We start from the raw sequence: 114679 nt of genomic DNA on the forward strand, positions 1-114679 counted from the left end.
CGCCCCGCCGGCGGCGAGCTGGCCGCTGCCGCCCGACAGCTTCGCCGCGCCCGCGGACACTTCGCGGGCGGCGGCGACCAGCCCTTGCAGCGCGGCGTCCTGCGCGGCGTCGGGCTTCGCGGCGGCGTACGCGTCCAGCGCCGCCGACAGCTTCGCGGCAGCGCCGGCGAGATCGGCGCTGCCCTGCTTCGCCGTCGCCAGGCCGTCGGCCAGCGACGCCGCGGCCGTCGCCGCTTGCGACGCGCCGCCGCTCAGCTCGCCGCCGGCGGCTTCCAGCTTGCCGAGGCCGGCGGACAGCTTCGCCGCGCCGTCGCGGACGGCGGCCGTGCCGGTCTTCAGCCGGCCCGCTCCGCTATCCAGCGCGCCGACGCCGCCAGCCAGCTCCTTCGAGCCGCTCGCCAGCTTCGCCACGTTATCGCGCAGCCGAGCGGCGCCCTGCTCGGCGTCCTTCGCGCCGCCGGCCAGCTTGCCGGCGCCTTCGCTGGCCTGCGCGAAGCCGTCAGACGCTTCGCCGAGGCTGCCGAAGACCGCTTTGGCGTACGCCTTCGTCACCTGCTGCGAAATGTCGGTCTGCAGCTTCTCGATGGCGGAGGAGCCGATCTTCGCGGCCAAGTAGTTCTCGCTGTCGTTGGTCAAGTAGCGCAGCGCAGCCGGATGCGGCTCCGGATCCAGCAGCGTCGTCGCCTGCTTGGAGAATGCCGCGGGGATTTCGATGACATAATAATAATCGCCGTGCTTCAGGCCGTCTTCGGCCTGCTTCGCGTCGACGAACGCCCAACGGAACGTCTTGTTCGTCTTCAGCTCGTCGACGAGATCCTGCCCGACGGCGAGCGGCTTGCCCCGGAAGTCCGCGCCGGCGTCGGCGTTGACGACGGCGACCGGCATCCGGTCCAGCTTGCCGTACGGATCCCAAAACGCGCCGATCAGCATCCCGCTGTACATGATCGGAATGAACAAAATCCCGAGGATCGGAATAAGCAGCTTCGGGCTGCGGAAGATCCGGCCCATTTCCTTTCCGAATAACGATAAACCCAGCATGATGTCGCGCCTCCACTCTTTCTCTTGAACTGAATGATTGACCGTTTCGTACTTTTGGTCATTTTATCTCAAAAAAAGAAGCAGCGGCTGCCGCTTTTTTTTGATCTCGCCCGCATCGAGGCCCAGCCTGGCAGCTTCCCGGACCTGCCTGCGTCCTTCGCCCGAGCCGGGCTTTAGCGCCGGGCCATCCCGTCCCGCATCAGGTCGCCGAAATAATCGGCGATCTGGTCCCGCGTCAGCGGCTCATGCTGCCGGCCCCAATCGGTGCTCAGCGCCACGTACAGCCGCAGCATCACGAACGCGGTCAGCCGCGGATCGGCGCCGCGCAGCTCGCCCTTGCCGATCGCGTGCTCCACTTCCCCTTGAATGCAGGCGACGATGGCCTGCTCCAGCTCGGCGATGCCTTCCTTCGCCATCGGCGTGCCGATGTCCCTCACTTCCTGCGACAGCTTCACGATCAGCTCGTGCTTCTCGCGGAACAGGAGCAGCTCGTGCAGCACCGACGACAGGTTGTCGAAGAAATTCCGGTCGCGGTCGATCGTCCGGTCCGCCAGCGCCCGCAGCTCCTTGGCAAGCTGCGCGATGATCTCGCCGAACAGCTCTTCCTTCGTGGCGAAGAACGTATAGATGGTTCCTTTGCCGACCGCGGCGATCTTGGACACCTGTTCCATCGTCGTCGCCTTGTAGCCGAACATGGCGAACGACTTCGCCGCCGCATCCACGATCTGCGCCCGCCGATCCACCGGCTTCCTGGTTACCGCCATGAGCCGCGACCTCCTAACGATTCTATTTCTTCTTTATTGCTCCATTTTTATTGCTTCACCTTTATTGCTCCATCTTTACTGCTCCATCTTTACTGCTCCATCTTTACTGCTCCATATTTACTGCTCCACCTTACTGCTCCATCTTCACTGCTCCATCTTCACTGCTCCATCTTCACTGCTCCATCTTTATTGCTCTTCTTTGCCGCTTCCACTTTATTGTTTCTCCAGCTTCGTATCGCCATCATACCACCGACTGACCGGAATTACAATATGGTCAATTGGTCATTTCGGTGCGCGCGAGGAGCGGCTCCGTTGCCGCTCCCTCTTCCGCTACGCGCGGTACGCCGCCGCGGCGCGCTTCCTTCGCGATCGCTTAATACTCCTTCTCCAGCTGCCGCAAGTTGTCCATTCCACGCTCCGTCCAGCGGCGAAGCCGGTCGAGCCCCTCGAGCTCGGCCCGCAGCGCGTCCATGAGCGAGGCTTTGTAATCCGGCACCTCGCCGCGGAACGGCCCGATGTCCCCCAGCGGCACGTACGTCTTCTCGGTGTAGCTCATCGCCCGGCGTTCGTGGAACATCGGCACGTCGGGGTCGTACGGATGATGCAGGTCGCCCTGCTCGGGATGCTTCAAGACCGCAAGCGTCTTGACCAGCACCCTGGATCCGTTCGTTTCCATCACTTCGCCCGCATAACGCCCGGTTTTATTCGCGAACGCTACAATCGAGCCGATCTCCGGCATTCGTTTCTCTTGCTCGGCCATGTCCGATCTCTCCCGTCTTCTTGAAAGCTGCTGCTTTTTCATCCGCTTTTAGGATAATTTAACGCCGCAATCATACGCAAGTCTCAATTCCGTCCTTGTGCTGGCCGTCCGCCCGTCGTAATATGGTAAAGAGAGAAATTAGTTTTCTTTCATCAGGTACGAGAAGCAGGTGAGATGATGCATAAAAAACGAGTGTTGCTGCTCTCCGAGGGTTTCGGCTCCGGGCATACCCAGGCCGCTTACGCGCTGGCCGTCGGGCTGCGCTCGCTCGATTCCTCCATACAGACGCGCGTGATCGAGCTGGGCAATTTCTTGAACCCGGTGCTCGGTCCGCTGATCGTGTCCGCCTATCGCAAAACCGTCACGAAGCAGCCGAAGCTGCTCGGGATGGTGTATCGCCGCCAATATAAGAAGTCGCTCAACCGCTTCACCCAGCTGGCGCTGCACCGGTTGTTCTATACCCATACGTCGCAGGTGATCGCGCAGCTGAAGCCCGATCTGATCGTCTGCACGCATCCCGTTCCGAACGCCGTCGTCTCCCGCCTGAAGAGGCTCGGCCTGCGGACGCCGCTCTACACGCTGATCACGGACTACGACGCGCACGGCACGTGGACGAGCTCCGAGGTGAACAAGTATCTCGTGTCGACGAACGAGGTCAAAAAGAAGCTGACGGACCGCGGCATCTCCGCGAGCCGGATTCAGGTCACCGGCATTCCCGTCCATCCGAACTTCTGGCAGACGCACGACAAATCGGAGCTGCAGGCGCAGTTCGACTTGAAGCCGCTGCCGACGGTTCTTATTATGGGCGGCGGCTGGGGCATTATGTACAGCGACGACCTGCTCAGCTACATGACGCGCTGGCGGGACCGCGTGCAGCTCATCTACTGCGTCGGCAACAACGACAAGGCGCGCGAGCGCATGCTGTCCGATCCGCTCTTCCAGCACCCGAACATCAAGGTGCTCGGATTCACGAAGGAAATCAACAAGCTGATGGACGTGTCCGACCTGCTCATCACGAAGCCCGGCGGCATGACCTGCACGGAAGGGCTCAGCAAGGGCATTCCGATGCTCTTCTACGAGCCGATTCCCGGCCAGGAGGAAGTCAACTGCGAATACTTCGTGGCAAGCGGATTCGGCGAAATGCTGGAATCGACCGAGACGATCGACAAGTGGTTCGAGCTCATTCAAGAGCCTTACTCGTCCGTCAAGCACCGCACCGATTTAATGAACAAGCGCAATCAGCACTACAACCCGATGGAATGCTCCCGCGTCGTCCTGCAGCTCATGCAGTGACGGCTTTTTTTTGCCCTTCCGTCCCGAGCGGATGCCGGGATGATTGCCGCGGTTCTCCGAAGGGACCGGTACTCGTACTCCGCCCCGCCGTCCTCCAACAACGCAAAAGCCGGACAAGCCCCACGGGCTCGTCCGGCTTATTAGGATGAATCATGAACGGCCGGGCCGCCTACACGACGCTGCCGCCGAACAGGAAGCGGTACTCCCAGTGCGTGCCCGAAATGACGCTCGTGCGGACGCCGCCGGATTCGATGGAATACGTGTGCAGGATCTGTCCGTTGCCGAGATAAATGCCGCAGTGGGTAATCGTCTCGTCCGACTTGTCGACGCCGGCATACGCGGACGCCTTCGTGCCCTTGTATGCCATGAAGAACATGATGTCGCCGCGCTTCAGCTGGTGCCAGTCCGTGACGACATGGCCGAGGCCGCGGACATAGTCGCCCTGTTTGCGCGAATCGACGGGGAGAAGGAGGTTCGCGCCTTCGCGGAACGCTTGGCGCACGAAGTCCGAGCAGTCGAACGTCTTCGTTGTGTCGCGGTCGGAGCCGAATTCGTACGGCGTCCCCAAATATTTCATGCCGGCGGCGATGACGCGCTCGACGAGCGCGTCGTGATTGCCCGAGCCGCCGCCGTTATTCGGATTGCCGTCCGACGGATTGTTGCCCGGCAGCGAGCCGGTCACCGCAATGTATTTGTCGTCCGAGCTGACGTAGCCCTTCGTCCCGTCCGCAGCCGTCACCGCGTACCAGTAGCCGTTCGGCTGCCCCGTGATCGTCACCTTCTCGCCCTTGGCCAGGTAGCGGATGCGCGATGCGTCCGTCGACGGCCCCGTGCGTAACGACACCGACGCGATGATCGTCGCGTTGGCGCTCGACGGACTCTCGACCGGCGCCGAGCCGCCTCCGCTCACTTGTATGTATTGGTCGTCCGAGCTGACGTACCCTTGCTTGCCGTCCGCCGCCGTCACCGCGTACCAGTAGCTGTTCGGCTGCCCCGTGATCGTCACCTTCTCGCCTTTGGCCAGGTAGCGGATGCGCGACGCGTCCGTCGACGGGCCCGTGCGGAACGACACCGACGCGACGATCGTCCCCGTCTTCGCCGCGGTGCCGGAATCGCCGCCCTTCGCCACGATCTCGACGTATTTGTCGTTCGAGGAGATGTACCCGATGGCGCCGTTCACGTCCTGCGCCTTGTACCAGTACGCGTTCACTTCCTCGAGGATGACGACCTGCTCGCCTTGCTTCAAATACCGGGTGACGTCGGACGACGTGGATGGCTGGGTGCGGAAGCTGACGCTGGATTGGATTTCCCCGACGGTCGGCGATGCGGCGGAAGCCGCGGACGCCGCCGCCGGCAGCATTAAAGCGGCCCCCAGGACCAAGGTCAATAATGCCGCGGTACTCTTTTTCATGAATGCTCTCCCTCTCTGATTCAGTCAAATGGATGGCCGGCCTGTCGCCTGCAGTTTCCATTGTACGGAACCCTCCTTAAGCACCATATCGTCCGCCCGTCTCATTTGTCGAAAACGGCCGTAGGCTGGAGGAACCATGATCTGGCAAAGCACCCATCAAAAAAGACGTCCCTTCGCGGGACGCCTTCCTGCCGAACTGCCGTATTCCCTTGCTTCGAACCGCTCCACGGAATCTTAACATCCGGTCCCATTCCGCATCTAAAGCCCTACGCCCTTCCGTCCGAGACGGATTCATGTAAATAATGCCAATTACGCGCCGCGCTTAGCTTTGTTCCGGAAACATGGCGTGCATCTGCTCTTCCGCCTGCCCTTTCTTCATCAGGTTCATCAGCGTGTCGTATCGGTTCGGGGAATCGATTACGGTCTGGTAATCCTGCTTGCCGATCGAAGAGAAAATAGCCACGTCGCCCGTGTGGTAGTACAAGTACAAGGACGACTCCGCCTCATTGTACGAGCAGAACGCAATTTGCTTGGATTCTACGGGTACCAGCAATGTAACCGCCTCCCAAAATTCGAATTTTAGCGATCCCATTCCTATATATATCCCGGTTTTACCCGTTCAAGCACCATCGCGAATCAGCTTTTGCCTATATTTCGTTCGTGCAGCGCGCGCTTCCGTCCGCGCGGCGACGATCGACACCGAATCGACACCGAACCGCCATGCCTTGGAGGCATCATGGACATGCCGCCGCTTCCCCGCCTGAACCGAACGCAAAAAAAAGCAACCCCGGCCCGCGCGATCGCTTGCCAAGCTTGCTTTCGGATGCCGCTTGCCTGCCGTTCCCGTCCAACCGCCGTTTCGGTTAAAACGTATGCTCCGGCGTCCCGTTGTTCAGTCCCGTCCCGCAGGTGACGCAGAATTTGGCGTTCAGCTCGTTCTCCGCGTGGCACTGGTTGCAGATGACGACGATCTCGCCGACGGTCGTCTCGGCCTTCGGCTCCTCGGTCGCGAGCTGCGTGCCGCAGTCCGGGCAGAACTTCGTGTCCAGCGTGACCACCTTGCCGCACGCGCACGTCTTCTCGTTGCGCGTCCACTTGATCCGCTCTTCGATCACCTTGATCTCCGTGTGCAGCTCATCCGCCTGACGGCATAATTCCGTCACTTCCGTCTCGGTCGCGGCGATGTCGCCGGCCTGATGGCCGCGGTAGACGGTTTCCCCGATCTGCAGGCACAGCTTCTCGATGTCTTTCTCCTTGCCGGAGATTTGCGCCTTCAGCTTCGTGATTTCGACGGTTTGCTGCGCCCGCTTGGCCGCGTCCGATGCTCCTTGCTTGACTTTATCGAAAAAGGACATATTCCATCGACTCCTTTAATAATTCGTCTAGCTTTGTCGCTTTCGCTTATTTTACCATAACCGGCCTAGCGAATCACGCCCCGTTCGGCCGACGCGGCGCAGGTCGTTCGAGACTTCCGCCTTACTCCTATCGTATGTGTCCGCCAGAGGCGCGAGAACATCAAAAAGACCGTACTCGCGGGGAGTACGGTCCGTCTGCAAGCCGGCTGCACGCGGCTTATTCGACCGGATACAGGCGTTCCCGGAGCGCCTTGATCTCGGCGTTCTCCAGGTATTCGTCGTACGACATCATCCGGTCGATGATGCCGTTCGGCGTGATCTCGATGATGCGGTTCGCGATCGTTTGCACGAACTGATGGTCATGCGACGTGAAGATGAGCGTGCCGTCGAAATCGATCAGTCCGTTGTTGAGCGCCGTGATGGATTCCAGGTCCAAGTGGTTGGTCGGTTCGTCCATGAGCAGCACGTTGGAGCCGGACAGCATCATTTTGGAGAGCATGCAGCGCACCTTCTCGCCGCCGGAGAGCACGCTCGCCTTCTTCAGCGCTTCGTCGCCGGAGAACAGCATGCGGCCGAGGAAGCCGCGGATGAAGCTCTCGTCCTGATCCTTGGAATACTGGCGCAGCCAGTCGACAAGGTTCAATTCGACGCCGTCGAAGTAAGCCGAGTTGTCCTTCGGGAAGTAGGCCTGCGTCGTCGTCACGCCCCACGAGTAGGTGCCGGCATCGGCTTCCAGTTCTCCCATCAGCAGCTGCATGAGCACGGTCTTCGGCAGCGTGTTCGGACCGACGAGGGCGATTTTGTCGCCTTTGTTGATCGCGAGCGTCAGGTTGTCGATGATCGTCGCGCCGTCGATCGCCTTCGTCAAGCCTTCGGTCAGCAGCAGTTGCTTGCCCGCCTCGCGCTCCGGCTTGAAGTGGATGAACGGATATTTGCGGCTGGACGGACGAATGTCGTCGAGCGAGATTTTATCGAGCAGCTTCTTCCGGGACGTCGCTTGCTTGGACTTGGATTTATTGGCGCTGAAGCGCTGGATGAACGCCTGCAGCTCCTTGATCTTGTCTTCCTTCTTCTTGTTGGCGTCGCGCATGAGCGTGAGCGCCAGCTGGCTCGACTCGTACCAGAAGTCGTAGTTGCCGACGTACATCTGGATTTTGCCGAAATCGATATCCGCGATATGCGTGCACACCTGATTCAGGAAGTGACGGTCATGGGATACGACGATAACGGTGCCTTCGTAGCCGGCCAGGAAGTTCTCGAGCCATTCGATCGACTGCATGTCGAGATGGTTGGTAGGCTCGTCAAGCAGCAAGATCTGCGGGTTGCCGAACAGCGCCTGCGCCAGCAGGACCCGGACCTTCTCGTTGCCGGACAGCTCCGCCATCTTCCGGTCGTGCATTTCCGGCGGAATGCCGAGGCCGTTCAGCATGCCGGCCGCTTCGGACTCCGCTTCCCAGCCGTTCATTTCCGCGAATTCCGCTTCCAGCTCGCCCGCGCGCATGCCGTCCTCGTCGGTGAACTCCGCCTTGGCGTAGATCGCGTCCTTCTCTTTCATGACTTCGTACAGCTTCTTATGGCCCATGATGACCGTCTCGAGCACGGCGAACTCGTCGTACTCGTAATGGTTCTGCTTCAGTACCGCGAGGCGCTCGCCCGGCGTGATGTGGACTTCGCCGTTCGTTTGCTCGACTTCGCCGGACAGGATCTTCAGGAACGTCGATTTGCCCGCGCCGTTCGCGCCGATGAGGCCGTAGCAGTTGCCCGGCGTGAATTTAATATTGACATCTTCAAATAGCGCACGCTTGCCGAATCGAAGCGTGATGCCGCTCGTACTGATCATGTTCAGGTATCCCGTCCTTCGCTAATGAATGTTACGCATCACTCCATTATAGCACAGAAACGCCATGCGATGCTGACTTTCTGCTATAAACGCCAGGTTTCGCCGTGCGGCAATATCCGGACCGCGCCTTCCTCGAGCCGCAGCCGGCGGATTTCCACCTCCAGCCGGTCGAGCGCTTCGCGCGGCGTATCGTCCGCGAGCTTGTAGGAGCCGTAGTGCATCGGCACGAACCGGCGCGCGCCCGTATCGCGGAACGCCTGCAGCGCCTCTTCCGGCGTGACATGCTGCGGCCCCATGAACCATTCGGGATCGTACGCGCCGATCGGCATGAGCGCCACGTCGATATCGGGGAAGCGGCGGCCGATTTCCTTGAAACCGTCGAAGTAGCCGCTGTCGCCCGCGAAGTAGACGGTCGGCACGTTCCGGCGCTCCATCACGAAACCGCCCCAGCGGGACGAATTCGTGTCGGTCAAGGTGCGCCGCGTCCAATGCTGCGCCGGGACGAAATGAAACCGGACCCCGCGGAGGGAGGCCGACTGCCACCAGTCCAGCTCGATGATGGACGAGAAGCCCTTGCGCCGCAGCTTGTCGGCGAGTCCGACGGGCACGATGAGCGTCTTGCTGCCCTTCAGCTGCTTCAGCGAGGCGATGTTCAGGTGGTCGTAATGCGAATGCGAGATCAGGATGACGTCGATCGGGGGCATGTCGGCGATGGCGACGCCCGGCGGCACCAGCCGCTTGTGGATGGCCAGCTGCTCGGCCCAGACGGGATCCGTGACGATGTTCAGCCCCGCCAGCTGGATCAGGAACGTCGAGTGGCCGATCCACGTCAGCGCCGGCTCGGTCGTATTGGCATGCAGGAAGGTCAGGTCGGGGGCGACGGCCGGCACCTTGAAGGAGTAGTCCTTCCGCTTCATCCGTCCGGCGCGTTCCCTGCGCCATTGCCGGACTTCGCGGAACGTTTTCGGCACGGCGTCGGGGTTCAAGTTGGTGTAGCGCATGTCTCGCATCTCTCCCGTATTCAATCATGTGCTGGCCGCTTGGCGCGCTGCTGCGAATGAGGAATAGACCCGCACCGGACCGCTCTAATGCTGCTCTTTCCAAGATACCAAGCTTAATGGGATTAATCAAACCATGGACGGGCGAAAATCGCGGACCGGGAAGCGGCTTATGGCGGAAAGATGAACGGACGGCGGGCCGGATTGAGATTGGCCGCCCGGTGGTTTACACTGAGAGGACAAGCACGCGCGGCGTTCGGAGGCCGCGCGAAAAACGGAGGTTGATCACGATGAAACTGATTGGCATCGAACCGACGCCAAGCCCCAATTCGATGAAGCTGAACGTCGACGAGAAGCTCGCGCCCGGCGTGCGCCTGAACTACGCCCCCGCCGACGCGGCCGGCGCGCCGGAGCCGCTGCGCGGCCTGCTCGGCATCGACGGCGTGCGAGGCCTGTTCCGCACGGCGGATTTCATCGCGCTCGACCGGAAGCCGGGGGCGGACTGGGAGCGCATCCTGTCCGCGGCGCGGCAGCTGCTGCAGAGCGAGGACGCCGGCGCCGGCAGCGCCGGCGGGCCCGGCGCCGCCGAAGCTTTCGGCGAAGCGCACGCGTTCGTGCAGCTGTACCGGGGGATCCCGATCCAGGTGCGCGTGCGCACGCCGGGCGGCGAGACCCGCGCCGCCATGCCCGCGGCCTTCACGGACGCGGTGACCCGCGCGGCCGCCGCGTCGATGATCCGCGAGCGGAAGCTCGAGGAGCTCGGGGTCCGCTACGGCGAGCCCGAGGAAATCGCGGCGGAGCTCGTCCGCGAGCTGGAAGCCGCGTACCCGGCGGAGCGGCTGGACGCCCTCGTCGAGGCGGCGCTCGCGCTCGGCGCCGCGGGCGAAGGCGAAGCCGCGGCCGCGCCGGCCGTGCGCCCCGCGCCGCTGAGCGCGGAGGCGCTCGCGGAGCGGATGGCGGACCCGGACTGGTCGGTCCGCTACGAGGCGCTCGACCGCACGGCGCCGGAGCCGGCGATGCTGCCGTCGCTCGCGAAGGCGATCGCCGACGACAACGCCTCCATCCGGCGGCTGGCCGTCGTCTACCTCGGCGAGCTGCGCCTGCCGGAGGCGATGCCGCTGCTCTTCGCGGCGCTGAAGGATGCGTCGGCGTCCGTCCGCCGGACCGCCGGCGACACGTTGTCCGATCTCGGCGACCCCGCCGCGGTTGGCCCGATGATCGAGGCGCTCGGCGACCGCAACAAGCTGGTCCGCTGGCGCGCCGCGCGCTTCCTTTACGAGGCGGGCGACGATACCGCCGTCGAGGCGCTCGAGCAAGCGGCGGGCGACCCGGAGTACGAGGTCAGCCTGCAGGCGCGCATCGCGCTCGAGCGCATCCAGCGGGGCGAGGAAGCCGCCGGCTCCGTCTGGCAGCAGATGACGCGCAGCCGCGAGGGCGGGCAAGCTTAAGCGGGGATGGTTGTGAGGCGTGTGCGCTGGAGGGTTCGCGCTGCCGCTCGAGCACGGCGAGCGGTAACGGCGGCGGAGCACTGCAGGGTTCTCTTTCACGGGAACCCCGATGCAGGTGATCACACTCGCGCGTTTGATTGCGGTCTAGGCCGTAGGCATAGCGCCGCGGTCAAGCCGCAAGTAACCGTCGGCGCGAGCCGGCGGGGACGCCCGCGCCACTCGCCTCGTTACCAACCTATGAAGGCTGCTGTATCACCTTCTTGCACCAATTCCGTCTGCTTTCTCGACCATGCAGGTTACCTGATAACCCTCTTACTCCTAATTCACCATCACTTTCGACCATGTAGGTTGCCCTATCACCCTCTTGCCGAATCCGCCTGCTTTCTCGACCATGTAGGTTACCCCATCACCTTCTTGCACCATATCCGCCTGCTTCCTCGGCTACGTAGGTTACCCTATCACCCTCTTGCGCCATATCCGCCTGCTTCCTCGGCTACGTAGGTTACCCTATCACCCTCTTGCGCCAAATCTGCCTAATTTCAGGACTATGTAGGCTACCCCTTCACCTTCTTGCACCATATCCGCCTGCTTCCTCGGCTACGTTGGTTACCCTATCACCCTCTTGCGCCGAATCTGCCTAATTTCTCGACTATGTAGCCTACCCCTTCACCTTCTTGCACCAATTCAGCCTGCTTCCTCGACTATGTAGGTTACCTCATCACCCTCTTGATTCAAATCCGTCTGCTTGTCCGACCAAGTAGGTTCCCCCTTCACCTTCTCGCGCGAAATCCGCCTACATTTCGACCATGTAGGTTACCTTAACACCTTCTTACTCCAAATCTGCCTGCTTCTTCGTCCATATAGGTTATCTCATCACCTTCTTGCATCCTATTACGCCTTTACTCACCGACAATCTCTCTAACGGGACACTAGAAACAAGGTGCCTTTACTAGATGCGTTACTAGTGCGTTACTAGTGTATTACTAGTGCATTACTAGTGAGTCACTAATGCTTCACTAGCCACTAGCGCTTCACCAAGCGCTTGCTAGACGCTAGACATTTCACTAGGCGTTCCAACAGGCGCGCCACTAAGCGTCAACGCCAAAAACCTTGGCCTCCGCCGAAGCGGAAGCCAAGGTTTTTCAATACGCATCACGCGCGGTGCCGGCGCATTCCCGGCGAAACCGCCTTACTTCCCGACTCCCGCGGGAACCGCGCACGACAGCGCGATGTCGGCATGCCCGACTTCGTGCCGGGAGCCGTCCGGCAGCACGACGACCGCCGGCACGCCCTCGGGTACGTTCGCCTGCAGCGTGAAACGGCCGTCCCGGATCTCCCAGCGGACCCGCACGCTGCCTTGACGCGTCGGCACGGTGCCTTCGGCCCACTCCTGGCCCGCCGGCTTCGGCGCGATGCGGATCGCCGCGAAGCCCGGCCGTTCCGGCTGGACGCCGAGCGTCTCGGCGACGTACTCATGCAGCGGCAGCGCGCTCCAGGCATGGCAGTCGCTCCGCTGATGAACCGGGTCCTCGACCCACGCCGTCAGCCCGAGCGCGATCTGGTCCTTCCATGGCTTCCACAGCTGCTCGGTCCGGCCGTAAAGGCCCGTTTTCGCCAGCGCGCGGAACGTATAATGGCTCATCGAGAACGACGTCGCCGGCAAATCCGCGCGCGCCAGCGTCCGCTCCAGCAGGCCGCGCGCCTCCCCGCCTTCGACCGCGCCGGAGAGCACGGCCCAGATCTGCGCGTGCTGGCTGAACATCGGCACGTCCGGCCCGTCGCGGTACAGCTCCGCTTCCGCGTCGTAGCAGGCGCCGCGAATCGCCGCGTTCACCGCGAGCGCCCGCTCGCGGTATTCCGCCGCCGTGTCCTTGCGGCCCGCCGCTTCGTTCAGCTCGGCGCCTTGCAGGAGCGACAGGGCGTACATGGCGTTGTACACGGTGAGCGCCCCGTTATGCCGCGCCGGCGGCGCGCCGGCGTTGTCGTGCCACGCCGTTACCCAGTCGACGAACGCCCAATACGGCTCGGGAATGTACCCGACGAGGCCGTCGTCCCCGACCAGCCGGTCGAACCAGCCGAGCACGGCGTCGATCGTCGGCAAGTACCGGCGGACGAGCTTCCCGTCGCCGAAATGCGCGTAATGATCGTGTACCATTTGCACCCAAAACAGCGCGAACCCCGGAATCACCTGCCGCGACACGGACGGATAGCGGCTCTGCAGCATGCCCGACGGCATGAGCGAGCCGTGAAAATCGTCGATCGTCTTGCGCGCCAGCCGGTCGTCCCCGCTGACCGCGTACGTGAACAGCGCCTGCGACTTCGCGTCCATAATGTACTGCATCTGCTCGTAGTACGGCGTGTCCTCGTACGTGTCCTGCATGCAGCCGCGAAGCGTGTTCAAACTGATCCGCCACATGTCTTCCGTCAGCGGATCCGAGCTGCGCACGGCGCCGAGCTCCTCCAGCGGAAAGCCCGTCGCGCGCCAGCCGAGCCGCGCCACGGTCAGCGGCGCGTCGCCGGCCCGGATGACGACGCGGACGAAGCGGAACGCCCGTCGCCCCATCGGCTCGTACGTCTCCGGCCCGCCGGCGCTGCCCCAGCCCGCCGGGAAGAACCGGTCGTCGTTGCCGACCAGCGTCTTGCCTTCCATGTCGTCGCGGACGGCCTTCCGGACGCCGCCGTGCAGCTCGGGCTGCGCGTATTCATACGCCTCCGCGTACAGCAGATCGAGCTGGCCGCCTTGCCCGCCGTGCACCGCCAGCTGGACGTACCCCGTCGTCAGCCGGCCCGCGTCCAGCTCCAGCGCGACGGTCTCGCCCGGCTGGACGGTGAGCGGGAAGAGCGCGCCGGCCGGGCTTTTCTCCGCGGCCGCGATGCCTTCGGCGCGCATGAGCCGCGGGAAGTCCTGCTCGGTCTCCCGCAGCGGCGGAATCGGACGCGGCGTCAGCTGCCACGGCATCAGCTGGCCCCAGAAGCGGTCCAGCGGCTCGAGCGGCCGCGCGCAGACGCTCCAGGCGGAATCGTCGAACCCGGCTTCCCGCCAGCCGGCCGGAATCCGGTCGCCGCGCACGTCCTCCGTCCCGCCGACGAACAGCGTCTTCGTCTCCTGGCCGATCCGGACCGCGTCGCACAGCAGCAGCTTCCACGTACCGTCCGTATCCAGCGTCTCCGCCGCCGAGCCGTGCTTGTCCTTTAGCGCGCCCTGCAGCCAGAGGCCGCCGGCGTCCGCGCGCCATTCCGACAGCGGGCCGCCGTCGGAGCCGCCGCCCGTCAGGAGGCTCGGATAATGCACGACTTCGACCGCGATCGCGTTGCGCCCTTCGCGCAAATACGGCGCCAGATCGACCGTGTCGTAATAATGGCGCCAATTGTCGCCTTTGCAAGGGCCGCGGAGCACGAAGGTGCCGTTGACGTACAGGCGGTATTTGCTGTCGGCGGTCACCTCCGCCAGAAGCTCGCTCGCGGCGGGATCGGCGACGTCGAACGTTTTGCGGTACAGCGTTCTGTGCTGCATCCGCTCCGTCGCGGGAGCGGACCCGGCGTCCGGGCGAATCCATCGCGCCGTCCAGGCATGCTGATGTTCCATCTCGCACCTCTTCCTTCCGTATCCAAAATGAAAACGCTTGACATTCCCATTATAGAAAGTTACAACGAAGGAAAGCGGGATTTTCGAATCAATCAAAGGGAGAATCGGTTCAGATTGCGAGGAGGGGTAGAGAGATGGCGGAAAAGCGAAAATTCACGCACGCGCAGCTGATCCGGCCGGACGAGGGAATCCGCGTGCATCTGCTGCATAACGGGCTGTACCGGTCCGTCGGCGCGCACGGGCACGATTTCGTGGAGCTGCTGTACGTTCGTTCGGGGAAGGCGGTCCATCGCGTGAACGACAAGACGTTCCGGGCCGGGGCCGGCGACGCGTTCGTCATCCAAGCCGGCGATACGCATGCGTTCGAGCCGATCACGCCGTATTTCGAATGGATCGACTGCATGTTCCTGCCCGCGTTCGTCGATTACGACGTGCGTTCCCTGCTGTCGAGCCGCAAATATTTCTCCGGGGACGGCATGGAAACGGATTATCTCATGCAAGCCATGCTGCGGGAATACGAGGAAAAGAAGCCGGCTTATCTGACCAAGCTCCGAGGCTACATGCTCGCGCTGTTGGCCGAGCTCGGGCGGCAGATCGAGCAGCGCGCGGACCTGTACTACGGAAGCCGCAAAAAAACGCGGCTGCTGCAGGAGGCCGTCGAATACGTCCACCTGCATCACCGCGACAAAATCACGCTCGACGACGCCGCAGCGAAGCTCGGCATCAGCCGCAGCACGCTAAGCCGGCTGTTCCGCAGCCACGCGAACGACAGCTTCGCCGGCTTCGTGAACGCGTACCGGCTGGAACGGAGCGGACGCCTGCTCCGCGCCGGCGACCTGTCCGTCCGCGACGCGGCGCTGGAATGCGGCTTCGCGGACGGGAAGCATTTCCGCACGCTGTTCCGGCGGCGGTTCGGGATGACGCCGGGCGAATTCCGGCGCGCGGCCGAAGACCCGGCGGAGGTCCCGGGCGAGCCCGGCCGGCTCTGATTCGGCCGGCGCGGGCCGGGCCGGCGGGCGCAGCGGGCAATGGCGCATGCGCGAGCCGAGGAGTTCCGGCGGGAACCGACGCCGGCACGACCAGGCGGCTGCTACCGTTGCGGCGGAGCTGACGCTGGCCCGAGCGGGCGGCCGCAGCCGTTGCGGCGGAGCCGACGACGGCACGGCCGCAGCCCCGACACCAGCCCGACCGGACGGCCGCAGCGTTACGACGAAGCCGACGCCGGCCGACCGGGCGGCTGAGGCAGCCGCGGAGCCGACGCCGGCCCGGCTGCGGCGGAGCGGCTACCGGCTCGCCGCCCGCCGCCTCACCCCGCGGGCGGATACGTTTTCGTCCACGCATGGTCCTTGCTCATCTCCGCGTCCGACTTCAGGAAGTAGGCATGGCTCGCCTGGCCCGGCCGGTCCGGCACGGGGTCGTCCCATGTCGCGTCCATATGGTACCACCGGCCGTCCGCCTTGACGAGGTTCCACACGTGGCTGCCGGAGTCCACGCGGCCTTCCGCGATCCGCGTCTCGATGCCGGCGAGCTTCAGCATGCGGTACGCCAGCAGCGAATAGCCCTGGCACACCGCGCTGCCGGTCTCGAGCGCGTCGTACGCGGTATAGCGCCGCAGCGCCGTGTCGTACGCGACATGCGTCACGATCCAGTCGTGAATCGCGCGGACGCGTTCCCGGTCGCCGGCGGCATCCTTCACAATCGCGGGCAGCACGACGCGGATCCGCTCGTCCACCAGCGCCGTCTCGGCGGCGGTTTCGCGGTACGTGACCTTCACGCTGACGTTGGCCGTCGCGCCCCATTTGCGGATCGTATAGAGATAGGCATCCACGTTGTACGCCAGATAATCGTCCCGCGCAAGCGTCTCCTTCAGCAGCGACGCGATGCGCGCGGACAGCTCCTCCCGGTCGCCGGCGTACGCGAAGGCGATGTCGGTCTTGCGCTCCTCGAGCTGCGCGAAGATCGCGTCGCCCAGCTGCGCCAGCGTCTGCTCGGAGGACGCCACGCCGATGCGCCGGTCGTCGAACCCGAGCCCCGCGAACAACACCGACGCGGCCAGCGCGATCCGGCCCAATCGCTGCAGCATGCGTCCTCCCCCTTTCGGATCCGTTCATGAAATGTCTCTCTATTATACCCAGAATATGGCTGCGTTGAACATGCCGGGCTGCCGCCAAGACGCTCTGACCCGCCGGCATCGGGCCAAGACTCCAAGAACGTCAAAAAGGACGCCCGTCGGGCATCCTCCATCGTCCTTCCCGGACCCTTTACGATTGCATACACGGCATCTTCGAGGACCGGCGAAAACCCGATTCTCGCGCCGGCGCCCCTATGTCCGCGCCGCCATCTAGGTCGCGGTCTCCCGCGCGGCCGCGCGGCCCGCTTCGACCGGCTTGCGCAGCAGATGCATCATGCCGTCGCCGTTGCCGGGGTCGAAAGCATGGAACCGCTCGTAGCCCCTGCGCTCGTACATCGGCAGCAGCCACGGATGCTTCTCGGCCGTCGCCAGCAGGACGGCGGGAGCGTTCTCGCTCTCCGCGGCCTTCCGCTCCGTCCAATCCAGCAGCCGCCCGCCGTAGCCCTGCCCCTGACGGGCGGGATCGACCGCGAACCATTTCAGAAACGGCAACTCGCTCAGCCCCTTCAGCTCGCCCGCTTTGGAGTGCGTCACCGTCGCGACGATGTCCCCGTCCTCCTCGAGCACGTAGCAGTCGCTGGCGCGGACGTTCGCCCGAATCAGCGCTACGTCCGCGTGGGCCGCGGGCCAATGCAGCTCGAGCTCGCGAATCGTCGCGTACGCCCCGTAAATAATCGCCTGCAGCCGTTCCGCGTCCGCCTCCGTCGCCAATCGGATTCGTTCGCTCATGCTTCCACCTCTTTCTTCGTTGTTCGATCGTGTCCCATGCCGTGCCTAACGCGTCGCTAGCCCCTTGGACAGGCGCCGGACAAGCCAACAGCGACGTTGCGGTATGCCAACCGGCCGGGGGCCGTCACACCGCGCGTTCCGCGAGCGGAGCCAGAATGCCGCGGAGCTGCTCCACGATCGCGGACTTCTCCAGGCTCTTCACCTTCGCGCGGCGCTCCTTCAGCTCCGCCAGCAGCCGCGCGCGGACGTCCTCGTCCAGCTCGCCGATCGGCTTGCCGCGGCCGGATAGCTCCGGATGGGACGCCCAGAACTGCTCCTGCCACACCTTGAGCAGCACCGTGATATCCTCCGGCCGTTCGATGAAGCTGCCCAGCTCCTCGCCGGCTTGGCTGACGAACACGTAGGTCGGAATCCGGCTCTGCCCGTCCTTCGCCGGAAACAGGTCGGCGATGTCCCGGTTATCGGGATCGCGCGGCAGGATGCGCAGCCGCAGCTTGCCCGTATCCCGCCCGATGCGGGCGAACAGCGGCAGATTTGCCGCCACGTCGCCGCACCAGTCGTGCGCGAGCGCCAGCACGTCGACCGGTTCCCGGAACGACGCGAAGAACGCCAGGTCCTCCCTGCTCAGCGCGAAGGACTCGTAATTGGCTTGCAGCGTATCGCGGTTGGCCTTCGCCTCCCGCGCGAACGCCTCGAAATCGACCGCTTCCCGGAACGCCTGCTCCCGCCGTTCCTTCGGAATGCGGTTGCGTTTGAACTCCGCCATCTCCTCCACCTCGCTTTGCTGATGAGATCGGCCGGCCGAAAGCCGGGAAGCCAAAAAAGCCGGAACCGTTCAAGCGACGCGCGCTTGGCTGGCCCCGGCCTCCGTTCGTTCGGTCGGCCGCCGGTTAAAACCTATCAATCTCATCGGGTTTTATGGATATGGTACACGGCGGAGGCGCCGGCGTCTAATCGAGTTATTCTATCGGTCCATCGAGCCGCTCGATCAATCGCTTATCGGGCGCCCCGCTCAAGTTTGCCAATCCAGCACGACGCCCAGGCACGGACTGCCCGGCGCGGCGATCAGCTCCCACGCCCGGACCGCGTCGCGCGCCGGGAAGCGGTGCGTGACGAGCGGCAACGTCCGAAGCCAGCCCTCGGCGATGCCCCGGATCGTCGCGTCCATGCGCGGCTGCGTCCAGCCCGACGGCGTATGCAGCGTGATTTCCTGCGCCCGCAGCGTCTGAATGTCGATCGCCCCGTCCTCGCCGAGAAAGCCCGCCGAGACGAGATGGCCGTCGCGCCGCAGGAGCGGCTGCAGCCGCCGGAACGTCTCGAGGCTGCCGACCGTGTCGACGACGACGGCGATGCCGCCGGCCCGCGCCAGTTCGGCGGCGGGATCGAGGAGCCTGCCGTTCAGCGCGGCGGCGTATCCGCCCTCCTCGGCCAGGCGCAGCCGCCCGGGCCGGCGGCCGAGCATACGGACGTCGGCGCCCCGCCGATGCAGCGTCTGCGCGGCCCAGTGCCCGACGAGCCCGTCCCCGACGACGACGGCGATGTCGCCCCGCTCCACCGGCGGACGGCTGCCGCAGTTATAGCCGACCTGTGTCAGCACCGCGCCGGAGTAGGCAACGTCCGGCACGTCCGCGTCCGGCAGCTTCCATACCTGGCTCCCGTCGGTCACCGCCGGATTGACGTGGCCGCCGAAGTCGAAGAACAGGCCGCCGATCCGGCTGACCGTCGCGAACACGCGGTCGCCCGGCCGGACATGCGTCACGGCGCCGCCGACCCGCACCGCCGTTCCGACCTTCTGGTAGCCCGCGACGTGCGGGAACGGCCAAGGATCCCCGGGCCTATAAGGCACCTCGCCGGAGATCCGCTCGCCGCGGAAGAACGACGACTCCGTCCCGATGCTGATCCACGAATGCGCGACCTCGATGACGACGTCCCGTTCGCCGGGCTCGGGCACCTCCACCTCCCGGAACGCCGCGCGCATCCGGTCTTCGAACACGACCGCTTCCGCTTTCATCCGCCGCACGCTCCCTTCGCGTCGGCCTGAACCTCGCGCCGCATCAGAACGCCTCCTGCGGATCAAAGCAGATTTTCACCGCCTGCTGCGCCTTCAGCAGCGCGACCGCTTCGGCGTAGTTCCGGAACGAAAGCTGCTTCGTCTGCAGGATCTCCGTATTGAACGAGGGGCGGCCGAGCGCGTCCAGCAGCAGCCGGCGGATCCGGTCGTCCGCCCGGCGATAGCGGTACGACTCCAGCTTCACGCCTTTGAACCACAGCCGGTCGGCATAGGTCAAGCTCCCTTTCAGCACGCCGAAGACGACGACGTGCTCGTCCGTCCGGTCAAGGACGTTCTGAACGGACGCCGACGCGCCGACGCAATCGTAGCCGAGCTCGAACGTCCGGTCTCCCAATTCGTCCGCGAGCAGCGCCTCTCCGGCGCCGAGGGAACGCGCCGCTTCCACGCGCGCGGCGTTCACGTCGACGGCCGTCGTCTTCGCGCCCCAGAGCGCCGCGAGCTGCATCGCCAGCAGCCCGGCCGGGCCGAGTCCGGCGATCAGCATCCGTTTGCCCCGCAGCTCCCCGAACTGATCCAGTCCGTACAGGACGCATTTCAGCAGCTCCGCCGATACCGCCTTCTTGTCGGAGATATGGTCCGGCAGCTTCAGCAAATCGCCTTCCCGGTAAGCCATATATTGCGCGTACGCGCCCTGTCCGGGAGACAGATGCTCCAGCGCCGCGACACGGTCGCCCGGGTCGAAGCCGCGCACGCTCGCGCCGACCGCCTCGACGACCCCGACGGCCTCGTGGCCCGGAAAGCCCGGCTCCAGCGGATAGTTCGGCGCGCGGTCCGCCGCGAACATGTCGTAGCCGCCAAGCATGCTCATGTCCCAGCGGGGGCAGGTCGATACGAGCGTGATGCGGACCAGCACTTGATCGTCCTTCAGCTCCGGCAGCGGCAGGTCGACGATGTCGTAGGCGCCCGCGCCGGTAATTCGCAATGCTTTCATGTCCCGTCATCTCCTTCTTGTACGCCGGACGAAGCCGGCGGCGTTACCTCAAGGATAAGCGCTCCCAATGCCCCGCGTCTTTGCACGTGATTGTCCTTCTATGGCGATCGTACGCGAATTCGCCGTATACGCCGCCGGCTTGGCGTAGTATCATTTGCACATCATTGACTTTCGGACGGGAGGCACGGTCATGCGGCTCAGAAATCACGGCTTCGCGGACAAGGCGGGCAAGCCCGGCGAACGCGCCGGCGGGGTTCATCCGTATTGGGAGCTGCTCTGCATCCTCGAAGGCGAAGCGGAGCTCGAATGGTCCGGCGTCACGTACAACGCAAGCGGGACGGCCCTGTTCGTCCTCATGCCGAATACGCCGCATCAGCTCGTGCAGCGCTCGCGGACGCTCCGGTATTGGTACGCGGAATTTCACGCCGGCGACGGCGATCCGCTTCCGGCCGCGGACGTCATCTTCCGCTGGAACGCGCTGCAGGGCGGCATCGATTGGACGGCGGAGCCGTATCCCGCGCTGCGCGCCGCCTTCGACGCGACCGGCTTGCTCCTGCGTTCGGAGGCTTCGCTGCGGTGGGACCGGTTCCCGGAAGCCGTGCTGGCCGATCTGACCAAGCTGCTCGTCCTCACCGGCAGCCTCGCCGCCGCCTCGCGGCCGGCGCCGGCCCGCTCTTCGGGCGAGCTGCTCGCGACGGAGGCGCTGCGTTTCCTGGAATCGATGTTTCCCCAGCCGATCACGCTGCAGACTCTCGCGGATTACACCCACTACAATCCTTCTTATCTCGTGCGGCTGTTCAAGAAGCACACCGGCAAGACGCCGTTCGGCTACCTGAACGAGCTGCGGCTCTCCGCCGCCGCGGATTACCTGCTCCGTTCGGACATGACCGTGCTGCGCGTCTCGCTGGCGTGCGGCTTCCAGAGCATCCATTATTTCAGCCGTTCCTTCAAGCGTAGATACGGCCTGGCCCCGAGCGAATGGCGGCGCGCCATGCGGGGCTGACCGCGGCGAAGCGGGCCGGAACGCCGCGGCCGGGGAGCGAGGTCCGCGCGACGCGCGCGCCGATTCCCGGCTAGCGTCATGGCCCGGCATCCGTCCCCGAAGGCCATTGTCCTTCCATGGCGAACATACAGACAACTTCCTTTCCCGCGACATAGGATATAGGGAATCGAGCGAGAGAAAGGAGATGAAACGAGATGAGCTATATGAACCCATATAACCCGACCAACGTCATGGGCGCCGCCGATGCCAATTTCTGCCCCGACTGCCCGACGCAATCCGTTTTCGATCCGCCGGTCACGCTGTACGAAAACTACTACCACCCTCAACTGGTCAACGTCATCCAACAGGTAGAGGTCGTCAAGCAACATCACTGCTGCCCGGTTTATCACAAATCCTACGTGTTCACCGAGAAGGACGTCATGGTTCGCGGCGGCAAACGCGCCACGATTTCGTCCAAATCGTCCTCCAAAAAGCGTTCCAAAAAACGCTAAACCCGACCTCGCCTAATCGTCCTAACGACCGCTGCAGCCGTACCCGTGCATGTTCCTTCATTCGCAGCAGCCATCGCAGCGAGAAGCCCGGCGCCCCGCGCCGGGTTTTTCGCGTTTTCGGCGGATGCGCGCGGTTACGGGCTAGAGGCGCGGCCCGTTACGCACGGGGCGCGGCATGGCGAGGCCGGCGTTCGGGCGTGACGGCGCCCCCGGGCGGCGGCCGTTATAACAAGCGCTCGTCATCGCGAAGCTCCGGCGTTCGGACGTGACGGCGCCCCCGGGCGAGAGCCCGTTTCTGCCAAAGCTCGGTTAAGACGGACGGTACGCCGTTAGGAAAATACGCGGATGCCGCTCCCGAACGATGGCCCGCTTCGCCCGGGGCTCGTCCTTGGACGCCCGTTCCGGTGCCGCGAGCCTTGCCGGACAGCCGCCGCCGGACCGAAAATCGGCGCTCATTTGCATTTGAACGGCCGCTGCACTACAATCTTGGCGACGGGGCAAGCCAATTGCTCCCCACGTTTCGCTGTCGTCGCAGCCATCGTCTCATCGCTCGATTCCATCGTACAGGAGGTTATCGTTATGTCCATCGCGCAGTCTAACGCAGCCGCTTCGGGCACGTATGCCGTCGGCGGCGACCTTACGGTCAACCGGCTCGGCTACGGCACGATGCAGCTGACCGGCCCCGGAGTTTGGGGCGATCCCAAGGATCCGGACGAAGCCGTCCGCGTTCTTCGCCGCGCCGCCGAGCTCGGCGTCAACTTCATCGACACGGCCGACGCTTACGGGCCGTTCACCGCGGATTTGCTGCTCCGCAAGGCGCTGCATCCGTACAAGGACGGCATCGTCATCGCCACCAAGGCGGGCTTTACCCGCTCCGGCCCGAACGCATGGAAGCCGGTCGGCCGGCCGGAATATTTGCGCCAGCAGACGGAGCTCAGCCTGCGCCACCTCGGCGTGGAGCGCATCGACCTCATGCAGCTGCACCGGATCGACCCTAAGGTGCCGCTCGAAGAGCAGATCGGCGAGCTCGCCCTGCTGCAGCAGGAAGGCAAGATCCGCCACATCGGGCTGAGCCAGGTCGGCGTGGACGAGCTGAAGGCCGCCGGCGCCATCGCGAAGATCGTCTCCGTGCAAAATCTGTACAACCTCTCGAACCGCGAGTCCGAAGAGGTGCTGAACTACGCGGAAGCGAACGGCATCGCGTTCATTCCGTGGTTCCCGCTCGCCACCGGCGCGCTGGCGAAGGAAGGCGGTCCGCTGGACGCCATCGCCAAGAAATACGACGCCCAGCCGTCGCAGATCGCGCTGGCTTGGCTGCTCAAGCGCTCCCCGGCCATGCTGCCGATTCCGGGCACCTCGAGCGTGGCGCACGTCGAGGAGAACATCGCCGCCGCCGGCGTCGCCCTCTCGGACGAGGACTTCGCCGCGCTGTCCGCGCTCGCGAAGTAACGCCTCGGCGCTTGCGCCGCTTCCATCAAGCGACAACGGCCGTTCGGGCCTCCCCCGAACGGCCGTTTTGCTAGCGCCGATTAGGGATTGCCTGCCTCGTTCCCATCTTCGTTCCCATCCTCGTCCCCGCGGGCCTCCAGCGGCCGCCAGCCGAGCGCCCAGACCGGCGCCTCCGGCCGGAACCGGAAGCGTCCCCGTTCCGGCTCTTCCAGCAGCGGCGGCGCGATCGCGGTATGAACGTCGAAGCGCCCGCCGAGCAGCGCCCGCCATTCCTCCCAGGGAATAGGCTGCTTGCCGTACGTATCCCCGCCGCGAAAGCCGGTGACCGTCGGCGCCTCCCCGCCGGAGCGGTAAAAGAGATTGAAGTCCGCCTCCTTCAGCCGGTCGTCCGACCAATTAATGAAGTGATACAGCTGCTCGCCGGAATCGATGACGGCATTGCGGCGGAACGTCAGCCCGCGGTTCGGCTCGCCCGCCATCTCCTGCGTGCCGAACGCCGCCTTGGCCCCGTTGCGGACGAACAGGTTGTTCTCCACGACGTTGCCGATCCCCTTCGCGAACACGACGAACCAGAGCGAGCCCTTGCCCGCGCCGTACAAGTCATGCACCACGTTGCGGGAGACGAGAAAGCCGTCCGCGGCGTCGTCCAAATAGATCGCGTAGCCGACCGAGAAATGAATGCCGCTGTCGTGGAACCGGTTGCCGACGAGCCGGTTGCCGAGTCCCGGCCCCCAAGCCTCGAACATGCCGCCGTCCTGGCTGTCCGTCATCACGTCCGAGATGTCGTTGCCCGCGATCAGGTTGTTTCGGGCATGGAGGAACGCCCAATGGTTTTCCCACGTGACCTCCGTCCCGTAATAGGCCGGCTCCATCGCCTTGAAGCGCCGCCCCTTCAGCGAAATGCCGTAGCGCGGCATGCCGGCTATGACGTTCCGTTCGATCGCGCAGCCGCCGCTCTGGTACAGCTGGATGCCGCTGCCGTGCCCGATCAGCTCGCCCCCGGCGCGTATCGCGTTGCCGGCGATGACGTGGCCGTTGTTGACGTCCGATTCCGCGGCGCTGCCGAACGCGCCCTCGCCCGGCGCGAAGCCGACGGCGTAAATCCCGTTCTGGCCCACGTGCTCGACCACGTTGTTCAAAATTCGCGCGTTCCGGCAATGTCCGTTCAGCAGTACGCCGCTTACGCCCCCATGGCGAAGGACGCAGTCCGCGATCGTGATCCGCTCCGCGTTCTCGATCCGCACGAGCGCTTCCCGCGCTTCCTCGCGCTCACGGTTCGCTTCCGGCATCCGGTACGCGGGCAGGAAGTCCGACAGCTCGACCGTCAGTCCGCGGAACGCCAGGTCGCGCACGATGCCCTCGCCGGACGGGGCATCCGGACCGGAACCGCCGCCGTCGACGTCGAGCACCCGCTTCACGACCGGCAGCACGATCTCCTGCTCCTCGATCGGCAGCGACCTTGGCATGTAATACAGCCAGCCCTCGCGCTCGTCGCGGACGTATTCCCCCGGCTCCGTCAGCAGCTCCCGCGCGCCCTGCACCCGGTACCGCGAGCCTTGGTCGATACCCCAGGGCGCGGGCTCGCGAAACGCGATCGTCCCGGCCTCCCAATCGACGGACGCGACGGGCTTCGTCTCCGTGAACCAATTCCATTCGCCCTCTCCCGGCCAGATGAACACCTTCAGCCCGCCGTTCCCGGGGTCCGCGATCCGGGGCACGTCGCCCCGCGCGAACCGAAAGCCGAACCGGGCGTCGCCGTCCGCCTTCCCCGCCGCGGCGTGGTAGCCCCGTTTCGGGCTGCGCGCTTCGTCCGCGCGCACGCCGTTCTCGAACAGCGTATAGCCGCGGCGCCGCAGCGTCTCCGAGCCGATGAAACACCGGTACACGCCTCCGCCGGCTTGCTCCCATGCCGTCAGCCTCCGGCCTCCGGTCAGGATCGGCTTGGCCCCGGGCTCGGCCGCGTACGTCGTCGGGGCCGTCTCGCCGCAGCCGGAATCCCGCGCGTCGAAGCGGAGCGGCTCGTCCAGGCCGTACCGCCCGTCTCCGAGCCACACGGTGACCGGTCCGGCGAAGCCCGCCGCCCTTGCCCGGCGGACGCCGTCCCTCGCCTGCGCGAGATCCCGCCACGGCCGTTCGCGCGAGCCGTCCCGTTCCGAGGCGCTCCGATCCGCCTCTGCACCAGTTACACCATCCGCCTCCTTCTGGCTTACATAGAATTCCATCGTCAATGTCCCGGCTTCTTCCACGCTCGTCAGCTCCCTTCCAGGCTAAGAAGAGCATGCCTCGCGGCCGCGGCTTTGCCTACTGCCCGGTTTGGGCATGACTGCGGCGGCGGCTGTGAATTTCGGCATTTCCTGCGCAGGGATTCGCAAAAATCACAGTGGCAAAGCTTCGCGGCCTATGCCATGCTGAAATCAACCATCGCCGCGCGAGGCTAGGAGGAGCGACCGAATATGAAAATGCTGCATTTCTACAAATCCAAACGGTACCTGCTGCGGATGCTGCTGTCCATGACGGTGCTGCTGGTCCTCCTGCTGTCGCTTTCCTCGGCCGTCCTCCATTACGGCGCGGAGCATCGCGTGCTGCAGATGCAGCAGGACGCCAACCGGAAGGTCATGAGCCAGATCAACCACAACCTCACCTTCATGCAGGAGATCGTCAACAATTTGGCGCTGTCGCTCTACAACGACGAGCGGTTTTATTTTCCGCTCATGTCCACCTCGGCGCAGGACGACATCGACGTCATCTACTCCATCAACCAATTGAACAAGGCGATGGATTCGCAGGCGTTCCTGCATTCCATCCTCGTCTATAACGGGCACAGCGGCAAAACGTACGCGCTCGGGCCGCTCGCGGACCGCATGGCGGACAGCTACATGACCGGCCGGCTCGTCGACATGATCAAACGGCCCGAGAAGCTGCCGCAGCTGCAGCTCCTCCCGATGAATTTCAGCGGCCGCCCCAACGCGGTCGACTTCTTCTCCGTCGTCATCTACGAATCGTTCACGAGCATGAACGACAACGAGAGCGCGATCGTGCTGAACGTCAAGCCGCAGTGGGTGTTCGACAACCTGAAGGTCGTCAACGGCTTCGCCGCCCCGGACGAATCCGGCATTTTCCTGATGGACAAAGACGGCCGCTTCATCCTCTCCGGCGACGAGCAGAACCTGCCGCAGCTGAACGATCTCAGCCTCGCCCTCGGCAGCGACGCGTCCGGCCGCGACGAAAGCTTCGGCTTCTTCTCGCACCGGTTCCAAGGCACGGGCGAATCGATCGTCAGCTATATGCAAATGGGCGTCGCGGGCTGGAAGGTGATCGGCGTGCAGCCGTACGACGCGGTGCTCGGCGGCATCTCCCAAATGCGCGAAACGTTCGCGATCGTCATCGCCGTCTTCCTCGTGCTCGGCATCGCCGGCTCCTTCGCGCTCGCGCACAAGCTGTACCGGCCGATCGAAGCGCTTCTCTCCCGCGTGAATCGCCATGGCGGCGTCGTTCCGGACGCGCCGGAGCCGATCCGCGACGAGCTGGCGTACGTCGGCAGCGCCTACGGACGGATGGCCGAGAAGCTGAGCGTCGTCACCGACGAGCAGGATAAGCAGCAGGAGATCGTGCGCCACTCCTACCTGCGGAGCATGCTGACCGGCAGCGGCTCGTTCAGCCGTCACCAGTTCGAGAGCTGCATCGCCAAATACGGCCTTCGCGTCGACCCGGCCGGACCCTATCTCGTCGTCGTGGCCAAAATCGACGACTATACCGCCCTTCTCTCCCGCACGACCGAAGCGGAGCGGAAGCTGTACGCCTTCGCCACGTCGAATATTGCCGGGGAAATAGTGGCGCCGCTCGCGATCTCCTGCGAGACGGTCGACGTGCGCGGCGATCACCTCGTCCTGCTGCTGAGCGGCGGGGCGCTCGGTTCGGAGCTGCCCGAGCTTCCGGAGCAGCTTCGCCGGCTGCAGGATATTATGCTGGCCTACTACAAGCTGTCGCTCTCGCTTTCGTTCAGCATGATTTCCCGCAGCCACGAGGCCATCGCGGAACGGTACGCCGACGCGCAGCATTACGCGATGTACAAAATCCTGTTCGGCCGGCAGTCGCTCATCACGCCGGACCTCGTGCGGTCGAACGTCGCGCACGCGGAGTCCGCCGTCTCCTCCGAGACGGAGAAGAAGCTGACCGAGGCGATCAGGACGAACGATCTGGCGGCGATGGAGGCGGCCGCGGCGCAGCTGCTCGCGACGCTGCGCGACTGCCATTACGACCATATCGTCCACGGCGTGCTGCACGTGGTGGACGTCATCAAGACGACGATCCGGGAGATCAACCAGAACCGGATTGCTTCGCTGCCGATCGATCTCAGCACGCTGAGCCGGCAGGTGCTGGATCAAGAGACGTTGGCGGACATTTCGGAGCTGGTGTGCGCGACGCTCCGCGAGCTGCACGAGAAGCGGCGCGGGGCGGAGCAGGATACGAACGGAGCCTTGATCGAGGCGATCAAGGACATCATCGAGACGCGGTACGCGGACATGAATTTGAGCCTGCAGGGCATCTCCGCCACGCTGAAAATGACGTCCGCCTACGTCGGGCGGATCTTCAAGCAGAGCGAGCTGGTGTCGGTCGGCGAATACCTGAACGAAGTCCGGCTGACCCGGGCCCGCGAATATTTGGAGACCAAGAGCTTCAGCATCAAAGAGATTATGGAGCTGGTCGGCTACGTGAACGAGAGCACCTTCTTCAAGCTGTTCAAGAAGAAGTACGGCGTGACGCCGAAGGAATACCGGTTGAAGAGCAATATCGGGTAGTTTGCGGGGGCGGAGTTGCGGGGGCTGGCGGAGTTGCGGGGCTTCGCGCGCGGCGGCGCGGAGCCATTGGGGCGGGCCGGGATGGTGAACGCTGCGCTGTAGCGGGTGCCGGGGCTCCGCATGCGGCCGTTTCGCTGCCGGCACACAAAGCCTTTCGGCGCGCCGGTACGGTGGTGAGCGGGCCGTGTAGGTGACTGGGTCACCTTCTTGCTCCGGATTCCGCGGCTATTCGGTCCATGTAGGTGACTGGGTCACCTTCTTGCTCGGATTCCGCGGCTATTCGGTCCATGTAGGTGACCAGACTACCTTCTTGCGCCTAACGCCCCGGCTATTCGGTCCATGTAGGTGACCAGACTACCTTCTTGCGCCTAACCCCCGGCTATTCGGACCATGTAGGTGACCGGGTCACCTTCTTGCTCAGATTCCGCGGCTATTCGGTCCATGTAGGTTGCTGGAGGCGCATGTACCGCACCTCGTACCGCTCTTTTATCCAATTCGCAGCTTTTCTCTCCATGTACGGTACCACGTACCGCTCTTTCATCCAAGTCGCAGCTTTCGCCGCCATGTACCGTACCACATACCGCTGTTTCACCCAATTCTCAGCTTTCGCTGCCATGTACCGCACCTCATACCGCTCTTTTATCCAATTCGCAGCTTTTCTCTCCATGTACGGCACCTCGTACCGCTCTTTCATCCAAGTCGCAGCTTTCGCCGCCATGTACCGTACCACATACCGCTGTTTCACCCAATTCTCAGCTTTCGCTGCCATGTACCGCACCTCATACCGCTCTTTTATCCAATTCGCAGCTTTTCTCTCCATGTACGGCACCTCGTACCGCTCTTTCACCAAAATTGCAGCTTTCGCCGCCATGTACCGCACCTCATACCGCTCTTTTATCCAATTCGCAGCTTTTCTCTCCATGTACGGCACCTCATACCGCTCTTTCATCAAAATTGCAGCTTTCGCCGCCATGTACCGTACCTCGTACCGCTCTTTCACCCAATTCGCAGCTTTCCCCTCCATGTACCGCACCTCGTACCGCTCTTGCGCCGGCTTACGTTTTCGCCACCTCGTCCCGTATGCGCCAATGCCCCGTTTCGCCTAGAGTCGGTTCGCCTAGATTCGGAACGCCTAAGCTACGGCGGAAGCTTAGCGCGAAGTGCACGTTAGTAGAAAGAAGGCCCGACACGCCGGCGGCACCCCTGCTCTCCCTCCGCCTCCCCGCGCGCGGCTCGCCCTTGTTCCGTTTCGGAATCCGCCGGCCCCTAAAGCCAAGGCCGAAGTTCCGCGCGCCAGACTAGTTAGTCATAACAGCCACTGTCCGTGGCACCGGCGACGAGACGAAGCTGCCCGGCTCATCTCCTGCTCCCACCGCCAATCCGCCAATGCCCCGCAGCCGGAAGCCCAGTCGAAATTAGCACTCCGCCCTTCACCACAGCCGCTCCCTTCCCAATTGCCGCCCTCCGCTCCCTCCCCCACAGTCAATCGCAAAAAACATAGTTCCCCGCAAACGAAGTGAACGTTCGCACAGTTGCCGGCACAGCCGCGCCGATGCCATGATGGGGCCACGGACACCGTCCAGTATTTCCCCGGAGGTCAATGGCATGATCAAACCGCGCAAATCCCGATCGGAATGGCACTACCTGAAAAAGAACTCGGAGCTGCTCCTCCTGCTGCTGCCCGGGGCGCTCCTCGTCCTCGTCTTCGCGTACCTGCCGATGTTCGGCGTCGTCCTCGCGTTCAAGGACTTCCGTTACGACCTGGGCTTGTGGAAGAGCCCGTGGGTCGGCTTCCGCAATTTCGAGTTTTTCTTCGTCTCGGACACGGCGACGCTGATTACCCGCAACACGGTCGCGTACGGGCTGACGTACATGATCCTGACGACGGTCATCGCCCTGCTGCTCGCGATCCTGATGAACGAGATGGGCAAGCGGTGGCTTCGCATCCACCAGACGGCGATGTTCATCCCGTACTGCCTCTCCTGGGTCGTCGTCAGCTACTTGGCGCTCGCGCTGCTCGACACGCAGAACGGCTTCCTGAACAAAGCGCTGGAGACGCTCGGGCTGCCCGCGCACATGTGGTACCTCGAGACCGCGCCCTGGCCGTACATCCTCATCTCTGCCTACTTATGGAAGAACGTCGGGTTCTCCACGCTCGTCTATTTCGCCGGCATCATGGGCATCAACCAGGAGTACTACGAAGCCGCGCGCATCGACGGCGCGTCCCGCTGGCAGATGGCGACGCGGATCACGCTGCCGCTGCTTTCCACCCTGATCACGGTGCTGCTGATCCTGAGCATCGGGCATATTTTCGTCGGCGACTTCGGCTTGCACTACTTCATCCCGAACGACGCCGGCATGACGTATCCGACGACCGACATCATCGATACGTACGTCTACCGCGCGCTCCGGGTGAACGGCGACATCGGCATGTCGACCGCCATCGGGCTGTACCAATCCGTCGTCGGCCTCGTGCTCGTCGTCGCCGCCAACTTCGTCGTCCGCAAGATCAACGACGAGAATTCGCTTTTTTAGAAAGGAGCTTCCTGCCCCATGAACACGACGCCGCAAGCGCTCGCCGCCGACGCCGCGGAATCCGCCGACGTCCGGGCAACCGGCGCGCGAAGAGCACCGTTTTCCCTCGTCAACCTGCTGTCGCATCTGCTGTTCGTCTGCATCACGCTCGCCATGATCCTGCCGTTCGTCCTCGTCATCTCCATCTCGTTCACCGAGGAGACGTCGATCGTCGAGCACGGCTACCAGTTCTTCCCGCGGGACGTGACGGCGAAAGCGTACCGGTATATTTTCGAAGCGCCGCTCGTGCTGTTCCGCGCCTACGGCGTCACCATCCTGACCACGGTCATCGGCACCGTGCTGTCGCTGCTCGTCACGGCCATGCTCGGCTACGTCACCTCGCGCCGCGATTTCCGCTACCGGACGCCCGCGTCGTTCTTCGTCTTCTTTACGATGCTGTTCAACGGCGGGCTCGTGCCTTCGTACATTTTGATCAAGCAATACCTGCATCTCGACAACACGATCTGGTGCCTCATCCTGCCGTCGCTCGTCTCGCCGTTCTACATCATGGTCATGAAGGGCTTCCTGTCCAAAATGCCGTTCGAAATCATCGAGTCCGCCAAAATCGACGGCGCGCGGGAAATCCGCATTTTCTTCACGATCGTCCTGCCCCTGTCGACCCCGGCGCTCGCGACGCTCGGCCTGTTCCTGTCGTTCGGCTTTTGGAATTCGTGGTTTCCGGCCCTGCTCTACATCGACAACGAGAAGCTCATTCCGATTCAGCTGCTCCTCGTCCGCATGATGCAGAAGCTGGAATTTCTGACGAGCAACAGCGATTTCATCAGCCAGTTCGGCCTCGACACGAGCAAATTCCCGACGCTGTCCGCGCGGATGGCCATGGCGATCCTGGCCGGGGGCCCGATGGTGTGCATCTTCCCGTTCTTCCAGAAGTATTTCGTCAAAGGGCTCACCGTCGGCTCGCTGAAGGGCTGACGCCGGACGCATGCGCGTTTTCAAGTCTAGTGCCGGGCGATAGGAAAAAAGGGGGGTTACGTGGAAGTAATCGAGAAGCCGGCATTAGGTTGAAATAGCTTCAACCAACCCTTACCGAGGAGGTCCATCCCATGAAACTGCGGAAAACAGCCTTGATCCCGCTTATGCTGGCCAGCCTGATTCTTCTCCTGCTTGCAAGCGCTTGCGGCAGCAATAACGGCGGCAGCGGCAAAAACGATGGCGCGGCGGCGGCAGGCAATACGGGCAATAACGCCCCGGCCGACGCGAACAAGCCGGACGAGACCGCGACGAACGAACCGGCGAACGAGCCGGCCAAGACCGACGAGGCACCCGCCGAGCTGACGTACTATTACATCGTCTACGACATGCCCGCGGACCAGCAAGCGGTCGAAGACGCGATCAACGCGTACATCAAGCCGAAAATCAACGCCACGGTCAAGCTGAAGCCGGTCATGGAGGCCGGCTACAAAGATAAAATCAACACGATGCTCGCAGCCAACGAAAGCTTCGACATTCTGTGGACCTCCAACTGGGGCGGCGGCGATTACGACAATAAAGTGGCCAAAGGCGCCCTCCTCCCGCTCGACGACCTGCTGGCCAAAACGCCGGCCCTGAAGGACGCGATCCCGCAGGTGGCATGGGACGACACCCGCGTCGACGGCAAGATTTACGGCGTGCCGAACATGCAGATCGCGGCCAAGGCCGAAGGCTTCGCCATCCAGAAGCGGTTCATCGACAAATACAACATCGACGTGAACGGCATCAAGTCGCAAATGGACATCGAGCCCGTCCTGAAGACGATCCACGACAACGAGCCGGACATCATCCCGATCGCGACCACGAGCAACATGTTCGATTTCGGCCGCCAATACGGCTACGCCGCCCAAGGCTACAAGCTCGGCGACCCGGATTACAAGATCGTCGACACCGTGGATAAGCCGGAGTACAAAACGTTCCTCGACACGATGCGCCGCTGGTACACGTCGGGCTACATTTACAAGGACGCCGCGACGATGAAGGACGACCAGCTCGTCTCCCTGCTCAACACGGGCAAGGTCGCCGTCGAATGGAACACGACGATGAAGCCCGGCGGCGAGATCGACGACAAGAAGCGGTTCGGCAACAACGACGTCGTGTACGTCCGCGTCTCCGAGCCGGAATTCACCGGCGTCCGCCCGACGATGAATGCCATCAGCCGCACGTCCAAAAATCCGGAGAAAGCGCTGGAGTTCCTGCAGCTCACGTCGACCGACCCGACGCTCTTCAACCTCATTACGTTCGGCATCCAGGACAAACACTACACCGTCGTCGGCGACAACACGATCCGCATCAACCAGGACGGCGGCTACAAGGGCGACCAGGGCTGGGTGTTCGGCAACGTGCTTATCGGCTACCTGAAGGAAGGCCAGGCGCCGGACACGTGGGAACGGACGAAGCAGTTGAACGAAACGGCCAAACGCCCCGAGGTGAGCGGCTTCAACTTCAACACGGAGCCGTACAAGACCGAATCCGTCAATATCGCGGCCGTCAGCGAGCAGTACGGCAGGGCGCTCAACACCGGCGCCGTCGACCCGGCCAAAGTGCTGCCGAAGTACCAGGAAGCGCTCAAGAAAGCCGGCGTCGAGAAGCAGACGGCGGAAATGCAGAAGCAGCTGGACGAGTGGCTGAAAGCGAACGGCAAGAAATAACCGCCAAGCGGCCGGCCCGGCCGGCAAGGCAGATCGCGAAAAGACGCCGGAGACGGCGTCTTTTTTGCCGCGGCCGCGGCGGTATGCGCCAGCCGCGGCGCCGGGCTGAGGCGGCTTCGGACGGAGCGACGGAGCGTAAGCGCCGGCAGCTTCGAACGAGAGCGAATTTGACGCGCGGCGTCACGGGAGCGCTCGTCAAGGCTGAAGAGGTGGAGTGGCGGCGCGAAGTGGCGTCCAGAATGCCATGTAGGTTAGGTTACTCCATCACCTTCTTCTACCGAAACTCCCCCGTTTTCCGCAGCTTGTAGGTTACCCCGTCACCTTCATCTACTAAAACGCCTCGTTCTCCGCTCCATGTAGGTTCCCCCGTCACCTTCTTCACTAAAACGCCTCGTTTTCCGCTCCATGTAGGTTACTCAATCGCCTTTATCTACCGAAACTCCTCGTTCTCCGCTCCATGTAGGTTACTCCATCACCTGCTTCTACCGAAACTCCCCGTTCTCCGCTCCATGTAGGTTCCCCCTTCACCTTCTTCTACCGAAACTCCCCCGTTTTCCGCTCCATGTAGGTTACTCCATCACCTTCTTCTACCGAAACTCCCCGTTCAACGCATCATGTAGGTTACTCCATCACCTTCTTCTACCGAAACTCCCCGTTCAACGCATCATGTAGGTTACTCCATCACCTTCTCCCAAAACGCTCCGTTCTTCGCTCCATGTAGGTTCCCCCATCACCTTCTTCCGCCAAATAAAAAGACCGCCCCGACTTTCGGGGCAGTCTTTTCCAGGCAGGCGCGCAACAGCGCCAGCCGGTCATTCCGTCGGAATCGCGAGCAGCGATTCCGCGAGCGGCCTGCGGCCGTTCGGCACCTCGCGTTCGCGCAGCGTGTCGTCCAGCGACGCCGCGTCCCCGCGGTAGCCGAGCGCGATGACCGCGTGCAGCGCGATCCGCTCCGGCGCGCGGAGCGCCTCGCGCGCTTTGGCCGCGTCGAACCCGCCGATGGCGCGGGTCGACAGGCCGAGCAGGTTCGCCTGCAGCGCCAAGATGCCCCACGCGGCGCCGGCGTCGAACGCGTGCGCGCCGTTCGGGTTGCCGTTCTCCCGGAGCCGGTCGGAGGCGAGCAGCAGCAGCACCGGCGCCTTGTCGGTCCACAGCCGGTTGCCCGGCAAAATGAACGAGCGGAACACCTCGTGCTCCGCCCCGGTGCGTGCGACGTAGAAGCGCCACGGCTGCCCGTTGCCCGAGGACGGCGCCCAACGGGCGGCCTCAAGGATCGTGTGCAGCGTCTCGTCGGACACCGGACGGTCCGTATACGCGCGCGGCGACCAGCGATTCAGAATAAGCGGATGGACGGGATGGTCCGGCACCCGGCTCGCGGCCACCTCCGGACTGTACGAACCGGCGGCGCCGTTCGGGCTATCGGGCGTAATCGGGGTTGTCATGCTCTCTTGCTCCTCTCCATGTTGAAACCTCTAAGCCTCTCTATTATAATCCGCGTCCGCGACGCCCAAAAGGTTCGCCCGTACGAGACGGCGCTCCGACTCGCGCGGCATAGCCCGGCCAAGCGGGACAGCGCCCGGCGGGGCACGGCTCGGCCTGCAAGGCAGGGACTAGCGGCCAGTAAGGCAGCGCGCCCCAACGATGCGCGGCGTTACGGTTTGTCAATGCCTCGCGGCAACTTTTGCTTTCAGCGCCGCGCTCAGCTCCCCGCGCGCGGCGCGCCGGGGCTTGACGCCTATCAGCCCCATGCTTCCGGCGCCCCGAACCCGTCGCGCCACGAGCCGAACCGCGGCGTCCAGCCGTGCCGCAGCGCCTTGGCGTTCGACGCGCCGCGTTCGCCGCGCGCGCTTCCCGGCTCGTACGCCGGCGCCGGCGCCTCCGCCGCCGCCGCAAAGAACGGCAGCCACGCCGTGCCCGGCGCCGGCTCGCGGTCGGCGATATTGTACGCGCCGGCCGGCCAATGCAGCGCCAGCACGGCGGCGCGGGCGGCATCCCGGACGTGCACGAACGAGCTCACGCCGTCCGTCGCTTTCAGCCCGCCTTGCCGCGCCTGCTCCGCCATCAGGCCGTCCGGCGCGTACCACGTGCCCGGGCCGTAAAACAGCCCGTACCGGAGGATGACCGCCTCCGGCAGCTCCGCGGCCGCGCGTTCCATCGCCGCGATGCCGGCGACCGTCGTCCGCCGCGGCTCCGGCGCATCCAGATCGAGCGGCTCCTCTTCCTCCGCCGGCCCTTCGCCCGGCGCGTACGCCCACGAGATGCTCTGCACGATCATGCGCCGTACGCCGGCGGCAAGCGCCGCGTCCGCGAGATGGCGCGTGCCTTCCCGGCGGATGCGGGCGTTGGCCGCGAAATCGCGCGTCCCGAGCGCCGTCAGCTGATGCATGATCGCATCCGGCTTCGCGTCGTGCACGGCCCGGAACAGCGCGTCGCGGTCGAACGCGTCCGCGACGACGGCGTCCGCTCCCTGCTCGGCCAGCGCCGCGGCGGCGTTCGGATCGCGGACCAGTCCGACCGTTTCGTGGCCGGCCGCGACGAGCATCGGCACGAGCTGGCGACCGATCGCGCCGGTTGCGCCCGCTACTAGAATTTTCATGTGACATCGACCTCCTTGGATGCGGACGCGGGCTGATTGGACGTTCTCGCCCGCACGTGAACCCCGAGCGTGCCGCCGACGATCAGCAGCGCGCCGATCGCGTGATAATAACCGAGCCGGTCGTGCTCGATCGCGACGCCCGCGGCGATCGAGACGAGCGTGCCGAGGTTGACGAACAGGCTCATCTTGTATGCTTCGATCCGCGCCAGCAGCCGGTTCGACAGCAGCGACGAGACGACCGACGACAGCAGCGCAATATAGAGCAGCGCGGCGACGAATTCGCCGTGCGCGAGCGGCCCGAACATGCCGCCGAGCGTCCCCGCCGACGCATGCCGGACGACAGCCGCGGCGCCGAAGCAGACGAAGCCCGACGCCATCATGACGAAGCTCAGCTGGTAGGCCGTGAATCGGCCCCGGAGTCCGCGGACGAGCACGCCGTAGAGCGACAGCGCGAAGGTCGAAGCAAGCAGAAGCCCCGCGCCGGCCGCGCTCACACCCCGCACCGACGGCCCGCCCATAGCGAGGATGTAGACTACGCCGGCGACGGAGCACAGCACGGCCAGCTTTTGCGCCGCGGTCGTGCGCTCCCGAAGCAGCAGCGCCGCCAATATCAGCGTGAACACCGGCGACGACGCTTGAATAATGCCCGCTTCCGATGAGGTCGCGTACGTCAGTCCGTACGCCTGAAAGCCGAAAAACAACGTCGGGTACAGCAGCCCGACCGGCACGATCCGCGCCCAATCGGCGGCGCGCATGCCGAGCTTGACCGTGCCCGCCAGGACGGGAACCGCCATCGCGAGCAGCGACAGCGCGAACCGGAACGCCATCGTGTCGATGGGATCCGCGTACGCGATCGCCCGTTTCGTCCAAAGAAATGAAAATCCGATAATCAGCGCGTATAATAAAGCCATCGCATAGATCGATCGCTGTCGGCTCATGCCTTTCCCCCCTCGAACGCCTCGTGCAAGCCGGCCGGCTATGCGTCAAGTGTAGGGGACGGCACGGCCGCGTTCAAGGCAAGAATACCCGAACTGTACCGGTACAATATCCGCGTAAAGGAGCGCATGCTCATGCGAACGTACGCCAAAATCATGCAAGACCTCGAAGCGCGGATGGCCGACGGCACGATCCGCGGCGGCCAGAAGCTGCCGTCCATCCGGGAGGCGGCCGAACGGTTCGGCTGCAGCAAGAGCACGGTCATCCGGGCGTACGCCGAGCTCGAGAAGCGCCATCTCGCGTACGCCGTTCCCCAGAGCGGCTATTACGCCGTCGTGAAGCGGCCGGACGCGGGGCGCGAGCAGGGCCGCGGCCTGCTCGATTTCTCGGCGCCTTCCCCGGATCCCGCGCTGTTCCCGTATCTCGACTTCCAGCACTGCCTGAACAAAGCCATCGACATGTACCGCAGCGAGCTGTTCGCGTACGGCACGCCGCAAGGACTGCCGTCGCTCATCCAGGCGCTCGTCAAGCATTTGGCCGGCAGCCAGGTGTTCGCGTCGCCGGACCGGCTCGTGATTACGTCCGGGCTGCAGCAGGCGCTGTCCATCTTAGCGGCGATGCCCTTTCCGGGCGGCCGCCGGACGGTCCTGATCGAGCAGCCGACGTACCATAACATGATCCAGCTGCTGGAGACGCTGGGCATTCCGGCGCAAGCCATCGCCCGGACGGCGAGCGGCATCGACTTGGATGAGCTGGAGCGGCTGTTCCGGTCGGGGGAGATCAAGCTGTTCTATACGATTCCCCGTTTCCACAACCCGCTCGGCACCTCGTACACGGAAGACGCGAAGCGCGCCGTCGCCGCGCTGGCCGAGCGGTACGGCGTCTACGTGGCCGAGGACGATTACCTGGTCGACCTCGTGACCGACGCGAAGTCGGATCCGATTCACGCCTACAATCCCGCGCGCGTGATCTATTTGCGGAGCTTCTCGAAAATCGTGTTCCCCGGCTTGCGGCTCGGCGCCGCCGTCCTGCCGCCCGAGCTCCGGAACGCGTTCTGCGCGCACAAGCGGCTCGCCGATATCGACAGCTCCATGCTGTCCCAGGCCGCGCTCCAACTCTACGTGCAAAACGGCATGTTCGAACGGCGCCGGCAGCAGATCGTCGCCTCCTACGCCCGGCGGATGGAGCGATTGAGCCGGGCGCTCGACGCCTATAACGATATGGACGACGTCCGCCACCCGCCAGTCCATGCCGGCGTGCATACGCATCTGATGCTGCCGGACCGCCTCCGCATGCCGACGCTGCTGAGCCGGCTGGAGCGCCGGCAGCTCGCACTGCAGGACTTCTCGACGAATTACTTGACGGGCGCCCCCGTGCCGAACCGGCTGAAGCTGAGCATCACGCGGGTGGACGAGGATCGGATCGACGACGGTGTGCGGATCCTGATGGAGGAGATTCGGCGGATGCGGCGGTGAGCTGAGGCCGAGTGACCCGAGGCGGCGAAAGTGGCGGGAGAGTGGTGAGGAAGGGGCATTGGCCAAGGCGGCGGATGGGAGTGTGACGTCGGAGAATGCGTGTTCGAGCTGAGACGCGGCAGGCGGCGCGGGCTGCGGCGGCAAGTATCACGAAGTACTGGTTGGCTTGAAGCCGAGTGGCCTAAAGCGAGGTGCCGATTGGCAGGAGCGCGCGGCGATTGGCGGGACGCGGACTACAGCAGCAAGTAACTCAGGGCACTGGTTGGCTCGGGGGCGAATAGCGTAGGGTGATGCGGCGAATGACGGGACGCGGGCTACAGTAGCAAGTAACTTAGGGCATCGGTTGGCTTGAGCGGACACAGGATCCGCTATTCTACCGAATTCATCAATTTCCAGCGATTCGCGGACTCAGGAGCGCTTATTAGCCTCAAATAAATATAAATGGGCTGCTTTGGCACGCGATAACGGATCGGGTGTCCGCTTAATCGGGAAAACGACCCTATTCAGCGAAATAGCGGATCGTGTGTCCGGATTCACGGATCTTTTGGCGCATTTACGAGAGGCCAGTCGGCAATATGGCCTGGTCGTACCGGCTGACTAGGGACTGCGCGCCGCCTAAGCTGCCCCATCAGCCGCCGCATGCGCCTTGCCGGCGCACCTTTCGGACTCCAATCGCCGCAATCGGCAAAAAGCCGGCCAAGGTCACCTTACTTGACCTTGACCGGCTCCCGCCGCCCTACCGCGGCATCACTTCCGCGGCGCTTACCGCGCGCACCGCACTCCGCTTCTCCGCCCGCTCGTGCACCGCGCCGCGCGCCGCTTCGCTGCCTGCGCTCCACATCACCGCCCGCGCACCGCGCCACGCTCCGCAGCGGCCACTCGCGCGGCTCTTTACCGCGCGCTCCGCGCTCCGCATCACCGCCCGCGCACCGCGCCACGCTCCGCTTCTCCGCTCACACAGCGCATCCGGCTCTCGCCGCCCTACCGCGCGCCCGCGTTCCGCAGCGCCCGCTCGCGCAGCGTCGCCAAGCTCTCGGCGCCGGCGTCCATGCTGCCGAGCGGCCAGCGCGCGTCGCCGTACCCGCCGTGGAAGTCCGAGCCGCCGGTGACGAGCAGGCCGTATTCGGCCGCCGCCTGCGCCGCGCGGCTCAGATCCTCCTCGCTGTGCGACGGATGCAGCACCTCAAGGCCCTGCAGGCCGCAGTCGACCCATTCCGGGATCGCCTCGAAATTGCGCAGCTGCCCGGGATGCGCCAGCACCGGGATGCCGCCGGCGTCCAGCACGGCGCGGATCGCGTCGCGCGCGTCGACGTACCGCATCGGCAGGTGCGCGATGCCCGGCTCGCCGTTCTCCCCGCGGGAGAACAGCCGGCGGTACAGCTCGCCGAACAGATGGTTCGCGTAGCCGCGGTCGACGAGCGCGTGCATGATGTGCTGCTTGAACGCGGCGCCGCCCGGCCCCGCGTAGCGAAGCACGTCGTCCCACGCGATGTCGTAGCCGGCGGCCGCGAGGCGCTCCGTCATCTCGTACGACAGCCGCGTGCGGCGTTCGACGATCGGATCGCACAGCGCCGCCAGCGCGGGATGCGCCGGGTCGATGAACAGGCCGAGAATATGCGCCCGCCGCTTCCGTTCGTAGTCGTACGCGGAGATTTCGATGCCGGGCACGATCTCCACGCCGAGCGACCGGCCGAGGCGCGACGCTTCCTCCACCGCGGCCGTCGTGTCGTGATCCGTGATCGCCAGCGCCGCGACGCCCGCCTCGGCCGCCTGCCGGACCACGTCCGCCGCGCCGAACGTGTTGTCCGACGCGTTCGTATGGCAGTGCAGGTCGACTTTGCCGGGTGGCCCGGCTTCGGCATCCGCCGCTCCGGCGCGGCGCTCCGGCATCGCGTGCATGCCGCTCATAGGCCCGCTCCTTCCGCGTCGGCATGCGCCCGCACGCCGGCCCCGAGCACCGAGCCCTGCGGCAGCAGGGACGCCGTCCGGCCGATCAGCTCCGCCCAAGCCGGCTCGTACGCCTCGCGCAGTTCATGCACGAAGGTGCCGCGGAAGTGCGGCGCCAGCGCCGCCGCGATCTCGCGGAACGGCACCTCGCCTTCGCCGATCGGCATGTGCATGTCGCCCCGTCCGTGCGGGATGAGGTCGTACTGGTTCTTCTCCAAGGAGAAATTCGGCTTGCCGAAGTTGTCGTGGACGTGCAGATGGAACACGTGAGGCGCCATCGCCGCCAGCTCCTCCAGCGGATCGAAGCCGTACATCCGCGCGGCGAGCAGCAGATGGCCCGTATCCAGCGTCAGGCCGATCGAGCCGTGGCCGATCCGCAGCATCTGCTCCGCCAGCCGCGTCGGCCGGACGGCGTAACAGTAATACGGGCAGTCGAGGTACGGGCGCATGTTCTCCATGCCGATCCGGACGCCGCGCATCCTGGCCAGATCGCCCGCCAGCCGCAGCTCCTCGCGCTCCTGCTCCAGGAGCCGCTCCTCCGTTTCCGCGGCATACGGCCGCCACTCATGGCGGTAAAGCAGCTCCTCCTCGCCGACGTAACGGGCGGGGTGGTACGCCATCGCGGTCGCGCCGAGCGCGCCGCTCACTTCGATCGACGCCTGCAGCACCTGGCGTTCCTTGGACAGCCCCTCTTGGCGGAACAGATTGATTTCGAACGGGGCATGCGTCGTCACCCGCAGCGAAAATTGCCGGAACAGCTTGACGTACCGCTCGAGCCGCGCTTCCAGCAGCCGGCCGTTGACGATCACGTTCAAGCCCTGGATCGGAATTTCGACCGACCGAAACCCCAGCTCCTCGATCTTCGCCAGCTTGGCTTCCAGCCGCTCCGGCGCGTTCACGAGGTCGTTCGACAGCAGGCTGACGCCCATCGCTTCAATATGCATCCTCAAGCACTTCCTTCCCTACTTTGAAGAGACTGCCATGCCTTGGCGATACGCCATCTGACACACGAGATTGCCCCCGACGAACACCTTCTCGGTCATCGGCCGGTCGCGGTGAAGGCCGACGAGCAGGACGTCCGCCGCCTTGCCCGCTTCGAGCGAGCCCGTCACACCTTCGATGCCCAGCGCGATCGCCGGGTTGCGGGAGACCAGATTGACCGCGTACGGCAGGTCGTAGCCAAGGCCGTGGAGCAGAAAAACCGACTGCAGCAGCGACGGCGGGTAGTAGTCGGAGCACAGCATGTCGACGACGCCTGCCTGAATGGCCTCCAGCGCCGACAGGTTGTTGCTGTGCGACCGGCCGAGCAGCACGTTCGGCGCGCCCATCACGACGTGCAGGCCGCGGCGCTTCGCTTCGGCCGCCACCTCCATCGTGATCGGGAATTCGCTGATCGTGGCGCCCCATTCGCCGACGACGTCCAGCTTCTCGATCGTATCGTCGTCGTGGGAAGCGAGCGGAATGCCCTGCGCATGGGCCAAAGCCGCGAGCCGCATCAGCTCGGCGGGATCCACCTTCGGGAACTTCTTGCGTTCCTCCAGCTGGCGGAGCACTTCCTCCTCGGTCTTGTTCTGCTTCTCCATGATGTACTTGACCTGCACGTCCGGCTGCCGGTACTGGCCCTGCCCCGGGGTGTGGTCCATGAAGGACAGCTGGTCGATTTCGCCGTTGGCCAGAAACGCTTCCACGTAGGCCGCGCCCGGCAGGTTCGTCATTTCGAACCGGACGTGGACGTTATGCCGCAGCATGTGCTTCTCGTTCTTCAGCTCGCGGATGTTGCGGACGTACTCGCGCACGCTGGCGTTCTTCCGCGCCTCGTTGCTGCGGTTGTCGCCCCACAGGCTGAAGGAATGGTAAATCGTCGTCACGCCCTGCCCCGCCAGCTTCCGTTCCAGCTCGTAGAAGGAAATATCCATCGGGAGGCAGCTCGTCGGACGGGGAAAAATCTCGTGTTCGATCGCGTCGCTGTGCGAATCGATCATGCCCGGCAGCACCCACAGGCCCGAGGCGTCGATATCCCCCGGCTGCGCCGGTCCGCCCGATCCGGAGCGCACCTCCGCGATCGCGTCGTCCTCGATCGTCAGCGTGCCTCCGCGGATGACGCCGTCCGGCGTCACGATGTTGCCGCCGCAAATCCGTTGCGTGCGCTTCATAGTTTGTTCGCTCCTCTCCTCATTCGCTTGCTTGCCGCCCGCTTGGCGCCGCCGGCCCGACCCGGCTATTCGGTCCGCGCCGCCGCGGCCTCGCGCTCCGGACGAACCGTCGCGCCGCCGGCGCGGCCGATGTCCACGATCTCGTCGGCGACCTGCTCCATGACGTCCCAGTCGTGGAAAATCCCGACCATCGTCGTGCCTTCGCGCTTCATGCCCTGCAGCATGCCGACCACCGCGGCCGTCGTGTCGCGGTCGAGCGACGCGGTCGGCTCGTCGAGGATCATGAGCCGCGGCCGGACGATGAACGCGCGGGCGAGATTGACCCGCTGCTGCTCGCCGCCGCTGAAGGTGGCGGGGAACGCCTGCCACAGCTTCCACGGAATGCGCAGCGCGTCCAGCATCGCCTCCGCTTCCCGGCGCGCGTCCGCCTGGGACCAGCCGAACGGCAGCAGCCGCTCGGCCACGACGTCGACCGCCGGCACGCGCGGAATGACCTTCAGGAATTGCGATACGTATCCGAGCTCCCGTTCGCGGAGCCGGATCATCTGCCGGTCGTCGGCCAGCGCCAGATCGACGCGGCCTTCGTGCAGGGACTCGTACCAGATCTCGCCGGAGCTCGGCATGTACGTGCGGTAGATGCATTTCAGGATCGTCGATTTGCCGATGCCGCTCGGACCGGCGATGCCGAGAAACCGGCCTTGGCGGATGCCGAACGACAGCCCTTGAATCGGGTTCACCTTGCCGGCCTGCGAGACGTGAAGCTCGAAGGATTTGCTTAGATTGACAACCTCCAGCATTTGCGATGCCCTCCCTTACAGCAAGGAGTGAACCAGCAGCTGCGTGTAGGCGTGCTGCGGGTCCTCCAGAATTTGGTCGGTCAAGCCCATCTCGATGATCCGCCCTTGGCGGAGCACCATCGTCCGGTCGGCGAGCATGCGGATGACGCCGAGGTCGTGGGAAACCACGATCATCGCCACCTTCAGCTCGCGGCGCAGGCTGCGGATCAGGTCGAGCACGCGCGCCTGCACGGACAGGTCGAGGCCCGTCGTGACTTCGTCGAGCAGCAGCAGCGGCGGATTGTTGGCCAGCGCTTTGGAGATCTGCACCCGCTGCTGCATGCCGCCGCTGAAGCGCTTCGGCGCTTCGTCCATCCGGTTCAGCGGAATTTCCACCCGCCCGAGCAGCTCCATGGCCCGCTCGCGGATCCGGCCGACGTGAAAGCGGTCGGCGGCGAACAGCTTCTCGGCGATGTTGCCCGAGCTGGAGTACGACATGCGCAGCCCGAGGTACGGATTCTGATACACCATGCCCATGACATGATTGCGAATATATCGTTTCTGCTGCGCCGATTCCGTCAGCAGATTGCTTTCCCCGTTTTTGTAAGTCGAGATGAGCATTTCCCCGGAAGTCGCTTCTTCGTCGAAGTACAGGCTGCGGACCATCGTGCTCTTGCCCGAGCCGCTCTCGCCGACCACGCCGAGAATTTCGCCCGGGTAGAGGTCGAAGTTCATATCGATGCAGGCCATGACCGCACCGCACTGCGGGCAGCGGTTGCCCGGGAAATCGGCGTTCGGCGCCAGGCACCGCGCGCAGCCGTCGCCGAACCGTTTGTTCAAGTTCCGGACTTGCAAAATCGGGCGTTCGTCCACGGACGCCGCGTCCCGCGCGGCAGCCGGACCGAGGTCAAGCGTGGATGGTTGCGGCATGGGATTCCCTTCCTTCCGTCGTTTTCCGGCAATAGGCCGTGTCGGAGCATTGGTGGACGATCTCGCCGGTCGCGCCGTCCGTCACCTCGTCGAGGAACGTGTGCGCGCTGCCGCAGCGGCGGCACGACTTGCCGTCGAAGCGCTCGATCTCGAACGGATAATCCTCGAACTGCAGCGGCACGACGTTCGTATACGGCGGCACCGCGTAGATTTTCTTCTCCCGGCCCGCGCCCAGCAGCGTCAGATGCTCCGCCTGGTGCAGCTTCGGGTTGTCCCAGCGGGGGATCGGGCTCGGCGCCATGATGTAGCGGCCGTGCACGAGGACGGGGTAGTCCGCGCCGAGGGTGATGCTGCCCCATTTGACGATGCTCTCGTACAAGGTCAGCCAGATCGCGCTGTAGTCCATCTCCGCGTGCAGCCGGCGGGTATTGCGCTCGCTGCGCTCCACCTTGCGGAGCGGCTCCGGCTGCGGCACCTGCAGCACCAGAATCTGCCCGGCGCGCAGCTTGTCCTCCGGCACCCGGTGGCGCGATTGGATGACGGTCGCCTCCTCCGCGTCCTCGGTCGTGCCGATGCCGCTCGTCTCTTCGATCAGCTTGCGGATGCTGACGGCGTTGACGCTGTCGTCGTTGCCCTGGTCGATGACCTTGACGACGTCTTCCCGTCCGATCAGCGAGAGCGTCAGCTGCAGCCCGCCCGTGCCCCAGCCGCGTCCGATCGGCAGCTCGCGCGAGGCGAACGGCACCTGGTAGCCGGGAATGCAGACGGCCTTCAGCGTCTTGCGGCGAATCTCGCGCTTCGAGCCCTCGTCGAGAAAGGCGAAATTGTACGCGTGCTTAGGAAATGCCGGGAGCTGCGCCGACGGCTGGTTCTTGCTGCTGTTGTCCATCTTCGTATTCCTCCTTCCGTTCCTTCGCGACCCGCTCCTTCTCGCGCTGCGCTTGGCGGATGCGGTCGAGCGACGACTGGAACGTAATGTAGTGCGGCAGCTTCAAGTGCGAGACGAAGCCCGTGGATTCCAATCCGTCGATGTGCGTCAGCACGAATTCCTCGTCCTGCGCCGGCGCGGTTCCTTCCGTGTCGAGGCTGCGCTCGAGAATCGCCATGGAGATCGCCTTCAGCTCGTTCTGCCCCGTCACGAGCCCGTAGCCCATGACGAAATGCACCTCGCCGGACGACGCGTCCTGCTTGAACGAGTTGATCGTCTCGACCTCCGTCGCCAGCAGCTCGCCCAGATACAGGCGGTCCTCCGGGTCCTCGCCCGATTCGTACGGATGGTCGATCGTCACTTCGGCGTATCCGACGCGCAGCTCGCCGATCGTCGGATGCACCGACCCGTAGCCGCGCATGGAGCTGTACGCCAGCGCCGTCATCGCGCCCGTCTCGCCGCGGGCCAGCATCTGCAGCCGCGCCGACCGGGAAGCGGGCAGGATCACCTTGCGCCGCGTCACGTCGAACGGCTCGGTGTCGCGCGCCGCCCTCCGCGGCGGCATGAGCCCCTGCTCGCGCAGCAGGTCCGCGACCTTGCGGAATTCGGGCTCCTCGGTCAGCTCGCGGCGTTCCGCCTCCAGGAAGCGGTCCAGGAACGCCCGCGCGTCCTGCGCGCCTTCGCGGCGCAGGCCGAAATTGAGCAGCCGGTGCGTGTAATCGTAGGTCGGCCCGAGCACCTGCCCGCCGGGCAAGTCGCGGAACGACGAGGAAATGCGCCGGATGACGCGCATCGACGACGTGTCCGTCACGCGCGAGACGTGGTTGCGCGCCAGCGTGGACCGGTAGGCCCGCAGCAGGAAGACCGCTTCCGCCGGATCGCCCTCCGCCTGCTTCAGCGCGAGCGCGGCATACTCCGGCGCGTACAGGCCCGCTTCGCCCATGACCTTGTCGATCAGGAGCCGCAGCTGCTTCTCGACCGCGCCGAGCGGCAGGATCTCCTCCGCTTCCTTCAGCCGGTAATAGTGGTTCAGTTCGCTAGCTTGTTCGATTGCTTCTCTTCCGCCCGTTACGGCAACGTAAGCCATGATGCCTCAACCTCCTTGATCCGATTTGGACGCCGCGCGCGTCGTGCGCGGCAGCGCGGCCAGCTTGCCGGATACGGTGAACAGCACCGCGTCCGCGCCGAGCGGGTATTCGGCGTTCCAAACCGCCCGGCGCGCCAGCCATTCCGCGCGCAGGCCGGCGACGGCCAGCGTCCGCTCGCCCGGCACGCCGGGACCCGTCAGCGTCAGGCGAATGCCTTCCGCGGCGGGCGCCGCTTCGGATTCGGCCGCTTCCGCCAGGTCGTCCACCAGCAGGAACACGGTCGCGCCGTGCTCCGGCTCCGCCAGCGTGCCGACGCCGACCGCGTCCGCCCAAGCCGGCGGCGCCGTGCGCCCGTCGGCGAAAATATAATCCGCGCCCGCCGGCTCCGCCGACCGCGCGAACGTATGCATGCGGATGAACGCGGACAGCCGCTCCTTATCCTCGAGCTCGACCGCGAAGCGCACCTCGCTGTCGAGCAGCGTCAGCGCGATGACGGCGGCCAGCCGGCTGCCGGGCGCCAGCTCTGCGGCCCCCGCCGTCAGCCGGCGCGTCGTCTTGACGGTGCCCGGCTCGGCGAAAGCGTCCAGCAGCTCGCGGTAGAAGAGCTGCGTATCGTGCACGGGGTCGAACAGCGTCTCATTTTGCGCGGTCATACGATTCCTCCATCGTTTCGAATTCAACCTTCGTGGCCAGCGTCAGCTCCTGCTCCTTCAGCCGCCGCTTCAGCAGTTCCTGCTCCTCGGCGAGCAGCAGCGCTTCCCAGCCGAGCGTCTCCGGCAGCTGCCGGTTGTACGCCGCGTCCGCGACCGCGAGCCGGTAAGCCAGCTCCGGCCGGTCGCCCATCAGAATGCCGTAGCCGAACGTGCCTTCGATCGAGACGGTGCATTCCGTCACGAGCGCCTCGGTCAGGTAAAACGGCTCCTGCGAGACCGAGTCGCGCGCTTTGGTCAGCACGAGGCTGTTCTCCGGCGCCTTCACGACGGCGACGTCGTAGCGTTCCAGAATCTCGCGCGCCAGCCGGTCCGGCAGCGACGGCGAGCCTTCGATCAAGATGCGGGTGATCCGGTATTTTTTCATCGTTGTGTCCTACCTTCCTACTTGACGTTCAGTTTCATCCGGTTGCTCAGCCACTCGACGCTGAACACCATGGCGAAGATGACGAGCGCCGCGAACAGCGTCTTGTCGAACTCGTACATCCGCATCGCGTTGGCGATCTCGAAGCCGATCCCGCCCGCGCCGACCGCGCCGAGAATCGTCGACTCGCCGATGTCGATCTCGAGCCGGAACACGCTCCACGCCACGAACGAGCTCATGACGTTCGGCAGGATGCCCTGCGCGATGACCTGCAGCCGGCCCGCGCCCGTCGCTTCCAACGCTTCGATGGCGCCGGGATTCACTTCCTCGATCGACTGCGCGAACATTTTCACCAGCATGCCGACCGCGTGCGTCGCGATGGCCAGGATGCCCGGCAGCGGCCCCATGCCGACGGCGACGATGTACAGCAGCGCCCAGACGAGCGTCGGAATCGCCCGGACGAGCGAGGCCAAGCCCTTGACCGCCCACGCGGTGCGCGGGGATACGTTGGCCGCGGCCACGAAAGACAGGAAGAAGGCGATCACGATGGCGACGGCCGTGCCGACGACGGCGATTTCGAGCGATTCCAGCGCGGCCTTCAGGACGTACGTCCATTCCGTGGGGTTCGGCGGGAGCATCTCGACGAGCATCGAGAAGAGCTTGCCCGTGCCGTGCGACAACAGCGAATAGTCGAAGTTCATCTTGACGAGACAGAAGACGAAGAAGACGGCGCCGAAGATCGCCGCTCCCGTCAGCACGGGATCGCGCCGCCGTTTGGGCGGCTCGCCGAACGCGCCCGCCGGCAGCCGGGACTCCTCGCGGCCCAGCAGCTTCGAGCCTGTCGCGTATTCCGGGTTCATAGGATCCTCTCCCTGATTTTACTGGTCACGAATTCCGTGCCCGCCACGAGCAGCAGCACCAGGATGACCGCCAGGCTTACTTCCTTGAACTGAAACAGCTTCAGTCCTTTCTGAATGACGAAGCCGAGCCCGCCGCCGCCGACCATGCCGATGATCGTCGACGACCGGACGTTCAGCTCCAGCTTGTACAGCGACCAAGCGACGAAGCCGGGGAAGAACTGCGGCACGACCGCCTGCCCCAGCACCTGGAAGTACGACGCGCCCGTCGCGCGCACGGCCTCCACCTGGCCCATGTCGATTTCCTCCAGAATTTCCGCGTACGCCCGCGTCAGCGTGCCGATCGCCGTAATGATGAGCGCCAGCGTGCCGACCAGCGTGCCGAGGCCGTAAGCGGCGACGAGCACGATCGCCCAGATGATCGTCGGAATGTTGCGCATGACGGAAGCGAAGGCGCGCGTCGCGACCTGCACCCCGCGATGGGGCGCGGTCGTCTGCGCCGCCAGGAACGCCAGCACGACGGACACGGCCGCGCCGATCACCATGCCGATGTAGCTCATGTAGATCGTGTCGAGCGCGGGCCCGAGCAGCTCGTTCAGCGTCGACAGGTCGGGCGGGAGAAAATCGTTCACGACGAACTTGAACATCTCGCCGACGCCTTGAAACACCGTGTACGGCGTAAATCGGGTACGCACGGACGAGACGATGACGAGCGCGAGCGCCAGCGCGACGCCGAGCAGCGTCTGCAGCCGCTTCTGCCGCCTAAGCTCCAGCAAGCGCTTCTCCACCCTGTTCCCTCCCATCCGGCGCGGCGCCGTAGATCCGGTGAATCACGTCTTCCGACAGCTCCCCGGGCGGGCCGTCGAAGACGACCTCGCCCTTGTGGATGCCGATGATGCGCGTCGCGTAATCGCGGGCCATCGCGACCTGGTGCAGGTTGACGATGCACGTGATGCCGTCCGCGCGGCAGATGTCGCTCAGATGCTCCATGATCGCCCGGGACGTGACCGGGTCGAGGCTCGCGATGGGCTCGTCGGCCAGGATGAGCTCCGGCTTCTGCGACAGCGCCCGGGCGATGCCGACCCGCTGCTGCTGGCCGCCGGACAGCTCGTCGGCGCGCTTGTACATCTGCTGCGACAGGCCGAGCCGGTGCAGAATGCGCTTCGCTTCCTCGACGTCCTTGCGGGAGAAGAGGCCGAGCGAGCCGCTGAACGCGTTCATGTAGCCGAGCCGTCCGTGCAGGACGTTGCGCAGCACCGACACGCGCTGAATCAGGTTATAATGCTGGAAAATCATGCCCGTCTGGCGCCGCAGCTGGCGCACCTGCCGGCCCGAGGCGCCGGCCGCGTCGATCTCCTGGAAGCGAATCTCGCCGCCGCTCGGCTTGACGAGCCGGTTGATGCAGCGGAGCAGCGTGCTCTTGCCCGCGCCGCTCGGCCCGATGACGGCCACGAACTCGCCGCGCCGGACGGAGAAGCTGACGTCCTTCAGCGCCGCCGTGCCGTCCGCATACACTTTGCTCAGGCCGTGGATTTCCAATAACGAAGCCATTTTCGCAACCCGCCCTTCCTTATTTCAGCAGTTCCTCGGGGCTCATGTTCAGCGCTGTGGCCGTGTCTTTGACGACTTGATAGTCGGCGTCGGTGACCGGGAAGTAATGCGTCATATTGCCGTTCGCGTCCTTGAAGAATTCCGGGTTTTGCTTGTCGTAGTTGAAGACGAAGTCCTTGATCTTCTCCACGAGGTCGGCCGGCAGGTCGCCGCGGTACGCCAGCGGGGAGCCCGGAATCGGGTCGGACGTGCCGATGACCTTGTAATCGGATTTCTTCACCAGACCGGCTTCGACGACGCGATCGATGCACGAATCGCAGACGCCGGCGCCGTCGGCTTGGCCTTTGGCGATCGCGATGATCGACTTGTCGTGGCCGCCGGAGAACGAAACGTTGGAGAAATACGACTCGACTTGGTCGTTCGTGATGCCGAGCTCCTTGATCATCATCATGCGGGGGAACAGGTGGCCGGACGTCGACGCCGGGTCGGCGAACAAGAACGTCTTGCCTTTCAGGTCCGCGATCGACTTGGCCGGCGAATTCGCGGGCACGACGATCAAGCTGTGGTAGAAAGCGGTTTCCTTGCTGGCCGCCTTGACCGCGAACGGCACGGCGCCGCTGCGCTGGGCGGCGATGATGTACGAGAACGGCCCGAAGCCCGCGATGTCGATCTTCTTCGTGCGCATCGCTTCGATGACGGCCGTGTAGTCTTCGCCGACGTACAGCTCCGTCTTGATGCCGAGCGCTTTGCCCAGGTCGTCGACGAACTGCTGGTTGCCGCGCGACAGCTTGCCTTCTTCCTCGCCCGGCAGCACGCCGAAACGGATGACCTCCGGCCAGTCCTTCTTGTCGTCCGCCGGAGCGGTGTTCGCCGCGGCGTCGTTCGTCGCGGCGTCGTTCGCCGGCTTGTCGGCCGCGTTCCCGGCCGCGTTCGCGCCGCTGGCGTTCGCGCCGTTCGCGTTGCCTTGCGCCGCGTTCGCCGATTGATTGTTATTGCCGCAGCCTGCCGTAAACACGATGACCATAATTGCCAGAATAGTCAGAATACTGAACCAATGACGCTGTCTCATGGCTTGCGTACACCTCCGTATTGTGGAAAACCCGCTTGACTTCGCCTCGAACCGACGCTTTCGGATCCGCGGCATGACTTAGGGACCTTGCGGACCTTGCCTTGAACGACCGGGACTGAAACGGATGAATCAACGCCTTGCCTTGAACGTCAACGACCTTGAACATAACCGGCTTGAGCGCGAACGGTCTGAAGCGCGGCGCCCTCGTCTGTCGGACGCGGACGGTCAGGCCTCGAATTGAATCGATACTTTGCACAGGTCGCCCCGGTATTTGGCCGAGGTCAGCTCCACCCGGCGGCCGTGCTGGTCGCGCATGACGCTTTCGATGTGCAGGATGCTCGTGTTGGGGGAGATTTGCAGCATGCTCGCTTCCGCCAAGGTCGGGTTGCCCGAACGGAACGTGGACTGCATGCGGTAGAGCCGCATGTCGTAATGCTGCTCCAGCAGCGCGTACAGCGACGTCATCCGCTCGACGGTGTCCAGCAGCTCGGGAAAATACAGCCCCGGCAGCCAGGTCTCGTTCCAGGACAACGGCACGTCGTCCGCCAGCCGCAGAATTTGCAGCCGGTACACCGGGTCGCCCTCCGTCAGCCCGAGCGCGTCCGCGATGTCCCGCGGCGCGGCCAAGCGATCGCGGCTGAGCAGCTTCGCCTCGGGCCGGCGGCCGAGCCGGCGGATCACGTCGGAGAAGCGCATTGCCGGCGTGATCGTGTACTGGATGTCGAGCGGCTTCTCGCAAAGGAAGTAGCCCTTCCCTTGGTGCGGCCGCAGCACGCCGGTGAGCACGAGCAAGTCGAGCGACTGGCGGATCGTGTAGCGGTTGGCGCGGAAGCGCCGGCCGAGCACCTGCTCCGACGGCATGCGGCCGTCCTCGCTGTAGAGCCCTTCCCGGATTTCCGCGAGCAGCTTGTCCGCGATGATGTGGTATTCGGGCACCTGCGGCGTCTTAGCGAATCGTTGCATGGTGGCGGTTCACCTCCTTCATGGATCGGCTTGCTGCCTAGAAGCTAACTTGTCGACATCAGGCGAATGTTAACCCGGCTTAACGGTTTTATGAATTTGCCGCCGAAACGACCTAAATGGCGTCATATTTGGAAAGAAATTGCTCCAAATCGTTGAAATCCGCAAACCGTTCCTCCAGCTGCTCCCTTGTCCAGTCCCACCAAGCGATGCGCTCGAGCCGCTCCGCCGTCTCCTTCGGAAACCGTTCGCGGATCGGCTTGGCCGGCACGCCCGCGACGATGCAATACGGCGGCACGTCCTTCGTCACGACCGCGCCGGACCCGACCACCGCGCCGTTGCCGATCGTGACGTCGGGCATGATCGTCGCCCCGTGTCCGATCCATGCGTCGTGGCCGATGGTCACCGGATGCGCGCGCCGCCAGTCGAAGAACGCCGCGTCGTCCGTCTCGTCAAAGCCGTAGGCGACCCTGCGGTACGTCGCATGGTGCAGGGTGACGCGCCACATGGGATGATTGCCCGGATTTATGCAGACATGCGAAGCGATATTGCAGAACTTTCCGATGGTTGCATAGTGGATGATCGCTTCGTCGACGCAATAGCTGTAATCGTCCATCGTGCTTTCCATGATGCGGCTTCTCGCGCCGACGGCCGTCCATTCGCCCAGATGGCTGCGCTGCACGACCGCCGTCTCGTCGATGTTCGGCTCCCGGTTCAATTGCCCGCGCCGCCGCGATTCCTGATGGACATACGTTAACGCCATGCTTGTTTCTCTCCCTCCTTTATCGTTCTAGTTCAAGCTTATCTTGTCGATATGTAGCGCGGGTTAAGGTTTGTTTAAGTTCGTGTAATGCCCGTGAAAAGCCGCGCCGGCCCACGGGGCCGGCCGTTCGGGCCGGAAACGCCGCGGCTCCGGGGGGCGCGGCGGACGGAACGGCAAAAAACGCGGCCGTTTACGTTTTCGTAAACGGCCGCGTTTTTTGGCGGATTGGCGCCGGGGCAAGCGGCTGCCCGAAGCGAGTATCGGCGCGGCGCCGGGCCGCGGACGAGCGCGCCGAGCGATGCGTCGGCGCTTGGTCACGAGACTTAGCGGCGAGCAGCGTGGCGGCGCTTGGGGCTCGAGGCTGGTGCCGGGAAGCGCGTGGCCGCGCGCGCGGCGCCCGGCAATCCGCAAAGGCGCCCCCGCGGCTAGGCGGCGATGCCTGCAAACGAAGCCTGCCCGCTTGGCGCCGGACCAAGCGACACCTCGGCACCGGGCCGCGCGCGGCATTCATCGCCCCGCCGCGGGTGCTACCCCTTCAGCCGATAGCTGACGAACGCGAGCTTCCGGCTGTCCGGCGACCATGAATTGACGTTGATCGTCCCCTGTCCGCCGAAGAGCGCCGCCAGCGTCCGAAACGCGCCGCCTTCGCTCGGCATAAGCCGGAGCTCGACCTGCTTGTTCGCCGGATGGTCGTTCGGCGCGACGTCGCCTTTGCGGTAGACGAGATAGGCGACGGCGCGTCCGTCCGGCGACACATGCGGAAACCAGGCGTTGCTTTCGTCGAAGGTCATCTGCGTCGGTTCGCCGCCGTCCGCGTTCATGCGCCACACCTGCATCAGCCCGCTGCGGGTCGAGTTGAACCAGATGTGCCGCCCGTCCGGGGAGTACTCCGGACCGTCGTCCAGCCCCGGCGTATCGGTCAGCTGCGTCTCGACGCCGCCTTCCGCCGGGATGGCGTAAATATCGTATTGCCCGTTTCGCTCGGCGCAATAAGCGAGCGTGCTGCCGTCCGGCGACCAGCCGTGCAGGTAGCTCGGCGCCATCGGCGTAATTAGCGTCGGCCGCCCGCCGGCGAGCGGCAGGACGTAGATGCGCGACTGGCCGTCCTCCCGCGTGTGATGGCTGACCGCGACCCGCGCGTTGTCCGGCGAGAGCACGTGGTCGTTGTTGCAGCGGTTCGCGAAGCCGGAATCGATGGCGGAGGACTCGCGCGTCGCCAGGTCGAACGCGTGAAGCAGGCCGCCGCTGTTATAGATGAGCCGCGCGCCGTCGCGCGTCCAGTTCGGCGCCTCGATCAGCTCGTCGAACTCGGCGAGCGTCGTCCGTTCGCCGGTCTCCGCGTCGATCGTCTCCAAGACGCTGACGACGCCGCGGTCCTCCGGCCGAGGCATTTCCCGTATCGTGTCCATGCGTTCCCCTTCCTCTTGGCGGGAAGAAATCGCGCAAGCGCTCTCATTCAAGCACGCTCGCGTGCGCGACCTGCGCGGTCCCGCCCGTACTGCCCATTATGCGCGATTCCGGACAAGGTGGCAATGGCAGCCGCGGCGGAAGGTAACCGTATCACCCTCTTGCCTCATTTCCGCCCGCTTCCCCTACCATGTAGGTTACCGGATCACCTTCTTGCCCCATTTACGCTCGCATTCCCCACCATGTAGGTTACCCGGTCACCTTCTTGCCCCATTTACGCTCGCACTTCCCACATGTAGGTTAGCCCGTCACCTTCTTGCCCCATTTCCGCTCGCATTTCCCACCAAGTAGGTTACCGGATTACCTTCTTGCCCCATTTCCACTCGCATTCCCCACCATGTAGGCTACCGGATCACCTTCTTGCCCCATTTCCGCACGCTTCCCCCACCATGTAGGTTACCGGATCACCTTCTTGCCCCAAAACCGCCCACATTTCCCGCCATGCAGGTTACCGCGCACCAAGCGCACTCCGGCAACCGACTCCCCGCAAAAAAAACGGGACCCGCTCCCGGACCGCTCCGGCAGCGGCTTCCCGCTTCCAACCCGCACGCGCGCTCACGCCTGCAGAAAATTGCCCCAATTCGTATCCAGCACTTCCGCTTCGTGCATGCTGATCTGGAATTGCAGCTTGCTCAGCTGCTGCCGGCCGATGTTGCCCTGCCGGTATTCCTCCTGCAGCGCCTCCCGCTCCGCCTGCAGCGAGAGCATCCGCAGCGTCTGCACCTGCTCCTCCTGAATCTCCGCCGGGTCCGGCGCGGCGAGCTTGTTGTTCAGCATGTTGATCATTTGGCGGTAATGGCCGCACACGCGGTTGACGGTGGAATCCTGGCACGTCTCGTTGACCTGCAGCTTATCCAGCGCGTACGCCGCGGTCGCGATGCGCAGCCGGATGAACGATTTGCGGTCGACCGCCTTCAGGCTGTCGTACATGCGCCGCTTGGCCGGCTGGACCGCCGTCAGCACCTTGTTCACGAGCGCGTACAGCAGCAGGTAGAAAATATGGAACCGGTTCGAGACGACGAGCTCGATCCGGCGGAAGATATTTTGCAGCACGACCGCTTCCTCCGGCTCGATCTCCCCCTTCTCCCGCAGCAGCTGCACGCACCGGCGCTCTTCGGCGATGCCGAGCTGGCGCAGGAACAGCTCCTCCGAGCGCGCCTTGCGGGACAGCATCTCGTACGTGGTCCGCTTGACGTCCGACAGCCGCTGGTCGTTGTCCGCGATCACGATCGCCGCCGAATGGGTATTGTCGTCGTCGATGGCAAGGCGCACGGCCTGGTTGGCCGCCTTGATCGCGGCGATTTGCGCCCGGAGCTCCTTCTCGCGGGCGTTCGACGCTTCGTTCTTCGGCGACGACTCCGCCAGAAGCGGCAGCATGACGCTCGCGATGAGGAGCGAGACCAAGATGACGCCGGCGGCCAGGAAGATCATGAGATCGCGCTGCGGGAAAGGTTCGCCGCTGCCGACCATGAACGGAATCGTAAACGCGCCCGCAAGGGTGATCGCGCCGCGGATGCCGGACAGCGACGTCAGCCCGATCCCGCGCCAATCGTAGTTTCTGCTGGCGCCGGGCTTGGTCAGCCGCTCCGACAGGGTCAGCCAGACGAAGCGCAGCGCGATGAGCAGCAAGTAAATGGCGAGCACGTACCCGACGACTTTGAAATTGTCGTACGCCCGGTTGCTGAAGATGCTGGTCGCGATCGCCGGAATTTGCAAGCCGAGCAGCACGAACACGAGTCCGTTCATGATGAAGAGAATGATGTTCCACGTGATTTCCGACACGAATTTCTGCTCGATCGTCGTGAAGCCGGAACGGTCCTGCTCGATCGCGTGCAGAATGCCGCCGGCGACGGCCGCCAAGATGCCGGACACGCCCACATGCTCCGCGGCGTAATACAGGATGAACGGCGTGACGATCTGAATGAGCACGTGCACGGACGCGTCCTCGATGCCGAACCGGCGCAGCGCCATGCGCCCCCAAATGATCACGAGCGCCAGCACGGCGCCGACAAGCAGTCCGCCGACGGCAATGACGACGAAGCTCCAGGACGCCTGCCAGATCGAAAACACGCCCGTGACCGCGGCGCCGATGGCGAACTTGAACGCGACGAGGCCGGAGGCGTCGTTCATGAGCGACTCGCCCTCGAGCACCCGGTGAATGTTCGCCGGCAGCTTGACCCGCGAGGCGATGGCGGAGACGGCGACCGCGTCCGTCGGGGACAGGATCGCGGCCAGCGCGAACGCCGCCGACAGCGGGATGGCCGGGATCAGGGCATGAATAAAATATCCGCCCGCGACGACGGTCAAGAGGACGAGTCCGACGGCCAGCAGCACGATCGGCAGCCTCAGCGCCCACAGCTCGTCCCGCGGCGTCCGCCGGCCGTCGTTGAACAGCAGCGGCGCGATGAAGAGCAGGAAGAACAGCTCCGGCTCCAAGGAGACGTGGATATGCCAAGGCAGATAGACCACCAGCGCCCCGAGGCCGATCTGAATGATCGGCAGCGGAATGAACGGCAGCGACCGCTGCGCCACCTGGGAGACGGCAAGCATCAGCAGCAGGACGAGGACGATTTCGAATAATTCCATGGGTTTTTCACTCCGGCATTCAATATGATTTCGCGGGTGCTAGCTTCTTCCAGACGGCCCGCCCCGTCTTCAGGATACCCCGTTCGCGGCCGGTCAAAACTCCGCTTGCGGCGCTTGGGACGGATCCCGATGCGGCGGCGGGTTCCGGCAGGAGGCTGGGCCTCGCTTCCAAAAGCATACGCCAGCGGCGACGGCAATCGCAAGTACCGGCGCGATCGGCCGACGGGAATCGCGGCTGCTCCGCGCAGGCGCAGGCTTCCTGCCCGAACGGCAAAAAAGCCGCCCGAAGCGGGACGGCTGTTCGCGTTTCTTTCATAAGGCTTAAGGGGCGCTATACTAATAGGCAGCTCGCGAAGGCGGCTTCGCGCGGATGCGCGCTTCTCCGTTTCCCGGCGGACCGGACGCCGGCGGACCGGACGCCGGCGGACCGGACGCCGGCGGACCGGACGCCGGCGGACGCGCGGTCATCCGATATACACGACCGCTCCCTCCCGCTCGAACGCGCCGGGCAGCTCCTCCGTCAGCCGGCCGAGGCGCGCCAGCAGCAGCGCCAGGCGGTCGCCGTCCAGCGCGCGCTCCGCCCACGCCCGCAAGCGGCCGAGCTCGCCGAGCACCTCGGGCACGTCCGCCTTCGTCAGCTCGACGCCGGTCGCGAAGAGCGGCACCCACCGCAGCCCGAGCTCCTCCGCCGCGGGCTCCCAGCAATCCTCGAAGAACGCCTCGGTCGCGACCGGCACGTGGAACAGCCGCTCGGCGTCGCTGCCCGGTTCGGGTATGAAAGCACTGATCGACATTACGGTTTCCCCCTAAATAAGACTTGGAACGTATGATCCGGAAATTCGGACCGGAGCGCGTTCAGACTGTTCTCGACCGCGCTTCGCAGCGCCGGCGTGTCGCCGTCCAGCCGGAAAACGAAATGCTTGATGGACCGGATCTGTTCCAGCGACGGCACGTCCGGCGTGCCATGCGCCGTCGCACGGGTTCCGGCCGCCTTGGCCGCCAGGTTATGAATCCTGGTACGGGTCTTCGCGAGAATCTGCTTGTCGGCGAACTGCTGCGGCGTCTGCGTCGGCAGGCCGGTCCGCGGGTTGACGATATCGAGGCCGCGGGCCGTCTTGTCTTCGTAGAAGATGCCGCGCTCCGCGTCGATCTCGTCGAACTCCCCGATCGGATTGCCCCGCTGGTCGACAATTTCGACCTCGCGGTAGCCGTTCCCTGCCGCCGGCGCGGCATCGTCGTCCTTGTCGCCCTCGTCTCCGTCCCGGTCGCCGTCCTTCTCCTTGCCGGCGTCCGGCTCGTCGCCGCGGTCCGGATGCGGTCCGCCGTCCTCCCGGGGCGGCTTGCCTCCCGGCATGTCGGGCTCTTCCTTCCGGCCGAGCCGCCCGAGCTTCTTCAGCAGCCGCTCGAGCGGGCCGCGCGCCTTCTTCCCCAGCCATTCCGCCGCCCTGCCGAACGGCAGCCGGCTGAGCACGATCGCGGCGACGGCGGCGATCGCGTTCTCCGGGGTCAGCAGCCGCTTCGGATCGCGGATGTCGGCGGCGATTTCGTGTCCGCTGCCCGCGACGCCGGGGATCGTCAGCGCGAGGCCGAGCGCCGGCCAGAACTCCAGGAAGAGCAGCCCGAGCGCCAGCGCGCCGACGATGATGGCGCCTTTCTCCAACCCGCTCAGGCGGTCCCACCAATTCTGAAGCGAATCGAACAGGCAGGCGAAGCAGGCATCGGCCGAAGGAACGGCCGCGTGCAGCTGCGCCCAAGCGGCGAAGCCGGCGGCGGCGCCGGCCGCCAGCAGCAAGGCGCCGAGCCCCGCCGCGGCCCGGTACAGCCGCTTCGTCCGTTCCCGGACGGCGTCCTCCCGGCCGAGCGCCTCGGCGTTGCCGTACAGCAGCAGGTAGGCCAGCTCCCGCCGCTGCCGATAGAAGCCCATCCGGTACGCGAACGAGCCGCGGTCCCGGAACAAGGCCTCGAGCATGCCCCACAGCTCGGAGAACGGATTAAGGACGGGCAGCTCGCCCGGCAGCAGGGGCAGCTTGCGCCGAACGGAATTGAGCGCCCAATAATCGTAACAGACGGCGGCTGCCAGCAAGAGCAGGAATGCCGGCCGCGTCTTGTAGCCGCTGCCCGTCCATGCATGGACGGTCATGACCCAATCCGGCAGGCTGATCTGCCCGTTGTAGGCCGCGTGGTCGAGAATCGCCCAGAGCAGCAGCAGAACCGGCAGCAGCCAGAGCCACCGGCTCCGCTTGGCCCCGAACCGGACGGCCGCGCCGACGCCGAGGGCGACCATCGCCGTATGCACGGGATGGCTGACCGTCATGAGCGACGGGAGGAAGCTCTCCTCGAAGCGGCCCGGGAACAGCGCGAAGAAGTCCCAATGGATCGTCTCCCCGCCGAGCATCGTGTAGCTGTAGCCGTACAGATCGGAGAGCTTGCCGGCGTTCGTCCAGCGCCGCGACAGCTCCTCGGCCAGCTGGAAGCCCGCGCCGGAAGCGGCGCCGGCGAGCGCGTAATCGCACAAGCCGAGCGCGGACGCGCGCCGCGAGAACAAGAGCAGCGCGCCGAGCGGCAGCAGCTTCCATGCCTCCTCGACGATCGGCGTCAGCACGGCCTGCGACCAGGTGTCGCGCGCCCGCCCGCCGGCCAGCGCGTGGACCGCGTTCACCGTGAACGCCGTGAACGGGACGACCAAGAGCGCGCCGGCCATGACGAAGAGCGCGGTTTGCCGCCAGGTGAGCGTCTTGCCGCGGCACAGCGCCCAGAACTGCAGGACCACGTAGAACGACCATAAGTACTGCACCAGCATCGTTCGCGATTCCTTCATGAAGACGAGGCTGAGCACGAGCGCAGCGAGCGACAGCCAGGCGTACAGCGCGTACGCCGCGCGAAGGGCCGGATAGCGCGCGTTAAGCGCTTTCAGCGCGCGGAAGGCCGACTCCCCCGCGTCTCGGATGCCGGTGCGGATTTGCCAGAACGTAGTCGCGATTTTGGGTTCCCTCCCCGTGCGGTGGTAGGCGATGCGGCCGGCGGCGATCGGAATGCAAGGAGCCGCCTTGGCCGCACGCGCAAATATACCCTTTTACCCCGCGGAGCGGCCGGCGAAAACGCGAGACGCAAAAATAAGACCCCGCTCCCGGGTCGGGAGGAGGTCTCGGCAAGTCTCGCGCGGCCGCGGCGGGACTTGCGGCGCAAGCAGGCGCGCCGCTCCGCCTATGCCCATGGCGGCAGGTCGAGACGCGGCGCAGCCATCCTTCGTTCGATGAAGGGACTAGACGGTACTTGCCGAACGAAACGATCTTCCGCGGATAGCCGAATTACCCGATCGCCGAAGATCCAGCCCCTGTCCGCTCACGCCTGCCCCCGCCGGCGATGCCGGTACTCGGACGGCGTGCACCGGAACACCGCGCGGAACCGGTTGCAGAAGTAGCTGAAATTGTCGAAGCCGACCTCGAGCGCCGCCTCGCTGACGGACATATTCCGGTCCTCCAGCAGCGACGCCGCGATCCGGATGCGCAGCGCGTTGACGTATTCGACGGGCGTCTGGCGCATGAACGATTTGAACACGCGCGAGAAGTGGCCTTCGCTCATCCCCGCCTCGGCGGCCAGCTCGCGCACGGTCAGCTTCCGGGCGTAATGGGCGTCGACGTACGTCAGCACCGCCTTCAGCCGATCCTGGGTCTGCGCGTCGAGCGGCGAACGGGCCGGCCCTTCCACGAAGGCGCCGCGGGACGCGTACTCGGCGAAGAGCTGGTACAGGCCGCCCTTCAGCCGCAGCGGCTTCGCGGGATCGTCCGCGTGCTCCAGGTCGAGCAGCGGGCCGAGATGGCGGAAGAGCGCCGGCGCGAGACCGGGGACGGCGCCCGCGAAGGGCACCGGCAGCCCGCGCCCGGCCCGGATCGGCTCGAGCAGCCGCTGCGCGGCGCCGTCACCGGGGCTCGTCAGCCAGTCCGGGCGGAACACGACCGCCCCGTACGAGCAGGCCGCGCCGCCGCGCGCGTAGCCGCCGTGCAGCTCGCCGCCCGGAATGTACAGCACGTCGCCCGCGGCGGCATGATACGCGGTCAGGCCGATTTGGAACACCGCCTCCCCGCTCTCCACCGCCAGAAACTCCGCCTCCTCGTGCCAATGCGCGTCCAGAATCGGCTCGCCGGCCGCCCGCGCCATCCGGTACACGCCGACGGGAACGTCGGGACTCCCGTGCCGGCGGTCCTCCCGTAAATGCCGCTTATCCATGCCATCGCCGCCTCATGATCAGAATCGTATTAATATAGAGCATAATACTGCAAGAGAAGCGGCATTTCAATCAGTATACTGTTAGCAAACGCAATCATTCCGATACGACGAGAGGATGGAATCACGATGAAATTCAGCGACGGCTACTGGATGACCCGCGAAGGCTACGAGGTCATTTCCCCATACGAGGTGCATGACGTCGTCGTCGGCACCGACGGCATCACCGTGTACGCGACGCACCGCCATTTGGAAACCCGCGGCCACACCTTGAACGCGCCCCTGATCACGATGGAGTTCTCGTCGCCGATGAAGGATATCATCCGCGCGAAATTCTACCATCATAAAGGAACGCGCCGGCAGGGTCCCGCTTCGTTCCCGCTCCTGACGCCGGACCGCGCGCCCGTCGAGATCGAGAACGGGGCGGACGCCGTCACGCTGAAGAGCGGCGACGCGGCCGTCACGATCACGAAGGCCCATCCGATCCACATCGTCTATACGTATAAAGGACGCAAGCTGACCCGCGGCGGCTCCCGCGCCACCGGCTTCGTCCAAGCGGCCGACGGCCGCCATCACTTCCGCGAGCAGCTCGACCTCGCGATCGGCGAAACCGTGTACGGCCTGGGCGAACGCTTCACGCCGTTCGTGAAGAACGGCCAAACCGTCGACGTCTGGAACCAGGACGGCGGCACGGCTTCGGAGCAAGCCTACAAGAACGTTCCGTTCTACGTCACGAACCGCGGCTACGGCGTATTCGTCAACCATCCCGAGCTCGTCTCCTACGAGATCGCGTCGGAGAAGGTGTCCAAGGCGCAGTTCAGCGTCGCCGGCGAATCGCTGGAATACTTCGTCATCGGCGGCGATACGCTCAAGGACGTCCTGGCCAACTACACCGCGCTGACGGGCAAGCCCGCCCTGCCGCCGGCCTGGTCGTTCGGCCTCTGGCTGACGACGTCGTTCACGACCAACTACGACGAAGCGACGGTCACGAGCTTCGTCGACGGCATGGCCGAGCGCGACATCCCGCTCGCGGTGTTCCATTTCGACTGCTTCTGGATGAAGGAATACGAATGGTGCAACTTCGAATGGGACGAGCGCGTCTTCCCGGATCCGCGCGGCATGCTGGAGCGCCTGAAAGCGAAAGGCCTGCACATCTGCGTCTGGATCAACAGCTACATCGCCCAGCGCTCCCCGCTGTTCGACGAAGCGGCGGCGCTCGGTTACCTGGTGAAGCGCGCCGACGGCAGCGTCTGGCAATGGGACCTGTGGCAGTACGGCATGGGGCTCGTCGACTTCACGAACCCGGCGGCGTGCGACTGGTACAAGAGCAAGCTGGCCGCGCTGATGGACATGGGCGTCGACAGCTTCAAGACGGACTTCGGCGAGCGCATCCCGACCGACGTCGTCTACCACGACGGCTCCGATCCGCACCAGATGCACAATTACTACACCCAGCTCTACAATAAAGTCGTCTTCGAGCTGCTGGAAGAGAAACGCGGCAAAGGCGAAGCCGCGCTGTTCGCCCGTTCCGCGACCGCCGGCGGCCAGCAGTTCCCCGTCCATTGGGGCGGCGACTGCGAAGCGACGTTCGATTCGATGGCGGAAAGCCTCCGCGGCGGCCTGTCGCTCGGCTTGTCCGGCTTCGGCTTCTGGAGCCACGACATCGGCGGGTTCGAAGCGAGCGCGACGCCGGACCTGTACAAGCGCTGGGTTGCCTTCGGCCTGCTGTCCAGCCACAGCCGCCTGCACGGCAGCACGTCGTACCGGGTGCCTTGGCTGTTCGACGAGGAAGCGGTCGACGTTCTCCGCCATTTCACGAAGCTCAAGCTGCGCCTGATGCCGTACCTGTTCGGCCAGTCGGTGCAAGCGAACAAGCTCGGCGTGCCGGTCATGCGCGCGATGGTGCTGGAATTCGGCGGCGACCCGGCTTGCGATTATCTGGACCGCCAATACATGCTCGGCGATTCGTTCCTCGTCGCGCCGATCTTCAACCCCGATGGCGAATCGGTCTATTACGTGCCGGCGGGCACGTGGACGCACTACTTGACCGGCGAGCGGATCGAGGGCGACGCGTGGCGCAAGGAAACGTTCGATTACTTCAGCCTGCCGCTCTACGTGCGCGAAAACTCGCTCATCCCGGTCGGCGCCGAGGACGGCCGTCCGGACTACGACTACGCGTCGGGCGTGACGCTGCAGCTGTTCGCGCTTCAAGACGGGGCTTCCGCTTCGGCCGTCGTGCCGGACGTGACGGGCGAAACGGCCTTGACCGCGACGGCTTCGCGGCGCGGCGGCGAGATCGCGCTCGACGTCGACGGCGGCGCCGAAGGCTGGAGCCTGCTCCTCCGCGGCGTCGAAGCGGTCGCTTCCGTCGAAGGCGGGCAAGCCGACGCCGGCGCGGAAGGCGTCCGGATCGTGCCGGCGCCGGGAGCCAAACGGCTGGTCGTTCAACTGTAAGTTCGAGCGCGGCGGAATCGGGAAACAAAGGAACGGAAAGCCAAGTAACGGAAGCGAAGAATGGCGATACGAAAAAAAGGGAAGCCGCAGGCTCGAGCCTGCGCGCTTCCCTTTTTTCGTCCTGCGGCGGAGACGGCGCAGCCGCGCGCCGCGTCCCCTCCCGCCGGGCCTTAGATCATGAAGCCGCCGTTGATGTCGAGCGACGCGCCCGTGATATAACCGGCTTCCGGCGACGCGAGATACGCGACGAACGCGGCGATCTCCGCCGGCTTGCCGTAACGGCCGCCCGCCATCAGCGTCCTCAGGAAATCCGCGAACGGCCCTTCCGCCGGATTCATGTCGGTATCGACCGGTCCCGGCTGCACGTTGTTGACGGTAATGCCCCTTGGGCTCAGGTCGCGCGCCAAGCCGCGGGTCATCCCCGCCACGGCGGCCTTCGTCATGCTGTACAGGCTCATGCCGGCGAAGCCGCTGGCATCCGCGTTCACGCTGCCGATCGTGATGATGCGGTCGCCCTCGCCCATCTCCGGCGCGGCGGCTTGCACGGCGGCGAAGACGGCGCGGACGTTCACGGCGACCATCCGGTCGAACTCGTCGAGCGTGAAGGCATCGTATGGCTTGACGTCGAGCAGGCCGGCGTTGTTGACGAGGATGTTGACGCGGCCGAGCTTCGCCGCCGCCTCGGCGACGGCGCGCTTGACCGCCTCGCCGTCGGCTCCGTCGGCGCGAAGAGCCAGCGCCCGGCCGCCGCCCGCTTCGATGTCCTTCGCAAGGCGATCCGCTTTTTCTTGCGCGCTGGCATACGTAAACGCGACGGCCGCGCCTTCTTCCGCGAGCCGTCTTACGATGGCCTCCCCGATGCCGCGGGAACCTCCCGTCACGAAAGCGACCTTGCCCGTAAACATACCGTTTGTTTTCATCGTCATTATCGATCTCTCCTTGTAGGTTGAATGGATGGTTGAATAGTGAGCTGATGCAATGCACTAAAAAGCCTCGCGTGACTTGTTCCGCCTTACGCAAAATCGGGAATGATCGTTCCGGAAAAGCGCAAAAAAAATCAGCGCAGAAAATGCAGCGTCACCGCCACGATATTATCCAGCGCTTGACGATCCGAGGTTACGGCCGACACCGTAATGCCGTGCCGCGCATTGACAAGAAATTGGGCCAAAGCGCGCAAATCCGGCCTGCCCTTCAATTCCCCGTTGGAAGCCGCCCGCGCAAGCAGCTGATAGAAGGCCCGCTCGCTGCCCGCCGCTTCGGCTTGAACCCGGCTTTTCACTTCGGGATGGCCGCACATTTCGAGCGAAGCGCTGACCATGAGGCAGCTCTGCGGCATGTTATGCGCGATGAGCTTGTCGAAGAACGCAAGCAGCAGCTCCTTTGCCGTCCCTTTCCCGTAAAGGATCCCGGTCAGGTCCTGCGCCTGGTCCCCGTAACGGTCCAGCGCCACGAGATACAGATCCTTCTTGCTGCCGAACGTTTCGTAAATGCTGCTCCGGCTTAGGCCGGTCGCGTCCACGAGATCCTGCATCGACGCGCCTTCGTAGCCTTTCTCGCGAAAGACGCGCATCGCCTTCTCGATCGCGTCGTCGATATTGAACGTTTTGTTTCTTGCCATCGTTGATCATCCCCTGGTTCGTATCGTAACCCACTGCGAGACGAAAAGCAAGGTTTTTTCGGAACGATTGTTCCGTTTATTTTTTCCTTCGCTCAGAGGAATAGCCGAAACGCCGGCAGGCATAATAAGGCCGTTGTTTAAATCAAAGGAGGAAAATTCACCCATGCAATTCACGAACGCGTCTTGGAGCCAATCCCTGCACCAGTGCGAGCAAATCATCCAGCAGCTGGTGAACCAGACCCATCAAGCCAGTCAAAACTATCAAATGCTGCTGCAGCAAGAGCAGCAAAACGCGCAGCAGCTTGAACAGCTGGCGCAGCGCGAGCAGCGCGCCGCGCAAATTATCCAAACTGCGCTGCAGGGCCACCAAACGGCCATCCAGCAGCTCCAGCACGTAGCGGAGCTCTGCCGCCAGGCCGAGCAGCTCGCCATGACGCAGCTGGGCTCCCAAAGCCTGCAGCAGCCGGTTCAGAGCTTCGGCATGAACCCCTACCCGCAGCAGATGCACGGCTACCAATCGATGCATTAACGGGCAAACCGGAAAACGGCAGAAAGGCAAGGACCTCCGCGATCGCGGGAACCCTTGCCTTTCTTGTGTTTGCGCCGAGTACGCGCTATAAGACCCGTTTGATCTCGTAATAGCGCACGATCAATTTATCGAGCTTTTCCGACAGCCGAAGCAGGTCCTCGTTAACGGCGGCGAACGACCGCTCCATGCGGTTCAGCTCCTGCCGGGTGCCGTTGATTTCGTCGATCACGTCGAGCAGCTCGAACGGTCGAATCTCCGTGGACTTCGCGAAAAACAACTCCTTTCCGGAGGGCGGCATCGAATATTGACGCCATTGTCGTTTTGTCGTTCCATCATCGATAGCGGAGTATGCGCCTGGTGTCCTACCCAGGTATTACCACCGTATCGCAGGAAGTAAACAGAATGTATCATTATATTTGGATAGTTGGAAAACTTTATTGCGCCTCCGCGGCCGCCATGATATGATACTGCTTGTCTTGCGACGCGGAGCCGTGGTGTAGAGGCCTAACATGCCTGCCTGTCACGCAGGAGACCGCGGGTTCGAATCCCGTCGGCTCCGCCATTTCATAGTTCGAACGACCTGAGCAGGAGCTTGCCTCCCTGCTCATTTTTTGCATCCGAAGGAGGCCGCGCTCATGATGAGAGGACGATTCGCCCCGACGCCCTCGGGGCTCATGCACGTCGGCAACGCCAGAACCGCGCTGCTCGCCTGGCTGCAGACGCGCAGCGCCGGGGGGACGTTCCTCATGCGCACGGAGGACGTCGACACGTCCCGCTCCCGCGCGGAGCTGGCCGAGCAGGCGCTGGCGGACCTGCGCTGGCTCGGCCTGGACTGGGACGAAGGGCCGGACGTCGGCGGCCCGTACGGTCCCTACACGCAGAGCGAACGGTTGGACCGCTACGAGGAAGCGCTCGCCGCGCTGGAGCGCGCCGGCCGGCTGTACAGCTGCTTCTGCAGCCGGGCCGATCTGGCCGCCGTCGCGAGCGCGCCGCACGGGCTCGGCAGCGAAGGCGCGGCCTACCCGGGCACCTGCCGCGCGCTGACGCCGGCGGAGCGCGCGGAGCGGCGGCTGCGCAAGGAGCCGTCGCTCCGGTTCGCCGTCGGCGCGGCGCCCGTCCGCTTCGACGATGCCGTCGCGGGCCCGCAGGCGTTCCCGCCGGGCGCGGGCGGCGACTTCATCGTCAAGCGGGCCGACGGCATGATCAGCTACCAGCTGGCGGTCGTCGTCGACGACGCCGCGATGGGCATCACCGACGTGCTGCGCGGCGCGGACCTGCTCGACTCCGCGCCGCGCCAGCTGCGGCTCTACGAGGCGCTCGGCCTGAGGCCGCCCCGCTTCGCCCACGTTCCGCTGCTGTTCGGCTCCGACGGCAAGCGGCTCGCCAAGCGGCACGGCGGCATTTCGCTCGCCGCCCTGCGGGACGCCGGCGCCGCGCCCGAGCAGGTCGTCGGCTGGCTGGCGCATGTCAGCGGGCTCGCCGACACGGACGAGCCGGTCCCGGCGCGCGAACTGATTCCGCGCTTTCATATCGGCCGCGTGCCCGCGGAGAACGTCGTCGTCACGGACGAGCTGCTCCGCCGGCTGCTTCGCGAGTAGCGCTCCTCTTTCTCTTGCTTCTCCTTCTTCTCCATAACCGCGCGGAACCGCGCGCACGGCGAACAAGCCGCCTTCGATCGCGAAGGCGGCTTGCCGCGTCGGCCGTTCCCTGAGCAGGGCCGCCGTCCTCCCCTTAACGGGAGGCTTTTTTCGTTTGCGCGCGTCTTAGCCGTTGCCGCCGTTGTTCGGCCGCATCGCCTTCGTGCCGCTGTCCTCGGCCAGCTTCTCGCCGTATTGGTCGAGCCGCCCCGGATGGGATTCCGGCCCTCTCCGCTTCGGCTTGTTGTTTCTGCCCGTCATGCTAATCACCTCCGTCTCGGATAAGATGGGCCCGAAGCACCGGTTTCATGCACGCCCGAAGCCCGCCTCTCGCGCTTCCCGGCAGCCCGCGCGCATAGAAGAAGCAAGGCCGGGGCATTCTGAAAACAGTCATTTCATGGAAAAGGGGGCGGCGGCGTTGAAAGCGGGCGATCAAGCGGCGGAACGGCTCAAGCAGGAACTGGGCACGTCCCCGGACTTCAACTGTCAGCCGGTCCCGATCGGCGGCGAGACGGCCGTCTACTGCTTGTACCTGGCCTCCATCACGCAATGCGCCATGATCGAGGAGCAGATTCTGAAGCCGCTCCTGGAAGCGCGGACGCGCCTGGCCGGCGAACCGGCATTGGACCCGGAACGGCTGTCCGACTATATTCCGATCGCCCGGAAGTCGTTCGGCGGAGGCGTCCGGGAAGCGGCCAAAAACCTCCTGGACGGCCAATGCCTGCTGCTGACGGCGGAAACGGCGGCCTTCTTGAGCTGCGACGTGGCCCGAAGCGATTACCGCGCCGTCGCGGAGCCCGAGACGGAAGCCGTCATCCGCGGCCCGCGGGAAGGCTTCGTGGAGGACCTGCAGGTCAACATGGCGCTGATCCGGAAGCGGCTGAAGACCCCGCATCTGGTCTTCGAGCCCTTCGTCATCGGCACGGAAACGGCGACGGACGTCTATATGGCGTACCTAAGCAACGTCGCCAACGACGCCGTCGTCGGGGAATTCCGCCGCCGGATCGAGGCGGTGCGGACGGACGGCATCCTGGAAAGCGCTTATATCGAAGAATGGATTCAGGACAAGACGCTGTCCCCCTTCCCGCAGCTGGCCAGCACGGAGCGGCCGGACGCCGTCGCCGCCAAGCTCCTCGAGGGGCATGTCGCCGTGCTGGTCGACGGCTCGCCGATGGCGCTGGCCGGCCCGCTGACGTTCTTCCAGCTGTTCTCCTCGCCGGAGGACTATTACCAGCGCGCGGATATCGCGACGCTGCTGCGCTGGCTGCGCATGTTCGCGTTCGTCCTGTCCATCTTCGTCCCTTCCCTGTATATCGCGATCGTCAGCTACCACCAAGAGCTGCTGCCGACGCAGCTGCTCATCAGCCTCGCCGCGCAGCGCGAGGAGGTGCCGTTTCCCGCCGTGATCGAAGCGCTGATCATGTTCATCACCTTCGAGATTCTGCGGGAGGCGGGCCTGCGCATGCCCCGCATCGCGGGTCAGGCGATCTCGATCGTCGGGGCGCTCGTCATCGGGCAGGCGGCGGTCGAAGCCGGCTTCGTCACGGCCGCCATGGTCATCATCGTGTCGCTGACCGCCATCTCCAATTACATCTCGCCGATGTACGGCTTCGGCATCGCCCAGCGGATCGTCCAGTTCGTGTTCATGCTGCTGGCCGGGGTCATGGGCTTGTTCGGCCTGCTCTGCGGCGTCTTCGTCCTGTTCATCCACCTGGTGTCGATCCGGTCGTTCGGCGTCCATTACATGGCCCCGCTCGCGCCGATGATGCCGTCCGACTTCAAGGACACGCTCGTCAGGCTGCCGCGAAAATTCATGCGCGGCCAGCCCCGGGAATTCAAGGCGAAAAACAACACAAGGTGAGCGCATGAAACCGATAACCGTCCTTCTCTGCCTGCTGCTCTGCCTTCCGCTCTGCGCGGGCTGCTGGGATATGAAAGAAATCAACGAGCTGGCCATCGTCAACCTCGGCGCCGCGGACAAGGATCCCGAGACGGGCAAGATCACGGCCTACTACCAGGTGATCAATCCGAGCTCGCTCTCCAACCGGCCGGGCGCCGACAAGGCCGCGGTCTATACGTTCAAGTTCGAGGATTACAGCCTCGGCCGGTTCACCAAGCAGACGACGACGCTGATGCCCCGGCGCCTGTTCATGCCGCACATGCAGGTGCTCATCCTCTCGGAGCGGTACGCGAAGCAGGGCATCGAGGACATGATCAATTACGTCGAAATGAGTCCCGACCGCCGGACGAACATCCTCTTCCTCGTGGCGGAGAGCCCTGTCGAGACGATCCTGAACAGCTTCTCGCCGCTCGAACGGATGCCGGGGCGCTATATCCGGTCGCTTCTCGACCTGTCGAACAACGGTTACGGCTTCGGCACGCCGGAGCCCATCCGGGTGAAAAACCTCGTCATCGGCTTGTACCGGAAGCAGGCGATGGTCGTCCCGCTGATCCGGTATACGTCGCCGCGTCCCGCGGATGTCACGGACCGCCTGGAGGATGTGAACATCCGCAAGCAATCGTTCCTGTTCGCGGGAGGGGCCGTGCTCCTGCAGGGGCGCATGGTCGGGAAGATCGATTTCGACGAGAAGGAATTCTATTTCATCCTGAACAAGGACGTCACGAGCTCCCTCGTTACGCTCCGGGTAGGCGGCGGCAACGTGGACGTCGAAGCCGACGGGATCCGGGTCAAGCGCCGCTTCCGCGCCGGCGGCGCCGAGTACCGGCTGCGCGCGAATCTGCGAATCGTCAACAACGAGCAGTCGGCCGCCGTGACGATCCGCAACATGCGGGAGGTCGAGCAGGCGTTCGACCGCTATTTCGAGCGCAAAGCGGACGCGCTGTTCCGGCTCGGCGCGGACAAGGGCTGGGACCTGCTCGGCCTGCAGGATCACGGCGTAAAGAATTGGCAATCGGCGAAGGTGACGTTCGACATGCGGTCCGAAACCTCTTCCGTCGGCAATACGAACGGTCCGCTGCGGTCCGAAGGGAGGAACTGAACGTGGAGCAAGCAAGGCTGAGCGCCTGGCAGATGTTCCTGGTCACCTTTTATTTCACGACGGGAACGACGTGGATCGTGCTGACCGGCCCGGTCATCGGCGACGCCAAGCAGTACGCCTGGCTCGTCTGCCTCGGCGCGCTGGCCTACGGCATCCTGCTCGCGCTGCTGTGGCTGTACTTGTCCAGCCGCTATCCCGGCAAGAGCCTGGTGGAAATCGCCGTCGCCGCGCTCGGCCGCTGGGCCGGCGGAGTCATCGCGCTGTTCTACGTCCTGTACTTCGTGCAGATCGCGTCCTGGGTCACCCGGAATCTGGGCGACTTCCTGCATACCAACATGATGCCGCAGACGCCGGTCGCCTTCTTCAGCATCATGGTGCTGTTCACGTGCGCCTACGCCGTCGTCAAGGGCATCGCCTCCATCGCGATGGTGTCGGAGCTGCTGACGCCCTACTTGCATCTGGCCTACTGGGTGCCGATCCTCGTCGCGCTCCGGCAGTGGGATTGGCAGAACTTTCACGAAAGCCATATCGGGTCGTTCGCCGCCGCGATTGGCCGGTCGAATTACGCCTTCGCCTTCCCGTTCATGGAGACCGTGGCGCTCATGATGCTGTTTCCGTACGTGCAGAAGCGGCTCAACACCTCGTACATCCTGGGCATCGCCGCGAGCGGCCTCAGCCTGGCGCTCAGCGTGCTGGCGAACATCGGCATCCTCGGGGTCAACCGTAGCTCGCGCCTGATCTACCCGGTGTTCATGCTGTTCCGCGAAATGCAGTTCGCCAGCTTCCTGGAGCACCTGGAAACGTTCCTCGCCATCAACGTCCTGTTCATCGTCTGCCTGAAGCTGAGCATCCTGTTCTACTGCGCCGTGCTCGCGATCTGCCAGCTGTTCCGCGTCAAGCGGCGGGAGGTCGTGGCCTTTCCGCTGATCTGGATCTTGTCCGCCTATTCCCTGCTGTTCCACAACGTCATCGAGAACATGGAATGGGTGCAAAAGTATTTGTTCACCTATTATTTGCTGTACGCCGTCGTCTTCCCGCTGCTCCTGCTGGCCGCGGCTTGGCTGCGGAAGGCAGGCGCTCCCGGGGCCATGCCGACCCCTCGGACGGAATAGCGCGTACGCCTGCCCTAAGCAAAGCAAAAAGCGGCAGACCGGAAGCGCTGCCTCCGGTCTGCCGCTTGCTTATGCCTGCTTAGGCCTCCTTATGGCCCGATTAATCCTCTTCGCTCCACACCGGCGCCAGCCGGTACGCGTTCAGCACGGGCAGCGCCGCCGCGCCGTCCCCGTAGACGGCGAGCCCCTCGCTGTCCTCGCGGAACGGATAGACGCGGCCGGACAGCGCGGTCCGCTCGTTCACGATCACTTCCACCGTCGAACGGTCCAGGAAGACCCGGATCTCGAAGCGCCCGGACGCGGACGCCGGCAGCGGCGCCTCCAGCGGAAACCGGTGCATCGCGGCGTCGCCGTTCATCCGTTCGCGAACGAGCCGCACGACGCCCGCCGCGCGGTCGAATTCCAACGCGCACTCCTCTTCGCCGTTCGGGGAACGGAAGAAGCGGATGCCCCATGCCGCGTCCGGCCCCGTCTCGGCGGTCAGCTCCAGCTCGATCGCCTTGCCGGACACGGGCAGCGCCCGCTCGCCGGCGAGCGGCTCGGCCGAACCGAGCTCGGCCCGCTCGCCCCGGAGCCGTTCCAGCTCCGGGATCGGCCGGATCAGCAGCTCGCCGGTCTCCGGATCGAGGCGAAGGATGCGCGGCACCGCCTGAACGCCGGCCCAGCCTTCGATCGCCGCGCTCTCGCCCCGTCCGCTCTCGGGCATCCAGCCCCACATGATGCGCCGGCCCTGCTCGTCCTCGAACGACGTCGGCGCGTAATAGCCGTCCAAATGGCCGTAATCGAGAATGCCCTCGGTCTCCGTCACGAACGTGAAATCATCCGCCAGCGTGCCGGTCCGGTACGGAATGCCGCGTCCTTGCGGCGAATACGTCAGCACCCATTTGCCGTCCAGGCGGAAGAAGTTCGGGCATTCCCATACCTTGCCTTCGCCCTTCGCCAGCACGTTCAGGAACGTCCACGAGAGAAGGTCGGGCGAACGGTAGATCGTCACGCAGCCTTCGCCGCCCAGCGATCCGCCGGTCACCATGTACCACTCGCCGTCCATCCGCCAGACGTAAGGGTCCCGCCATTCCTTGATCGTCAGGTCCCCGTGAATCGATCCGGCCAGCACCGGGTTGGCGTCCGGCTTCCGCCAGTTCGTCCAGTCCGCGTCGCCGAAGGCGATCCATTGCTCGGCGCCCGACTCGGAGCCGCGCTCCGGCCCGATGCTCGTGTAGATCAGCGCCGGACGGCCGTCCTGCATGACGGCGCAGCCCGAGAAGCAGTGCGCTTCGCCCCGCTCCGGCGACGGATGGAGCGCCATCGGAAGCCGCTCCCAATGCACGAGGTCGAGACTCTTGGCGTGACCCCAATGAATGTCGCCCCACTTATCCCCGTTCGGATTGTATTGATAAAAGAGGTGATACACCCCGCCCGCCTGGATCGGACCGTTCGGGTCGTTCATCCAGTTGCGTTCGGGCCGAAAATGGTAGGTCGGTTTCAAGCCGTGCACGAATAAGACAACTCCTCTCCCCAACTCGAAAGGCGCCGGCGGCGCCGTCTTACACGATCTCGGCCAAAAACCGCTCGTACGCGGCGATCGCCCGGTCCATCCGCGCGTTCAGCGCCTCGTCGATCGTCTGCAGCTCCGGCCGCGACCGGAAATACGCGATGGACTGCCGGATGCCGCGTTCGAAGTTCGTCGTCGCCAAATAGCCCGGCACGAACGTCTTGATCTTGCGGTTGTCGACCACGTAGCTGTTGCTGGCATCGCCGAACAGCCCCGCCCGGAATTCGGGCAGAAACCGGGAGATGCACTCGGACGTCATATGGACGGCCCGCGGCTCCGCGTCCACGGCCCGGCCGATGGCGGCGAGGTATTGATTCCACGTCTTCACTTCGTCCGACGTGATATGGAACGACTGGCCGAGCGTCTGGTCGTTGCCGAGCAGCCCGACCAGCCCCTTGGCGAAATCGGTGTTGTGCGTGATCGTCCAGAGCGACGTGCCGTCGCCGGGCACGATTACCGGCTTCCCCCGCAGAATGCGGTCGACCAGCGTCCACGGATGCGCGCCGCTTGCGACGGCGAACGGAATCGCGGTCTCGCCGTACGTATGCGAGGGGCGCACGATCGTCGCCGGAAAGCCCGTGTCGCGGTAGGCCCGAAGCAGCCGCTCCTCGCAGGCGATTTTGTCGACGGCATAGTCCCAGCCGGGATTATGCTGCGGCGCGGACTCGTCGAAGACGTAATGGCTCGGCGGACGCTGGTACGTCGCGACCGTGCTGATGAAGATATATTGGTTCGTCTTGCCCGCGAACAGCCGAACGTCGCGCTCGATGTCTTCGGGCTTGAAGGCGATCCAATCGACCACCGCGTCGAAGCGCATGTCCGACAGCAGCTCCCGCATGGCAGGCTCGTCGTGGATGTCGCCGAGGAGGATGCGCGCGCCCGCCGGCACGCGCGACCCCCGGTTGCCCCGGTTCAGCAGATAGAGCTCGATCCCCTGCCGTACCGCGAGCTCCGAAGCGGCCGTGCTGATCAAGCCCGTTCCGCCGATAAATAGAACTTTCATGATGGCAGCGTTCCCCTTTCCGCGCGATTGGCCGCGCGCTACTCGTCGTCGAAGACGCTCGCCGGGTACCCGGCTCCGAACGGCGCGTCCGGCCGCTCGTATTCGCCGGCCAGATAGCGGCGGACGGGCGTCGCCCGCGCCAGGTAATCCGGGTCGTTCGCGAACCGGTCGGAGAACCGGACCCACGGCGGACTATAAATATAATGCATGGTATAGCGGTCGTAATCGCCGTCGTGCGCGTAGGTGCGGTGCCAGACGGCGTTGTGGAACAGGAGCACGGATCCGGCCGGCGCGCAGATGACGTGGCCGATCGGCAGGTCGCCCTTCTCCTTGCGGAGGTCGGGCGGCAGCGGCACCTGCGCCCGGTGGCTGCCCGGGATCATTTCCATGTTGCCCATCCGCGGCAGGGATTGATCGGTCAGCAGATACGACGCCCGCAGCTGCAGCAGCGGAACCGGATAGCCGAGCTTCTTGAAATCGTACGCGCCCGAGCCGTCCTGATGCCAGCCGCCGAAGCCGCCGAACGCCGGCTGCTTCGTGCACCAGGCGGATTGCAAAATGAAGCGGTCGCCGTACAGCGCCCGGACCTTCGGCAGGACGGACGGATGATCGACCAGCGCGTCGAGCGCCGGCTCCGTCTCGAAGCCGCGGCCGACTTGGGCCCAGCCCTCCGTGCCTTCCTTCTCGTGCAGACGGACGGACGCTTCGAGGCACGCCTGGACCTGCTCGGCGGTCAAGACGTTCGGAATGACGAGATACCCCCAGGATTCGAACATGAACCGGTCAAGCTCGGTGAATGCGCCGGGCTCGGAAACAGCCTGAAGTCCTTGATGCGGTTCAGCAGCCATGCGGACAACCTCCCGTTATCATGAATTGAGAACTGGCTGTGGGCGCCGACCGGCAAGCTTGCTTCTTCGTGGACGTACGAGGTCAGCGCGGACAGAGGATTGCTGCGCCGTCGGAAGGGCAGCCGAATCACCTCCAAACGCGTTCGGTCAACCAGAATATATCATACATATATAATATGTACAATAATACAAATTTGACGGGCTCGCACAGGCTTGATGACCGCTGCCGCGCATCCTGCCGCGGACTTCGCGCCGCCGAGAACGCAAGCGTCCGGCGCCGACCCGATGAGGGAAGGCGCCGGACGCTTGCCGCTTGCGGCTGCCCATGCGGTCAGCCGTTGCGGTAATGCCGGATTTTGTCCGCGTACGCCGCCGCCAGCTCCCGGGCCGCCTGCTGCGATTCCGCGTTCGTGTATACCTGGAAGATCGGCTCCTCGTTGTCGGGAAGGATGAGCGTCCAGCCCTGATCGTGGAAGATTTTGAGCCCGTCGATCATCTCGACGTCCTGCCCCTTCGTCTCCTCCATCAGGAAGCGCATCACCTTGCCCTTCTCCGTCCACGGGCAGTCGACCTCCTCCTTGAACAGCGCGAAGCTCGGGATCGTCGCCACCAGCTGCGACAGCGACAGGCCCAGCTCCGCGAGCATCGCCATGGCGTGCACGACCGTGTAGATGCCGTCCGCGTACGCATGGAAGCCGTTATGCTGGCAGCTCTCCAGCAGCGAGCGCGTATCCGCTTTCGAACGGACCGCGCGCCGGCCTTGCCGCTCCGCCAGCAGCTCCGCCGTGCCCGGGAAGTGCACCGGCACGCGCACGGTCTCGTCGGCCGAGGTCCGCAGCCGGATCATCAGCTGCAGCATGTGCAGCAGCTCGTCCGACGCGACGCCGCCGCGCTCCGTGACCAGCTCGAGCCGTTCGCCGTTCGCGTCCAGCAGTACGCCGAAGTCCGCTTCGTTGTCGCGGACCCACCGCGCCAGCTCGGCCGCCGTCGAGACGACGCCGTTCAGCTGGATGACGCGGCAGCCCAGCTCGTGCAACAGCTCCGGCAGCACCTGGTTCAGGTTTTGCCCGTTGTACACCGTCACGACCTTGAAGGAGCGCTTCGCGACGAGGCCGGCGTCGACCGATTCCAGCAGATCCTTGCGGTAGAGGGCGCCGGCATGCGGGGAGGTCCGTTTGCGGCCCAGCTTGTCCCGCTTGATCAGGCGGCGGTCCTCCTGCACGAACGCGTTCTCGATCTTCCGCTCCGCCGCCTTCGGTATCGGCAGGCCCTGCCCGTCCAGAAACTCGATGACGAGCTGATCCTCGTCGTCCGCATCCGACACCCGGATGTAAATGCCGGCGGCGCAGTCCAGATGGCGCGTCGCGTAGCGGGTGATGGAGGACGTCACCGCGCCGAAATCGTACGTATGGATGCCGGAGGCATGCAGGACGGTCGCGAACGTATCCGCGATCAGCTCGGCGAACGGCGCCGCGTCGCGGCCGATGCCGACCGTCGATCCCATTGCGAGCGAAGACGCGAGCGCGGTCGCCAGCCGGTCGACGAAGCCCGTCGTCATCGTGACGTTGCAGACGCCTTTGACCCCGCGCCGGCCGAAAATCGTCTTGGCGGCGCGCTCTTCCACGATCAGCGAATGCTTCAGCACGGCGTTGTCCTCGACCGACTTGTCCGGGAAAATTTTCACGCCGGGCTGCACGATGCTGTTCACGCCGATGCTGCAGTGATCGCCCAGCACGGCGCCTTCCTTGACCGACGCGCCGTAGCCGGCGAGCACGTTCCGGCACAGCGTGGCGCCGACGATCTCCACCTGCCGGTCGAGCACGTTGTTGCGCCACAGCACCGCCCGGTCCAACGCGACGCCGTCCATGAGAATGGAGCCCGCGCCGACGACGGAATGCGCCGACACCGAGGCGCCCCGGCCGACCGACGCGTGGTCGCCGATAAACGCCGGTCCGATCACCGAGGCCGTCGGATCGATCAGGGCGTGCTCGCCGGCCCAGACGCCGGGCGCGACTTCCCGTCCTGCGATCGCGACGTCGACCTTGCCCTCCAGCATGTCGAACTGGGTCTGGCGGTACTGCCCCAGATTACCGATATCGGACCAGTAGCCTTCGGCCACATACCCGTACATCGGCCGGCCGCGCTTCATGAGCGCCGGGAACAGGTCTTTGCTGAAGTCGACTTCCCGTCCGCTCTCCATATAGCCGAAGATCTCGGTATCGAGGATGTAGATGCCGGTGTTCACCGTGTCGCTGAACACTTCGCCCCAGCTCGGCTTCTCCAGGAAGCGGACGATCCGCCCCGCCGGATCCGTCATGACGACGCCGAATTCCAGCGGGCTGTCCACCTGCGTCAGCACGAGCGTCGCCACGGCCTCCTTCTCGCGGTGGTACGCGATCGCCCGGGTCAGATCGAAATCCGTCAATGCGTCGCCGCTGATGACGATGAACGTCTCGTCGAGAAACGCTTCGGCGTTCTTGACGCTGCCGGCCGTGCCGAGCGGCGAATGCTCTTCGAAGTAGTGCAGGCGGACGCCGAAATCCGAACCGTCGCCGAAATACTGGCGGATCGCCTCCGGGATGTACTGCACCGTGACCGCGATGTCCGCGATGCCGTGCTTCTTCAACAGCTCGATCGTGTATTCCATGACCGGGCGGTCCAGCAGCGGTACCATCGGCTTCGGCGTGTTGCTCGTGAGCGGGCGAAGACGGGTGCCTTTGCCGCCCGCCATGATGACTGCTTTCATCGCGATCCCTCCGTCGGTTCGATTGCGGCAGCCGCTTCCCGGCTGTAGTACAACTGCGACTGCTCGCGCAGCACGCGGCGGTATACGGCCGCCGTCCGTTCGGCGATCGCGCCCCAGTCGTACACGGTCGCGGCTTTGCGCAGCGCGTTCGCCGCCATCGCCGCGGCGTTGTTCTCGTCCCGCAGCAGCAGGATCAGCCGGGACGCCAGCGAATGCGCGTCCCCGGGCAGCGCCGTGTAGCCGTCCTCGCCGTCCGCGACGATCTCCGCCAGGCCGCCGGTGCCGGATACGACGACCGGCACGTTCGCCGCCATCGCCTCCAGCGCCACGATGCCGAACGGCTCGTACAGGCTCGGGAACGCCGCGGCGTACGCCGCGCGAAGCAGCCGGTTGCGCGCCGCGTCGTCGATGAAGCCGGCGAAGAGCACCTTGTCCCCGATGCCGAGCTCGGCCGCGCGGGCGCGCAGCTCCTCCTGCATCGGTCCTTTGCCCGCGATGACGAATTTCGCGTCCGGACAGGCCGCGAGCACCTCGGGCGCGCTCTCGAGCAGCACGTGCACGCCCTTCTCCCGCACGAGCCTCCCGACGAAGAAGACGATTTTCTCGTGCGGCAGGGCGAAGGCGGCCCGATCGGCGGACCCGTCGTCCGCGGCTTGGATCAGCGCCGGCTCGACGCCGTTCGGAATGACGTCGAGCTTGTCCGCGGGCACGGAAAACAGCTCCCGGAGCTCCCGCTCCATGGCATGGCTGCACACGATGACCCGCCACGCCTCGTAGCACAGCTCCCATTCCCGGTGGTGAATCGTGCGCTGCAGCCACGTCCGGATGCCCTGGTTCCGCCCGTGCTCGGTCGCATGGACCGTCGCGACGAGCGGCAACCCGAAGCGGTGCTTCAGCGTCTTGGCCGCCTGGTGCACGAGCCAGTCGTGGGCGTGCACGACGTCGAAGGCGGCGCCGTCCGCGATCAAGTCGGCGACGTAATCGGCCATGGCGAGATTCAGCTGGAAAATCCAATCCATGAACGGCAGTCCTTCGTGCTGGTACGTCCGCAGCCGGTGCACGCGGACGCCGCCGTCCCGTTCGTATGCCGGGCGGCCGTCCGCATGGCAGGTGACGACGTGGACCTCGGTTCCCTGCTCGGCCAGCTTGCGGCCGAGATCATAGACATGCCTGGACAAGCCGCCGACGACGAACGGCGGGTATTCCCAAGCGAGCATGAGCACCCGGAGCGCCCGTCCCGATGACGCCGGCACCCGCGCGCCGAGCGTCCGGACTTCGGCGCCGGACGCGTACAGCCGGTAATCGAGCGCGGGGAACGCCGCGTCGCGCCGTTCGATGCCGCGCAGCCAGCGCTCGTCGATGATGCCGCCCCGCAGCATGCAGCGAAGCGTGCGGAAGCGCCCGGCGTGGGCGTCGAACCGGCGCTCGGCATCGTCCTTCGTGCCGGCGTCGCCCATCCGCAGCGCGAGATCGCCCTCCTGGGCGAGCAGCAGCTCGCGCGCGGCCTGGTCGAGCGCCCGGCGGACGAGCCCCCGCGCGTCCGCGTGCCGGTCGGCCAGCCCGATCATCTGCGCTTCCATCTCGTGCAGCCGGCGGTAGATCCATTGGTTGGCGCCGTTCAGCCACGCGTCGCCGTAACCGCCGCTTCCGGCGCTCGCGAACGACGGGCGGCATTCCTCGTACCGCGTGCCGGCCTGCGCCTGCAGATACGCGCCGGGCGACGTCGGCGCGAGCGGGCCGTCCGCTTCGGCGAGCGTCCGGCACAGCCGGTCCAGCCGCGCCGCGCCGTCAAGCCGCCAGGACGCGGACAGGAGGTCGAAGCAGGCGGTGACGACCGGCGCCTTGCCGGTCCCCGGCTGCGCCGCCTCCGCCCGTCCGGCCCATGCGGCGGCGAAGTCTTCGCCGTCCGTATCGGGATCCCGCGCGAACGCGAGCATGCCGCCGGGCGTCCGGACCGGCGCGTGAAGACCGCCGGCCGGCTGCGGGTCGGCGTGCCGGAACGAATGGGCCTCGACGATGAAATAGCCGAGCCCGCATTCCCGCAGCACGCGGTCGAGTCCGTCCGCGTAGCCGCCTCCCGGCAGCCAGATGCCGGCCGGCGCGGTGCCGAGCAGCGCGGCGTGCGCCCGGACGGCGGCGCCGATCTGCGCGCGGAGCGCCTGCTCCGTGCGGAGATAAGGCAGGAAGGCATGCGTGGCGGCGGACGTCACCAGCTCCAGGCGGCCCGCGTCCGCCAGCGCCTTGAAGCCGGCGACGAGACTGCCGCCGTATGTATCGGTCAAGCGCGTCCGGGCCTGGCGGAGCTTGTCCGCCTCTTCGCGGACGAGCGGTTCTTGCTCCGCAAGTCGGATCAAACGGTCCAGATGCGCGAGATAACGCGCTTGCAGCGACGGATCGGAGAGCATGGCCAGCAGCGTAGGCGACAGCGCGAGCGCGAGCCGCCCAGGCACGCGGTCGCGGGCAAGCCCGTCCAAGACTTCCAGCAGCGGGAGCATGACGTCCGTCGCCGCTTCGAACAGCCGGCGCTCCTCCGCGCTGCCCTCGGGCTGCGCCTGCGGCGCGAACGGCAAATGGGCGTGAAGCACGATCGATAGGGATCCTTTTTCCACAAGCGCCTTCCTTTCCATGGTCGATTCGTATAGGTGCGATGCGATCGATCTCCGCCCGCGGCGTCCGCGGGGAAGGCGCGTCAAGGCCGAAGCCGCTCGTGCAGGGCCGGCGTCTCCGCCGTGCCGGAACGAAGCACGGCGACGAACCGGCCGTCCAAGGCCGTCGTGCCGAGATCGGCGCAGAAGACGGTTCCGGCGGAGAGTCCGCGCACGAACCAATTGTCCGCGCGCCCGTCGATCCGAACGTCGCGGTAATGGTTCGCGTTGTCTCCGTTGAACGACGTATAGGACACGTCGTACACCCGCAGCAGCTTGGGCAGCTCGTCCCACGCGCAGTGGAAATGCTCCTCGATCATCCGGATGCGGCGCTCCGTGAGCGTCCAATAGACGTAGAGCGTGCCGGGGTCCTTCGCCAGCATGACGAGCCGGTCGTCCTCGGCGCGGGCCGTTCCGCGGTTGGCGTCGGCGGCGTCATGCCACGCGGCCTCGCCTTCGGCCGGCGCCGGCGCGGCAGCGGCGGCAGCGCTTTCGGCGTAGGCCGCTTCCACGACGGCCCGCCAAGCGGACTGGCCGTCGGCCGGCGCCGGCGCGGACGCCGCCGCGGCTTCGTTTGCCGCATGAGCCGCTTCCGCGAGCGCTTGTTCGGCAGCCTCGCTGTCGACCGGCTCGGCGCTTCGTCCCGCCGCTTCGCCTTCATCCCCGCCGCGTCCGTTCCTCGGTCCCCCGAGCTTGGCCAGCTGGTATTTCACTTTCCCGATGCTGAGGCCCAGCCTATCCGCGATCGCTTTTTGCGTCAGCCCTTCTTCTTTCAACTTGAGGATCTCGTCCAACACGTGCCGGCCTCCTCCCTTCGAATCGCGGCCGTCGGCGGCTTAACGCCGCCGTCCGCCCGCGTACCTCCGCATTATATAAAGAAGTCGGCGATAAATTGCTCGAAACCTGACACGAAAATAAATTGGGGAGAACGTCCCATCCCTCCGGATGTCCACGCCCATTCCCCCTAAAAAGCGCCTAGCGGATTCGGGGCGCTTTCATGCCGGATCGTTGGCGCAGCGCCGCCGCGGGGCCGTTTAGGACGGCAATTAAGGGCAGCGGCTTCGCGCCTGAGCCGAGCGACCCACGCCCCGCTTTCGCGCCGCTGTCGAACCATAGCCGTTTCCGCGCGGCTTTCGACGGGCGAAGTCGCAAGAAAGCGCAAAAATCCGCAGCCGGGCGCGGCTGCGGATTCCCAAACGCATGCAGGGTGGAAGCTTTTTCCTTAAAAGTTTAAAGTTCCGGCCGCCGGCCAAGCTCCGGTCGCCGGCGGCAGGGGTTACGCTTCGGCCAAATAAGCCTCCAGCTGATCGAACGTGCCTCCGTAGCCTTCCTCCATCGACGCGAAGCCGCTTCGGAAGACCCACTCCTCTTCCGGCGTCGCGTTCAGGGGACTGCTCTTGAGCAGGATCGTCGTGCGGGCGCCCGCTTCGGCGAACGTGACGCTGTGGAGGATTTCGAGCGGCCAGTCCTCTTCGAACGGCGGACGGACGACGCCGCCCTCCGCGTCGGAGAAGGAATTGACGAACACGATCCGTTCCGGCTCGGCAATGTCCAGGAAACGGAACAAGCCCCAATTTTCATGGCCGTCCGGGGTGCGCATGACGTAATGGAACCGGCCGCCCGGCCGGAAATCGAGCTGCGCGGCGCTGACCGAAAGCCCCTTCGGTCCCCACCACCGCTCCAAGTGCTTCGCCTCCGCCCATACCCGGAGCACCAGCTCGCGCGGCGCGTCGAACGTGCGCGCAACGACGAATTCGTTGGCCGCGGCGCCGGCGGCCGCTTGGTTGTCGCTCATGATCAAACCTCCGTATCTGCATAATGGATGTAGCCTTCCCGATTCGCTCGGGGTTCTATTTATATATACCTCGAAGGGAATATTCCTGTCAAGGCATATATCGGACAAGCGGTTATCCTGAACGTCCGTTTTATTCCCGAATCCGATAATCCATGACAAACCTTGTCACGATTGCGGTTTATACTCGACATCGAGCCCCGGCCAAGCGGCTGCGGGCCATACACGACTCGCGAAGGAGAGGATTCAGCATGACTTATCAAGCTACTCCGTTCATTCTGCTGGACGGCGAGGCGAAGGCCGCGATCGCGTTCTACGCGCGCGCCTTGGACGCGGAAATCGCCTTTACCCAAACGTTCGGCGAGGGACCGGCCGATCCCGGCCACCCCGTCCCGGACGCCGCGAAGGACCGCGTCGCGCACGCCGTCCTGAAGCTAGGCGGCGCCGACCTGTTCGTCGCGGACGCGTTCCCCGGAACTGCCGGACCGGACGGCGGCCGCGTCCAGGTCTGCCTCACGGTGCCCGACGCCGAGACGTCGCGCCGGTTCTTCGACGCGCTTGCCGATGGCGGCCGGATCGTCATGCCGCTTCGGAAGATCCATTTCAGCCCGTCCTACGGCGTCGTAACGGACCGGTTCGGCGTGACGTTTCAAATCTTCACCAGCCGGTAAGGCGCGGGGAAAGGACTAAGGGCGAACCGGCGCGCGCGGCCTTTAGGATCGGGCATGCGCGCCGTTCGCCCGGCCGAAGCCGGAGCAATCCGGCTTTTTTGATGCAAGCGCGGCCCGGCCTCGACGGCCGGCCGTCCGGAAAGGGAACGCCGACGATGAAACGATTGAAAATTTACGCGATGCTCGCCGGCTTTTCCGTCTTCACCGGCGCATCGTTCGATCTGGCGAAGTACACGGCCGGCTATTTCTCGCCGCTCGCCGCCGCGGCGTGGCGGTTCGGCCTGGCCGCTCCGGCGCTGCTCGTTTTGCTCCACGCCACGGAAGGCATCCGCTTCGCTCCCGTCAGGCGGAACGCGCTCGCGTACGCCGCGCTCGGCGTCGTCGGCATCTTCGGCTTCAGCGCGCTGTTCTTCTGGGGCCTTCGCTATACGTCGCCGGTCAACGGCGCGCTGATCATGGCGCTGAATCCGCTGCTGACGTCGGTCGCGGGGCGGTTCATTCTGAAGGACCGCATGACGCCGAGGCAGACCGCCGGACTCGGCGCGGCGCTGGCCGGCGTCGCGATCGTCGTCCTGCACGGCTCGCCGGGCGCGATCCGGACGTTGTCGTTCTCCGCGGGCGACCTCCTGCTCTTCGCCGCCAACCTGTGCTGGACCGGCTACGGCGTCTTGGGGCGGCGGCTCGTCCGGGACGGCAGCGCGCTGTCGACGACGGCGTATTCGACGCTCGCCGGCGCGCTCTGCCTGATCGCCGCGGCGCAGTTCGCGCCAAGCCCCGCTCCGCTCGAACGCGTGCCGCTTGGCTCCTGGGGCGCCATCGCCTTCATGGCCTTCTTCACGAGCGTGCTCGGCTACTCCTGGTGGAACAAGGGCATGGCGGAAATCGGAGCCGGCCCGACCTCCGTCTTCTTCAACGCGGTTCCGGTCGTGACGATGGCCGTCTCGCTGGCGGACGGCGTGCCGGTGACCGCGGCGCAGGCCGTCGGCGCGCTTCTCGTCCTGTCGGGCGTGTGGACCGCCGCCGCCCCGCTCCCCGCGGGACGCCGCCGCGGCGAGTCCTGAAGCCGCGCCGATCCGCCGGAGCGCGACGGCCGGCTCGCCGCCCCGGCGCTTACGAGTAGCGCGCCAGCAGCTCGGTCAGCTTCCGCCGGATCGCTTCCTTCAGCTCTGCGGGCCCGAGCAGCTCGGCTTCGGCGCCGAGTCCGATGAAGAAGTCCGCGAAGAACGCCAGGTCGCCGCCCGGCACGTCCGCGTCGATCGCCCCGCTTCCGTCCTCGCGCACGTCCAGGAGCGGCGCGAGCCAGAGCTCGCTCTCGCAGCGCTGCACGCCCGCGCGCGTCAGCGCGGCGCGCAGGCGGACGGGCGCCGGCGGCGCGGAGGCGGCCTTCCGGCTGTCGCGGACGTCGCCCAGCTCCAGCGGCTTCGTGTCCGGATCGGGCGCCGCGGCGCGGATCCGGTCGCACCGGAACACGCGGTAGCCCCCGCGCTCGAAGCAGTACGCCGTGCAGTACCAGAAGCCGTTGTTCGCGTACAGGCACACCGGCTGAATCCGCCGGCGTTCCGCGTCCGCTTCCTTCGGCGCGTAGTCGATCGCGAGCACCTTCCGGTAGACGGCGGCGTCGAGCAGCAGCGCCAGATGCGGCGTCTCGCCCCTGCGCGCCGGCGTCACGAAGTCCACGCGGTCCTTCATCCGGTCGATCCGTTCGCGGACGTCCCCGGGCATGTGCAGGTAAAACTTGCGCAGCGCGGAGGCGGATTCCGTCTCGAACGGCAGCGACGCGTAATGGCGCAGCGCGTGCACGGCGAAGAACATCGCCGCGGCCTCCTCCTCGGTGAACGCGATCGGCGGCAGCACCCGCTCCCGCACGACCTGGTACCCGCCGTGCGGGCCGACCTCCGAATAGAGCGGCACCCCGAGCTCGCTCAGCTCCTGCAGATCCCGCAGGATCGTGCGGGTCGACACGCCGAATTCGTCGGCCAGCTCGCGCACCTTGAAGCGCCGCTTCCGGTTCACGGTCATCATCAGTTCCATCAGCCGTTTGGACTTCGGCATGCAGGCCGCCTCCTTTCGTTCGATTGCCCCAATAGCTTATCAGGCGTTCATGACAGTTTCCGTCACCATTATGCGGTACGCTGGACGCGCAAGCAACTTCAACCCGTTAGGAGTGTTCGACGATGGGCAAATTCACCGCCCTTTTCTTCCTCGTCATGTTCATGATCGGCACCGACACCTTCCTCATCTCGCCCCTGATTCCGACGCTGCAGGCCGAATTCGGCGTCTCGACGGGCCATGCCGGCTGGATGATCGGCGCCTACACGCTCGGCTCCGCCCTCTTCGCCCTGATCGCGGGTCCGCTGTCCGACGGCTGGAACCGCCGCACGGTCATGCTGTGCGGCCTGCTCGGCTTCTCCGCGGCGACCGCGCTGTGCGGCTTCGCGGACGGCTTCTGGACGATGTGCCTGCTCCGCTTCCTGGCCGGCGTCAGCGCCGCGTTCACGGCGCCGCAGGTGTGGGCGTCGATCCCGGCCGTCATGCCGGCTTCCCGCATTCCGAAGACGATGGGCGTCGCCTTCTCGGGCCTCGCCGCCTCCCAGGCGTTCGGCGTGCCGATCGGCAGCTGGCTCGCGGCCGCCCACTGGTCCGTCCCGTTCTGGACGATCGGCGCCGCCTCGCTGCTGCTTGCCGCGGCCGTCTTCCGCCTCATGCCGGACGTGAAGCCGGCGGCCGCGCCGCCGGGCGGCCGCGCGGCGATCCTGCGCCGGTACGCCCCGCTTGCCGCGAGCAGCCGGGCGAGATCCGGCTTTCTCGCCTACCTGCTGCTCCATCTCGGCAGCGGCGCGTCGCTTGCCTTCGCCGGCAAGTGGATGGCCGACCGCTTCGCGCTGCCGGTCGGCCAGATCGGCACGGTCATGATGTTCCTCGGGCTCGGCACGCTGCTCGGCAGCCTGCTCGGCGCGTACCCGGCCCGGAAGCTGGGCCGCGCGAACGCCGCCGCCGCGGGGCTGGCGCTGATCGCCGCGCTGTACGTCCTCGGACCGCATCTCGGCAGCCTGCCGGCCGCGACGGCGCTCTACCTGCTGATCTTCGCGCTGCTCGGCATGGTCTTCCCCGTCATTATGGAGGCGCTGACGTCGCTGAACGCTTCCATCCGGGGCACGATCTCCAGCCTGGCCAACGCGACCATGAACGGCGCCAATACGATCGGCGCCTGGATCTCGGGCCTGCTGTACGCGCAGCTCGGCGGCTATGCGGCAATCGGCCTCTTCTCGGCCGTCTGCCTGCTGCTCGCGCTCGGCGCGTTCCTCGCCGGCGGCGTGCTGGCGGAGCGGGCGCCGGCGCGCGGCGGCGAGGCTGCCGCCAAGCCGTAACCCGCGCCGCGCGGCGGCTGGGCGCGTGGCCGTCCGGCTCACGGCCGCACGCCAAATCGTCGGCGCTCCGATCGCGGCACGCCATACGCGTACGCCGTTCCGCGGCGCGCCAAAAAGCCCCGGGCAAGTTCAACCTTGCCCGGGGCTTCCGCGCGGGAGCCGGCATGCCCGGTCCCGCTCCGCCGCACGGTCTTCCCTCCGCGCGGCCCTCCATCGCTCCCGGCGATACGCCGCGCCGCTACAGCCGGCTCTGCCGCCGGTATTCCGACGGCGTCACGCCGATATGCTTGCGGAAGTTTTTGGACAGCACATGGATGCTGGAATAGCCGTATTTCTCCGCGATCTGCGTAATCGACGCGTCCGACTGGCGCAGGTCGCACTTGATCCGCTGCAGCTTGCGCAGCATCATGTAATGCTTGGGCGAGAGGCCCGTCTCTTCGCGGAACAACGCATAGAACCGGCTGCGCTTCAGACCGGCCTCCGCCGCGTACCGCAGCAGCTCCCGCTCCTCGAGCTCCTGCCGGCTCGCGACCAGACGCAGCAGCTCCCGGATGCGGGGATCTCCGCCGCTGGCGAAGTCCCGGTACGCCGCCGACAGGAAGCGCGACAGAAAGACCTGGAATTCGCCGCGCCACCGGATCGTCTCCCCGACGGCGTCGCCGCCGCGCTTGCCCGGCGCTTCGAGAAACCGGTCATGGTACGACAGCCAGAGACCCAAGTCGGCGGCCGCGGTCACGGGCTCGATTCGCAATGCCGGCTGCTCGTCCATATACGCCGGCACCGGCTCGCCGGATCCGGCGGCGTAGTGGAAAAACTCGCCTTCGCCGGCGAACGGGCGGCGCCGCGGCTGCCAGTCGAAATACGCCTCCCGGTGAATCATGGGGTCGGCCCCGTCCGCCCGCCAGCGATGCATCCCGCCGGCCGGAATATAGACGAGCGCGCCCGGCTTCAGCGCGTATTCCCGGTCGTCCAGATGCAGCAGTCCCTCGCCCGCCTCCACGATGATGACGGCGTTCGTATACGCGGACCGGCCCGGCGTCGTCTCTTGCGGGCAGTACGCGTACCGCCGCGCGAACAGCAAATAAGGGTGAAGGGCGGCAGGATCGATTCGTGCGTTCTCGTTGCCGCGGGTGGCAGCGCTCATCCGTTGACTCCTCCTCGAGCGGAATCCGGTCCCGCTTCCGGGACGTGCCGGCTGCGATTCGTTCTATTATAAAACCGCCCGCGCGGGCGGGACAAGGGCTCCCGGCCGCGCGGACGGTTCGCCGTGCGGCCGTCTATTGCTGCTTTTGCTTCTGCGTATCGTAGGCCTTCTGATAAATTTCGAGGTACTTCTTCAGATTCAAGCCGTCGAAGCCCTTCACGTAGCCGTCCCATTCCCCGTCGGTCAGCTTCTTGGAGCCCGTCACGAACTGCGCCATGTTGGAGCGGACGTACTCGTTGATCTGCGTGCGCAGCATGATCGCCTCGTTCGCGTCGTTCTCGTCCATGAAGATCGTGAGCGGGAACGTCTCTTCCGGCTGGCGGTTCTCGTAGTTTTTGGCCGTCTCCGTGAACAGCCGGAATTCGTAGCCCTGCTGCGACATCATGTCCGCCGGGGCCGTCCACGATTCGCGGATCGCGCGCGTCCGGCGCGTAATGCCCATCTGATCCCAGTTGTCGTTGAACGTCGTGCTCAGGTTCCAATATTCCGGCTTCAGCGTATACTTCGCCTGTTTGCCGTGCACGTCCTTCTCGCCCGGCTGCGCCTTCGTCCAGTACTTGCCTTCGAGGCCGTATTCGTTCATGATCGCGAATTCCTCGGAATACATGTAATCCGCCATCTTGATCGCCGCGATGGCCTGCTCCTCCGTCGCCTTGTTCGTGATGGCGAACTGGCCGTTGCCGTAGGCCTTGTAATACCCGGCGTACGCGACGCCGCCCGGTCCCTTGAGCGGCGCGACCGTCACGTATTCCTTGTGGCGGTTCTGTCCTTCGGCCAAGCTGAAGTACATGCCGATATGCCCCGCGGCCACGCTGCCGCTGACGTTGTCGCCTTCCTTGTTGCCGACCTGCGCCATCTGGTCGTTGTTCTGCGTGAACGCCTCCTTGTCGATCAGTCCTTCGCTGAACAGCTTGTTGATGTACGTCAACCCTTGGCGCCATTCCGGCTGGTTCGCGGCCAACTGCACCTTGCCGTCCTTCATGAAGAAGAAATCCTCGTCGTTGTCGTAGATGAACGCGTTCATCAGGAAGTTGGACGGAATGCCGTGCCACGTGTTGAACGCGCCGGACAGCGGAATTTCGTCGGCCTTGCCGTTGCCGTTCGGGTCCTGCGTCTTGAACGCCTTCAGCACCTCGTAGTATTCGTCCGTCGTCGTCGGCATTTTCAGCCCCAGCTTATCCAGCCATGTCTGGTCGATCCACAGCTTCTGCGAATACCAGCAGTGGAAGCAGTCGTTGATGTGCGGCAGCGCGTAAATGTTGCCGTCCGGCGCCGTGATGGCCGCTTGCAGGTCTTTGTCCTCGGCGAAGGCGCGCTTGATCTCGTTGCCGTACTTGTCGATCAGGTCGTTCAGCGGCTGCAGGATGCCCTGCTTGCCGTACGAGATCTGCTCGGCCTGGGTGAAGTCGCCCGAGAGGAAGATCGCCGGATAGTCGCCGCTCGCCAGGATGAGCTTCTTCTTGTCCGCGGCGTTGGCGCTCGGGGTCGCGTCGAATTTGAATTTGATGTTCAGCTTGCTCTCGACGGCCTTCGTGACGTCGTTGGTATAGATGTCCTCGATGCGCGGGGACACGCTGATGAACGTATCGAGCGTGACCGCCTTGCCGCTGCTCTCTCCGCCGCCGTTCCCGGCGTTGCCGCCGTTCGCCGCTCCGCCGCCGTTGCCGCCGCCGTCGTTGCCGCATGCGGTCAGGAGCAGGACCGTCGCCAGGATCAAACCGAACCATTGCGCGCTTCTCTTCTTTGTTCTCAAGACAGACGCCTCCTTGGTCATATCGTGCGAAACCTTGCCATTGCATCGGCACGCCGGCCGTGCCTCTCGCCCCCGATCGGCGGCATCACCCCCTGACCGGCCGCGTTCCTTATCCCGCGTTCCTTATCCTTCTTGCTCCTTATCCTTTGAGGGAGCCGATCATGATGCCCTGCACGAAGTACTTCTGCACGAACGGATAGATCGCCAGCACCGGCAGGGTGGCCACGACGATGAGCGAGAACTTCAGCAGGTCGCGCAGCCCCTGCATCGCCGCCATCTTGTTCGCGTCCACCATCATGCTGGAGTCGATGGAGTTCAGAATGAGAATGTTCCGCAGCACGATCTGCAGCGGGAACAGGTCCGGCGACTTGAGGAAGATGAGCGCCTCGAAGTAGGCGTTCCACTGGCTGACCGCGTACATGAGCACGAGCACCGCCAGAATCGGCTTGGATAACGGCAGCACGACGCGCCAGAGGAAGCCCAGGTCGCTGCAGCCGTCCAGCTCCGCCGCCTCGCCGAGCTCCTTCGGGATGCTGGACTGGAAGAACGTGCGGGCGATGATGACCTGCCAGACGGCCATCGCGCTCGGCAGCAGCATCGACCACCGCGTGTCGAGCAGGTGAAGGTTCTTGACCGTCAGGTAGTACGGGATCAAGCCGCCGCTGAACATCATCGTCAGCACCAGCACCCCCATCAGGAGGTGGCGGCCGTAGAACGTCGAGCGCGACAGCGGATACGCCATCATGACCGTCAGGCTGACGTTGATCAGCACGCCGAAGACGGTGTAAAAGAGCGAGTTGCCGTAGCCCGTCATGATCTGGGGATTGGAGAATATCGCCCGGTACCCCGCCAGGCTGAAATCGACGGGCAGCAGCCATACCCGGCCGCTGATGACCGCCTGCGGCGAGCTGAAGGACGAGCTCAGAATGTAGACGAGCGGATAAAGCACGATGAGCAGAATCAGGATCAGGAACGCGTAGACCAGCGTCAGGAACAGCTTGTCGCCGAACGATTCCCGGATGGCGTTCGATCGTGTCATGGCCGATCCTCCTTTACCATAGGCTGCTTTCGGACAAGCGCCGCGCCGCGTAATTGACGGTCAGCAGCAGAATGAGATTGATGACCGAGTTGAACAGGTCGACGGCGGCCGAGAAGCTGAAGTTCGCCCCGAGCAGGCCGATCTTGTACACGTACGTCGAGATGACCTCCGAAGCGCTGGTGTTGAGCGGGTTTTGCATGAGGTAGATCTTCTCGAAGCCGACGTTCATGATCTGGCCGACGTTCAGAATGAGCAGCACCGTCGCGGCCGGCATGATGCCCGGGAGGTCGATGTGCCACACCTTGCGGATCCGGGAGGCCCCGTCCACCCTCGCCGCTTCGTACAGGTCGACGTTGATGCCGGAGAGCGCCGCGAGGTAGATGACGGCCCCGTACCCGATGCCCTGCCAGACGTTCGACCAGACGAAGATGCTGCTGAAGTAATTCGGGACGCCCATGAAGTTCACGGATTCCATCCCGAACGCGTTCAGGATGTGGTCGACGAAGCCGAGCCGCGGCGACAGGAAGAGGATGATCATCGACACCATGACGATCGTCGAGATGAAGTACGGCGCGAACGTCACCATCTGCACGAGCCGCTTGAAGCGCATCCCGCGCACCTCGTTCAGCGCGAGCGCCAGCAGGATCGGCGCGGGAAACCCGACGAGCAGCGAATACAGGCTGATGACCAGCGTGTTCTTGATGAGCACCCAGAAGTTCGGCGATTCGAAGAACGTCCGGAAGTGCTTGAGCCCGGCCCAGTCGCTGCCGAGTATGCCCTTCACCGGGCTGAAATCCCGGAAGGCGATCTGCGCTCCGTACATCGGAATGTACTTGAAAATAATCAGGTAGGCGAGCGGCAGCAGCACGAGCAGGTACAATTGCCAATGCCGCTTCACCCGCTTGCCCCGGTCCCTGAGCGCCAGCGTGCCGCGCCGGGCGGGCGTCGTCGTCGCGTCCTTTCTTTCGAGCACTCCCGTGGTGGACGGCATGTTGCTTCCCCACATCCTTTCGGTTTCGGCCTTTCGATCGGATCTGACGATTCGGCGGATTCGGCCTGGATTGACTTTCACGATAAAGGAGCGTGGACAGACGGACAACCGCCGATAATCCGCGGGGCGATCAATTTTCCGAAGCCGCGCCGCGCTTGGGCTCCGGGGCGCGGACGCTCAATTTTCCGAAGCCGCTCAGCTTTCCGGCGGACGCTTGCCGCGGCCGAAAGAACCCCTCCCCGCCCCGCCGGCGCGCATGGCAAAAGGGCCGGACGCGAGCGGCTTCGCCTGCTTGCGTCCGGCCCTTCTGCCATGCCCGTCCCGCCCCCGCGCTCAGATCGCGGCGTTGCGCTTGCGGAAATCGACGGGCGAGATGCCTTCGACCTTGCGGAAGACCCGGCGGAACGTCGCGGCATTGGCGTACCCGACCCGCTCGCCGACCTCCTGGATGGAATCCGGCTGCTCGAGCAGCCGCTTCTTCGCTTCCATGATGCGCAGCTGGGACAAATAATCCAGGAAATTTTCCCCGAACTCCTCCTTGAACAGCTGGCTGACGTATTTGGCGCCGAGGCCGAACCGCTCGCCCAGATGGTCGAGCGACAGCTCCGGATTGGCGTAATGCTCGGCGATGTAGTCCCGGATATCCTGCAGCAGCTGGCGGTGCTGACGATGGCCGGAGAGCCGGTCGAGCCGCGCCGCGAACTCGCCGAGCACGGCGCCGAACCGCTCCCGGAGCCGGTCGAGCGTATCGAATTCGTCGACGGCCTGCAGCAGCGGCCCGGCTGCCTCGTGCTGCCACAGCTCGTAATATTCCTTCGACGCCTCCGACAGCTGCAAATCCATGAGCGCCAGGAAGTACCGGCACAGCTCGGCGATGTCGCCCCGCGGCAGACAGCATTCCCGCATGCCCCGGAAGAAGTCCTCGAAGCGCGTACGCCACTCCTCTTCCCGCAGGCGCAGCTGCTGGCTCAGCTTGTGAATCGCCTGCAGATGCTTGTTCGTCTCCTTGACGGCCGCGCGCGCCGTCTCGCCGTGCACGATGACGCGGTCATGGCCGAGCACGGCCTTGAACGTCAGCGCCTCCAGCGCCTGACGGTGCGACGGTCCCGCGCCCGCGCCGGCATCGGCCGCGCCGCCGATGCCGATCGTCACCGTGAACGCCAGATGCTCGCGCACCCAGGACGTGATATGCGGCGCCGTCTCGCGCGCGATCTCTCCGGCCGCTGCTTCGAGGAACAGAATGCCCGTCATCCGCACCGGCGACGTCCATTCCAGCCAGAGCTGGACCGGATGCCGGGAGGCGAACAGCTCGTGCGCCGCGCTGCCGACGACGTATTGGAACAACGACCGGTCGCGGCCGGAATACCGGCCGAACGCCAGCTCCGGCTCGTCGATCTCGACGACGAACGCCTGGATCCGGTCATGCGGCGGCAGGGCGAGCGGCTCCAGCTCCTCCGGCGGCCCGTGCTCGGCCTGCAGCAGCTCCCGGAACAGCGACTTCCGCCTGCGCGCCGCCGTCTCCTCGGCTTCCTTGCGGAACCGCTTCGACTGCTCGGCGAAGTTGTCGATGGCGGTCTCGATGAACGTGAATTCGTCCACCGCCAGCCGTCCGAGCGAGGGCTTACCGGTCCCGAACTGATCCTGGATGCGGTAGACGAGATCGGCGATCGGCTTATAGTTCTTCCGCGCGATGTAGACGATCGAGAGGCCGCCGGCGAGGAAGACGAGAAGCCCCAGCATGAGCCACACGCTCGACAGGCTGGACATGACCGCGACGGCCATCCCGTTCGCCACGCCGGTCTCCGCCTTCCACCCGGTGTAGGACGAGGTCTGCGCGGCGAGCACCTTGCCCCCGGCCGGCGCGCCGCCCGGATCGAACAACGGCCGGCCGGCCCGGTCGTATACCTGCACGAACGCGCGCTTCGCGTCGAACGTTTCGCCGAGCATGCTCCGGATCTCGGGCAGGCTGACGTTCACGACGATCATCCCGTCCATGCCGCTGCTGAGCGAGACGTTGCGGACGAGGCTGACGACCCCCTTCGGGCGCTGGTTCGGAAATTCGCGGAACGGCCGAAACGCGCTCCAGGACGACGTGTACGTCGGATGCCCGCTCATCCGGCTGTGGATGAAGTCGTAGTCCGAGAACTTGTCCAGCTTGGTCGTGACGCCGCTGAAGACGATGCCGTCCCGGTAGCGGACCAAATAGTACGAGTCGATCATCGGCATGGCCTGCTTCAGCTGCAGCATCCGGTTGACGACCTGATAGTTCAGGAAGACGTCGTCCTCGCCGCCGGCCAGGAAAAAATCGTTCAGCAGCTTGCCGGACGACATCTCGCGAATCAGCGTGTTGTCGATCGACCGCAGGCCGACGTCCAGCGACTGCAGCAGCTGGTTCAGGAACACTTCGCTGGAATCCTTCGTGTTGCGGTTGTTCTGTTCGACGAGCGTCTGGAAGAAGACGAAGAAGAGGAGGGAGAAAATGATGCAGAAGATCGGCAGGTAGGACCAGATCGTCTTGCGCAGCCAGGTACGGTTCAAGGATCATCATCCTTTGTACGAAGTTTGAGGACCCGTCCTCTATCGGAAGGCGACATATGTAACCGTATACATTTAGTTCCATTATAGAACCGGCCGGACGAATCGTCTTTGTTGTTCCCGCCAACTTTTTGTCCGTTTATCCAATCGTTCGCGATCTTGACCGCGTTCGAAGCGCCGGTTTCCGACGGATAGGTAAAAAATGAGAAAGGAGGCATACTAACCAAGCGCGACGGCATGCAGCGAAAATTCCGGGAGGTGCGCGAGGTGAAAATGCGTAAAACGCCCTTCGGCGCGAACGGCGACGGCGGCGGCGGCAATAACGCGGGCGGCGCCGGACAAGCCTTCGCCGCCCGCGGCGGACGGCTCGATACGGACTTGAACGCGAATCTCGACCGCATCCGCGGCGAACTCGCGGGGAGTCCCGATCTGGTCGTGCGCAAATTCACCCTGCGAATCGCGGGACGGCTCCCCGCAGCGGCGGTGTATCTGGAGACGGTAACGGACAAGGACACGGTGAACGATTTCGTCATGCGGTCGCTAATGCCGCCGTATGCCGCCGATGCCCCGGAAGCCGCGGACTCGCCCGAGGCGGCGTTCCGTTACGTCTGCGACAACGCGCTCGCGGTCGGCCACATCGAGATGCTCGACGACTGGACGTCGCTGCTGCTCGAGCTGCTCACCGGCAAGACGCTCCTGCTGCTGGAGGGCTGGAACCAATGCGTCTGCGGCAGCACGATCGGCGGCGAGAAGCGGGCGGTCTCCGAGGCCAGCACGCAGGTCGTCGTCCGCGGCCCGAAGGACAGCTTCTCCGAATCGGTCGCGACGAACATCGCGCTCGTGCGGCGGCGAATCCGCAGTCCCAAGTTCGGCTTCGATTCGCTCAAGATCGGCACGGTGACGCAGACGACCGTCGTCATGCTCTACATCGACGGCATCGTCAAGGACGACATCCGCCAAGAGGTCCGCAGGCGCCTCGAGAAGATCAACACGGACGCGATTCTGGAATCGGGCTACATCGAGGAATTCATCGAAGACAGCTGGTATTCGCCGTTCCCGACGGTGTTCCACACGGAGCGGCCCGACGTGGTCGCGGCCAACCTGCTCGAGGGGCGCGTCGCGATCGTGGTCGACGGGACGCCGTTCGTGCTCATCGCGCCGACGGTGCTCTCGCAGTTTTTTACCGCGGCGGAAGATTATTACCAGCGTTACGACATCGGCACGTTCATCCGGCTGCTCCGCTACGTGGCGTTCGTCATCTCGCTGTTCGGCCCGGCCTGCTACATCGCCTTGACCACGTTCCATCAGGAAATGCTGCCGACGACGCTTCTGATCAACTTGTCCGGCGCCCGGGAGGGCGTCCCGTTCCCGGCCATCGTCGAAGCGTTCCTGATGGAGATCAGCTTCGAGATCCTGCGGGAGGCCGGCATCCGGATGCCCCGGGCGGTCGGCCAGGCGGTCTCGATCGTCGGCGCGCTCGTGCTCGGCGAAGCGGCCGTGCAGGCCGGCATCGTGTCCCCGATCATGGTCATCGTCGTGGCCATCACCGCGATCGCCAATTTCTCGATCCCCGCGTACAACCTGGCGATCACCGCGCGCATGCTGCGCTTCCTGTTCATGCTCGCAGCCGGCTTCCTGGGCTTCTACGGCATCATTCTCGGCATGCTCATGCTGGTCGCGCACATGAATTCGCTGCGCTCGTTCGGCGTGTCCTTCCTGTCGCCGCTCGTGCCGCTCAAATACAAGCAGCTGAAGGACGCGTTCGTTCGGCTGCCGCACTGGTATGCTGACGAACGGCCCGACGATACCGCGGCGGATACGAGCCGCATGCCGCCGGATCAGAAGCCGCGGCCATGACGGCGCGAAGAAGGAAAGGAGGCGAGGGCCGATGAAGACGGGAGCCGGACGGATAGCCGTACGCCGGGGGAGAAGCGCGCTGCTGCTGATCGCCGCCCTCTCCTTCCTTCTGGCCGCGACGGGCTGCTGGAACAGCCGGGAACTGAACCGGCTCGCGATCGTGACCGCCATGTCCGTGGACAAGGCGGAGGGCTCCGACCAGTACGAATTGGCTTTCCAGGTCGTCATGCCGGGCGAGATCATGAGCTCGAGCAAGAGCGGGAGCGGGAACGCGCCGTTCTCCGTGTACACCGTGCGGTCCAAAACGTTGTTCGAAGGGATCCGCAAGGCGTCCAAGCAGGTGCCGCGGCAGCTGTTCTTCTCCCATATCGAGGTCGTCATTCTCGGCGAGCGGCTCGCCAAGTCGGGAATCGCGGAGCTGTTCGACTTCTTCGAACGCTCGCACGAGGTGCGGCTCACGTCGATGCTGCTCGTCGCGCGCGGCGCCCCGACGGACAAATTGATCAGCACGATCGTGCCGCTCGCGCCGCTGCAGTCGGAAGCCTTGATGGGCTCGAGCGAATTTTCGGCGAAGATCTGGTCCGGTTCGCCCGTCATCGGCATCGACGACGTGATCCGGAAGCTGATCAATCCCGGAGCGGAGCCTTCCATCAGCGGACTGCGGCTCGTCGGCGACGGCATCCCCACCGACAACAAGCAGCGGCTGACGCAGACGCGCCTTCCCTATCATCTCGAAATTTCCGGCGTGGCCGCGTTCCGCGAAGGCAAGCTGGCGGGCTGGCTGGACAACGGCCAGGCGCGGGGCTACATGTTCATCGCCGACCGGATGCGGAGCACCGTCATGAACCTCCCGTGCCAGGACAAGCCGGACGGCATCGCGCTCGAAGTCGTCCGAAGCCGGACCCGGACGAAGGTGTCGTTCCGCGAAGGCCGGGCGAAGGTCGAGATCGCCGTCAATGCAATCGGCAACGTGGCGGAGGTCCAATGCGGCGTCCCGCTGCAGAAGCTGGAGGAAATCGACAAGCTGGAGCGTGAATGGAGCCAAGCGGTGAAGGCGGATATGATGGCGGCCGTCAAGCGGGCGCAGACGCTCCGGTCGGACGTCTTCGCCTTCGGCGAAGCGCTGCAGCGCAGCCAGCCCAAGGCGTGGAAATCCGTGGCGGGCCGATGGGGCGACGTCTTCGCGGAAGCGGACGTTTCGGTTACGTTCCAAGGGCAAATTCTAAGGACGGGCATGCGGGCCAAGTCGTTATTGGAGAAATCTTGAGAAACGGAGGCGAATAAGCGATGGATAGCAAAACGGCGCGCATCGGCCCGCTCCACTTGTTCGCGTGGATTACGTTGTTCGAGCTCGGATCCGCGGTCGTCATCCCGGTCGGCATGGAAGCCAAGCAGGACGCGTGGATCGTCATCGTGATCGGCTGCCTGATCGGCATGGCCTTCTTCGGGGGCGTGTTCGGCACGCTGTACCGGCTCTATCCGGAGCTGCCGCTCACGGCGTACATCCGCCGCATCGTCGGCCCGGTCCCGGGCTGGCTGATCGGCTTCGGGTACTTGCTGTATTTCATCTACATATCGGGGCGCAACACGCGCGACTTCAGCGACCTGCTGACGGCGGCCGTCTACGATATGACCCCGATGTTCGCGATCGCCATGTTCATGCTCCTCGTCGTCGGGTACGTCGTTCGGCTGGGCATCGAAGTATTCGGGCGGACGGCCTTCCTGTTCTTCTTGTTCAGCTGCTTCTTGTTTCTGTTCATCGTGACGCTCGCGGTCTTCTCGGACATGTCGCAGGCGAACCGGATGCTGCCGGTGCTCGGCGAGGGCTGGAAGCCCGTCCTGAAAGCCTTGTTTCCGACGAACCTGACGTTCCCGTTCGGGGAAATGGTCGTCATGACGATGTTTCTGCCGTACTTGAGCAAAGGGTACAAGGCGGTCGGCGTCGGCGTAAGCGCGATGGCGTTCAGCGCGGTGCTGCTCTGCCTGGCGACGTTCGTCAACATCTCCGTGCTCGGCATCGAGATCGCCTCGCGCGCGACGTTTCCCCTATTCACCTCTCTCAGCCGGCTGCGGCTCGCGGAAATGATCCAGCGGATGGACTCCGTCGTGCTGTTCCTGCTCGTCATCACGAGCTTCTTCAAGATCGCCACGTTTCTGTTCGCGGCGGTCCTCGCGGCGGGCGACTTGTTCGGCGTCCGCAATCTCCGCGCGCTAATCATGCCGATCGGCCTGATCGTGCTGTTCCTCTCGCTGACGATGGCGGGCAGCCTGACGGAGCATTTGCAGGAGGGGCTGAAGATCGTGCCTTACTACCTGCACCTGCCGCTGCAATTCGGCATCCCGATCCTCCTATTGATCATCGGGCTGATCCGGCGGGGCGGACGTCCGGCCGCTTCCTCCTGACGGCCGCTTCCCGCCGCCGAACAGCCGCCGGAATCCGGCGGCGAGCGGCACGCGGAAGAAGAGGAGGAGAAGCGCGGCCATCATCGTCTTCTCGACCGCGCCGTACAGCGTGAACGGGAAATACAGGTTGCGCAGCATCCGCGCCGGGGGCAGCCGCTGCAGGACGTCTATCCCCAGCATCAAGGCGACGGCGCTCGGAAACAGCAGCGCGAACACGGCATAGCGTTTGGCGTCTTTCATGGGCGTACTCCCTTTCGTTGCCGCTTATAGCGGATCGCAGGTATTATTCCCGGAAGACGCCTTCTTCTCTCCCGCGGCCGAACGTTTCCGCCAGCGCCGCCGCGAGCACGGCCGCCAGCAGCACCGCGAGCTCCGCGCGCGACGGCGACGGCCGGAGGCCCGCCTGCCCGAGCAGGAGGAACGCGGCCCCGAAAGCGGCGCCGCCCAGGACGCCGTAGAGCCGGGGGCGCGGAAGCGGCGCGCGGGCGGGGCGCGCCTCCGGCCGGGCCGGCGCGGACGGCGGGAGCGGAGCCGACAGTTCGCCGGCCGCGCCCAACGTCACGCCGGCGAAGCCGCAGCCGGCGCCGAGCATCGCGACCGCGGCCGCCGTCGCGTCGGCCCCGCTCCACGCGAGCAGGCCCAGCAGCGCGGCCGCGAGCAGGGCGAGTCCCGGCCGGACCGAGATCCATGCCGAGCGCGACAGCATGTTGTCCGGCACGTAGGCGCCGACGGCGAGCAGGAAGCCCGGCAGCAGCAGCGTGCCCGCCTCGGCCGGCGACAGCCCGGAGCCGGCGATCAGCGCGCGGGCGACGGAGACGAGCAGCGCCGCGTAGGCGAAATGCGCGACGAAGAGCAGGGCGGCAAGCCGGCGCAACCGGCGGCTTCGGCCGCTTGCGGACGGTTCCCGGTCGATCGTATCCGTCGCGGGGTTCCTCATGCGCTCCCTCCTTATCTTCGCAGGTTCCAAGCGTCCGCGCCGTACTTCTCGGCGGCGAGGCGTCCCGCCAATTCCATCTCGAACGCGGTCAGCGCGCCAGGCTGCGGCTCGACGCCGAGAAGCTCGGCGAAGCCGGCGAGGAATGCCGTCTCCAGGTCGCCGATGGCCGCGGGGGCCAAGCCTTTGCGGCGCAGACAGGGATTGACCGCCACGGCATGGCGCTCGAACGCCGCGCGCATCCGGCGCCTTCGTTCCGCATCCCGGAAGCGCAGGACGTCGTGCAGCAGCCCGGCATCCAGCTCCAGCGGAATCGAGCCATGCTGCAGCAGCGCGCCGTCCGCGCGCATTTGGGCGCTGCCGGCGATTTTCCGGCCTTCGACGACGATCTCGTAGCCGGCCGGGGCGTCGAAGCAGGCCGCGGACGCCTCCGCCTTCTCCCGGGCGGACGGCCCGGGGCCGCCGCCTGCCGGCTCGGGTTCGACGGCGTCCGGCATGCCCGCACCGCTTCCGCCCCCGAAGGGACGGGCCTCCAGCCCGAGCCGGCGAAAGCCGGCCAGCAGGCCGCCGCTCAGCGCGGCGCACGCTTCCGCCACGCCGGCCGGAAGGCCCGGGTGATCCTCCGCCGCGACGAGGCTGTACGTCAGCTCGCGGTCGTGCAGGACGGCCCGCCCGCCGGTCGCCCGGCGGACGAACTCGACGCCGCGCGCCCGGAGCGCCGCGAAATCGACGTCCCGTTCGGCGCGCTGGAACCGCCCGACGGACAGCGTCGGCGCGCGCCAGCCGTAGAACCGCAAGGTCGGCGGAACGAGCCCGCGGGCATGGGCCGCGAGTATCGCCTCGTCGATCGCCATATTCTCCGCCGCGCCGCGAACGCCCGTATGCACGAATCTCCATTTCGGGCTCGCGGGGCTCGCGTCCCGATCGCCAGACCGTCCGCGCGAAATGACGTTGTCCCAGTCCTCCATGAATTTCCCCTCCGCCTCTGTCGTTCTCGGCTCGATGATGATTTCCGGTTTCGAATATTATTTCAGCTTCGAGGATCGCCTAGGTTTCGGTTATGGCTTCGGCTTCGATTATGATTTTGGTTATGGCTTCGGCTTCGGCCGCGCGTTCCGCAGCCGTTCGGCGATCTCGCGCCCGGTCGGCGTCTGCGCCAGGCCGCCGAGCGCCGTCTCGCGGTGCGCGGCGGGCATCGCCGAGCCGATCTCCAGCATGACGCCGATTACCTCGTCCGACGGAATGACGCTTCGCACGCCGGCGAGCGCCATGTCGGCGGCCGCCAGCGCGTTGACGGCGCCGAGCCCGTTGCGGACGATGCAGGGCACCTCGACGAGCCCGGCGACGGGATCGCAGACGAGCCCGAGCGTGTTCTTGAGCGCCAGGCCGACCGCGTGGACGGCCTGCTCCGCGCTGCCCCCGCGCAGCTCGGTCAGCGCGCCCGCGGCCATGCCGATGGCGGAGCCGACCTCCGCCTGGCAGCCGCCCTCGGCGCCGGAGACGAAGGAATTGTTGGCGATGACGTACCCGATGGCGCCGGCTGCGAACAGCCCCTCGACGAGCTTCCCGTCCGGCCAGCCGAACCGCTCCTGCGAGCTGACGAACACGCCGGGGATGATGCCGCACGAGCCGGCGGTCGGCGTGGCGACGATGCGCCCCATGGAGGCGTTGACCTCCGACACGGCGAGGGCGTACGCCATCGCGAGGCCGGCCCAGCTGCCGACGGACGGCTCGCCGCGCTCGAGGTACGCGTTCATTTTGCGGCCGTCGCCGCCGACGAGGCCGCTGCGCGAGACGGGCTCCTCGTCCAACCCCTTGCGGACCGCTTCTTTCATCACGTGGTAATAGCCGGCCATCTGGCGAAACGCGTCCTCCTCGGACACGCCGGCTTCGGCCGCCTGCTCCGCGAGCATCAGTCCGCCGATCGTCCGGCCTTCCGCGGCGCACAGCGCCGCCAGTTCTTGCAGCGTTCGGAATCTCATCTCGCCAGCTCCCCTTAGTTCAGATGAATGACGGCCGCTTCCGCGACGTGCGGCAGCGACGCGATCGCGGCCAACAGCGCCTCGTCCGGCATCCGGTCGCATTCGGCGACCGTCAGCGCCGCGCCGCCGCGCCCCTGCCGGCCCGTCTGCAGGTAGCCGATGTTGAGGCCGGCCCCGCCGATCGCCTGCGCGATGGCGGCCAGGACGCCGACCCGGTCGGCGTGCGTGACCGCGATCGCCGGATAATGACCCGAGCAGCCGGCCTTGAAGCCGTTGATCTCGTGAATCTCGATCGTGCCGCCGCCGACCGACGCCCCGCCGACCGAGACCGTGCGCACGCCGCGCGCGGCTTCGATCTCCGCATAGTTGGGGTGGGGCTTCGTCCCGGCTCCCCGGCGGATCGTCACCCCCATGCCCGCCTGCTCCGCTTCCGCGAAGGCCGACGGAATCCGCCCGTCGTCCGCGGCGAAGTCGAGCAGCCCGCCGACGATCGCGAGATCGGTGCCGTGGCCGGCGAACGTTTCGGCGAAGGAACCGTACAGCGTGACGACCGCCCGCTCCGGCACGTCCCCGAGCAGCTGCCGGGCCGCCCGGCCGAGCCGCGCCGCGCCCGCGGTATGCGAGCTCGACGGGCCGACCATGACCGGGCCGATGATGGCAAACACGTCCTTAAACCGCATGGCTTCGTCTCCCCCTGCGCGGCGCGCGGCGCATGACGGCCGCCTGACGCGGATCGCGCCGCCCGATTATTTGCCCGTAATGAACGCCTCGTAGCGCTCCGCGTCGAGCATCCCCGCGACGACCTCCGCCGCATCCCCGTCGACTTCGACTTCCGCGATCCAGCCTTCGCCATAAGGATCGGAGTTGACGAGCTCCGGCGCGTCCAGCAGCGCTTCGTTGATCTTCGTCACGCGGCCCGTCACCGGGCTGTACAGCTCGGACACCGTCTTGACCGATTCGATGGACCCCATCGGCTGGGTTGCCTCCACCTCGGCGCCGATCTGCGGGAATTCGACGAACACGATGTCCCCGAGCTGAACCTGGGCAAAGTCCGTAATGCCGACCCGAATGCGCCCGTTCGCCGCCTCCGCCCATTCATGCTCCTCCGTATAACCCCGTCCTTGCTTCACTTCGCTCATGTTCAGCATCCTCTCGTCATATGGATTGGCTTGCTCTGTTCCCGCAGGGCCGCGCGGCCTCCGCTTTCCGGATACCGGAGCTGCACGGGAGCCGCGCACATGCAAAAAAGGACAGAGCTTCGGCCTGTCGCCGAATTCCCTGTCCTTGGTACCTGAGAGTTTGGGCGGCCCGGACGGACCGCGTTTACCCCTTTGGTGGCTGCACGCTCTCTCCAGAGCCGCGTCGAATGGCGGTTCCTTGTACCTGAGAGATTGATCGCCGGCCGGCTAGCCGTCGACTTGCTCCTTCGGTGCCCGCGGGAAACGCTTCCCTGCCGGGTCTCTCCCATCCATCGTCATCCGCTTATGATCGTATGTATGCCTAGCTTACCGGACCGGACGAGCTCATGTCAATATACCTAACAAGCAATTTATTTTTTTCGCGTTTCCCCGTTGACGTTCGACAAGAATGTCATGTATAAGTAAATTATCCAACCGAATATGCGGATGATGATAACGGGAGAGATCGCGGATGGCACGATCGCGGCGCCGAAGGAGTAAGCCCGGCCGGGTGAATCTCTCAGGCAAAAGGACCTTTATCGGACGCGCCTCTGGAGAGCACGCCGCACCGGACGCGGGAAGTCCGCGGCGTCACCCACGGGGAAACCCCGGGCAATAGCGCCCGCGGGGCAACTCTCAGGTACAAAGGACAGAGCGAAACGATCGGGCGCCGAGCGGCTATGCTGCTTCGGGCGACGCTTCTTTTCGCCGCTGTCCTTCTTTGCGTTTTCGACCGTTTGCGTTCGTTCAAACCCGTCCAAGGAGGTTCAAGTATGGAGAACCCGCTCAAACGCACCCCGATCTACCCGCTTTACGCCGAATTTCCCGAAGCGCGATGCATCGATTTCGGCGGATGGGAGCTTCCCGTCCAGTTCTCCGGCATTCAGAAGGAGCACGAGGCCGTCCGCGCGCGGGCCGGCCTGTTCGACGTGTCCCATATGGGCGAATTCCTCGTGACCGGCTGCTTCGCCGAGGCGTTCCTGCAGCGGCTGACGACCAACGACGTCGCCAAGCTGAAGGACGGCCAGGCGCAATACGCGCTCTTGTGCTACCCGGACGGCGGGGTCGTCGACGACCTGCTCGTCTACCGGATCACGAACGACCAGTACCTGCTCGTCGTGAACGCCGCCAATATCGCCAAGGACTTCGAGTGGCTGCGCGAGCATCTGATCGGCGACGTCGCCCTCGAGGACCGTTCCGACGCGTTCGCCCTGCTCGCGCTGCAGGGTCCGGAAGCCGCCGTGATTTTGCGGGACGCGACCGGCGGCGGTTTCGACGGCCGCGAATTGACGCCGTTTCATTTCGCCACCGGCGTCCCGGTCGGCGGCGCGAAGGCGCTCGTCTCGCGAACCGGCTACACGGGCGAGGACGGCTTCGAAATCTGCCTCGCCGCGGAGGACGCGCCGCGGGCCTGGCGCGCGCTGCTTGCGGCGGGCAAGCCTTACGGCCTCGTGCCCGCCGGCCTCGGCGCGCGGGATACGCTCCGCTTCGAAGCCCGGCTGCCGCTGTACGGCCAGGAGCTGTCGAGCGCGATCTCGCCGCTCGAGGCGGGACTCGGCTACTTCGTGAAGCTGGACAAAGGCGATTTCATCGGCCGCGACGCGCTGCTGGCGCAGAAGACCGGCGGCGTGACGCGCAAGCTCGTCGGCATCGAAATGATCGACCGCGGCATTCCGCGGCATGCGTATAGCGTCTACGGCGACGGCCGTCGCATCGGCGAGGTGACGTCCGGCACGCAGTCGCCGACGCTGAAGCGCAATCTCGGGCTCGCCCTCGTCGACGCCCGCTTCGCCGCGCTCGGCACGGAGCTGCAGGTTGACGTCCGCGGCAAGCTGCTGCACGCCCGAGTCGTGCCGGCCCCGTTTTACAAACGAACCCCGAAGGAGTGATTCCCATGGCCAACGCGCATCGCTATATTCCCATGACCGAAGAAGACCGCGCCGAGATGCTCGCGGCGATCGGGGCGGGCTCCGTCGAGGAGCTGTTCCGCGACATCCCCGAGGACATCCGCTGCCGCGGCGTCCTGCCGATGTCCCCTGCGCTGGACGAACCGTCCCTGCTCGGGCACCTGAAGGAACTCGCCGGGCGGAACGCCGATACCGGCACCCGCGCGAGCTTCCTCGGCGCGGGCATCTACGATCACCACATTCCCGTCGTCATCAACCATTTGGCGACGCGGTCCGAATTTTATACGGCCTATACGCCGTACCAGCCGGAGATCAGCCAAGGCGAGCTTCAGGCCATCTTCGAGTTCCAGTCGTACATCTGCGAGCTGACCGGCATGGCCGTCGCCAACGCCAGCATGTACGACGGCGCGACGGCGCTCGCGGAAGCGGCCGCGCTGGCGTCGGGCGCGGCCAAGCGCAAGCGCATCGTCGTCTCCCGCGCGGTCCATCCGGAAGCGCGCGAGGTCGTCGCCGCGACGGCGCGCGGCCTGAACCTCGAGCTCGTCGAGGTCGGCTACGCCCCGGACGGCTCGACCGACCTTGACGCCCTGCGCCGGGCGGTCACGCCGGAGACGGCGGCCGTGCTCGTGCAGTCGCCGAATTTCTTCGGCTGCCTCGAGGATCTGGCCGCCATCGCGCCGATCGCCCACGGCGTGGAAGGGCTGCTCGTCGTCAGCGCGAATCCGATCGCGCTCGGCCTGCTCGAGGCGCCCGGCAAGCTCGGCGCGGACATCGTCGTCGGCGACGCGCAGCCGCTCGGCATTCCGCAGTCGCTCGGCGGCCCGACCTGCGGCTTCTTCGCGGTCGCGGAGCCGCTCATGCGCCGGATGCCGGGCCGCATCGTCGGCCAGACGAAGGACATCGACGGCAAGCGCGGCTTCGTGCTCACCCTGCAGGCGCGCGAGCAGCATATCCGGCGGGAGAAAGCGACCTCCAACATCTGCTCCAACCAGGCGCTGCTCGCGCTGTGCGCTTCGATCTACCTGTCGACGATGGGCAAGCAGGGCTTGATCGACGTCGCCGCGCTCAACGCGCGGAAGGCGCATTACGCAGCCGGCGCGGTAGCGGCGCGCGGCGGCTTCTCGCTGCCGTTCGCGGCGCCGTTCTTCAACGAATTCGTCGTCCGGCTGCCCGAAGGCGTCTCCGTCAAGGACGCGAATCTGGCGCTGCTGCGCGGCGGCTATCTCGGCGGGTACGATCTCGGCCTCGCTTATCCGGAATTGGCGGGCCATATGCTCGTCGCCGTCACGGAGAAGCGGACGCGCGGCGAAATCGACGGCTTCGCGGCCAAATTAGAGGAGGCATCCGCATGACGAACACGAATGTGCCCGAAAGCGCCACGGCCCCGGGCGAGCCGGTCAAGCCGGACAAAGCGCTGATCTTCGAGCTCAGCCGCCCGGGACGCGTCGCCTATTCGCTGCCGGCGTGCGACGTGCCGGAGGAGAGACTCTCCGCGCTCATTCCCGAAGCGCTGCTGCGGCAGACGCCGGCGCAGCTGCCCGAGGTGTACGAGGTCGACGTCGTGCGGCATTACACGGAGCTGTCGCGCCGCAATTTCGGCGTCGACAACGGCTTTTACCCGCTCGGCTCCTGCACGATGAAATACAATCCGAAAATCAACGAGGACGCGGCGCGCCTCGGCGGCTTCGCCAACCTGCACCCGTATCAGCCGGAGGAAAGCCTGCAGGGCGCGCTGGAGCTGCTCCATACGCTGCAAAACGACCTTGCCGCGCTGACGGGCATGGACCGGGTGACGCTGCAGCCCGCCGCCGGCGCCCACGGGGAATGGACCGGGCTCATGATGATCCGCGCTTACCACGAAAGCCGCGGCGAGCGCCGGACGAAGGTCATCGTCCCGGATTCCTCGCACGGCACGAACCCGGCCAGCGCGACCGTCGCCGGCTTCGAGACGGTGACCGTGCCGTCCGACGCGCGCGGCCTGGTCGACCTGGGCGCGCTGCGCGCGGCCGTCGGCACCGACACCGCCGCGCTCATGCTGACCAACCCGAACACGCTCGGCCTGTTCGAGGAGCAGATCGCCGAGATCGCGCGGATCGTGCACGAGGCGGGCGGCCTGCTCTATTACGACGGCGCCAATTCCAACGCCATCATGGGCATCGCCCGGCCGGGCGACATGGGCTTCGACGTCGTCCACCTGAATTTGCACAAAACGATGAGCACCCCGCACGGCGGCGGCGGCCCGGGCGCCGGTCCGGTCGGCGTCAAACGCGCGCTGATTCCGTTTCTGCCGAAGCCGACCGTCGGCCGCCGCGACGACGGAACGTACTATTTCGACTACGACCGTCCGTCGTCCATCGGCCGCGTGAAGGCGTACTACGGCAATTTCGGCATCCTCGTCCGGGCGTACACGTACATCCGGACTTACGGTCCGGAGGGACTGCGCCACGTATCCGAATGCGCGGTGCTGAACGCCAATTACATGATGCACCGGCTGTCGTCGCACTACGAGGTGCCGTATCCGGGCGTGTGCAAGCATGAATTCGTCCTGTCCGGCCGCGGCTTGAAGCCGTACGGCGTCCGCACGCTCGACGTCGCCAAGCGGCTGCTCGACTTCGGCTATCATCCGCCGACCGTCTATTTCCCGTTGAACGTCGAGGAATGCATCATGATCGAGCCGACGGAGACGGAAAGCAAAGAAACGCTCGACGGCTTCATCGACGCGATGATCCGCATCGCCGAGGAAGCGCGGCTGACCCCGGACGTCGTCCTGAACGCGCCGTACGGCACGGCCGTCCGCCGGCTCGACGAAGCGACGGCGGCACGCAAGCCGGTGTTGAACTGCTCCTGCGGCTGACGCGGCGAGGCGCGGCAGGTAGGCGTCCCCGTGCCAAGCAAGTCTCGCTTGCCCGCGACATTTGCAGCGTCGCTGAGCGGTTCTGGCGGCGAGGATTCGGGCTTCCCTACGCGCAAAAAAGCCTCTTGCCTCGCCTAGTCGGCGGGGTTGGAGGCTTTTATCGTTGGAAGCTTTTTTCGGCGCAACCGGAGGAAATGGTAGAGCACCTCCTGTAATTAGCTCCGTCACTCTCTTTCGCGCGTGAAAGATTTGTAACCAAGCTGAGGTCTCCCTCGTCGCTTTCGTGCACTTAACCACTTCCGTCACTTATGTAGGCTACCCCCTCACCTTCTTGCACCTAAACGCTCCACCTTCGCACCCATGTAGGTGACCCCGTCACCCTCCTGCACCGAAACGCACCATTTCCCCACCTATGTAGGCTGCCTCGTCACCTTCTTGCACCTAATCGCTCCACTTCCGCACCTATGTAGGTGACCCCGTCATCCTCCTTCACCGAAACGCTCCACCTTCGCACCCATGTAGGTGACCCCGTCACCCTCCTGCACCGAAACGCTTCACCTTTGCACCCATGTAGTTGTCCCCATCACCCTCCTGCACCGAAACGCTCCACTTCCGCTCCTATGTAGGTGACCTCATCACCTTCTTGTACCTAAATACTCCACTTCCGCACCTAGGTAGGTGACCCCGTCACCCTCCTTCACCGAAACGCTCCACCTTCGCACCCATGTAGGTGACCCCGTCACCTTCTTGCACCTAAATGCCACACTTCCGCAACTAGGTAGGTGACCCCATCACCTTCTTGCACCGAAACGCTCCGCTTCCGCACCCATGTAGGTGACCCCGTCACCCTCCTGCACCGAAACGCTTCACCTTCGCACCCATGTAGGTGACCCCGTCACCCTCCTGCACCGAAACGCTTCACTTCCGCTCCTATGTAGGTGACAAACGCCTGCCCTGCTCCTCCTCACCGGCCGTTGCGGTACCCGCGAGGCGACACGCCGCAATACGCCTTGAACTGCTTATTGAACGCGCTGAGCGACTGAAAGCCGCTGCGCTCGGCAATCTCGATGACGGAGAGGTCCGTCGTCCGCAGCAGGTCCATCGCGTCCTGCACGCGCAGCCGCACGACTAATTCATGCGGCGACGCCCCGGTGAGCAGGCGGAACTGCTCGAAGTAGCGGCTCTTGCCCATGCCCGACTGCCGCGCCAGCGCCTCGCCGTCCACCGCCTCGCGGTAGCGGTCGAGCAAATAACCGACGGAATCCGCGATTTCGGTTTGCGGCAGGGCATTCCCGGCCGAAGCGGCTTCGGCCCCCGCTCTTCTTCCCGCTCCCGCCGCAGCGCCCGGTCCGGCCGCGCCCGCCGACTCGGCGGCAAAGTCGTGCACCTCCAGCAGGATGCCGAGCAGCGCGGCGAACTGCCTCGTCTCCGCGGCGGCTTCTCCCGCCTCCTTCGCCCGCACGGCCGCCTCCGCCGCCTCGCGGATGCGCGCGGCGCGCGGCGACGACGCGGGAAGAAGCGGCGCAAGCCCGCGGCCCGCATAGAACGGGACGAGCAGCCGGCTGCCGCCCGGCACCGCCCGCACGGCCGAAGGCGTGAACAGAATCAGGATCGCCCCGAACGTTTCGCCCGGCTTCGCGTAGCTCCAATGCGGCTCGAACGGCCGGCACAGGAACGCGTCGCCCGGCCGGCCGGCGTACGTCCGGTCGCCGAACCGGTACGTCAGCTCGCCTCGCAGCAGCACGCCGATTTCCAGGCAATCGTGCACGTGCAGGTCATGCTCCTCGTCCGAGCCCGTAACCGGAATAAACGAGAACGATCGCGTCAAATGAAGCCGCTCGACGTACATGCATTCCACCTCGCTTCGAATCTGTACCCACTATAGCCGCATCGCGGACAAAATGACAAGTTTACGGCCGCGGCGAGCGAGAGTTCGGCGCCGGCCCGTGATACAGTGGGGACGAAAGCGAATTCTCGATGAGGTGATCCAAGCATGAGACTGTATTTGATCGGCGCGGGCGTCATCGCCCGGACGCATGCCGAAGCGGCGGCGAAGCTCCCGGTAACCGCGGAGCTCCGCGTGGCCGACCCGAGCCCGGCGGCGCTGGAGGCGTTCGCCGAGCGGTTCCCGGACGCGCTGCGCTTCGCGGACGCCGAAGCGATGCTGGCGGCGGAGCCGCCGCGCGAGGACGACATCGTCATCGTCGCCACGCCGCCCTTCGCGCACCTGGAACCGGTCAAGCTGGCGCTGCGTTCCGGACGCCACGTGCTGTGCGAGAAGCCGCTCGCGATGAACGACGCGGAAGCCGAAGAGATGCTGCGCGTCGCCGGCGAATGCGGCCGGAAGCTCGGCTGCTGCAGCGTCCGTTTCAAAGGCATGGCGCATATGGAGGCGGTCAAGCGGGTCCTCCGTTCCGGCGCTCTCGGCGACGTCTACCACGCGACCTTCGCGCACAAGAGCGAACGCAGCCGCGCCGGCATCGAGTACCAGCCGGCCAGCCGGTGGTTCCTGGACAAGTCGAAAAGCGGCGGCGGCATTCTGATCGACTGGGGGCCGTACGATTTCGCCACGCTGATCGACGTGCTCGACCCGGCCGAGATCGAGTTCGGCGGCGCATGGACGCGCCGGCCGGTTACGGAGGCCGACCCGGCCGACGTCGTCTTCGACGTCGAGACGCACGCCGGCGCGTACATGACGTTCCGCGGCGCGGGCGAACCGGTCCGCGTGCATTACGAGCGCGCCTCCTGCGCCCACGGCGAAGCCTGCGGCCGCGCGGAGATCGAAGGCACGCGCGGCGCCGTCCGGTGGCATCCGTTCGACTCGAAGCAGCCCGTCTACATCCGCTACGACAAGGGCGGCAGCATCGTGGAAGAGCAGGTCGAGACCGGGCCGCGCGGCGACCTGACCATCTTCGACAACCCGCTCTTCCACTTCTGGGCGGAGCTGCAAAACGGCGAATCCCTGTCGAACACGGGCCGCCGCGCGGTCGACCATTTCCGCTGCCTGTCCGCCTTCTACGCCTGCGCGGAGACCGGGCAGAAGCAAACCGTCGCCATCGCCGGCGCGAAAGGAGAACGGGCATGAAGATCATCGGATACTCCTCCAACCTGTACGGCTGGAGCGAACGGTGGAAATCGGACGGCAAGGCAGTCGACTGGCGGGCTATTTTCCGGGCTTGCGCCGATGCCGGACTGGACGCCGTCGAAATCGACGCCGACGCCGGGCAGCTGGCCTTGCTGCGGGAATTCGGGCTCGCCGTCTCCGCTTCCTACGTCGGCCTGCAGCTCCACGGCGACTATGACGCCGTGGAGGCCGGCGCGCTGCCGGCCGCGGAGCGGCTCGCCGCCGCCGGCGGCAAGGAGCTGCTCGTGAACGCCGACCCGTACGGCGGCTGGAAGCAGCCGCTGCCGAAGCCGGAGGACCTCGTCAAGCGGCAGGGCGACAATCTGAGCCGGCTCGCCGCGCGGGCCGAGGCAGACTTCGGGCTGCGCCTCAGCCTGCACAATCACGCGGCGGACCGTCACAACGCGGAGGCCGACCTGCGCTCCGTCGTCGAATTCGCGGACCCCGCCGTCGGCTTGTGCGTCGATACCGGCTGGTCCCATGTCGCCGGCTGCGACCCGGTCGGCTGGGTTCGCCGGTACCCGGAGCGGATCGCCGCGTTCCACCTGCGCAACCAGCGCGGGGGCGTGCCGGCCGAGGACTTGACCGAGGGCGACATCGATTTCCGCGCCTTGGCGGACGCGATGGCCGACGCCAACTACGAAGGCTGGCTCGCGCTCGAGCTGTGGCATCCGCGGGAAACGATGCCCGCGCGCTCCATGGAAGAGGACGTGCGCCGCTCCCTGGCCATGCTGCGCGGCCTCGTCGGCGAGCGGACATAAGTCCGCGCGCGGCTCCGCCACGCATAACCAGCGCAAAAAAGCCGGCTCCGGCGTCACGCGACGCGGGAGCCGGCTTTTTGTCCGTTTCCGCTCAACTGGCTTTTTGTCCGTTTCCGTTTCCGTTTCCGTTTCCGTTTCCGCTCAACAAGCTGCGCCTGGTTTCCGCAGGGGCGTGTCTCCCCCGCAAACCAATTCCGTCTTCCCCGGCTTACTTGCCGTCGTAAAACTTGACCAGCTCGTCGACCTTCACGGCCTGCCCCGTGCGGATCGACTTGTTGGCCGCGATGCCCGTCAGGATGGACCGCGCGCCGTCGACGTGGTCGGCCGCGCGGTTGAACTCGTCCGCGACCGGAACGCCGAAAATATCGTTCAGCAGCACCGGGTCGCCCCCGCCGTGCCCGCCGTCGCCCAGCTCGAATTCGGCTTTGTACGGCTCGCCGAACATCGGGAAGACGAGGATCGACACGCCCTGCACCGCGCCCTCCAGCGCTTTGTCGCCGCCGGAGTTGACGTACGACTGCTCGACGACCTGCATTTCGATGCGGCCTTTGGTGCCGTTGAACGCGATGCGGTAGCCCTCCCACGGCAGATAGGCGTTAAGCGAGTACGACAGCTGCGCCTTGTTCTTGTACTTGACCAGCACGCTCATCGTGTCCTCGATCGAGATGCCGTCGCCGAAGACGCTCTGGTCGCGCCGGTAGCCGTCCTCCGCTTCCGCGTCGAGGTACATCGCCTTCAGATGCTCGTTCTCGTCCAGATGCAGCGCGAACGGATCGTCCTGCGCGTTCGGGTTGCCCGTCGCGCGGTCGTAGAACTTCGTCACCCCCCGGTTCTCCGCGTTCTCGCGGCCGTAGAAGAGCAGGTCGCCCATGGCGAAGACGGTGTCCGGCTCCGAGCCGATCCAGAAGTTGACGAGATCGAAATGATGCGTCGACTTGTGCACGAGCAGGCCGCCTCCGTTGCGCTTGTCGCGGTGCCAGCGCCGGAAATAGTCCGCGCCGTGCTGCGTGTTGAGCAGCCATTCGAAATGCACCGACGTCACGTCGCCGATCGTGCCCTTGGCGATCAGCTCGCGCGCCTTGGTGTGATGCGGCGCGTAGCGGTAGTTGAACGTGACGCGCACCTGGCGTCCCGTGCGGTGGACGGCGTCGAGAATCCGCTGGCACTTGCCCTCGTCCACGGTCATCGGCTTCTCGGTAATGACGTCGCAGCCCAGCTCCAGCGCTTGAATGATGTACGTATGATGCGTCCGGTCCACGCTCGTGACGATGACCGCGTCCGGCTTCTCGGCCTCGATCATGCGCGCGAACTCGTCGTGTTTATAGGTGCGCGCCGCCGGATAATCGTATTTCTCCGTCAGCAGCTTGTTCGCGTAGTCCATGCGCGTTTGGTTGATATCGCAAAACGCGACCAGCTCAGACGTCTCGCGGTAATGGTTCGCGATCGCGGAATAGAAGAATTCCGCCCGTCCGCCGATGCCGACCTGCACGTATCTTTTCTTAGCCATTCGTTCGTACGCTCCTTTAGTCAGGTTCGCCTGCCTGGTGTTTGAGTTGAAATCCGCAATCGTCAAGCCCCGCTCCGGGTCCGCCCGTCCCCCCGGCCGAAACGCTCGGCCAGCGAAGCGGCGACCGCCTCGGCGAGTCCGTCCAGCGCCGTCAAATCCTCGCCCCATACCGCCTCCAGGCGCAGAATGTTCGCCGCCGTGCGCGCCGGATCGTATCCGCCGCCGGCCGGCCCCGGCGCCCATGCGCCGCGAACCGCTTCGACAAGCGTCTCGTCGTCCCGCGGTTCGGCCGGCGCGCCGTCCGCGGCGTAAGCGTCCCGCGGGCGGTACAGCCAGATCAGCGCGGCCAGCGACCGCGCGATGACGACCGGAATGCTCCCTTCGGCCTGCGCGTACGCCTTCAAGGAAGGCAGCAGCCGCGTCCGCCATTTCGACAGGCTGTTCATCGCGATATCCGTCAGCCGGTGCCGGATGTACGGATTGCGGAACCGGTCCAGCGTCCCGCTCACGTAAGCGTCCGCCTCCGCGCGCGGCAGCGGCAGGCCGGGCAGCACCTCGTCCCGCAGCGCCCGCTCCCAGACCTCGCCCCACGCCGGATGCTCCATCGCTTCCCGCACCTCGGACAGCCCGTCCGCTAGCCCCAGCGTCGCCATCATCGTGTGCGCGCCGTTCAGGATGCGCACCTTGAGCAGCTGGTACGGCGTCAGGTCCTCGACCCAGCGCACGTTCAGCCCCGCCTGCGCCAAGGGCAGCCGCGATTCCAGGCCGTCCGTCGCCTGGATCGCCCACAGATGGTACGGCTCCGCCGTCGCGAGCAGCGGATCGGAATAGCCCCATGCCGCGAACAAGCCGTCCGCTTCCTCGCGGGGATACCCGGTGACGATCCGGTCGACGAGCGTGTTCACGAACCGGTTGGACGCTCGCACCCACCGCTTGAACGCCTCCGAGAGCCGCCAATCGTCCGCATGGCGGAGCACGATGTTCAGCAGAAGGTCGCCGTTCCGCTCGAGCAGCTCGCACGGCAGATGAACCAGTCCCCGCTCGGGATCGCCGGCGAAGGTCACGAACCGGCGATAGAGGAACACCGTCAGCTTGCCCGGGAACGAGGCCACGGGCGCGCCGGGATTCCATTCGGCCTGCTGATACGCGAGCCCCGCCTCCGTCGTGTTGGAGACGACGAACTCCAGCTCCGGCGAATCGGCCAGCGCCAGGAAGGCGTCCCATTCCTCGTACGGATCGATCATCCGGGCGAACACGGAGACGATTTCGCGCTCCTCGACCTTCCGGCCGTCCTGCAGCCCGCGCACGAGCAGCGTATACGCGCCCCGCTGGGCCTTCAGCTTCTCCAGGTTCGGCTTGCCGGCCGGGCGCGGCTGGGTCACGGCGACGCCCCCGCCGAACAGCCCCTGCGCGTTGCAGCGCTGCACCATCCAATCGACGAAGCCGCGCAGGAAATTGCCTTCGCCGAACTGCAGCACTTTCACGGGCAGCCGGCAGACGGCCTGCCCTTCCGGCAGCTGCGCCAGGCCGGGGACGGCGCCGCCGGGATTGACCTTCGCCGTCATCGCGCGGTCCCTCCCGCCGCTTCCACGCCGTCGAAGCGGAAATAATTTGCCGCGTTGCGGTACGAGATGTCCTGCACGATGCCGCCGAGGTAGGCCATGTCATGCGGCGCTTCCCCGTTCTCCGCCCAGCCGCCGAGCAGATTGCACAGGATGCGGCGGAAATATTCGTGGCGGGTGAACGACAGGAAGCTGCGCGAATCGGTCAGCATGCCGACGAACCGGCCGAGCAGGCCGATGTTCGCGAGCGAGGTCAGCTGGGCGAGCATCCCGTCCTTCGTATCGTTGAACCACCACGCCGAGCCGAGCTGCAGCTTGCCCGGGATGCCGCCGCCCTGGAACGAGCCGATGATCGACGCCAGCACGTCGTTGTCCCGCGCGTTCAGCGAGTAGAAAATCGTCCGAGGCAGCGCGCCTTCGCGCTCCCACGCGTCCAGCAGCCCGACGACCGCCTTCGCCAGCGGGCCGTCGTACATCGAATCGTACCCGGTGTCCGGGCCGAGCGCCGCGAACATCCGCCCGTTGTTGTTCCGGTGGGCGTGCAGATGGAGCTGCATGGCCCATTCCCGCTTCGCGTACCATGCGCCCAGCCGAAGCAGGGTAAAGGTTTTGTAGCGCTCCTCTTCTTCCTTGGACAACGGCTCTCCTCCCAGCGCCTTCTTGAACGCCGCGGCGGCGTCTTCGAACGAAGCGTCCGCATGCGGGACCTCGTCCAGCGCATGATCGGACACCCGGCAGCCGTGCTCGTGGAAATCGTCGACCCGCGATTCCAGCGCGGCGAGCAGATCGCCGTAATCCAAAATCGCCCGGCCGGTCGTCTCCTCGAGCCGCCGCAGCCACGGCCGGAACGTCTCCTTGCGGATGTTCAGCGCCTTGTCCGGGCGGAACGACGGCAGCACCCGCGCCTCGACGGTCCCGTCCGCCCGGATCGCCTGATGGTGCTCGAGCCGGTCGGCCGGATCGTCGGTCGTGCAGATGACCGCCACGCGGCTCTTGCGGATCAGGTCGCGGACGGCATAGCCTTCGCCGGCGAAGCAGGCGCCGGTCTGCTCCCAGATGGCGCGGGCGTTCGTTTCGTTCAGCAGCTCATGCACGCCGAACAGCCGGCGAAGCTCCAGATGCGACCAATGATAGAGCGGGTTGCCGATCGTCTGCGGCACCGTGCGCGCCCAAGCGGCGAACCGGTCGTAGTCGCCGATGCCCGGCCCGCCGGTCACGAGCGGCTCCTCGACGCCGTTCGCCCGCATGGCGCGCCATTTGTAATGGTCGCCGTACAGCCACGCTTCGGCCAAATTGGCGAACCGCTTGTTATCCGCGATTTCCTTCGGGTCCAGGTGGCAGTGGTAATCGATGATCGGCAGCGACGCCGCGTAGTCGTGGTACAGGTTGACAGCGGTTTCGTTATGCAGCAAAAATCGTTC

Annotated in this window: 94 protein-coding genes, 1 tRNA gene and 3 riboswitches (1 of these 98 cut by a window edge); of the genes, 29 read left to right on the top strand and 66 right to left on the bottom strand. The window is 65.4% G+C overall.

Features of this window, described 5'->3' with window-relative positions; translation table 11 throughout:
* The 3 genes from I8J29_RS16630 to kapB form a co-directional block, all read right to left on the bottom strand.
* The coding region (locus tag I8J29_RS16630) for a YhgE/Pip domain-containing protein (protein ID WP_208848665.1) at positions 1 to 1038 on the bottom strand (1038 nt) is incomplete at its 3' end.
* A gap of 173 nt (positions 1039 to 1211) precedes the next feature.
* On the bottom strand, positions 1212 to 1802 hold the full coding sequence (locus I8J29_RS16635) for a TetR/AcrR family transcriptional regulator (protein ID WP_208848666.1): 591 nt from the start codon (positions 1800 to 1802) through the stop codon (positions 1212 to 1214).
* A gap of 373 nt (positions 1803 to 2175) precedes the next feature.
* Entirely contained in the window at positions 2176 to 2562 is a 387-nt protein-coding gene (gene kapB / locus I8J29_RS16640; RefSeq protein WP_208848667.1) for a sporulation phosphorelay system protein KapB, read from the bottom strand.
* A 177-nt stretch (positions 2563 to 2739) separates the two neighbouring features.
* Here kapB and I8J29_RS16645 point away from each other — a divergent pair, with 177 nt between their 5' ends.
* Positions 2740 to 3855 carry an MGDG synthase family glycosyltransferase gene (locus tag I8J29_RS16645; RefSeq protein WP_208848764.1) on the top strand — a complete coding sequence of 372 codons (1116 nt, stop codon included), beginning with the start codon at positions 2740 to 2742 and terminating at the stop codon, positions 3853 to 3855.
* A 169-nt stretch (positions 3856 to 4024) separates the two neighbouring features.
* On the opposite strand, the gene I8J29_RS16650 is transcribed toward I8J29_RS16645, so the two are convergent.
* From I8J29_RS16650 to I8J29_RS16670, 5 genes are all read right to left on the bottom strand, one after another.
* Positions 4025 to 5266 (bottom strand): C40 family peptidase, encoded by a 1242-nt coding sequence (locus tag I8J29_RS16650; protein WP_208848668.1) that lies wholly within the window; start codon positions 5264 to 5266, stop codon positions 4025 to 4027.
* A gap of 322 nt (positions 5267 to 5588) precedes the next feature.
* The gene (locus I8J29_RS16655; RefSeq protein ID WP_208848669.1) at positions 5589 to 5819 is read right to left on the bottom strand and encodes a hypothetical protein; all 231 of its coding nucleotides are present in this window, start codon (positions 5817 to 5819) and stop codon (positions 5589 to 5591) included.
* Between the two features lie 310 nt (positions 5820 to 6129).
* Complete coding sequence (locus I8J29_RS16660; RefSeq protein WP_208848670.1) at positions 6130 to 6621, bottom strand: zinc ribbon domain-containing protein; 492 nt, start codon at positions 6619 to 6621, stop codon at positions 6130 to 6132.
* A gap of 217 nt (positions 6622 to 6838) precedes the next feature.
* On the bottom strand, positions 6839 to 8461 hold the full coding sequence (locus tag I8J29_RS16665; RefSeq protein WP_208848671.1) for an ABC-F family ATP-binding cassette domain-containing protein: 1623 nt from the start codon (positions 8459 to 8461) through the stop codon (positions 6839 to 6841).
* Positions 8462 to 8544: 83 nt separating this feature from the next.
* Positions 8545 to 9471: an MBL fold metallo-hydrolase gene (locus tag I8J29_RS16670; RefSeq protein WP_208848672.1), complete on the bottom strand. Its 927-nt coding sequence runs from the start codon at positions 9469 to 9471 to the stop codon at positions 8545 to 8547.
* 278 nt (positions 9472 to 9749) lie between these two features.
* On the opposite strand from I8J29_RS16670, the gene I8J29_RS16675 reads away from it, so the two are divergent.
* Complete coding sequence (locus tag I8J29_RS16675) at positions 9750 to 10907, top strand: virulence factor (protein ID WP_208848673.1); 1158 nt, start codon at positions 9750 to 9752, stop codon at positions 10905 to 10907.
* A gap of 1189 nt (positions 10908 to 12096) precedes the next feature.
* Here the strand turns inward: I8J29_RS16675 and I8J29_RS16680 are convergent.
* Positions 12097 to 14493: an alpha-L-rhamnosidase-related protein gene (locus I8J29_RS16680; protein WP_208848674.1), complete on the bottom strand. Its 2397-nt coding sequence runs from the start codon at positions 14491 to 14493 to the stop codon at positions 12097 to 12099.
* Between the two features lie 134 nt (positions 14494 to 14627).
* Between I8J29_RS16680 and I8J29_RS16685 the strand changes: the two genes are divergently transcribed.
* Positions 14628 to 15482, top strand: a complete 855-nt coding sequence (locus tag I8J29_RS16685; RefSeq protein WP_208848675.1) for a helix-turn-helix transcriptional regulator — start codon at positions 14628 to 14630, stop codon at positions 15480 to 15482.
* A 317-nt stretch (positions 15483 to 15799) separates the two neighbouring features.
* Here the strand turns inward: I8J29_RS16685 and I8J29_RS16690 are convergent, their stop codons facing one another.
* The 5 genes from I8J29_RS16690 to I8J29_RS16710 form a co-directional block, all read right to left on the bottom strand.
* On the bottom strand, positions 15800 to 16576 hold the full coding sequence (locus I8J29_RS16690) for a transglutaminase domain-containing protein (RefSeq protein WP_208848676.1): 777 nt from the start codon (positions 16574 to 16576) through the stop codon (positions 15800 to 15802).
* A 258-nt stretch (positions 16577 to 16834) separates the two neighbouring features.
* Positions 16835 to 17353 carry a GNAT family N-acetyltransferase gene (locus I8J29_RS16695; RefSeq protein WP_208848677.1) on the bottom strand — a complete coding sequence of 173 codons (519 nt, stop codon included), beginning with the start codon at positions 17351 to 17353 and terminating at the stop codon, positions 16835 to 16837.
* Positions 17354 to 17477: 124 nt separating this feature from the next.
* Complete coding sequence (locus I8J29_RS16700) at positions 17478 to 18119, bottom strand: thioredoxin family protein (RefSeq protein ID WP_208848678.1); 642 nt, start codon at positions 18117 to 18119, stop codon at positions 17478 to 17480.
* 246 nt (positions 18120 to 18365) lie between these two features.
* Positions 18366 to 19364: a zinc-binding dehydrogenase gene (locus I8J29_RS16705; protein ID WP_208848679.1), complete on the bottom strand. Its 999-nt coding sequence runs from the start codon at positions 19362 to 19364 to the stop codon at positions 18366 to 18368.
* A gap of 43 nt (positions 19365 to 19407) precedes the next feature.
* Complete coding sequence (locus I8J29_RS16710) at positions 19408 to 20355, bottom strand: zinc-dependent alcohol dehydrogenase (protein ID WP_208848680.1); 948 nt, start codon at positions 20353 to 20355, stop codon at positions 19408 to 19410.
* Between the two features lie 190 nt (positions 20356 to 20545).
* Between I8J29_RS16710 and I8J29_RS16715 the strand changes: the two genes are divergently transcribed.
* The 3 genes from I8J29_RS16715 to I8J29_RS16725 all read left to right on the top strand — a co-directional run bounded on the left by I8J29_RS16715 (position 20546) and on the right by I8J29_RS16725 (position 23298).
* Positions 20546 to 21358 carry a helix-turn-helix transcriptional regulator gene (locus I8J29_RS16715; RefSeq protein WP_208848681.1) on the top strand — a complete coding sequence of 271 codons (813 nt, stop codon included), beginning with the start codon at positions 20546 to 20548 and terminating at the stop codon, positions 21356 to 21358.
* 194 nt (positions 21359 to 21552) lie between these two features.
* Positions 21553 to 21849, top strand: coding sequence for a hypothetical protein (locus I8J29_RS16720; protein WP_090640433.1), 297 nt, complete (start codon positions 21553 to 21555; stop codon positions 21847 to 21849).
* Positions 21850 to 22428: 579 nt separating this feature from the next.
* Positions 22429 to 23298 (top strand): aldo/keto reductase, encoded by an 870-nt coding sequence (locus I8J29_RS16725; RefSeq protein WP_208848682.1) that lies wholly within the window; start codon positions 22429 to 22431, stop codon positions 23296 to 23298.
* An 80-nt stretch (positions 23299 to 23378) separates the two neighbouring features.
* On the opposite strand, the gene I8J29_RS34495 is transcribed toward I8J29_RS16725, so the two are convergent.
* Entirely contained in the window at positions 23379 to 25544 is a 2166-nt protein-coding gene (locus I8J29_RS34495) for a right-handed parallel beta-helix repeat-containing protein (protein WP_208848683.1), read from the bottom strand.
* A gap of 207 nt (positions 25545 to 25751) precedes the next feature.
* Between I8J29_RS34495 and I8J29_RS16735 the strand changes: the two genes are divergently transcribed.
* A complete protein-coding gene (locus tag I8J29_RS16735) occupies positions 25752 to 28097 on the top strand; it encodes a helix-turn-helix domain-containing protein (protein ID WP_208848684.1) in 2346 nt (781 codons plus the stop codon).
* A 430-nt stretch (positions 28098 to 28527) separates the two neighbouring features.
* Here I8J29_RS16735 and I8J29_RS16740 read toward each other — a convergent pair whose 3' ends face one another.
* The gene (locus tag I8J29_RS16740) at positions 28528 to 29121 is read right to left on the bottom strand and encodes a hypothetical protein (RefSeq protein ID WP_208848685.1); all 594 of its coding nucleotides are present in this window, start codon (positions 29119 to 29121) and stop codon (positions 28528 to 28530) included.
* A 581-nt stretch (positions 29122 to 29702) separates the two neighbouring features.
* Between I8J29_RS16740 and I8J29_RS16745 the strand changes: the two genes are divergently transcribed.
* From I8J29_RS16745 to I8J29_RS16755, 3 genes are all read left to right on the top strand, one after another.
* Positions 29703 to 30632 (top strand): ABC transporter permease, encoded by a 930-nt coding sequence (locus I8J29_RS16745; RefSeq protein WP_090640417.1) that lies wholly within the window; start codon positions 29703 to 29705, stop codon positions 30630 to 30632.
* A gap of 18 nt (positions 30633 to 30650) precedes the next feature.
* Positions 30651 to 31604 (top strand): carbohydrate ABC transporter permease, encoded by a 954-nt coding sequence (locus tag I8J29_RS16750; RefSeq protein WP_090640415.1) that lies wholly within the window; start codon positions 30651 to 30653, stop codon positions 31602 to 31604.
* Positions 31605 to 31735: 131 nt separating this feature from the next.
* The gene (locus tag I8J29_RS16755; protein ID WP_208848686.1) at positions 31736 to 33313 is read left to right on the top strand and encodes an ABC transporter substrate-binding protein; all 1578 of its coding nucleotides are present in this window, start codon (positions 31736 to 31738) and stop codon (positions 33311 to 33313) included.
* A gap of 812 nt (positions 33314 to 34125) precedes the next feature.
* Here the strand turns inward: I8J29_RS16755 and I8J29_RS16760 are convergent.
* From I8J29_RS16760 to I8J29_RS16770, 3 genes are all read right to left on the bottom strand, one after another.
* Positions 34126 to 34755, bottom strand: a complete 630-nt coding sequence (locus I8J29_RS16760) for a nitroreductase family protein (protein WP_208848687.1) — start codon at positions 34753 to 34755, stop codon at positions 34126 to 34128.
* Between the two features lie 296 nt (positions 34756 to 35051).
* Positions 35052 to 35909, bottom strand: a complete 858-nt coding sequence (locus I8J29_RS16765; RefSeq protein ID WP_208848688.1) for an NAD-dependent epimerase/dehydratase family protein — start codon at positions 35907 to 35909, stop codon at positions 35052 to 35054.
* A complete protein-coding gene (locus tag I8J29_RS16770; protein ID WP_208848689.1) occupies positions 35906 to 36847 on the bottom strand; it encodes a DMT family transporter in 942 nt (313 codons plus the stop codon). The genes I8J29_RS16765 and I8J29_RS16770 overlap by 4 nt, the downstream gene beginning before the upstream one ends.
* Before the next feature lie 132 nt (positions 36848 to 36979).
* Between I8J29_RS16770 and I8J29_RS16775 the strand changes: the two genes are divergently transcribed.
* On the top strand, positions 36980 to 38320 hold the full coding sequence (locus I8J29_RS16775; protein ID WP_208848690.1) for an aminotransferase-like domain-containing protein: 1341 nt from the start codon (positions 36980 to 36982) through the stop codon (positions 38318 to 38320).
* A 981-nt stretch (positions 38321 to 39301) separates the two neighbouring features.
* On the opposite strand, the gene I8J29_RS16780 is transcribed toward I8J29_RS16775, so the two are convergent.
* From I8J29_RS16780 to I8J29_RS16875, 20 genes are all read right to left on the bottom strand, one after another.
* A complete protein-coding gene (locus I8J29_RS16780) occupies positions 39302 to 40228 on the bottom strand; it encodes a PHP domain-containing protein (protein ID WP_338113195.1) in 927 nt (308 codons plus the stop codon).
* A complete protein-coding gene (locus tag I8J29_RS16785) occupies positions 40225 to 41211 on the bottom strand; it encodes a sugar phosphate isomerase/epimerase family protein (protein ID WP_208848691.1) in 987 nt (328 codons plus the stop codon). Before I8J29_RS16785 ends, I8J29_RS16780 begins: the two co-directional genes overlap by 4 nt.
* Before the next feature lie 18 nt (positions 41212 to 41229).
* Complete coding sequence (locus I8J29_RS16790; protein WP_208848692.1) at positions 41230 to 42420, bottom strand: alpha-D-ribose 1-methylphosphonate 5-triphosphate diphosphatase; 1191 nt, start codon at positions 42418 to 42420, stop codon at positions 41230 to 41232.
* 65 nt (positions 42421 to 42485) lie between these two features.
* A complete protein-coding gene (phnL, locus tag I8J29_RS16795; RefSeq protein WP_208848693.1) occupies positions 42486 to 43217 on the bottom strand; it encodes a phosphonate C-P lyase system protein PhnL in 732 nt (243 codons plus the stop codon).
* Positions 43218 to 43232: 15 nt separating this feature from the next.
* Complete coding sequence (locus I8J29_RS16800; protein WP_208848694.1) at positions 43233 to 44126, bottom strand: ATP-binding cassette domain-containing protein; 894 nt, start codon at positions 44124 to 44126, stop codon at positions 43233 to 43235.
* Positions 44104 to 45015 carry an alpha-D-ribose 1-methylphosphonate 5-phosphate C-P-lyase PhnJ gene (locus tag I8J29_RS16805; protein WP_208848695.1) on the bottom strand — a complete coding sequence of 304 codons (912 nt, stop codon included), beginning with the start codon at positions 45013 to 45015 and terminating at the stop codon, positions 44104 to 44106. Before I8J29_RS16805 ends, I8J29_RS16800 begins: the two co-directional genes overlap by 23 nt.
* On the bottom strand, positions 44963 to 46141 hold the full coding sequence (locus I8J29_RS16810) for a carbon-phosphorus lyase complex subunit PhnI (RefSeq protein ID WP_208848696.1): 1179 nt from the start codon (positions 46139 to 46141) through the stop codon (positions 44963 to 44965). Before I8J29_RS16810 ends, I8J29_RS16805 begins: the two co-directional genes overlap by 53 nt.
* Before the next feature lie 6 nt (positions 46142 to 46147).
* Positions 46148 to 46795: a phosphonate C-P lyase system protein PhnH gene (gene phnH, locus I8J29_RS16815; protein ID WP_208848697.1), complete on the bottom strand. Its 648-nt coding sequence runs from the start codon at positions 46793 to 46795 to the stop codon at positions 46148 to 46150.
* Entirely contained in the window at positions 46779 to 47219 is a 441-nt protein-coding gene (gene phnG / locus I8J29_RS16820) for a phosphonate C-P lyase system protein PhnG (RefSeq protein WP_208848698.1), read from the bottom strand. Before phnG ends, phnH begins: the two co-directional genes overlap by 17 nt.
* A 17-nt stretch (positions 47220 to 47236) precedes the next feature.
* Positions 47237 to 48076, bottom strand: a complete 840-nt coding sequence (gene phnE, locus I8J29_RS16825) for a phosphonate ABC transporter, permease protein PhnE (protein ID WP_208848699.1) — start codon at positions 48074 to 48076, stop codon at positions 47237 to 47239.
* Positions 48073 to 48861, bottom strand: coding sequence for a phosphonate ABC transporter, permease protein PhnE (gene phnE / locus I8J29_RS16830; RefSeq protein ID WP_338113197.1), 789 nt, complete (start codon positions 48859 to 48861; stop codon positions 48073 to 48075). Before phnE (I8J29_RS16830) ends, phnE (I8J29_RS16825) begins: the two co-directional genes overlap by 4 nt.
* Entirely contained in the window at positions 48836 to 49624 is a 789-nt protein-coding gene (gene phnC / locus I8J29_RS16835; protein WP_208848701.1) for a phosphonate ABC transporter ATP-binding protein, read from the bottom strand. The genes phnE (I8J29_RS16830) and phnC overlap by 26 nt, the downstream gene beginning before the upstream one ends.
* A 19-nt stretch (positions 49625 to 49643) precedes the next feature.
* On the bottom strand, positions 49644 to 50693 hold the full coding sequence (phnD, locus tag I8J29_RS16840) for a phosphonate ABC transporter substrate-binding protein (protein ID WP_208848702.1): 1050 nt from the start codon (positions 50691 to 50693) through the stop codon (positions 49644 to 49646).
* Between the two features lie 225 nt (positions 50694 to 50918).
* Positions 50919 to 51656 (bottom strand): phosphonate metabolism transcriptional regulator PhnF, encoded by a 738-nt coding sequence (phnF, locus tag I8J29_RS16845; RefSeq protein ID WP_208848703.1) that lies wholly within the window; start codon positions 51654 to 51656, stop codon positions 50919 to 50921.
* Between the two features lie 112 nt (positions 51657 to 51768).
* A complete protein-coding gene (locus I8J29_RS16850; protein WP_208848704.1) occupies positions 51769 to 52416 on the bottom strand; it encodes an LbetaH domain-containing protein in 648 nt (215 codons plus the stop codon).
* A gap of 527 nt (positions 52417 to 52943) precedes the next feature.
* Positions 52944 to 53825, bottom strand: coding sequence for a TolB family protein (locus I8J29_RS16855; protein ID WP_240546256.1), 882 nt, complete (start codon positions 53823 to 53825; stop codon positions 52944 to 52946).
* A 613-nt stretch (positions 53826 to 54438) separates the two neighbouring features.
* Positions 54439 to 56469 (bottom strand): Na+/H+ antiporter, encoded by a 2031-nt coding sequence (locus tag I8J29_RS16860; protein WP_208848705.1) that lies wholly within the window; start codon positions 56467 to 56469, stop codon positions 54439 to 54441.
* A 464-nt stretch (positions 56470 to 56933) separates the two neighbouring features.
* On the bottom strand, positions 56934 to 57263 hold the full coding sequence (locus I8J29_RS16865; RefSeq protein WP_208848706.1) for a hypothetical protein: 330 nt from the start codon (positions 57261 to 57263) through the stop codon (positions 56934 to 56936).
* Positions 57263 to 59269: a PrsW family glutamic-type intramembrane protease gene (locus I8J29_RS16870; RefSeq protein ID WP_208848707.1), complete on the bottom strand. Its 2007-nt coding sequence runs from the start codon at positions 59267 to 59269 to the stop codon at positions 57263 to 57265. Before I8J29_RS16870 ends, I8J29_RS16865 begins: the two co-directional genes overlap by 1 nt.
* A gap of 542 nt (positions 59270 to 59811) precedes the next feature.
* Positions 59812 to 60696: an AraC family transcriptional regulator gene (locus tag I8J29_RS16875; protein ID WP_208848708.1), complete on the bottom strand. Its 885-nt coding sequence runs from the start codon at positions 60694 to 60696 to the stop codon at positions 59812 to 59814.
* A 126-nt stretch (positions 60697 to 60822) separates the two neighbouring features.
* Between I8J29_RS16875 and yicI the strand changes: the two genes are divergently transcribed.
* Positions 60823 to 63147 (top strand): alpha-xylosidase, encoded by a 2325-nt coding sequence (yicI, locus tag I8J29_RS16880; RefSeq protein ID WP_208848709.1) that lies wholly within the window; start codon positions 60823 to 60825, stop codon positions 63145 to 63147.
* Positions 63148 to 63317: 170 nt separating this feature from the next.
* On the opposite strand, the gene I8J29_RS16885 is transcribed toward yicI, so the two are convergent.
* The gene (locus I8J29_RS16885) at positions 63318 to 64073 is read right to left on the bottom strand and encodes a 3-oxoacyl-ACP reductase family protein (RefSeq protein ID WP_208848710.1); all 756 of its coding nucleotides are present in this window, start codon (positions 64071 to 64073) and stop codon (positions 63318 to 63320) included.
* Between the two features lie 131 nt (positions 64074 to 64204).
* Positions 64205 to 64765, bottom strand: coding sequence for a TetR/AcrR family transcriptional regulator (locus tag I8J29_RS16890; protein ID WP_208848711.1), 561 nt, complete (start codon positions 64763 to 64765; stop codon positions 64205 to 64207).
* Positions 64766 to 64928: 163 nt separating this feature from the next.
* Here I8J29_RS16890 and I8J29_RS16895 point away from each other — a divergent pair, with 163 nt between their 5' ends.
* Positions 64929 to 65294, top strand: a complete 366-nt coding sequence (locus I8J29_RS16895) for a hypothetical protein (protein WP_240546257.1) — start codon at positions 64929 to 64931, stop codon at positions 65292 to 65294.
* A gap of 85 nt (positions 65295 to 65379) precedes the next feature.
* Here the strand turns inward: I8J29_RS16895 and I8J29_RS16900 are convergent, their stop codons facing one another.
* On the bottom strand, positions 65380 to 65592 hold the full coding sequence (locus I8J29_RS16900; protein WP_090640361.1) for an aspartyl-phosphate phosphatase Spo0E family protein: 213 nt from the start codon (positions 65590 to 65592) through the stop codon (positions 65380 to 65382).
* 187 nt (positions 65593 to 65779) lie between these two features.
* Here I8J29_RS16900 and I8J29_RS16905 point away from each other — a divergent pair.
* Both I8J29_RS16905 and gluQRS read left to right on the top strand, forming a co-directional pair.
* Positions 65780 to 65856: transfer RNA gene (locus I8J29_RS16905), tRNA-Asp, on the top strand.
* A 73-nt stretch (positions 65857 to 65929) separates the two neighbouring features.
* On the top strand, positions 65930 to 66892 hold the full coding sequence (gene gluQRS / locus I8J29_RS16910; RefSeq protein WP_208848712.1) for a tRNA glutamyl-Q(34) synthetase GluQRS: 963 nt from the start codon (positions 65930 to 65932) through the stop codon (positions 66890 to 66892).
* Positions 66893 to 67057: 165 nt separating this feature from the next.
* Here the strand turns inward: gluQRS and I8J29_RS34230 are convergent, their stop codons facing one another.
* Positions 67058 to 67192, bottom strand: coding sequence for a hypothetical protein (locus I8J29_RS34230; protein ID WP_276316295.1), 135 nt, complete (start codon positions 67190 to 67192; stop codon positions 67058 to 67060).
* A 157-nt stretch (positions 67193 to 67349) separates the two neighbouring features.
* On the opposite strand from I8J29_RS34230, the gene I8J29_RS16915 reads away from it, so the two are divergent.
* From I8J29_RS16915 to I8J29_RS16925, 3 genes are read left to right on the top strand one after another with little or no spacing between them, the layout of a single operon-like run.
* Entirely contained in the window at positions 67350 to 68792 is a 1443-nt protein-coding gene (locus I8J29_RS16915; RefSeq protein WP_240546258.1) for a spore germination protein, read from the top strand.
* A gap of 4 nt (positions 68793 to 68796) precedes the next feature.
* Positions 68797 to 69930 (top strand): Ger(x)C family spore germination protein, encoded by a 1134-nt coding sequence (locus I8J29_RS16920; protein WP_208848714.1) that lies wholly within the window; start codon positions 68797 to 68799, stop codon positions 69928 to 69930.
* A 2-nt stretch (positions 69931 to 69932) separates the two neighbouring features.
* Positions 69933 to 71042: a GerAB/ArcD/ProY family transporter gene (locus I8J29_RS16925; RefSeq protein WP_208848715.1), complete on the top strand. Its 1110-nt coding sequence runs from the start codon at positions 69933 to 69935 to the stop codon at positions 71040 to 71042.
* 100 nt (positions 71043 to 71142) lie between these two features.
* On the opposite strand, the gene I8J29_RS16930 is transcribed toward I8J29_RS16925, so the two are convergent.
* From I8J29_RS16930 to I8J29_RS16960, 7 genes are all read right to left on the bottom strand, one after another.
* Positions 71143 to 72537 (bottom strand): glycoside hydrolase family 32 protein, encoded by a 1395-nt coding sequence (locus I8J29_RS16930; RefSeq protein WP_208848716.1) that lies wholly within the window; start codon positions 72535 to 72537, stop codon positions 71143 to 71145.
* Between the two features lie 49 nt (positions 72538 to 72586).
* Positions 72587 to 73597, bottom strand: a complete 1011-nt coding sequence (locus tag I8J29_RS16935; protein ID WP_208848717.1) for an SDR family oxidoreductase — start codon at positions 73595 to 73597, stop codon at positions 72587 to 72589.
* 38 nt (positions 73598 to 73635) lie between these two features.
* On the bottom strand, positions 73636 to 74445 hold the full coding sequence (locus tag I8J29_RS16940) for a phytanoyl-CoA dioxygenase family protein (RefSeq protein ID WP_208848718.1): 810 nt from the start codon (positions 74443 to 74445) through the stop codon (positions 73636 to 73638).
* Positions 74446 to 74776: 331 nt separating this feature from the next.
* Positions 74777 to 77191: a sugar phosphate nucleotidyltransferase gene (locus I8J29_RS16945; protein ID WP_208848719.1), complete on the bottom strand. Its 2415-nt coding sequence runs from the start codon at positions 77189 to 77191 to the stop codon at positions 74777 to 74779.
* Positions 77188 to 79800 (bottom strand): 1,4-alpha-glucan branching protein domain-containing protein, encoded by a 2613-nt coding sequence (locus I8J29_RS16950; protein WP_208848720.1) that lies wholly within the window; start codon positions 79798 to 79800, stop codon positions 77188 to 77190. The genes I8J29_RS16945 and I8J29_RS16950 overlap by 4 nt, the downstream gene beginning before the upstream one ends.
* 80 nt (positions 79801 to 79880) lie before the next feature.
* Entirely contained in the window at positions 79881 to 80633 is a 753-nt protein-coding gene (locus I8J29_RS16955) for a DUF4912 domain-containing protein (RefSeq protein ID WP_208848721.1), read from the bottom strand.
* A gap of 479 nt (positions 80634 to 81112) precedes the next feature.
* Complete coding sequence (locus I8J29_RS16960; RefSeq protein WP_208848722.1) at positions 81113 to 81631, bottom strand: SRPBCC family protein; 519 nt, start codon at positions 81629 to 81631, stop codon at positions 81113 to 81115.
* A gap of 248 nt (positions 81632 to 81879) precedes the next feature.
* Here I8J29_RS16960 and I8J29_RS16965 point away from each other — a divergent pair, with 248 nt between their 5' ends.
* Both I8J29_RS16965 and I8J29_RS16970 read left to right on the top strand, forming a co-directional pair.
* Positions 81880 to 82299, top strand: coding sequence for a VOC family protein (locus I8J29_RS16965; RefSeq protein WP_208848723.1), 420 nt, complete (start codon positions 81880 to 81882; stop codon positions 82297 to 82299).
* A 155-nt stretch (positions 82300 to 82454) separates the two neighbouring features.
* Positions 82455 to 83360, top strand: a complete 906-nt coding sequence (locus tag I8J29_RS16970; protein ID WP_208848724.1) for a DMT family transporter — start codon at positions 82455 to 82457, stop codon at positions 83358 to 83360.
* 49 nt (positions 83361 to 83409) lie between these two features.
* On the opposite strand, the gene I8J29_RS16975 is transcribed toward I8J29_RS16970, so the two are convergent.
* A complete protein-coding gene (locus tag I8J29_RS16975; protein ID WP_208848725.1) occupies positions 83410 to 84351 on the bottom strand; it encodes a helix-turn-helix transcriptional regulator in 942 nt (313 codons plus the stop codon).
* A 122-nt stretch (positions 84352 to 84473) separates the two neighbouring features.
* Here I8J29_RS16975 and I8J29_RS16980 point away from each other — a divergent pair, with 122 nt between their 5' ends.
* Complete coding sequence (locus I8J29_RS16980; RefSeq protein ID WP_208848726.1) at positions 84474 to 85667, top strand: MFS transporter; 1194 nt, start codon at positions 84474 to 84476, stop codon at positions 85665 to 85667.
* Positions 85668 to 85905: 238 nt separating this feature from the next.
* On the opposite strand, the gene I8J29_RS16985 is transcribed toward I8J29_RS16980, so the two are convergent.
* From I8J29_RS16985 to I8J29_RS17005, 5 genes are all read right to left on the bottom strand, one after another.
* Positions 85906 to 86811: an AraC family transcriptional regulator gene (locus I8J29_RS16985; protein ID WP_208848727.1), complete on the bottom strand. Its 906-nt coding sequence runs from the start codon at positions 86809 to 86811 to the stop codon at positions 85906 to 85908.
* Between the two features lie 133 nt (positions 86812 to 86944).
* Positions 86945 to 88624: a type 2 periplasmic-binding domain-containing protein gene (locus I8J29_RS16990; protein ID WP_240546259.1), complete on the bottom strand. Its 1680-nt coding sequence runs from the start codon at positions 88622 to 88624 to the stop codon at positions 86945 to 86947.
* Positions 88625 to 88763: 139 nt separating this feature from the next.
* Positions 88764 to 89663: a carbohydrate ABC transporter permease gene (locus I8J29_RS16995; protein WP_208848729.1), complete on the bottom strand. Its 900-nt coding sequence runs from the start codon at positions 89661 to 89663 to the stop codon at positions 88764 to 88766.
* Between the two features lie 13 nt (positions 89664 to 89676).
* Positions 89677 to 90654: an ABC transporter permease gene (locus tag I8J29_RS17000; protein ID WP_090640308.1), complete on the bottom strand. Its 978-nt coding sequence runs from the start codon at positions 90652 to 90654 to the stop codon at positions 89677 to 89679.
* Between the two features lie 333 nt (positions 90655 to 90987).
* Entirely contained in the window at positions 90988 to 93192 is a 2205-nt protein-coding gene (locus tag I8J29_RS17005; RefSeq protein ID WP_208848730.1) for an AraC family transcriptional regulator, read from the bottom strand.
* Between the two features lie 270 nt (positions 93193 to 93462).
* On the opposite strand from I8J29_RS17005, the gene I8J29_RS17010 reads away from it, so the two are divergent.
* Genes I8J29_RS17010 through I8J29_RS17020 form a run of 3 tightly spaced genes read left to right on the top strand, consistent with a single transcriptional unit; the run spans position 93463 to position 97449 of the window.
* Complete coding sequence (locus tag I8J29_RS17010; protein ID WP_240546269.1) at positions 93463 to 95046, top strand: spore germination protein; 1584 nt, start codon at positions 93463 to 93465, stop codon at positions 95044 to 95046.
* Between the two features lie 31 nt (positions 95047 to 95077).
* Positions 95078 to 96313 carry a Ger(x)C family spore germination protein gene (locus I8J29_RS17015; RefSeq protein WP_208848732.1) on the top strand — a complete coding sequence of 412 codons (1236 nt, stop codon included), beginning with the start codon at positions 95078 to 95080 and terminating at the stop codon, positions 96311 to 96313.
* Positions 96314 to 96333: 20 nt separating this feature from the next.
* On the top strand, positions 96334 to 97449 hold the full coding sequence (locus tag I8J29_RS17020; RefSeq protein ID WP_208848733.1) for a GerAB/ArcD/ProY family transporter: 1116 nt from the start codon (positions 96334 to 96336) through the stop codon (positions 97447 to 97449).
* Here the strand turns inward: I8J29_RS17020 and I8J29_RS17025 are convergent.
* From I8J29_RS17025 to gcvH, 6 genes are all read right to left on the bottom strand, one after another.
* A complete protein-coding gene (locus I8J29_RS17025) occupies positions 97396 to 97689 on the bottom strand; it encodes a YczF family membrane protein (RefSeq protein ID WP_208848734.1) in 294 nt (97 codons plus the stop codon). The genes I8J29_RS17020 and I8J29_RS17025 overlap by 54 nt on opposite strands.
* A 43-nt stretch (positions 97690 to 97732) precedes the next feature.
* Entirely contained in the window at positions 97733 to 98386 is a 654-nt protein-coding gene (locus I8J29_RS17030) for a hypothetical protein (protein WP_208848735.1), read from the bottom strand.
* 11 nt (positions 98387 to 98397) lie between these two features.
* Positions 98398 to 99351 (bottom strand): lipoate--protein ligase family protein, encoded by a 954-nt coding sequence (locus I8J29_RS17035; protein ID WP_208848736.1) that lies wholly within the window; start codon positions 99349 to 99351, stop codon positions 98398 to 98400.
* Between the two features lie 120 nt (positions 99352 to 99471).
* Positions 99472 to 100365: an L-serine ammonia-lyase, iron-sulfur-dependent, subunit alpha gene (sdaAA, locus tag I8J29_RS17040; protein WP_208848737.1), complete on the bottom strand. Its 894-nt coding sequence runs from the start codon at positions 100363 to 100365 to the stop codon at positions 99472 to 99474.
* Positions 100366 to 100379: 14 nt separating this feature from the next.
* The gene (sdaAB, locus tag I8J29_RS17045; protein WP_208848738.1) at positions 100380 to 101045 is read right to left on the bottom strand and encodes an L-serine ammonia-lyase, iron-sulfur-dependent subunit beta; all 666 of its coding nucleotides are present in this window, start codon (positions 101043 to 101045) and stop codon (positions 100380 to 100382) included.
* A 66-nt stretch (positions 101046 to 101111) separates the two neighbouring features.
* A complete protein-coding gene (gene gcvH / locus I8J29_RS17050; protein WP_208848739.1) occupies positions 101112 to 101504 on the bottom strand; it encodes a glycine cleavage system protein GcvH in 393 nt (130 codons plus the stop codon).
* Positions 101505 to 101725: 221 nt separating this feature from the next.
* Positions 101726 to 101843: riboswitch (glycine riboswitch) on the bottom strand.
* Between the two features lie 147 nt (positions 101844 to 101990).
* Positions 101991 to 102089, top strand: a riboswitch (glycine riboswitch).
* 3 nt (positions 102090 to 102092) lie between these two features.
* A riboswitch (glycine riboswitch) is annotated at positions 102093 to 102198 on the top strand.
* A 118-nt stretch (positions 102199 to 102316) separates the two neighbouring features.
* On the opposite strand from gcvH, the gene gcvT reads away from it, so the two are divergent.
* The 3 genes from gcvT to gcvPB are packed head-to-tail and all read left to right on the top strand — an operon-like array spanning position 102317 to position 106304.
* Positions 102317 to 103432: a glycine cleavage system aminomethyltransferase GcvT gene (gene gcvT, locus I8J29_RS17055; RefSeq protein ID WP_208848740.1), complete on the top strand. Its 1116-nt coding sequence runs from the start codon at positions 102317 to 102319 to the stop codon at positions 103430 to 103432.
* A 5-nt stretch (positions 103433 to 103437) separates the two neighbouring features.
* The gene (gcvPA, locus tag I8J29_RS17060; RefSeq protein WP_208848741.1) at positions 103438 to 104802 is read left to right on the top strand and encodes an aminomethyl-transferring glycine dehydrogenase subunit GcvPA; all 1365 of its coding nucleotides are present in this window, start codon (positions 103438 to 103440) and stop codon (positions 104800 to 104802) included.
* Complete coding sequence (gene gcvPB, locus I8J29_RS17065) at positions 104799 to 106304, top strand: aminomethyl-transferring glycine dehydrogenase subunit GcvPB (RefSeq protein WP_208848742.1); 1506 nt, start codon at positions 104799 to 104801, stop codon at positions 106302 to 106304. Before gcvPA ends, gcvPB begins: the two co-directional genes overlap by 4 nt.
* A gap of 964 nt (positions 106305 to 107268) precedes the next feature.
* Here gcvPB and I8J29_RS17070 read toward each other — a convergent pair.
* The gene (locus I8J29_RS17070; RefSeq protein WP_208848743.1) at positions 107269 to 108153 is read right to left on the bottom strand and encodes an AraC family transcriptional regulator; all 885 of its coding nucleotides are present in this window, start codon (positions 108151 to 108153) and stop codon (positions 107269 to 107271) included.
* Positions 108154 to 108297: 144 nt separating this feature from the next.
* Here I8J29_RS17070 and I8J29_RS17075 point away from each other — a divergent pair, with 144 nt between their 5' ends.
* Positions 108298 to 109389: a Gfo/Idh/MocA family protein gene (locus I8J29_RS17075; protein ID WP_208848744.1), complete on the top strand. Its 1092-nt coding sequence runs from the start codon at positions 108298 to 108300 to the stop codon at positions 109387 to 109389.
* Complete coding sequence (locus tag I8J29_RS17080; protein WP_208848745.1) at positions 109386 to 110189, top strand: sugar phosphate isomerase/epimerase family protein; 804 nt, start codon at positions 109386 to 109388, stop codon at positions 110187 to 110189. Before I8J29_RS17075 ends, I8J29_RS17080 begins: the two co-directional genes overlap by 4 nt.
* Positions 110190 to 110397: 208 nt before the next feature.
* On the opposite strand, the gene I8J29_RS17085 is transcribed toward I8J29_RS17080, so the two are convergent.
* From I8J29_RS17085 to uxaC, 3 genes are all read right to left on the bottom strand, one after another.
* On the bottom strand, positions 110398 to 111696 hold the full coding sequence (locus tag I8J29_RS17085) for a Gfo/Idh/MocA family protein (protein WP_208848746.1): 1299 nt from the start codon (positions 111694 to 111696) through the stop codon (positions 110398 to 110400).
* Between the two features lie 62 nt (positions 111697 to 111758).
* The gene (locus I8J29_RS17090) at positions 111759 to 113261 is read right to left on the bottom strand and encodes a tagaturonate reductase (protein ID WP_208848747.1); all 1503 of its coding nucleotides are present in this window, start codon (positions 113259 to 113261) and stop codon (positions 111759 to 111761) included.
* Positions 113258 to 114679, bottom strand: partial view of a glucuronate isomerase gene (gene uxaC / locus I8J29_RS17095; RefSeq protein ID WP_208848748.1) — the 3' portion only. 18 nt of this gene lie beyond the right edge of the window; the window shows 1422 of its 1440 coding nt (coding positions 19-1440); its start codon lies beyond the right edge, outside the window — the gene reads right to left on this strand; its stop codon occupies positions 113258 to 113260. Before uxaC ends, I8J29_RS17090 begins: the two co-directional genes overlap by 4 nt.

Origin of the sequence: Paenibacillus artemisiicola, from assembly GCF_017652985.1 — a bacterium.
GTDB classification, from domain to species: domain Bacteria; phylum Bacillota; class Bacilli; order Paenibacillales; family Paenibacillaceae; genus Paenibacillus_Z; species Paenibacillus_Z artemisiicola.

What these genes read in the sequence shown, in the direction of transcription:
- I8J29_RS16635 (WP_208848666.1), bottom strand. Translation starts at nt 1,802, where the DNA reads ATGGCGGTAACCAGGAAGCCGGTGGATCGGCGGGCGCAGATCGTGGAT.
- kapB (WP_208848667.1), bottom strand. Translation starts at nt 2,562, where the DNA reads ATGGCCGAGCAAGAGAAACGAATGCCGGAGATCGGCTCGATTGTAGCG.
- I8J29_RS16645 (WP_208848764.1), top strand. Translation starts at nt 2,740, where the DNA reads ATGCATAAAAAACGAGTGTTGCTGCTCTCCGAGGGTTTCGGCTCCGGG.
- I8J29_RS16650 (WP_208848668.1), bottom strand. Translation starts at nt 5,266, where the DNA reads ATGAAAAAGAGTACCGCGGCATTATTGACCTTGGTCCTGGGGGCCGCT.
- I8J29_RS16660 (WP_208848670.1), bottom strand. Translation starts at nt 6,621, where the DNA reads ATGTCCTTTTTCGATAAAGTCAAGCAAGGAGCATCGGACGCGGCCAAG.
- I8J29_RS16665 (WP_208848671.1), bottom strand. Translation starts at nt 8,461, where the DNA reads ATGATCAGTACGAGCGGCATCACGCTTCGATTCGGCAAGCGTGCGCTA.
- I8J29_RS16670 (WP_208848672.1), bottom strand. Translation starts at nt 9,471, where the DNA reads ATGCGAGACATGCGCTACACCAACTTGAACCCCGACGCCGTGCCGAAA.
- I8J29_RS16675 (WP_208848673.1), top strand. Translation starts at nt 9,750, where the DNA reads ATGAAACTGATTGGCATCGAACCGACGCCAAGCCCCAATTCGATGAAG.
- I8J29_RS16680 (WP_208848674.1), bottom strand. Translation starts at nt 14,493, where the DNA reads ATGGAACATCAGCATGCCTGGACGGCGCGATGGATTCGCCCGGACGCC.
- I8J29_RS16685 (WP_208848675.1), top strand. Translation starts at nt 14,628, where the DNA reads ATGGCGGAAAAGCGAAAATTCACGCACGCGCAGCTGATCCGGCCGGAC.
- I8J29_RS16690 (WP_208848676.1), bottom strand. Translation starts at nt 16,576, where the DNA reads ATGCTGCAGCGATTGGGCCGGATCGCGCTGGCCGCGTCGGTGTTGTTC.
- I8J29_RS16695 (WP_208848677.1), bottom strand. Translation starts at nt 17,353, where the DNA reads ATGAGCGAACGAATCCGATTGGCGACGGAGGCGGACGCGGAACGGCTG.
- I8J29_RS16700 (WP_208848678.1), bottom strand. Translation starts at nt 18,119, where the DNA reads ATGGCGGAGTTCAAACGCAACCGCATTCCGAAGGAACGGCGGGAGCAG.
- I8J29_RS16705 (WP_208848679.1), bottom strand. Translation starts at nt 19,364, where the DNA reads ATGAAAGCGGAAGCGGTCGTGTTCGAAGACCGGATGCGCGCGGCGTTC.
- I8J29_RS16710 (WP_208848680.1), bottom strand. Translation starts at nt 20,355, where the DNA reads ATGAAAGCATTGCGAATTACCGGCGCGGGCGCCTACGACATCGTCGAC.
- I8J29_RS16715 (WP_208848681.1), top strand. Translation starts at nt 20,546, where the DNA reads ATGCGGCTCAGAAATCACGGCTTCGCGGACAAGGCGGGCAAGCCCGGC.
- I8J29_RS16720 (WP_090640433.1), top strand. Translation starts at nt 21,553, where the DNA reads ATGAGCTATATGAACCCATATAACCCGACCAACGTCATGGGCGCCGCC.
- I8J29_RS16725 (WP_208848682.1), top strand. Translation starts at nt 22,429, where the DNA reads ATGTCCATCGCGCAGTCTAACGCAGCCGCTTCGGGCACGTATGCCGTC.
- I8J29_RS16735 (WP_208848684.1), top strand. Translation starts at nt 25,752, where the DNA reads ATGAAAATGCTGCATTTCTACAAATCCAAACGGTACCTGCTGCGGATG.
- I8J29_RS16740 (WP_208848685.1), bottom strand. Translation starts at nt 29,121, where the DNA reads ATGGAGGGGAAAGCTGCGAATTGGGTGAAAGAGCGGTACGAGGTACGG.
- I8J29_RS16745 (WP_090640417.1), top strand. Translation starts at nt 29,703, where the DNA reads ATGATCAAACCGCGCAAATCCCGATCGGAATGGCACTACCTGAAAAAG.
- I8J29_RS16750 (WP_090640415.1), top strand. Translation starts at nt 30,651, where the DNA reads ATGAACACGACGCCGCAAGCGCTCGCCGCCGACGCCGCGGAATCCGCC.
- I8J29_RS16755 (WP_208848686.1), top strand. Translation starts at nt 31,736, where the DNA reads ATGAAACTGCGGAAAACAGCCTTGATCCCGCTTATGCTGGCCAGCCTG.
- I8J29_RS16760 (WP_208848687.1), bottom strand. Translation starts at nt 34,755, where the DNA reads ATGACAACCCCGATTACGCCCGATAGCCCGAACGGCGCCGCCGGTTCG.
- I8J29_RS16765 (WP_208848688.1), bottom strand. Translation starts at nt 35,909, where the DNA reads ATGAAAATTCTAGTAGCGGGCGCAACCGGCGCGATCGGTCGCCAGCTC.
- I8J29_RS16770 (WP_208848689.1), bottom strand. Translation starts at nt 36,847, where the DNA reads ATGAGCCGACAGCGATCGATCTATGCGATGGCTTTATTATACGCGCTG.
- I8J29_RS16775 (WP_208848690.1), top strand. Translation starts at nt 36,980, where the DNA reads ATGCGAACGTACGCCAAAATCATGCAAGACCTCGAAGCGCGGATGGCC.
- I8J29_RS16780 (WP_338113195.1), bottom strand. Translation starts at nt 40,228, where the DNA reads ATGAGCGGCATGCACGCGATGCCGGAGCGCCGCGCCGGAGCGGCGGAT.
- I8J29_RS16785 (WP_208848691.1), bottom strand. Translation starts at nt 41,211, where the DNA reads ATGCATATTGAAGCGATGGGCGTCAGCCTGCTGTCGAACGACCTCGTG.
- I8J29_RS16790 (WP_208848692.1), bottom strand. Translation starts at nt 42,420, where the DNA reads ATGAAGCGCACGCAACGGATTTGCGGCGGCAACATCGTGACGCCGGAC.
- phnL (WP_208848693.1), bottom strand. Translation starts at nt 43,217, where the DNA reads ATGCTGGAGGTTGTCAATCTAAGCAAATCCTTCGAGCTTCACGTCTCG.
- I8J29_RS16800 (WP_208848694.1), bottom strand. Translation starts at nt 44,126, where the DNA reads ATGCCGCAACCATCCACGCTTGACCTCGGTCCGGCTGCCGCGCGGGAC.
- I8J29_RS16805 (WP_208848695.1), bottom strand. Translation starts at nt 45,015, where the DNA reads ATGGACAACAGCAGCAAGAACCAGCCGTCGGCGCAGCTCCCGGCATTT.
- I8J29_RS16810 (WP_208848696.1), bottom strand. Translation starts at nt 46,141, where the DNA reads ATGGCTTACGTTGCCGTAACGGGCGGAAGAGAAGCAATCGAACAAGCT.
- phnH (WP_208848697.1), bottom strand. Translation starts at nt 46,795, where the DNA reads ATGACCGCGCAAAATGAGACGCTGTTCGACCCCGTGCACGATACGCAG.
- phnG (WP_208848698.1), bottom strand. Translation starts at nt 47,219, where the DNA reads ATGAAAAAATACCGGATCACCCGCATCTTGATCGAAGGCTCGCCGTCG.
- phnE (WP_208848699.1), bottom strand. Translation starts at nt 48,076, where the DNA reads ATGAACCCGGAATACGCGACAGGCTCGAAGCTGCTGGGCCGCGAGGAG.
- phnC (WP_208848701.1), bottom strand. Translation starts at nt 49,624, where the DNA reads ATGGCTTCGTTATTGGAAATCCACGGCCTGAGCAAAGTGTATGCGGAC.
- phnD (WP_208848702.1), bottom strand. Translation starts at nt 50,693, where the DNA reads ATGAGACAGCGTCATTGGTTCAGTATTCTGACTATTCTGGCAATTATG.
- phnF (WP_208848703.1), bottom strand. Translation starts at nt 51,656, where the DNA reads ATGCAACGATTCGCTAAGACGCCGCAGGTGCCCGAATACCACATCATC.
- I8J29_RS16850 (WP_208848704.1), bottom strand. Translation starts at nt 52,416, where the DNA reads ATGGCGTTAACGTATGTCCATCAGGAATCGCGGCGGCGCGGGCAATTG.
- I8J29_RS16855 (WP_240546256.1), bottom strand. Translation starts at nt 53,825, where the DNA reads ATGGACACGATACGGGAAATGCCTCGGCCGGAGGACCGCGGCGTCGTC.
- I8J29_RS16860 (WP_208848705.1), bottom strand. Translation starts at nt 56,469, where the DNA reads ATGGAATTATTCGAAATCGTCCTCGTCCTGCTGCTGATGCTTGCCGTC.
- I8J29_RS16865 (WP_208848706.1), bottom strand. Translation starts at nt 57,263, where the DNA reads ATGTCGATCAGTGCTTTCATACCCGAACCGGGCAGCGACGCCGAGCGG.
- I8J29_RS16870 (WP_208848707.1), bottom strand. Translation starts at nt 59,269, where the DNA reads ATGCTGGTGCAGTACTTATGGTCGTTCTACGTGGTCCTGCAGTTCTGG.
- I8J29_RS16875 (WP_208848708.1), bottom strand. Translation starts at nt 60,696, where the DNA reads ATGGATAAGCGGCATTTACGGGAGGACCGCCGGCACGGGAGTCCCGAC.
- yicI (WP_208848709.1), top strand. Translation starts at nt 60,823, where the DNA reads ATGAAATTCAGCGACGGCTACTGGATGACCCGCGAAGGCTACGAGGTC.
- I8J29_RS16885 (WP_208848710.1), bottom strand. Translation starts at nt 64,073, where the DNA reads ATGACGATGAAAACAAACGGTATGTTTACGGGCAAGGTCGCTTTCGTG.
- I8J29_RS16890 (WP_208848711.1), bottom strand. Translation starts at nt 64,765, where the DNA reads ATGGCAAGAAACAAAACGTTCAATATCGACGACGCGATCGAGAAGGCG.
- I8J29_RS16895 (WP_240546257.1), top strand. Translation starts at nt 64,929, where the DNA reads ATGCAATTCACGAACGCGTCTTGGAGCCAATCCCTGCACCAGTGCGAG.
- I8J29_RS16900 (WP_090640361.1), bottom strand. Translation starts at nt 65,592, where the DNA reads ATGCCGCCCTCCGGAAAGGAGTTGTTTTTCGCGAAGTCCACGGAGATT.
- gluQRS (WP_208848712.1), top strand. Translation starts at nt 65,930, where the DNA reads ATGATGAGAGGACGATTCGCCCCGACGCCCTCGGGGCTCATGCACGTC.
- I8J29_RS34230 (WP_276316295.1), bottom strand. Translation starts at nt 67,192, where the DNA reads ATGACGGGCAGAAACAACAAGCCGAAGCGGAGAGGGCCGGAATCCCAT.
- I8J29_RS16920 (WP_208848714.1), top strand. Translation starts at nt 68,797, where the DNA reads ATGAAACCGATAACCGTCCTTCTCTGCCTGCTGCTCTGCCTTCCGCTC.
- I8J29_RS16935 (WP_208848717.1), bottom strand. Translation starts at nt 73,597, where the DNA reads ATGAAAGTTCTATTTATCGGCGGAACGGGCTTGATCAGCACGGCCGCT.
- I8J29_RS16940 (WP_208848718.1), bottom strand. Translation starts at nt 74,445, where the DNA reads ATGGCTGCTGAACCGCATCAAGGACTTCAGGCTGTTTCCGAGCCCGGC.
- I8J29_RS16945 (WP_208848719.1), bottom strand. Translation starts at nt 77,191, where the DNA reads ATGAAAGCAGTCATCATGGCGGGCGGCAAAGGCACCCGTCTTCGCCCG.
- I8J29_RS16960 (WP_208848722.1), bottom strand. Translation starts at nt 81,631, where the DNA reads ATGAGCGACAACCAAGCGGCCGCCGGCGCCGCGGCCAACGAATTCGTC.
- I8J29_RS16965 (WP_208848723.1), top strand. Translation starts at nt 81,880, where the DNA reads ATGACTTATCAAGCTACTCCGTTCATTCTGCTGGACGGCGAGGCGAAG.
- I8J29_RS16970 (WP_208848724.1), top strand. Translation starts at nt 82,455, where the DNA reads ATGAAACGATTGAAAATTTACGCGATGCTCGCCGGCTTTTCCGTCTTC.
- I8J29_RS16975 (WP_208848725.1), bottom strand. Translation starts at nt 84,351, where the DNA reads ATGCCGAAGTCCAAACGGCTGATGGAACTGATGATGACCGTGAACCGG.
- I8J29_RS16980 (WP_208848726.1), top strand. Translation starts at nt 84,474, where the DNA reads ATGGGCAAATTCACCGCCCTTTTCTTCCTCGTCATGTTCATGATCGGC.
- I8J29_RS16985 (WP_208848727.1), bottom strand. Translation starts at nt 86,811, where the DNA reads ATGAGCGCTGCCACCCGCGGCAACGAGAACGCACGAATCGATCCTGCC.
- I8J29_RS16995 (WP_208848729.1), bottom strand. Translation starts at nt 89,663, where the DNA reads ATGACACGATCGAACGCCATCCGGGAATCGTTCGGCGACAAGCTGTTC.
- I8J29_RS17000 (WP_090640308.1), bottom strand. Translation starts at nt 90,654, where the DNA reads ATGCCGTCCACCACGGGAGTGCTCGAAAGAAAGGACGCGACGACGACG.
- I8J29_RS17010 (WP_240546269.1), top strand. Translation starts at nt 93,463, where the DNA reads ATGCGTAAAACGCCCTTCGGCGCGAACGGCGACGGCGGCGGCGGCAAT.
- I8J29_RS17015 (WP_208848732.1), top strand. Translation starts at nt 95,078, where the DNA reads ATGAAGACGGGAGCCGGACGGATAGCCGTACGCCGGGGGAGAAGCGCG.
- I8J29_RS17020 (WP_208848733.1), top strand. Translation starts at nt 96,334, where the DNA reads ATGGATAGCAAAACGGCGCGCATCGGCCCGCTCCACTTGTTCGCGTGG.
- I8J29_RS17025 (WP_208848734.1), bottom strand. Translation starts at nt 97,689, where the DNA reads ATGAAAGACGCCAAACGCTATGCCGTGTTCGCGCTGCTGTTTCCGAGC.
- I8J29_RS17030 (WP_208848735.1), bottom strand. Translation starts at nt 98,386, where the DNA reads ATGAGGAACCCCGCGACGGATACGATCGACCGGGAACCGTCCGCAAGC.
- I8J29_RS17035 (WP_208848736.1), bottom strand. Translation starts at nt 99,351, where the DNA reads ATGGAGGACTGGGACAACGTCATTTCGCGCGGACGGTCTGGCGATCGG.
- sdaAA (WP_208848737.1), bottom strand. Translation starts at nt 100,365, where the DNA reads ATGAGATTCCGAACGCTGCAAGAACTGGCGGCGCTGTGCGCCGCGGAA.
- sdaAB (WP_208848738.1), bottom strand. Translation starts at nt 101,045, where the DNA reads ATGCGGTTTAAGGACGTGTTTGCCATCATCGGCCCGGTCATGGTCGGC.
- gcvH (WP_208848739.1), bottom strand. Translation starts at nt 101,504, where the DNA reads ATGAGCGAAGTGAAGCAAGGACGGGGTTATACGGAGGAGCATGAATGG.
- gcvT (WP_208848740.1), top strand. Translation starts at nt 102,317, where the DNA reads ATGGAGAACCCGCTCAAACGCACCCCGATCTACCCGCTTTACGCCGAA.
- gcvPA (WP_208848741.1), top strand. Translation starts at nt 103,438, where the DNA reads ATGGCCAACGCGCATCGCTATATTCCCATGACCGAAGAAGACCGCGCC.
- gcvPB (WP_208848742.1), top strand. Translation starts at nt 104,799, where the DNA reads ATGACGAACACGAATGTGCCCGAAAGCGCCACGGCCCCGGGCGAGCCG.
- I8J29_RS17070 (WP_208848743.1), bottom strand. Translation starts at nt 108,153, where the DNA reads ATGTACGTCGAGCGGCTTCATTTGACGCGATCGTTCTCGTTTATTCCG.
- I8J29_RS17075 (WP_208848744.1), top strand. Translation starts at nt 108,298, where the DNA reads ATGAGACTGTATTTGATCGGCGCGGGCGTCATCGCCCGGACGCATGCC.
- I8J29_RS17080 (WP_208848745.1), top strand. Translation starts at nt 109,386, where the DNA reads ATGAAGATCATCGGATACTCCTCCAACCTGTACGGCTGGAGCGAACGG.
- I8J29_RS17085 (WP_208848746.1), bottom strand. Translation starts at nt 111,696, where the DNA reads ATGGCTAAGAAAAGATACGTGCAGGTCGGCATCGGCGGACGGGCGGAA.
- I8J29_RS17090 (WP_208848747.1), bottom strand. Translation starts at nt 113,261, where the DNA reads ATGACGGCGAAGGTCAATCCCGGCGGCGCCGTCCCCGGCCTGGCGCAG.